The organism is Nocardia sp. NPDC051030 (assembly GCF_040683015.1).
In the GTDB taxonomy this organism is placed as follows: domain Bacteria; phylum Actinomycetota; class Actinomycetes; order Mycobacteriales; family Mycobacteriaceae; genus Nocardia.
The window spans coordinates 57,672-170,496 of record NZ_JBFBCD010000013.1 but is presented as its reverse complement, the minus strand read 5'-3'; the positions used below and the strand labels follow the sequence as shown (position 1 = coordinate 170,496).

Sequence of the window (112,825 nt, the reverse complement as noted above, 5' to 3'; positions counted from 1 at the left end):
CTGGTGCTGTATGCCGGGCCGGAGGCGGTGCTCACTGCCGCCGGGCTGCAGCGGACGCTGCGGTCGCAGGGCGTGCAGGCGGCTTCGGATCGGCTGGTCGTGGCCTTGGAAGCGGGGGATGAGCGGGCGCTGGCGGCGGTGGAGGAGGCGGCCCGGGCGCTGGGTGCGGCGCTGCTGTCGATCACCGCCTTGCTCGATGTCGATGAGATCGTGCTCGGCGGGCTGCTCACGCAGTGGTTCGCCTGGCTTGCGCCCACGATCGAGCAGGTGTTGTCCGGGCGGGGCGCGCTGGCTCCGGCCATGGAACTGGATGTCGTCCCGGCGGCGCTGGGAGCGGATTCCATGCTGCGTGGCGCGGTCGAATTCGCCCGTCACGCGGTGCTTTCCGACCCGTCCGGGGTGCCCCGGCTGCCGGTCCGTCACCATTGAAGAAAAGATGGCTGGAGATTCGCTGATTTTGCCCGTGTCGGTGGTTCGATGGGCTGATGGATCAGCGCCAGGATCTGCGAAGCACTGTCGATGACCTCATGCCGGAGCTGAAAGACCTGCTCGGTCGGCTCGTGGCCATTCCCTCGATCGCCTTTCCGGACTATCCCAAGGAGAACGTGCAGCGGGCGCACGATCTCGTTGCAGAGGAGTTGCGGAAGTCCGGGGTGAGCGATATGCAGGTGTTGAACCTGCCGGATACCTCGCCGGTCGTGTACGGCCGCATCCCGGCACCGCCCGGTGCGCCGACCGTATTGCTGTACGGGCACTACGACGTTCAGCCATCCGGTGATGAAAGCCTCTGGAAGACACCGCCGTTCACGCCCACGGAGAAGGACGGGGCGATCTACGGGCGTGGGGCCGCGGACTGCAAGGCGAATGTGGTGGCCCATATCGGAGCGCTGCGGGCGTTCGGCGGGAAGCCGCCCGTCGGCATCACCATCGTCATCGAAGGTCAGGAGGAGTACGGGTCGGTCTTCGACGACTATCCGGCCGAGAAGCCGGAACTGTTCAAGGCCGACGCCTTGCTCATCTGCGATGCCGGGAACATTCGGGCGGGAACACCCACGCTGGTCACCGCATTGCGGGGTGTCGCAGACGTTTTCGTCGAAGTCCGCACGCTGGCCGCGCCGGTGCATTCGGGTCAGTTCGGCGGTGCGGCACCGGATGCGCTACTGGCCTTGATGGCCGGGCTGGCCACGCTGCACGACGCCGACGGCAATGTCGCGGTGCAGGGATTGCGGCGGGACAAGTGGGCGGGGGCGAATTACACCGATAAGGAATTCGCCGAAATCACCGGTATGGCACCGGGAATGCCGTTGCTCGGCACCGGGCCTATCGGTGAGCGGATCTGGTACGGGCCTGCCATCACGGTGATCGGCCTGGACGCACCGCCGGTGAAAACCGCTGCCTCCGCGGTGATTCCGTATGCGAAGGCGTATCTGAACGTGCGCGTGCATCCGGAGCAGAACCCGGCCGAGGGACAGCGCGCCGTCATCGAGCATTTGTCGAAGGTCAAGCCGTACGGCATCGAACTCACTGTTACGGGTGGCGATGTCGGATCCGGATTCGCCGCGCGTACAACAGGTCCCGCCTATGCCGCCATGCGCGATGCCATGGGCAAGGCCTGGGGTGTCGACGCCGTCGATTCGGCCATGGGTGGCTCCATTCCGCTGACCAATTCGATGGCCGCCGCCAATCCGGACTCCGAGGTGCTCATGCTCGGCGTCGAGGATTCCAACTGCAATATGCACGGCTTCAATGAACGAGTGCTGGTGAGCGAGCTGGGCAATGTGGCGCTCGCCGAGGCCGAATTCTTCCAACTCTTCGCGGACAGGATGCGCAAGTGAGTGAAGCCCAAACCGTAGACGCCACACCGAAGCCCGCTCAGCACAAGAAGAAGCGCCAATTCCCGTCCACCTACACCATTCTCGCGGGCGTGACCTTCGCGGTGTGGCTGGCGGCCTTCGTGATTCCGCCGGGCGTGTACGACATGGATGACAAGGGTCATCCCATCGCGGGGTCCTATCACCGCATCGAGGACGCCAAGAGTTTCGGTGCGCGACTACGTGATCTGTTCCTGGCGCCGGTCAATGGGCTCTACGGCATTCAGGACGGTAAGACCGGGCAGGTCGCGCCGGATATGTCGGGTGACCTCTACGGTGCGGCGGCGGTATTCCTGTTCGTGCTGGCGGTGGGTGCGTTCATCACCGTCGCCTTCGCGACCGGCGCGCTCGACAGTGGAATCGGTTCGCTGGCATACAAATTGCGGAATCGGTCGTTCTTGCTGATCGTCGGGATCATGGTGGTGTTCGCGATCGCGGGCACGGTGGAGGGATTCGCCGAGGAGACCCTGGGGTTCTACGCGCTACTGGTGCCCTTGATGCTGGCATTGGGGTATGACCGCATGACCGCCGTGGGCGCGATCATCGCGGGAGCCGGTGTGGGCGTGATGTGTTCGACGGTCAACCCGTTCGCCACCGGCACCGCGTCCTCGGCCGCCGGGATCGCCATCGGCGACGGCATTGTGCTGCGTCTGGCGATGCTGGTGGTGTTGACGGTGGCCACCGTGGGGTACGTGCTCTGGTATGCGCGCCGGGTCAAGACCGATCCGAGCAAGTCGTGGTCCGGCTGGCAGCCCGGCGATCAGGATGTGCAGGCCGAGGACCACGCGCCCGATCCGATGACGCGGCGGCAGGTCGCGGTGCTCTGGCTGGTCGTGGTCACCTTCGCGTTCATGATCTTCTCGATCATTCCGTGGGGCACGGTCATCAAGGGCCCGGATGCGCAGCCCTTCAAGTGGGAATTGGGTTGGTACTTCCCGGAACTCACCGCACTGTTCCTGATCGGCGCGATCGTGGTCGGCCTGGTCGGCGGGCTGGGTGAGGCCAAGATGGCGGAGGGCATCGGCAAGGGGTTCAGCGATTTCGTGGGCGCGGGGTTCGTGATCGTGCTGGCGCGCGGCGTCACGGTGATCATGAACAACACTCAGATCACCAGCACCGTGCTGCATGCGCTGGAGGGCGTGGTGACCGGCACTTCATCAGCGGTGTTCGCGGTCGCGGTGTTCCTGGTGAACATTCCGCTCGCATTCCTGATCCCGTCCACCTCAGGGCACGCCACCCTCGCCATGCCGATCATGGCTCCGCTGGCGGATTTCGCGAATGTGCCACGCTCGCTGGTGGTTACGGCGTGGCAGTCGGCATCCGGCTGGGCGAATCTGGTCACCCCGACCACGGCGGTCGTCACCGGTGGTATCGCGCTGGCGAAGGTGCGCTACGACCGCTACGTGAAATTCATTGTCCCGCTGATGGGGATACTGTTCGTCTTGACCTGCGGGTTCCTGGCCGTGGCGGCCTGGATCGGCTGAGGCTCAAGACAATTGGACGACGGCGGTGGCGCGGCCGAAGATCCTGCGCCCCTCGTACATCGCGGTGAGCGCTATGGTCGCCGTGCGCTCGGCCGGATCGAGTGATTTGATCCGGCCGCTGAATTCGATATCGCTGGGCCCATCATGCGTCACGTACACCGGGCTGGTCATGCGCACGCTGTACTGGCGCAGCGCGCCGGGATCGCCGAGCCACGAGGTGATGAAGCCCGTGCCGAAGGCCATGGTCAGCATGCCGTGCGCGACGACTCCGCGCTCCAGGCCGAACATCCGGGCCGCGCCGGGATGCCAGTGGATGGGGTTCGGATCGTCGGCCACACCGGCGTAATTGACCAGATCGCCGATGGTGCAGGACACCGTTCGCCCGGGCAGCTCGTCACCGACCGCGACCGAGTCCATGGCCAGTGAGCGCGAAGTGTGGGGGGCCGGGAACGTCGGCTCCCACGACGGAAGCTCGTGCATCGGAAGCTCCGTGCGGGGCAGCCGCCGCACGATGCCCGCCAGCAGTGCGGTCGCGGCGGTGGCTTCCTCGGACGGTCCGGACCGTGCGATCAGGCCGGTCTGCGAGGTGACCACGGCCTCGCCGCGCTGATCGGTGATGATGTTCTCGATCACCAGCAGATCCCCGCCGAACGCCTGCCGGAAGGATCGCAGGGCGAGATTGCAGAAGAGCCGGTCGCCGACCACGATTGGGCGGTGGAAGTCGAGCACCTGATCGGTGTGCACGGTCGCGGTCAGGTCGTAGCCCTCGAGGATGTCGGTGAACGCCTGCCTGGCCATGCCGCTCAGCATGCAACTGAACAGCGGCGGGGCCACCAGGCCCGGATAGCCGAAGTCATTGGCGGCCTTGTCGTCCCAGTGCACCGGGTGGGCGTCCTGGACTGCCCTGGCGTACTCGCGGATCTTCTCCCGTCCGACCTCATAGGAGTCCTCCACGCGGAAGCGGCGTCCGATGGCCGACCGGGCGTGAGTGACGGGATCGAATTCCGTGCTTAGTCGCATATCGGGATTATCGGGTTTCATGGCCCGGACGCATCCAAGGGCGCGCTGTGAATCGCTCCCAGCACAATTCGAGATGTGCGGTCATATCGAGGGCCGGGTCGATCAGCCAGCGCGATTGGAGGCCGTCGGTGAGGGCGATGAAGGCCGTGGCCATGGCGACCGGGTCGACGTGGGCGGGTAGCGAGCCGTTCTCTTGCATGCCGCGCAGTAGGCGGGCGAAGCCCTCGGTGCCGCGTTCGTAGTGCTCGCGCATGTACTCGTGCGCCGGATGGCGCGGGTCGGCGGCCGCGGCCTGCATGTGCGTGAACAGCTCGATCAGGCCGGGCACCTCGGTGTTTCGGCGAATCAATGCGATCAGCGACTCGGGGCTCGGCTCGCCCATGGCCGCCAGATCCAGCTCGTCGCGCCGGCGCAGGACGGCGATGAACAGCTGTTCCTTGGACCCGAAATAGTGCAGCAGGCCGCTCTGGCTGAGTCCGACCGCATCGGCCAGTTCGGCCAGCGAGGTGGCGTGGAAGCCGCGCTCGGCAATGGTGCGCAGCGCGCCGTCGAGGATCTGCTGCCGCCGTTCTATACCTTTGCCATAGGGTCCTCGTTTTGCCACCGTCCGAGTGTAATGGCTGGACAGGGGGCCTTTGCGCTTGAAAACAGAGCGATGTACGGTTTTTGTATGCGACTCCGCGCTCGAAGTCTTGCCCTGGTCGTGCTCGCCGCGACCGCCGCACTCACGCAGGGGGCGGGCACGGCTGCCGCCCGGCCGGAACCGCCCGCGCGGGTCGCGCCGCTCGGGCCCGACTTCCTGTGGGGTGTGGCGGCCTCCGGATTCCAATCCGAAGGGCATGCGCCGGACAGCAACTGGCAGCGCTACGCCGCGGCCGGGAAAACCGATGACCCGTACCGGGATTCGGTCGACTTCTACTCGCGGTATCAGTCGGATATCGACTTGGCGAAGCAGTTGGGTGTGAAGGTCTACCGCATCGGCATCGAATGGGCGCGCGTGCAGCCCACACCCGGGGTGTGGGATGAGAACGGGCTGAAGTTCTACGACTCGGTCATTGCCGCCATCCGCGCGGCGGGCATGCGGCCCATGCTGACCATCGACCATTGGGTGTACCCCGGCTGGGAGGCCGACCGGGGTGGCTGGAACAACCAGGCCATGGTCGAGGACTGGCTGGCCAATGCGCGCACGGTCGTCGACCGCTACGCCGCCGCCGATCCGCTGTGGGTCACGTTCAACGAGCCGCTGTTCTACATCGCCAATGAACTGCGCATGGGCGGCCTGCCACTCACCTCGGCCCCGGCCATGCAGGACCGAATCGCGCAGGCGCACAACAGCATCTACGACTACATCCATCGGGTGCAGCCGGGAGCCATGGTGACCAGCAATGTCGCCTACGTCCCCGCCGGAGATGACCTCGCGAACAAGCCGCTGCTCGACAAGATGAGCGGTCGCCTCGACTACATCGGCATCGACTACTACTACGGCATGTCAGCCGACCAGCCGGGTTCCTTTGTCAGCAAGGATATGTGGAACAACCCCTTGCAGCCCGAGGGTATCTACTATGCGCTGCAACACTATTCGCGCAGCTACCCCGGCGTTCCGCTCTACATCGTCGAAAACGGCATGCCCACACAGAATGGCCTGCCCCGCCCCGACGGCTACGCCCGCGCCGACGACCTCCGCGACACCGTCTACTGGATCCAGCGCGCCAAGGCTGACGGCATGAACGTCATGGGCTACAACTACTGGAGCCTCACCGACAACTACGAATGGGGTTCCTACACACCGCGTTTCGGGCTGTATACGGTGGACGTCCTGACCGATCCGAGCCTGACCCGACGCCCCACCGACGCGGTCCCGGCCTATACCGCCATCACTCGCGAGGGCGGCGTCCCGGCCGACTACCGGCCGACACGCTCACCCAAGGCGTGCTCTCTGGTGGACGCCCTCGCCAGCTGTGCCGACCCGGTGGCGGTCCCGCGCTGAACCGTCAGCGAAGAGCGGGGATTACCTCGCGCTCGAAGAGTTCGACGCCCGAGGTGTCGTACGCGGCCTCCGGGAAGTAGTGGATGGCGTAGGTGAGGCCGAGATCCTTTACCCGGGTGACCTTTTCGATGATCTGCTCGGGGGTTCCCACGGCGGGGGAGGTCCGGAAGAAGTCCTTGACATATTGGATTGCCTTGTCAGGGCCGATGGCCTGGGTCAGGCGGGCCTCGAGGGCGGCGAGGCGTTCTTGGACCTCGGACTCGGTGGCTCCGACCAGGGTGTTGAAGTTGGTGCTGCGGGTGATGGCGTCGAAGTCGGTGCCCACGGCGGCGCAGTGCTCGCGCAGCAGGTCCGACTTGCGGACGAAATCCTCGGGGTCGTTGGAAAAATTGGTGTACTGGGCGTATTTGGCGGCGATGCGGAGGGTGACCTTTTCGCCGCCGCCCGCGATCCAGATCGGAATTCCGCCTTCCTGCAAGGGAAGTGGGCGCACGATCGCGCCATCGACCTGGTAGTGCTTGCCATTCAGCGTGGCCGAGCCGGTGGTCCAGGCCTGGCGGAAGATCTGCACGCCTTCATCGAGCCGGGCGAGGCGCTCACCGGCGCGCGGGAAACCGTAGCCGTAGGCGCGCCATTCGTGCTCATACCAGCCCGCGCCGATACCCATCTCGACACGGCCGCCGGAAATGAGATCGACCGTGGCCGCCACCTTCGCGAGGTAGGCGGGATTGCGGTAACTGATCGCGGTACACATCTGCCCGAGGCGCACGCGCGAGGTGGTGGCGGCGAACGCTGACATGAGCGACCACGCCTCATGGGTGGCTTCCTCGCTCGGCTCCGGCGTGGTGTGGAAGTGGTCGTACACCCAGATCGACTCCCAGGCATCCCCGGCGTCGGCACGCTGGGCGAGATCGCGCATCACTCCCCACTGCGCCGCCGGATCGATGCCGACCAGGTCGAACCGCCAGCCCTGCGGGATGAACATGCCGAAACGCACGAGTGTTCTCCTCTGTCTGTATTCCGGCCACGGCCGATCGGACCGCGACGCCGCCTCCACCCTTCCCGCTCGCCTGTATCCGGGCAACCTTTCAGCGCCGGGCGCGCCGAATACCGGTGACCGGTTCGTCCTGATTTTCATCGGGCTGTAAATTGTCCCAGACACGTTAGTATGGGCAGAGGTTCACGCTGCGGTAAGGACGCCGCGATCTCTGTTTGGAAAGGCGCTCACCGATGAGCTCGATCGAACTCACCACCCCCGACGGCACCATCGACGCGATCCTCGAAACCCCGCGCACCGCTGGCCCCTGGCCGGGCGTCGTCGTATTGCACGACGGCCTGGGAATGAGCGCCGACGTGCAGCGGACCACCCGCAGACTGGCCGACAACGGCTACCTCGCCCTCGCCCCGAACCTGTTCGCCCGCGGCCGAGTCCGCTGCGTCCCGAGCATGATGCGCGAACTAATATCCAACGGCTCAGGCCGCACTGTCCGAGACATCCTCGCCGCCCGCGAGGCCCTCGCCACCGACCCAGACTGCACCGGCCGCATCGCCGTAGTCGGCTTCTGCCTCGGCGGCGGCTTCGCACTCCTGGTCGCCCCCAAGGGTTTCAACGCAGCAGCCCCCTTCTACCCCTCCGGGCGCGGCAATTACGCCGAAATGCTCCGCGGCTCCTGCCCAATCGTCGCCAGCTACGGCCAATTCGACCCAGCCAACCCCGGGCGCGGCCGCAAACTCGAACAGGCCTTGACTGACCACGGCATCCCCCACGACGTAAAGACCTACCCCGGCGTCACCCACTCGTTCGCCAACGAGACTCCCGCTGAACCGGTACTCCGAGTCACCGGCTTCGGCTACAACGAGCACGCCACCGAAGACGCCTGGAAGCGAATCTTCTCCTTCTTCGACACGCATCTGGCTGCCGCGCAACCGAACTGACCTCGGACGGCTCGGCCTTCGGCCATCGCTGTCATTAACCGCACCGGTCAGAAACACGACTCGGGGAGCTCGTGTCCGAAGCGCACGGCAGTACGGATATAGCGTGGTCGCCTCGCCTGCCGTACCCGACTTTGGCTCCCCAGCCCGGAGCCGTCCCCTCTCGTCCCAGCCTGGCTGGAAGGTTGTGGTCCCGTTCCGGGACCAAACCCCAAAGAACAAGACCTGAAAGACCAAAAGACAAAGACGCCCGGACAAGAAGGAACAAAACCTCAAAGAACAAGACACAAGACAACCCCAGCCGTGGAGGCTTCCCCCTGACTCGCTGCGCTTCGCGTCCCGGACCTCGCCGCGCTTCGCGTCCCGGATCTCGCCGCGCTTCGGGTCCCGGATCTCGCCGCGCTACGCGTTCCGGATCTCGCTGCGCTTCGCATCCCTGAGTCGCTGCGCTTCGCATCCCGGACCTTGCTGCGCTTCGCATCCCGGACCTTGCTGCGCTTCGCATCCCGGAGTCGCTGCGCTTCGCGGTCCTAAGTGGCTCGGCTTCGCATCCCGGGCCCCGCTGCGCTTGGACTCCACCGGCTCATTCTCGAAAGGGGGCCCTGCGGGTGCGTCGCGTTGCGGGTGGCGGAAGTCGAGCTGCGGCTGGCGGGAGGTGAGGGAGCTCTGGTGGCGGGATTTCCGGCGTGTCCCCACCACCACAGCTCCCTCACCCCACCGCCCGGCGTGTCGGTCCGCGCCACACGCGTGCCGGGGTCGCGCCACACGCGTGTCGGGCCGCGCCACGCCCGTGTCGGGGTGGCCTGTTCATCGAGTGGGACATGAGCCGTGGTTTTGTCCGGATCGACCAGCCTCGTGTCCCACTGAACGTGTTCCACCCCTGGGATGCGCGATCGGAGGTGCCTTCCCGCTGGCGACACGCTGGGAAGGTCGGCGGGGAAGCCCCTCGAAGGCGTGCCCGGCAAGGGAATCCGGCAAACCGGGCATGAACGCGCACGGGCCGGGGCGTGTGTCGGTGTGTTGGGGCGTGTCGGGGTGGCCCGTTCATCGAGAGGGGACATGAGCCGGGGTTTTGTCCGTTTACCCCAGCCTCATGTCCCTCCTGAACGTGTTCTACCCCTGAGAGGCGCAGCGGCAGAGGGCTTTTGGGGCATCAACGGCTGCTCGTTGGTCCTTGTCTTTTGTCTTGAATCTCTTGTCTTTTCGTGTTTTGTCTTTGGTTGTTGGTCCCGGAACGGGACCACAGCCATCCAGCCAGGCTGGGACGAGAGAGGACGGCTCCGGGCTGGGGAGCCAACGTCGGGTACGTCCGGCGACGCAACCACGCAATATCCGTACTGCCGTGCGCTTCGGGCACGAGCGGCCGAGACGCTGGTTTTGACCGGTGCGGTTAGTGATTGCGATGGCCGAAGGCCGAGCCGTCAGTCTGTGACTGTGATCGCGAGGCTGGGGCGGTTGGGTTCGTCTGGGGCTACGCGTTCCCAGACTGCGTCGAGCATCGGGGCGAGGAGGAGTTCGCCGAATTGGCGGAGTAGGACTGCGACTATTTGGGTGGATTCGCGGCGAGTGGTGGAGGCTAGGCCTGCTTCGCGGAGGGCGGTTACCTCGCTGCGGGTTAGGTCTATCAGGGCTTCCAGTAGATGCATTCGGGTTTCGGAGGGTTCTAGGACTGTGCGGCGGACGTAGTTCACGACGGGTGGGTTGTCGTGGAGCATGCGGCGGACGGCCTCGTCGCGGGCGGCGGCTACCTCGGTTGCTGTGCCGGTTGGGGGGATTGAGGCTACGGCTTGGGCGAAGTAGTCGACTATCAGTTTGTCTACGGCGTCTCGGAGGCCCGCTTTTGTTTTGAAGTGGTGTTGGACCAGGCCGAGGGTTACGCCTGCTTCGGCGGCGACGGCGCGGAGGGAGACTCGGGAGTCGCCGAACTGGGCGAACAGGTCCATGGCCGCGTTGCGGATGCGGGCCTTCGCGGTCAGATCGTCGTTGGTTGCCCTCGGGTTCAGCATTGCTCCTCGACTCTTCGCATTGTCGGGCAGTCTAGCTTCCGTTACCGTTGAACTGTCGGCGATACAGTTGTATTGTTCGACCTCTCGAACAGTGTCTTCGCCGAAAGAAGAGAACAACGATGTCCGAACTGTTCCCCGATTACCGCCCGACGTGGGAAACCGACCAGCACCGTGAGCTGCGCAAGCATGCGGCCGAGTTCTTCCGCAAGGAGCTCGCGCCGAACCGGGAGCGCTGGAGTAAAGAGCACAAGGTCGACCGAGAGTTCTGGAACAAGGCCGGGGCGGCTGGGCTGCTCGGGCTCGATCTGCCGGAGGAATTCGGCGGGGCCGCAGGCGATTACGGCATGCAGTCGATCGTGCAGGAAGAGCTTGTTTACGCGCACGACAATGGGTTCGGGTTCTCCGTGCACTCGCCGATCGTGTCGCACTACATCTACAAGTACGGCAATGAGGAGCAGCGGCAGCGGTGGCTGCCCGGCATCATCAGCGGTGAGCTGGTTCTCGCCATCGCCATGACCGAGCCGGGCACCGGCTCGGATCTGCAATCGGTGCGCACCACCGCGATTCGCGAGGGCGACCACTACGTCGTCAATGGCTCGAAGACGTTCATCTCCAATGGCACCCACTGCGACCTGCTGGTGATCGTCGCCAAGACCGATCCGAGTCAGGGTGCGGCCGGTGTCTCGCTCATCGTGGCGGAGACCGCGAACCTGCCGGGTTTCGAGCGTGGGCGGGTGCTGGAGAAGATGGGTCAGCACGCGCAGGACACCCGCGAACTGTTCTTCTCCGATATGCGGGTTCCGGTCGCCAATCTCCTTGGCGCGCAGGAAGGCTTGGGCTTCTACCAGCTCATGGAGCAGCTGGCGCGGGAGCGGCTGATCATCGCCAGCCTGTGCTCGGCGCTCGCCGAAGCCGCCGTGCTGGAAGCGCTGCGCTACTCGCGTGACCGGGAGGCTTTCGGCCGCCCGATCGGCAAGTTCCAGCACAATGCGTTCACCCTGGCCGAGTGCAAGACCGAGGCTCTCGCCATCAAGACCATGGTCGATTACGCCATCCAGCAGTACATCGACGGCAAGAACGATCCGGCCACCGCGTCCATGGCCAAGCTGTTCGCGGCCGAGACCGCAGACAAGGTGGTGGATCGCTGCCTGCAACTCTTCGGCGGCTACGGCTACATGATGGAATACCCGATCGCGAACATGTACACGGGTTCGCGGGTGAACCGGATCTACGGTGGCACAAGCGAAATCATGAAGGAGATCATCTCCCGGTCGCTGTGATCGGCAGACGTCAGCCGCGGCGGCTGCGGGCGACCACCGCCAGACAGCCCGCCGCGGCGATCGTCATCACCGTGAACATGACCGAATAGGTGACGCCCGTGCCGTCATGCAGCATGGCCATGACGGCCGGGACACCGAAGCCGAGGTAACTGACCGCGTAGAAGACGGCATTCAGCCCCGCGAGATCGCTCGGACCGGCAATGCGTTCGATCTCCAGCAGCCCGGCGACCATGCCGATACCGAAGCCCAGGCCGAGTGCGATGGCGGTGGCGATGGTCAGCCAGAGCGTCAGTGTGGCCGAAGCCGCTGCGGCCAAAGCCATTCCGCAGATGACCAGCGACAATGCGAGCGCCGGGAGTCGAATGCTGCCGGGCCGGTCGATCCGGCGCGCCACCGACTGAATCGCGAAGCCGAAACCCAGCGTGATGACGGTGATCAGCGCCGAGAACGCGATGGGCGCACCCTGCACCTTGGGCATCATGAGCGTCGGCATGATGGCGTAAGCCGTTGCGGAACAGGTGAACAGCCACAGCGCCAGGGGGAGTGCGACCAGCCGGAAGCGCTGGTGACCGGCCGCCGGAACCTTCAGATCGTCGATCAGCCGGGGCGGGTTTGCCTGGGGGACGGTTGTTTCCGGTGCGCGGAAGATCAGCACCGCGGCAACCACGCACAGCGCGACATTGATCAGATAGGGGAGTGTATTCGGCCACGGCCCCCACTGGGCGAGCACGCCCGCCACACCCGCGCCCACACCGAAGCCACCGGTCAGGCTCATGGCGGAGCGCCGTGCGCCGATACCCGAAGCCGATTCGGCCGCATAAGGCGGCTGGGAGAGTTCCTTCAACCAGCTGCTGCCCACCGCCATGGCCAGGCCGAGCGCCACACCCGACAGCACGCGGCCAGCGGAAAGCATTGGCACGGAGGATGATCCGAAGGCCAGCAGCAGTGATCCGGCCGCGGCGATCAGGGGAGCGGGGCGCATGAGCGGTCGCCGCCCATACCGATCCGACAGCGGTCCGCCGATGAGCAGCGCGGGCACAATGCCCAGCACGTACTCGAACAGCAGCAGGTCGACCGTGGTGACCGGCAGCCCATCCCGCTTGTACATCACCAGCAGTGGCGTGAATTCGTTTCCGCCCCAGGCAATCGCGAAGATGGCCGCGGCAACGCCCATCCACGCCTTGGCATTGCGGGTCCGGGTCGCCCGGGTTTCGAGGGACGTCAGCGTCGCCATCACAGTCCTCTCAACTTCACGCCGTGCACGGCCATCAGGTGCTGGGCCAGGGCGGCCGCGAAGCCGTCGACGTCTCCGGCCTCGATCAGATCCGCGAGCCCGGTGTGCTGTTCGATGATTCGATCGGTGTGGGTCACGCCGTGCCGCAGCGCGACGCTGTTCATGCGACGTTGGCGTTCGCGCAGCGAGTCGTAGAACCCGGTCAGCAGGGGGTTGTCGGCGGCCGCGACGTATTCGCGGTGGAAGTCGGCGTCGACAATGGCGAATTCGTCGAGGTCGCCCGCGGCCGCGAGGGCGCGTTGGCGATCCAGTGACTCGTGCAGCCGAGATATCAGCGCCGACCGGTCGGTCTGAACAAGTACGCGCACCGCCCCCGTCTCCACCACATACCGCGCATGCGTCACATGCTCGGATTCATGCGACGGCACCGGCACCACGAGCGCCCCGCGCTTCGGGTACAACCGCATCCACCCCTCGGTCTCCAGTCGTAGGAATGACTCCCGCACCGGAGTCCGCGACATGCCGAGTTCGGCGGCGATCTCGTTCTCGCTGATCAATTCGCCGCCGGGCAAAGCCCCGGTCAGAATGCGTTCCTTCACCTCGCGGTAGGCGCGCTCGGCTGCCGAATACGTCTTGGACACGACTTGCATACTAGGGATATACATCGGATGATTTGCCGCAGTGTGGCCAGCCTCACGGACGCTCGACCGGGCGATTCAACTTTGGGCACCTGCCCGGAGTTGCGTTCTTGGTGACTCCCGAACGATGATTCACGTTGTTGGCACTGTGTCAGTAAGTTGGACGAGGAGGTCCCCCGTGGCGAACGCTGGGTCAGATTTTGAAGCAACCCCGCCGTTGAACGAGATCGTGAACAGCGCATTGGAATTCACCATTCCGATCGCGCACAAGATGGGCGTTCAGGCCACCGAGGTGCGTCCCGGCTACGCCGCCACCACGGTGCCGGTCGAAGGCAATGGCAATCACTTCGGCGTCATGTACGCCGGTGTGCTGTTCACCGTCGCCGAGGTGCTCGGCGGCGCGCTCGCCCTGGCCAGCTTCGACACCGCGAAGTACTACCCCCTGGTCAAGGACCTGCACATCTACTTCCGCAAGCCCGCGGCCACCGATGTGACCGCCGAGGCCACGATGTCGGAAGAGGACATCGCCCGCGTCGCCGAGGAGGCGGACGCCAAGGGCAAGGCCGACTACACCCTGAAGGCGTACGTCAAGGACGCCAATGGCGTGGTCGTCGCCGAGACCGAGGGCCTCTACCAGCTGCGCGCGCACAACAAATAGAGCCGTTCACGAGCCGCGCAGGGGTGCGGCTCGTTCACGGTGTGCGGCGCAACCGCTCCGCCTGGGTCTCGGCCAGTTTGATCAGCTCGGCGGTCACCGCGCCGGGCTGCTCGACCGGGCTGCAATGCCCGCCCGGCAATTCGACCAGGCCCGTGGGATTCGGCAGCCGGTCATGCAGTGCGCGGGAGGGTGCGCGACCCACCAGGCGGTCGCTGCTGCTGTCGATTACGAGGGTCGGCGCGGTGATCCGCGAAGTATCGAATCCGCTCGTCGGCAGCGCGAGCAGCATGCGCATGAACCGGCCGCGACTGCGAGCGGGAGTGGTGAGGATCAGCTCTTGGAGCAGGGCCCGGGCCGCCGGGCTCGCCGCCGGACCCAGCGCCGCGTACCTCAGGACCGGTCCGCGCAGCGGTGCTCGCCGCGGAATCGGCACTCCACCGAAGACACGGAGTAGTCGAGGTAAGACCCGTTCCGCGAATGCGGCCAGCGATCCGGGCGTACGCCTGCCGAATAGGGTGGTTCCGAGGCGATCGGTCAATCCGCCGGGGGTGGTGTTGAACAGTCCGATCGCATCCGCGAATCGCTCGACATCGTCCGGGTAGTTGTCCGCCCACGCCTGAACGGTGATGCCGCCCATGGAATGTCCCGCGATCACGCCCCGATCGCCCGGCCGCAGCGTGGCCCGCAGTACGGCGGCGAGATCGTCGGCGAGGCGTTCGGTGGTCCAGCCGTGCCGGGGTGGCCGCCCACTGAGTCCGTGGCCGCGATGGTCGAAGGCGATGACCCGGTAGTCGGTGGCGAGTGCGGCGATCTGATTGCTCCAGAAGCGGATTCCGCAGCAGTAGCCGTGGCTGAGCACGATCGGATAGCCGGTCTCGGGGCCGAAGACCTCGGTGTGGATGCGGGTTCCGTCGGCGGAGCGCACCTCGAGGACGCGGCCCGGGGGCAGCTCGTCATACGACCGGAATTCGCCGGATTGGCGCAGGCGCGCGTACTGGCGTCGGCTGAGCGTCCGCCAGCCGCTCGGCCCTTGGGCTGCTCGGCGTTGAGCACACATGCGAGTCAGGATAACTCGGAGTTTGCTGTGAATCCGTGACGCTGACGGTGTGAGCCCGTGGCGCTGACGCCACGGGCTCACGGATTCGTCAGGCGATCAGAACAGAGTCGTCAGGCGATCAGAATCCAGCCGGTGCAGCCGGTTCCGGTGCTGCCCGGCCACTCCGAGCCCGACACCGTGAACGGGATGGCCGCGGGGCCGGGGACGCCGAGGTCGACCGTGGTGGTCTGCTTGGCGTAGGTGTCGGGGAGCGCGATTCGATTGCCCTGCATATCGATCTTGGCGTCATCGGTGAAATTGTCGGAGGTATTGATCTCCAACGTGGTGGGCACGCCGGACCTGGCGGTCAGCGTGGTCTTGGCGCACTTGCCCTTGGTGTAGTCCAGGACGATGCGCTGCGGGCCATCGGCCAGCGCGGGCGCGGGGGCGGCGAGCGCCCCGGACAGGCCGAGGGCGGCGACGAGCAGGGTGACGCGGCGGACGAACACAATGTTCACGGGCAGAACCTCTCCATTCGGTCACAACAGTTGGACGACCCCCCGATCGACGACGATCATGCCGTGCCCGGCCGTCCGGCACGCCGAGACGCGCGGGAGAATCCGCCCCGGCTTGACCGTAAATGTGGATTTTGTGGCCTCAGCTGTATTCTCACGTCTTCTCGCAGGTCGTAGCGTTGCTCGAATGACAGAGGACACGCTGCGTTCGGTCAATCCCGCGACGGGTGAACTGCTGGCCGAATGGCCTATCGACGATGAGGCGAGCGTGACCGCCACGGTCGAACGCGCGCGTGTGGTCGCGAGCTTCTGGCGCGAACTCGGCTTCGACGGCCGCAAGCAGGCATTGCTGCGCTGGGCCAGCTACCTGGTGCGCAATACCGATGAGCTGACCGAGCTCATCCACAAGGAGAACGGCAAACCGGCCGAGGACGCCTACCTCGAGCTCATGCTGGTGCTCGAACACATCGACTGGGCGGCCAAGAATGCCAAGAGAGCCCTTGCGCCCAAGCGGGTTTCGCCCGGACCGTTCATGGCCAATCATGAAGCCGTGGTGGAGCATCCGCCGCTCGGCGTGGTCGGCGTGATCGGGCCGTGGAACTATCCGATCTATACGCCCACCGGGTCGGTCGCCTATGCGCTGGCGGCGGGAAACACCGTGGTGTTCAAGCCGAGTGAGTACACCACCTCGATCGGTGTCTGGTACGCGCGCTCCTTCGCCCTGGCCAATCCGCAGCTGCCCGGTGGAATCCTCACCGCGGTAACCGGATTCGGCGCGACCGGTGCGGCCTTGGTGACCTCGGGCGTGGACAAGATCGCCTTCACCGGCTCTACGCCGACCGGTAAGCGCATCATGGCGGCCGCCGCCGAAACACTCACCCCCGTACTGCTGGAGTGCGGCGGCAAGGACGCGGCCATTGTCGCGCACGATGCCGACGTGTCCGCCGCCGCCGATGCGATCGCCTGGGCGGCCATGGCCAATAGCGGCCAGACCTGTGTCGGCACCGAGCGCGTCTACGTGGATGAGACCGTCTACGACCGCTTCCTCGCCGAGCTGAAGTCCAAGCTGGACAACCTGAAGCCCGGCTCCGGCGCGGATGCCTCCTACGGTCCGATGACCATGCCCAAGCAGATCGACCTGGTCCGCGAGCACATTGCCGACGCCCTGGAGCGTGGCGGCCGTGCACTGGTCGGCGGTCTCGAATCGGTCGGCGACCGCTTCATCGGACCGGTCGTGCTCATCGACACCCCCGAGGACAGCCGCGCCGTCACCGAGGAGACCTTCGGTCCCACCCTGACCGTCCGCAAGGTGAAGTCCGTGGACGAGGCCGTGGAACTCACGAACGCCTCCGAATTCGGCTTGGCCTCAACGGTTTTCTCCAAGTCGCACGGTATGGAGATCGGCCGCCGCCTGCGCGTCGGCGCGACCTCCATCAATGCCCCGCTGTCCTTCGGTGCGATCTCGGCGCTCCCGTTCGGCGGCACCGGAGCCTCCGGCATCGGCCGCATTCACGGTGAGGAGGGCCTGCGCGAATTCACCCGCACGCACTCCTTCGCCCGTCAGCGCTTCGCGATCCCGGGCATGGCCCTGCTGTCGTTCGGCCGCAAGGCCTCGACCGTGGCCGTGATCAGGCGCGTCATCGGGCTCAAGCACGGCCGCCATAGCTGAGCCGCCGGGACACCAGCGACTGCAGGACGACCAGCGCGCCGAGCACGAGGACGCTCACGCCCACCACGCGGAATCCGGCGTCCGCACCCGAGATGAACGCGGTGACAATGTCATCGGCGCGCTCGGGTGCGGTCCCGGCGAGTGCTTGGGCAACGGTGTGGGGGTCATGCGCCGCGCGAATGTCGGACGGTAGCGCGGCGGTGAACCGCGCGGTGAGCACCGTGCCGATGACGGCGACGCCGAGCGCGCTGCCGAATTCACGTGTGGTGGATTGCAATCCGGCTCCGACTCCGGCCTGTTCCGGCGGCAGGGAACCGGAGATGGCCGCAGACAGTGTCGGAAGTGCCAGTGTCACACCGATTCCGGTGACCAACAGCCATGCGGCGTAGACGACATACAACGTCTGCGCATCGCTGGTGGACAGTCCGAGCAGCCCGCAGCCGACGAATCCGAAGGCGAGCGCGACGGTGGCGTCGATGCCGATGCGCTGGGACAGACGTCCGACATGACGGGATCCGAAAATCATCGGAACGGTCACCGGAATGATTCCGAGTCCGGTTTGCAGAACACCGAATCCCTTGCCGTACTGAAGGAATGACGCATTGATATAGAACAGCGCGAACATGCCGAAGAAGACGGCCGTCATCCCGAGGCATGCGCTGCGCAGGCCCGGCAGGCGGAACAGGCGGGGGTCCAGCAGCGGGTGTTCGACCTTCAGCTCGACCGCGATCCACACCGCGAACAGGACTGCGGCGCAGGCAAATCCGGAGATCACGACCGCGCTACCCCAGCCCGCCTCCGGGCCCTCGACAATACCGAGCAGCAGCGCCACCGACGCGCCGACCAGCAGCACCGTGCCGAGCGGATCGAGGCTGCGGTCATGACGCGTGGACACCGGTGCGATGCGCGCCACCAGCGCGGCCAGCAGGAGCGAAATCGGCACGGCCGCAATGAACAACCAGCGCCATGACCCGCCCGTCAGGACCGACCCGCCGCCGACATTGCCGAGGACTCCGCCGATGCCGGACATCGACGCCCAGGTGGCGATGGCCGCGCCCTTGCGTTCGGCGGGCACAGCATGCAGCAGGACCGCCAGGGTATTGGGCAGCACGGCGGCCGCGCCGACACCCGTGATCGCCCGACCGGCGAGCAGTAGCGCCACATTCGGCGCGATCGCCGACAGCAGCGCGCCCACCGCGAACAGCGCCAGCCCGGTGAGCAGAACGCCCTTGCGCCCGAAGCGATCTCCGGCGGCCCCGCCGGGAATCACCAGGCAGGCGAAGACGACGACATAGGTGTCGACGATCCAGATGAGCACCGACGCGGACGGGTGTAGTGCGCTCGACGCCAGCATCGGCACGGCGAGATTGATCGCGGCGACCATCCCGACGACCAGCACGACGCAGGCGCACATGACCGCGAGCAGGCCGCGCTGCGAGACGGGAGTGGGATCACGGTTCAGGACATCACGGTTCAGCTGAGTGAATTGCATGGTCACAACGCTATGGACCGCAGTGGTCTGCGCGCGACGCAACTTCGGCAAAAGAGAGTTGTGTACGCTGCAACTATGGCCGATCAGCTCGACCTGAACCTGCTGCGCGTATTCGACGCGCTACTCCAAGAAGGCAGCGTCACAGCCGCATCCGAACGCCTGCACCTGTCCATCCCGGCGACCAGTCGCGCGCTGGGCCGATTGCGGCGCGCCATGAACGACCCGATCCTGGTGCGTGCCGGTCGCGGCATGGCTCCCACCCCGTTCGCCTTGCGCACCGCGCCGCGCGTGCGTTCCCTGCTCGACGAGGCATCGGCCCTGGTCAGCGCGGATCGTGAAATAGCGATCGCGGATCTGCAGCGTACCTTCACGATTCGGATCAATGACGGCGTGGCGGCGACCCTGGCAACGGAGGTGGCCGAGGCGACGGCCGCGGTGGCCCCGGGCGTAATCCTGCGCTTCGTGACCGAAGGTGCGGAAAGCCTCGAGGCCCTGCGCGACGGTTCGGTCGATCTGGATATCGGCGTTCTCGGTCCCTCGTCTCCCGATATCCGTACCGCCCCGCTCTACCGCGAACGCGTGGTCGGCATCGTCCGTGCCGATACTGCGCTGGCCCGCCGCCCGACCCTGGCCCAATTGTGCCGGTACCCGCACGTTTCGGCCTCTCGCCGTGGCCGTGCCCGCGGCCCCCTGGATGATGCCCTCGAGGCCGCGGGCCTGCAACGTCATGTCGCCGCGACGGTCCCGGGCTTCGCTGTGGCCCTCCTGCTCGTCTCGTCCAGCCCCTATATCGGCTTGGTTCCGCAACGCCTCGCCGAGCAATACGCGGAACCCCTCGGCATTCGCTGGTTCCCCATTCCCGCACCATTGCCGGAGGTGGATATCCACCTGCACTGGCATGCCCGCCTCGACGCCGATCCGGCCCAGCGCTGGTTGCGAGACACCATTCGCGCCGGGTTTTAGTCGTTCCGGGTTTCGATCTTCCGGCCGCACCGCGGTTTTCGTGGCTGGAGTCCGCCGCGCGCCGTATGTTCGAAGGGTGATGCTCGGTAAGGGGGAACCGAAGGCTCGGCCGGCGTCGCCGCGGGTGGAGCTGGCGGCGCGCCTGCGGGCTGCGGTCTTCGATGCGCACGAAGAGGCGGTGCGGGCGACGCAGTCCGCTTGCGGCGATGCGCTGATGAGCCGGGATCTGGTCGAGCTCTTGGGGTTACAGCGCCGGATCACCGTCATCGCCGATCAGCTGGACCACGGGCATGACGGTAGCCGCGTGCGGACGTTTGTCAGGCAGACGTCTTTCAAAGATATGGAAGGAACATCGATGAGTGTCACTTTGGCCAAGGGCGGCAATGTCTCACTATCGAAGCAGGCACCGAATTTGACGAAGGTGGCGGTCGGGCTGGGCTGGGATATCCGGTCCACCAGTGGCGCCGACTTCGATCTGGATGCCAGTGCGCTGGCCTGCGGGCCGAATCAGCGAGTGCTGTCCGATCAGCATTTCATCTTCTACAACAATCTGCGCTCACCCGAGGGCACGATCGAGCATATGGGCGACAATCTCGTCGGCGGCGGGCAGGGCGATGACGAGGTGATCAATGTCGATTTGGCCGCCATGCCGCCATCGGTCACCAATATCTTCTTCCCCGTATCGATTTACGAGGCCGAGGTGCGGCGGCAGGCCTTCGGGCAGGTCCGCAACGCGTTCATTCGCGTGGTGGACGCGGTCACCGGTTCGGAGCTGACCCGCTTCGACCTGACCGAGGACGCCTCCAGCGAGACGGCCATGGTCTTCGGCGAGCTCTACCGGTACGGCAATGAGTGGAAGTTCCGCGCCATCGGCCAGGGCTATGCGTCGGGGCTGGCGGGCATCGCCCGGGATTACGGCGTCAATGTCTGAGGCGGAGCCACTGGCGCGATAACCGGTAGCGGGGTCGGTCTTTTGGCGACGCGCGAGTCGCCGGAGGAGCGGCCCTGTATCCGATGCATCATCCACGGCGTCAATGCGGTTGCCGCCCACTGCAATTCACCGGCTACGAAACGGAGCGGATCCAGGCTGGGCAGGTCGGGCGTGAGCGGCCGGGTCCAGGCGTCGTCGCTGCCGGGCAGCCGGAGCGCGTCCGCTACGGCCTCGGCAATGCGCTCATGCCCGAGTGGGCTGGCGTGCAGCCGATCCGGACTCCACAACCGGGGATCGGAAACCACTGGGTGATGGCCGGTTTCGGCGACGATCACCCCGTGCGCGGCGGCGGCCGCCCGAATGCGGTCATTGAGCGCGCTGACCCGGCCGCGAATCGGGCGGGCCAGCGGAATCGTGCGCGCCACATCGGGGAAGGTCAGTGTCGCCACCACCGCGCCGCGGCCCGCGAACGCGGCGAACATGTACGCCACGTCCCCGGCCACCTCGTCCGGATCGAACCGTGGCCGCAGCAGATCGTTCATGCCCGCGACCACGGTCACCAGATCCGGATTCAGTGCGAGGGCCGCCTCCAGCTGCTCGGCGCGGATCTGCCGGGCCTTCTTGCCCCGCACGGCCAGATTGGCATAGCGCAGTTCGGGATTGGCGGCGGCCAGTCGTTCCGCGAGCCGGTCCGCCCAGCCGCGCAGTCCGGTGCTGTCGTCGCCGTCGCCGACGCCTTCGGTCTGACTATCGCCCAGCGCGACGTAGCGCGCGTATCGACACTCGCTCATGTACGGCCCCTTCGACGATTACGACTGGATCATCTCCGGGGAACGTGACCGCAGCGGACCGGTGCACACCGGGTAAATCTTTGCGGCTACTGGCTACTCAGCTGGGCGGCGGCCTCGGCGCGAATCTGTTCGAACCGCTCGCCCATGGCGGCTGCGAGGGCGGTGGCGGCGGACAGTGGGCGCACCATGACCATCAGTTCGTCGATCTTGCCGTCGTCGTCGAGATGCAGGAAATCGCAGCCGGTGAGCTTCTTGCCGTCCACACTCGCCTCGAAGACCAGCGCGTGATCGCGCGCATCGTCCTCGCCGATCTCCCGCACATAGCGGAAGTCCTCGAAGACCTGGATCACCGCGCGCAGAATCGCCGCGGTGATGGCCTTGCCCGGGTACGGCTTGAAGGCCACCGGGCTGGTGAACACGACATTGTCGGCCAGCAGCGCCTCGATGGCGGCGTGGTCGCGGGCTTCTACGGCCGCTCGGAAGGGGTGCACGATGCCCTCCTCTGATACTCAACTAGTTGCATATGGACCCCTGGAACCTATCCGGAACCTCGCCGGGTTGTCCAGGGGTTCACCACATCAGTTGTGCTGCAGGCGGACCAGCATCTTGCCGGTATTCGCACCGGCCATCATGGCCGTGAAGGCGTCCAGGGCCTGATCGATGCCCTCGAAGACGGTCTCCTCGGTGCGCAGCGAGCCATCCGCGATCCAGGCGGCGGCCTTGCCGTACCACTCCGGGATCTGGTGGTAATGATCGCTGACATTCATGCCGCGCATATTGATTCGCTTGCCGATGGCCAGCGGCAGGTGACGCGGGCCGGGCGGGAGCTCGGTGTCGTTGTAGGCGGAGATCGCACCGCACAGGGCGATCCGGCCGCGCAGGTTCATGGTGGTGATGGCCGCGTCGAGGTGATCGCCGCCGACATTGTCGAAGTAGACGTCGATGCCGTCGGGCGCGGCGGCGGCGAGCTCGCCGTACAGATCGCCCTCGCGGTAGTCGATGGCGGCGTCGAAGCCGAATTCATTGAGCAGGCGGGCGGTCTTCTCGGGGCCGCCCGCGGAACCGATCACGCGAGATGCGCCGAGCTTCTTGGCGATCTGGCCCGCCACCGAGCCGACGGCACCGGCCGCGCCGGAGATGAAGACGACATCACCCTCCTTGACCGGGGCAACCTCGGTGAGGCCCGCATAGGCGGTCAGACCCGTGGTGCCGAGCACACCGAGGTACGCCTGCGCGGGAGCCAGTGCGGTATCGACGATCTGGACCGCCTTGGCGTCGGCGAGCGCGTACTCACGCCAGCCCGCGAAATGGGAGACCGTCGTGCCGACCGGAATGCCCTCGGCGGCCGAGGCGACCACGGTGCCGACCGCGCTGCCGGTCATGGCCTCGCCCAGCACGAAAGGCGGGATGTAGGACTCGACGTCGTTCATGCGACCACGCATGTACGGGTCGACCGAGAGCCAGTCATTGCGGACCAGCACCTGGCCCGGGGCGGGATCGGCGAGGGTGACGGTGGCGAACTCGAAATCGCTCGGCTTGGGCTCGCCGAACGGACGGGCGACCAAGCGCCATTCACGGCTGGTGACGGTCATAGTTGTTCTCCTTCTGAGGATTTGGTTGAACCGAGGCCATCGAGGATGGCGTCGGAAGCGCGACGGAGCAGCTCGGGCCTGCCGTTCGACAGCAGCCCGCAGGTGGTGGCGAGCAGAATTCGCGCCGCGTCGGCGGGCTGGTCGACGCGTGCGCCATTGAGCGCGTCGACCAGCAGGCCGTGCAGATCACCGGTGAAGCTGCGGCAGATATCGCCGCACAACCGGGCCTGCTCGTCGAGAAGTTCTGCGGCGTGGGGGGATTCGGCGAATGGCCCGGTCGCCAGTTCGACCTTGGCGGCCAAAATGCCGAACACCCGATCCGCCATTGGTGCGTCGGCGGCCGCGGCCTCGTGTGCGTGCCGCAGCGCCTGCACGTGCATGCGCTCGGCCAGCCGGCGCACGGCATCGTCCTTATTGCGGACGTACTGGTAGACCGCGGACCGCGAAACGCCTGTCTCCGAGGCGATATCGTCCATCGTCGTCCGCTTCGCCCCATAGCGTTGCAGGCAGCGCAGGGTGGCGTCGAGTACGTCCGCGGTGCGGTCTCCGGTCATGGCTCAGAGCGCCTTCAACAGCTCCGCGGCGAGCGGGGCGGAGGAGGCGGGGTTCTGGCCGGTGATCAGATTGCGGTCCACCTCGACGTGCGGGGCCCACGGCTCGCCCTCCTGGAAGTCCGCGCCGAGCGCGACCAGGCGATCCTGCAACAGCCACTTGGCCTTGTCGGCCAAACCCGCCTGTGTCTCTTCGGCATTGGTGAATCCGGTGAGCCGGTAGCCCGCGAAGGGGGAGTTGCCGTCGGCGTCGGCGGTGGCGAGCAGTGCGGCCGGGGCGTGGCACACCACACCGAGGGGCTTTCCCGAGGCCAGCGCGGCATTGAGCAGCTGGCCGGAGTCGGTGCTCACCGCCAGGTCCTCCATCGGCCCGTGCCCGCCCGGGTAGTAGACCGCGTCGTAGTCGGCGAGGTCGACCTCGGTGAGCGTGATGGGCGAACGCAATTCGGTGGCCTTGCGCAGGGTCGCGGCGACCTTCTCCGCGCCCTCCGGCCCCCCATTGACCTCGGGGGCCAGGCTGCCGTGATCGACGGTCGGCGTGACGCCGCCGGGCGTCGCCACCACGATCTCGTGCCCGGCCTCGGTCAGGGCCTCGTACGGCGCGGCGAACTCTTCGGCCCAGAACCCGGTCGGGTGCTGAGTGCCATCGGCCAGCGTCCAGTGGTCGACGCCGGTCATCACGAACAGGATCTTCGCCATGGAGTGCTCCCTCGTATTGGAACGGTCTGCTTCTCGACGTCCTGACACTTTGAATGCAATCTGTCAGTTCGTCTCGGAGACAACGGTAGGCACCCGATCATCGCTTGACCAATAGACTCACCTATATGAGACATAGGCAGTCCGATGGTTCCATGGATTTGGCGCAGCTCCGCACGTTTCTGGCCGTCTATCGGGCCGGATCCATCACCGCGGGCGCTGCCCAGATCGGCCTTTCTCAGCCGACTGTGACCACCCAGCTGCAAGCTTTGGAACGCCATCTCGGCCGCCCGCTCTTCGAACGCCTCCCACGCGGCGTGGCACCTACCCCGGCCGCGCACGACCTGGCCACGCGGGTTTCGACGCCCTTGGACTCGCTCGAATCCGTCATCGGGTCTCCGGTCGGTGACCAAGCTGCCGCACCCGAGCCGCCGGTGCTGCTCGGCGGTCCCGCCGAAATGCTCGCGGCCCTGGCCCTGCCGGGCCTCGCACCACTATTCGGCGAAGGCGTGCGCCTGACCGTCACCACCGGACTCGCGGATGACCTGCTGGCCGATCTTCGGGTAGGCAAACTGGACCTGGTTCTCTCGACAATCCGGCCCCGCGGTCGCGCCGTCCTGGCGGATCCCCTGTCCGATGAGGAATTCATACTCGTCGCATCACCCGAGGTCGCCGCCCGGGCGGATCTGAACCGGTTGCGCGCCAACGATTTCACGGGCATTCCGCTGGTGAGCTACGCCGCCGACCTTCCCATTGTCCGGCGCTACTGGCGGCATGTCTTCGACACTCGCCTGGAAGCCGATCCGGCCCTGGTCATTCCCGACCTTCGGGCCGTGATGTCGGCCGTGGTCGCCGGTGCGGGCATCAGTGTTCTCCCGCGCTACCTGTGCTCCCGCGAACTGGCGGCAGGCAATCTGGTGACTCTCCATGAGCCCGAGGACTCCCCGATCAACACGGTGTATCTGGCCCGCCGAGTGGGCGGCCCGGTCCGCCTACACGTAGATCGCGTCCGCGCCCGTCTCCTGGAGGTAGCCGAAGTCTGGCGCACCTGCGCGTACTGATCTCGAAACGGTGAGGGAGCTGTGGTGGCGGCGAAGCCCGGGATTTCCCGCCACCACAGCTCCTTCGTCTCCGCCTAGCCGATGTTGGCGGAGAGGTCGGGGAGCATGCGGTTGGCCTCGTCCTGCCAGGTGTTCCAGGCGTGGATGCCGTACTCGGGGAAGGAGTAGGTGGCATTGCCGCCGCCGAGGGTGGCCATGCGGGCCTGGAAGGCCCGGGTATTGACCAGGGCCAGGGCTTCCAGGGCCATGCCGTTGACGGTGCCGAAATTGGGGCCGTCATTGGCGGTGGGGCGGCCGCTGGCGGCGGCGATGTAGAGGCGGGTGTTATTGCCGATCAGATTGGGTGCGAAGACGAAGGGGTCCATGCGCAGCCACTGCGGGCCCCACGGCGGGGCCATGGAATCGACGTTGTAGCCGCCCGCGTCGATCATGCCGAGGCGGATGGCTTCACGCATGCCCGGTGCGGAGTTGTTCAGGTAGCCGGAGAAGGATCCGGCGAAGCTGAACTGGTCCGGATGGTAGGCGGCCAGGGTGAGAGCCGCGCTGCCTCCGGTGGACAGGCCGAAGACGCCATTGCGATTCGGGTTGAAGCCCAGGCGATCTCGCAGGGCCCAGCGCAGGTCCTGGTTCAGGAAGGTCTCCCAGGTGTAGCGGTAGCTCTTGCCGGGGCCGCCGGAAAGGATGTCGGTGGCACCGGATCCGGTATTGGCCGAGCCGGTACCCGCTGGGATGCCGAGGAATTCGCTGGGCGCGTTCCAGTCGGCGTAGAAGCTGGACTGGCCGCCGACCGGCATGACGACATTGATGTTCCAGGACGCCAGGGTTTCGGCGACGGTGGTCTCGATCTCCCAGCCGTTCAGGTCCTCGCGGGCACGCATGCCGTCGAGGGCGTAGACGACGCGATTGGTATTGCCGTCGGCGGCGCGCAGGACGCGGGTCTTGATCGGACCCATGGAGGCGGAGTCGACCCAGAAGTCGAAGGCGGCGGGGTTGAAGGCCGCGGAGGCCGTCGCGATGCTGCCGGTGACGGCCGTGACCAGCGAGGCCAAGACGGCCAGGGTCACTCCCAGCACGGTGCGCCGCAGCCAGGCCGCGGTGCGCCGAGGTGCATTCGGGCGCTGGGGAGAATTCGAATTTCCGAAGGGCGATCGCATCGACGCCGATCCTTTCGCTTAGGCGGTGCATGAAAACCGTTGTCGCGCTGGGTCGATGTACCTATCGTCCGATCGGGTGGAAGTGTTGCTGTTGGATAGCTAAAAGGAAATGTGATCACGGCCACTAATCGACAAATGCCGAATAACACCAGGTAGGTTTGCCTGGTCCGGGGTTGGGCCGGGCAGCCGAAAGGCCCGGTCCTGGGGACCGGGCCTTCCGACTTTCTGGGGCAGACTCTCCCGCCTACTTCTTGTCGCCGATCAATCCGAACTCGCTGAGCAGCTCGCCGACCTCGGTGTCGTCCAGCTTCTGGAGCAGCTTGCGGCGCAGGATCTCCGGACCGGGGATGTGCACCGGATCGCCGTCGCGCAGGCGGCTGGTGGCGGCGAGCAGGCTGCGAATGTCGTAGGTCGAGTTGAAGACCTCCGGGACGCCGCGCTCGATATCGAGGAGCTGGTAGGCGGCCTCCATGCCGGTGCGCACCGAGTATTCGGTGGTGAAGATGCAGTCGCGGGAGGTCTCGGCGAACTGGCCGATGAAGGCGAAGTTGACCGAGCCCTTCGGCACCACGTCGGGGCGGTCACCGGCCTTGCGCGGCATGAAGAACGCGGTCACATACGGCATCATGACCGGCACCGTCTTGGCGGCATTCGCGGCCAGTTCCGGAATGTCCTCGACCGGAACACCCATGTGGTACAGCCACTCCTGGGTGATTTCCTCGCCGGTGCATTCCTGCATGGTCTTCTTCACGTAGTCGCCGGGCTTGTCCACGAACAGCGAATACACCCAGACCACGATCTGATCCTTGGACTGCTGCTTGAAGTGCGGCTGGCGGTTGACCGTCCAGCTCAACAGCCAGCTCGAGTCCTTCGCGGTGACGATGCCGCCGGTGACGACCTTGCCGCTGAATGGATCTCGCTTACAGATCTTCTGAATGTATTCGGGGATGCGCTGATCCAGCGTGGTGACGGTGGCCGACTCCCATTTGGTCTCGGGAATGTGCCCGCCGAAGACGTCGGGATTGCCGAAGGCCTTGTCCTTGGCCGCGATTCGCCGCCACAGATCCCAGGCGGGGGCCGGGCCCTCGTTCAGCTTGGCGGGCGTGTGGTGATTGCCCTCATCGGAATTCTCGGTGAGCGAGCCGATGGTCATCAGCAGCAGATCGTTCGGGCCGAGATCGACGCCGCCCGCCACGCCGTCGGAGACCCAGTGAATTCGCGTGGCCTGCTTGCGATCCGCGGTGAGGTCGAAGTCGACATCGGTGACCTCGGTGTCGAACTTGAAGGTCACGCCCTGATCCAGCAGCCACTTGTACAGCGGCAGGACCAGCGATTCGTACTGGTTGTACTTGGTGAACTTCAGCGCCGAGAAGTCCGGCAGCCCGCCGATGTGGTGCACGAAGCGGTGCAGGTACAGCTTCATTTCCAGGGCGCTGTGCCAGTCCTCGAAGGCGAACATGGTGCGCCAATACATCCAGAAGTTGCTCTCGAAGAAGTCCTGGGAGAACACCTCGTTGATGCGCTTGCCCTCCATCTCCTCGCGGGTGGCGAGGAAGATCTTGGTGACATCCTTCTGGGCGCGGTCATTGAGCGTGAAGAGGTTCTTGGTCTGCGCGCTCTGACCCTGATTGACGGTGGCCCGTTCCAGGGAGAAGTTCGGGTCATCCTTATTGAGCCAATAGAATTCGTCGAGCACGCTGCCGTCGACCTCATCCGACGGGATGGACCGGAACAGGTCCCACAGGCATTCGAAGTGGTTCTCCATTTCGCGGCCGCCGCGAATCACGAAGCCCTTCTTGGGCTCCTTGATGCCGTCGAGCGCGCCGCCGGGAAGTTTCAGCTCCTCCAGGATGGTGATCTTGTTCCCGGGCATCTGGCCATCGCGAATCAGGAACGCCGCGCCGGACAGCGAGGACAGGCCCGCGCCGACGAACCATGCCGTCTTGTCGTCGACTCCCGCCGGTTTGCGAGGGCGGGCGAACGCTTCGTAATTGCCGCTGCTGTAGAACATGTGACTCCTATCCATAGAACCGGTTCGGAAGTACCGCTCGGGGAGCCGGATGTCAGGCGCCGTACTTGTAGAAGCCCTCACCCGTCGCGACGCCGAGCTTGCCCTTGTCGATGTAGTTGGACTTCAACCACTTCGCGAGTGCCTGCCCGTTCGGATCCTCGCTATTGGCGAGGATGTTGTAGGGGGTCGTGAGGCCGATGACATCCAGTGCCCGGAACGGGCCATTGGGTGCGCCGGTCCCGATCATCCAGGTCTTGTCCACCGCCTCCGGATCGGCGTATCCGCCTGCGACCAAGGCCATTCCGGAATTGAGCCACGGCACCAGCAGCGAGTTGAGGACGTAACCCGCCTTCTCCTTGTGGATTTCGATCGGCACCATGCCGATGGCGGAGGCGAAGTCGACGACCGCCTGGTACACCTTCGGATCGGTCTCGGGCGTGCCCATGACCTCGGCGGTGTTGTACTTCCACACCAGATTCGCGAAGTGCAGCGCCAGGAATCGATCGGGGCGGCCGGTGAAATCCTTCATGGCGCTGGGCAGCAGGGTGGAGGAGTTGGAGGCGAAGATGGTGCGCTCGGGCGCGAGCTTGGCGAGCTTCTCGTAGGTGTCCTGCTTGAGGCTGAGCACCTCGGGGATCGCCTCGATGATCAGGTCGGCGTCGTGAACCGCCTGTGCCAGATCGGAACTCAGCGCAATGGCGGCGGCGGTCTTCTCGCCCTTGCCGTCCGCGGCTCCGGGCATCTTGTCCGCGCGGTAGGCCGCCGCGAGCCCGTCGAAGCGGCCCTTGGCCGCGGTGAGCGCCTCATCGTTGATGTCGTAGGCGGTGACGTCGAAGCCGCTGTAGGCGGTCTGGAAGGCGATCTGTGAACCCAGCACGCCGGTACCGAGCACGGTCACCTTGCGAATATCGATGGTCATACTTCTCTCCTCTCGAGGGATGTGAAGAATCCGGCAATGATCTGCGCGATCTGAGCCCGCAGGTCGGTGAACGCGTCGTGGCCGGGATGCGCGCCGGTCACCGGCCGGGCCAGGGCGAGGTGCAGCACCGCGAACGCGCTGCGGCCCGCCAGGCGTGAATGTTCTTCCAGCAGTGGCGAATCGAGACCGTGGGAGGCGGCGGAAACGGTCAGCAGCTCGGCGATCCGCGCCTCGAGCCGCGCGACCAGCCACAGCCCCTCGGACCGATATCGGTCGGTCGGCGAGCCGAAGAGCAGTTCGCGCTGATAGGCCACGGTGTTCTCGATATTGCGCCCAGCGGCCGCCAGAATCGGCTCGATCAGTGCCGCGACCGCCTGCACCGGATCGGTCTGGGCCTCCGCCGCCCGATCCCCGCGTTCCAACGCAGCCCGGAAGTCCTCGTTGTAGATCATGAGCAGCAGTTCGCCCTTGGACGCCGCGTACCGAAACAGTGTCCCCGCAGCAATTTCCGCGCGATCGGATACCTGCTGAGTGGTGACGCTCTCGAACCCATGCTCGGCGAACAGCGCCGCAGCAGCGTCGAAGATCCGAGTCTGCTTGTCATGCATATTCTTCTGACGCCGTCCGACCTGCGCTGACTCGGGTGACATGGACATTCGACACCTCCGAACCGAACCGGTTAATGAGTGGACTCAGAAACGAGCGTACTCCCAGTTACCGAGAAGGCAACCCCTGTGTCTACAGATGTCAATGCGGTGGCCCGCAATGCCATGTCCAAGGCGGAGTCGACTTCCTACCTTCAAGCAATGACACACCGCCGACTGACCTCAGGTGCGAAGCGACTGTGCGCTGTGGGCGCGGTCTTCGCGCTATCGCTGGGATCGGCGGTGATGGGAGCCTCGGGCGCGCTCGCCCTCCCGTCCGGATCGAGCTCGGGGTCCTCCGAGGGCGCGAATCCCATATTCCGCGAATCGGTCCAGTACAACGTGGGCGGGCTCGGCCCGGCCGCCGGATCGCAGACCATCGCGTACGCCGACTTCAATGGTGACGGCGCCATGGATGTCGCGGCGACCGGCATTGTCGACGGGGTCGGCATCCTGTTCGGTGATGGCACCGGGCGATTGCAGCGAAATCAGTTCGTGCACACCGAGGTCGGGGCGAACGCCGTCCAGACGGCGGATCTGAACGGTGACGGTGCGCCCGACCTCGTGGTGTCCAACTTCCTCAGCATCGCGGTGCTGCTCAATGACGGGCACGGAAACTTCCACGTCGACCGCGCCTATTCGACCGACTTCAATCCGAATGTCACCTATCGCACCGGCGGCATTCCGTTCGGCGTCGCGCTCGCCGATTTCGACCATGACGGCGCGATCGACCTGGCCTTCAATAGTCTGCTGCCGGTGCCCGGAGGCGTGGGCATCATGCACGGTGACGGGCAGGGGCACTTCGGCGCTCCGCAGTGGCGCGGGGTCGGCATCGGCAAGGCCAGCGTCCTCGCGGGCGACTTCGACAATGACGGCTACGCCGATCTGGCATTCCATGACCTGCTCACCTCCGGCGTCTGGGTCATGCTGAACGACCGGAACGGCGGATTCCAGTCTCCGCGTTGGAATCTCGCGGCGCTGCCCAGTGAGGATCTCAAGCTGGCCGATGCCGACGGTGACGGCAATCTGGATCTGATCACCGCGAATATCGCGGGCTTCAGCGCCAGTATTCATTGGGGTGACGGGCACGGGAATTTCAGTGCGCCACAGCTGATCGGACCCGCGCTGACACCCTGTGCGGTCGCGGTCGCCGACTTCGATGGCGACGGCATCCCGGATCTGATGGCCGGACAGTATGTTCCGTCCACCGCCATGATCTTCAAGGGCAATGGCCACCGTGGTTTCGATTACGTCGAACAGCACACCATCGGCCTCGGCCCGCAAGCCGCCGAGGCGGTCGACCTGAATGGCGACGGCCGCGCCGACCTGGTCACCATGAGCAGTCTCTCCGAGGACGTCGCCGTGCTCATGAACCGTAGTGGCGAAAGAGGCTGATCAGCCGACTCCGTGCAGCGCTTTCGCGGTGGGGGAGTTCTGGGTTGCCGCTGGATCGGGGTAGGTGTGCAGGACCCGATCGGCGGTGCCCGTGGTGGTCACCGTGAACCAGTAGTGCTCGTTCTTGAAGTGGTGAAAGCGGTGGTTTTTCCAGACGGCGCGGTAGAGGCGGCCTTGGGGCTTGTAGTCGGTGTGGATCAGGTAGTGGGTCCACTCGTAGTTCAGGCCCAGCACGCCTAGGACCATCAGGAAGGTCAGGCCCAGGCCGATACGCGGGAAGGTAAGCAGCGCAATGGCTATCAGTGCGGGGAGTAGCCAGAGGAAGGTTTGCCACGGGATGAAGATGAGCGGGACCTCGCGTGGGGCGGCGTGGTGTTCGCGATGCTTGCGGGCCAGCAGGGAGTCGATGCGTAGGGGGCCGATCCGGCGCGGGCGCCAGTGCAGGACCGTCACGTGAATGATCCACTCGGCGAAGGGGAACAGGGCCAGCATGATCAGGGGGACCAGGGCGTCGGTGAGTTGCCAGTCGCCGATGGCCACGCGGGCGGCGACGGCTCCGACGAGGAGGCTGCCGATGATCCAGGGGGTGGGCTGGCGGATGAAGGCCGCGAAGGCATCGGTGAGCGAGAAGTTCTTGCGGACGGTCACGGGGTCGCCTCCTCTAGACGGCGGATGAAGGAATCGAATTCCGTTGTGGCCAAAGACAACAGCGCATCGGCGGCGTTGCGGGCGGTGTCGGGATCGCCGTTCGTGACGGCATCGGCGAGGGCGCGGTAGCGATCGGCCTGCCCGACCTCGGCGGTCATGACCGCGGCCAGCGCGGCCATGGCGGGTTCGTAGACGGCGCGCAGATTGTTGTAGAGCAGCCGGAAGACGATGGAATCGGCGGCGTCGACCAGGAGATCCCAGAACGCCAGTGCCTCGCGCTGTTGTGCGAGCGGATCCTGTTGTGCGGTCAGGGTTTCCACGCTCGCGTGCAGGGCGGCCCCGAGTTGCTTGTCGCCGCGGCGGGCGGCCAGTCCGGCCACCTCGCGGCCCATCGAGGCGCGGGCCTCCAGAATGCTGCGCAACACCGTGTAGTCGAGTTCGCCGCGGCGGAAGATCAAGCGGGGCAACATGTCCAGGCCGCCGAAGCGGCGGAAGTCGCGGACCGTGGTGGAGCCGCCCTGGCGGACCTCGACCAGGCCGGTGTGCGCGAGGCGCTGCAGGGCCTCGCGCACCGTCGGCCGGGATACCCCGAGCGCCTCGGCCAGCTGCCGTTCGGCGGGCAGGGCCGCGCCCGGGGCCAGTTCACCGTCCAGGACATCGTCGATGAGCTGTTCGAATACCTCGTCCGGAACCGTTCGCCGGTCGATCCGCTTCAACGCCATGCCTCAGACCGTAGAACCCAATTGGTCAGAGGTCAAGTGGTCAGACCAGTGCTACTGGCTCCCGAGGGAAATGTTGTAGTGCAGCTCGCTGTCGGTCATCTCATCCACCGTGACCGCGGCCGGAATCATCGCGCCATTGTCATGAACAGTGCAGGTCACCGATGCGCCATAGCGCGGTTGGAGGTCGTGCGGACAGCTCACCTCACTCGCCGTGCGGCCGGTGCGATCGGTGTAGTCGGTGCCGACCTGGGACTCCAGATGCGAGCTGGACACCGCGCCGGTATCGGTGCGGTCGTCGTCCTCGTCCCCGGCGGACACCCGGAAGAAGCTGCTGATCACGCCGAGCACCAGCATGACGATGAGCAGGATCTGCCCACCCCGCGACATCCACAGCGGGCGAGTGGCGGAGAACCGTGCCGGTTCCACCTGCGCCGGATGCATCTCCGGCAGGGCGGGATCGACCACGGGCAGCAGGGTCGGGTCTCCGAAGATGCCGGACAGGTAGGTCGGCGTCAGCAGGTAGACGTACGCGCCGGTGCGCATCTCGGCCCGCAGCACCGCGGCACTGGCCTCGAAGGCCGACTGCGGCATCCGCCCGGTGATCACGGTGATCAGCCAGATGAAGAACGACACGATCGCCCAGCCGCTGCTCAACCAGCCGGTCAGCACCAGGATCGGCAGGGCGAGGATGAGCCGGAACAGCACCGCCACCCGATTGAGCGGGGTCGGCGCGGGGAACAGCATCCGCACCGGGTACTCGGCCTCGGTGCTCAGCGAGAACGGCGGGTAATCATCGACCAGCATCATGCTGTAGCCGTGCACCCGCGCGGCATAGGCGAAGAAGTTGCGCAGGAAGTCGCCGCACCACTGCGGTAGGCGGCCCATCGCCAACGCGCCGAACCAGCCGCAGATCACCACCACGGTGGCGGCGATGCTCAGCAGCCACAGCACAATGAGGTGGGGGATCACCAGCAGCGCTCGCAGCAGTACGGTCCAGCGCCGATGCTGTTGCGGCGGAAATACATCCAAATCCACCGTCGCATTGGTGACGGGAATATCAGGGGGAAATACCATCGCAGTCCACTCGCTTCTCGTCGTTCGGCCGAATTCCGGCAAGGCGAATAACGCTCGGGGTAGACACGAATGTAGCGCCCGAGTGGCCGCTCGGGTGGGAAGCGATCAGCGCGATTTCAGCGGGTCAGAGGGAGTTCGTACATGACGTGGCGGCCCGAGATTTCGAATCCGGCCAGCGGGAGCGCCGCGTGAATGGTTTCGTCCTCGAATTCGAATACGGTCAATTCGATTGCACCCGGATAGTTTTCGCGCAGCCGGGTGACGAGTTCGGCGAGCAGTGCCGCGAGATGAACCGAATCGGTGCCCGAGTAGCTGATCGCTTCGCCGACATTGATATAAGCGCTGCGGTCCATGAGATACGCGCGGACCGCGGCGTGCTCGGTCTGGAGTTCGACCTCCGGCGAATCGGTGTCGGGCTCACGCACTTTCGTCAGCGTCACCGCGGGCAGTCCCTCGGGGCGCTCCCAGCGAGCGGGTTCGACGTGCCAGTTCCGGGCGTACTCGCGGATCGGGTGTGCACGCAATTCCACGGCCGCCTTGCCGTCCGGGGCGGTATCCATCCCGTCGAACAGCAGGGCCCGGTACCCGGCCGCGCCGAGCTGCTCGGCCGCCAGCCGATACATGCCCGCGACCGCCGCGAATTCCTCACTGCTCGTCGGCGAGTCGTCGTAGTAGCCGGACAGGATCCGCCGCACCTCCCGCGGCACATACGCCGCCTGCATGGAGGCGACCCCGCCCTTGCCTTCTTCGTCGTAGATCTCCGTCACGCCCACCAGTGCGTCACCGCGTCGTGCCGCGACCGTGCCGATGACGTGGGCCTGATCGTCGTCCTCGAAGCAGGAGTCGGGAATCATGGCGTCGATGGAGGCGAAGGCCTCTCCCCAGAGGCGTTCCGCCGAGTCCGGGCCGTTGTCCCACTCGAAGGCGAGGTCGGAAGACATTCCTGCACTATAGCTTCCGAAACCCGTTGACCTGCGGATTCAGGCTGGGCACCGAGGCCGTGACGGGATCGGAATATCGGCGGGTGGTCGCCTGTTCAAGTGGTTGACATATCCACCAAAGGGTAAGACCTCGAGTCGAGGAGAACACCGTGCAGTTCGGAATCTTCACCGTCGGCGACGTGACCGTTGACCCGACCACCGGCCGCAAGCCCAGCGAGGCCGAGCGGATTCGGGCCATGATCGCCATCGGCGAGAAGGCCGAAGAGGTCGGCCTGGACGTGTTCGCCACCGGTGAGCACCACAATCCGCCCTTCGTGCCGTCCTCGCCCACCACCCTGCTCGGCTACCTCGCGGCCCGCACCGAGCGCCTGATCCTGTCCACCGCGACGACCCTGATCACCACCAACGATCCGGTCAAGATCGCCGAGGACTTCGCCATGCTGCAACACGTGGCGGGCGGTCGCGTCGATCTGATGATGGGACGCGGCAATACCGGGCCGGTGTATCCATGGTTCGGCAAGGACATTCGCGATGGCGTCGCGCTCGCGGTCGAGAACTACCACCTGCTACGCAAGCTGTGGCGGGAGCCGGTCGTCGACTGGGAGGGCAAGTTCCGTACTCCCTTGCAGGGCTTCACTTCCACGCCCGCGCCGCTGGACGGCACCCCGCCGTTCGTGTGGCACGGCTCCATTCGCACACCTGAAATCGCCGAGCAGGCCGCGTATTACGGTGACGGCTTCTTCCACAACAACATCTTCTGGAACAAGGAGCACACCGAGCAGATGGTGCGCCTGTACCGGCAGCGGTTCGAGCACTACGGACACGGCTCGGCCGATCAAGCCATTGTCGGACTCGGCGGGCAGGTCTTCATGGCCGACACCGAGGCCGAGGCCAAGAAGCGGTTCCGGCCGTACTTCGACAATGCGCCGGTCTACGGGCACGGTCCGTCCATGGAGGACTTCACCGAGCTGACCCCGCTGACCGTCGGCACCCCCGAGCAGGTCATCGAGCGCACGCTGGGCTTCGCCGATTATGTGGGCGACTATCAGCGCCAGCTGTTCCTGATGGACCACGCCGGACTGCCCCTGGACACCGTTCTGGAGCAGATCGAGATCCTGGGCCGCGAAGTGGTTCCGGTGCTGCGCAAGGAATTCGAACTGCGCCGCCCCGAGCACGTCCCCAGCGATCCGCCCACCCACGGCAGTCTGGTTGCCGCGGGGCCCGATTCGCCGCACCACCTGGTCGAGCCCGCCCGTGAGCGCGTGCTCGCCGCACAGCAGGAAGGCGAAAAGGCATGAGCCGCAAGGTCATAGTTCTCTCCGCCGGTCTCTCCCAGCCCTCCTCGACCCGGCTGCTCGCCGATCAGCTCGCCGCCGCCGTCTTCGCGGCGGTCGGTGGGCGCGGTGAGAGCGTCGAGTTCGAGGTGATCGAACTCCGAGAGTTGGCAGCCGACCTCGCCACCACCATGACCACCGGCGGGCTCCCCACGCCCGCCGTGGCGGCGGCGCGTGAAAAGGTCTCGGCCGCAGCGGGAATCATCGCCGTCACCCCGGTCTTCACGGCCAGTTACAGCGGCTTGTTCAAGATGTTCATCGACATCCTGGACCCGGACGCGCTCAATGGCATGCCGGTGCTCGTTGCCGCGACCGCGGGGACCGAACGCCATTCCCTCATGCTGGACCACGCCATGCGCCCGCTCTTCGCCTATCTGCGCGCGGTGGTCATCCCGACCGGAGTGTTCGCTGCCACAGCGGATTTCGGTTCCAAGGGTCTGGCCGAGCGCATTCACCGGGCAGCCGCCGAGTTGGCCGCCCTGGTGGTGGCCGAATCCGTCGGCGTCGAGGGTTTCGCCCAAGACCTGGATCGGCCTCGCCGCCGCGCCTCCGGCAATTCCCTCGGTGTGGTGACCCCGTTCAGCGAGCTGCTGGCGGGCCACTCCGGCTGACGCGGGGAGTTCAGTTCTTGGCTTTGGGGCGGGCGCGCAGATGGGCGCGCTCGCCCTGTTTGCCGAAGAGACTGAGCAATTCGACAGGCTCGGTACCGGCCGCGCTGAACCAGTGCGGGACTCGGGTATCGAATTCGACTGCCTCGCCCGGTTCGAGGATCACATCGTGTTCGCCGAGGACCAGGCGCAGGCGGCCATTGAGGATGTACATCCACTCGTAGCCCTCGTGGGTTTTGGGATCGGGTTCACTGCGACCGCTACTGGCGGGGATGACCAGCTTGTATGCCTGGATGCCGCCCGGGCGGCGGGTCAGGGGAATGCTGGTCATGCCGTTCATGCCGCGGTGGGTGGTGGGGCGCATATTGATGCGTGGGTCGCCGGTGGCCGGGGAATCGACCAGCTCGTCGAGGGAGACTCGGTGGGCCTTGGCCAGGGGGAGCAGGAGTTCGAGGGTCGGGCGGCGTGCGCCGGATTCCAGCCGGGAGAGAGTGCTGACCGATATGCCGGTCTCCGCCGACAGGTCGGCGAGGGTGGTCTCGCGTTGTTTGCGCAGGGCACGGAGGCGGGGGCCGACCGCGTCGAGCGCCTTGTCGAGGTCGTCGTCCATGTTCATAGTTTGCCGTATTGGCAAATGTGTTTGCCAGGACTGCCGGTCGGCCTGCATTGTCGATGGCAAGGAGGTGGTCATGGTGACCGATCAGCTGAAGGACGGCTATGACGTGGTGGTGGTCGGCGGCGGCGCTGCCGGATTGAGCGGGGGCCTGGTGCTCGGGCGGGCGCGGCGATCCGTCGCGGTGATCGATGCCGGTGAACCGCGCAATGCCCCGGCCGACGGGGTGCACGGGCTGTTCGCGCGGGAGGGCGTATCGCCGCTCGAGCTGCTGGAACGCGGCCGGGCCGAGGTGCGGCAGTACGGCGGGCACGTGGTGTCCGGTTCGGTCGAGACCGTGGATCGGGCGGACGACGGGTTCGTGGTCACACTCGGGGACGGCCGGACGGTGCGTGCCCGGCGGCTGCTGGTGACCAGCGGACTGGTCGATGAGCTGCCGGATATTCCGGGGCTGCGGGAGCGGTGGGGGCGCGATCTCGTGCACTGCCCGTACTGCCACGGCTGGGAGGTGCGGGACCGGGCCATCGGCGTGCTGGGCAGCGGACCGATGTCGCTGCATCAGGTTTCGCTGTTCCGGCAGTGGAGTGACGATGTCACGTTCTTCCTCAACGGCCTGCCGCCGCTCACCGAGGAACAGGCCGAGGAATTGGCCGCACGCGGAATCCGCGTGGTGACAGGGGAAGTCGCGGGTGTGGAGGTCACGGATGATCACATCAGCGGAGTCCGGATGAGCGACGGCACCGTGGTCGCGCGTGCGGTGCTGGCGGTGTCTTCGCGGCACGTGGCGCGCACCGGATTCCTTGCCGCGCTGGGACTTACGCCGGTGGAGCATCCGACGGGCATGGGTGAGCACATTCCGGCGGACCCGACCGGGCGCACGAATGTGCCCGGGGTGTGGGTCGCGGGCAATGTCACCGATATCGGCGCACAGGTCGGGGCCGCCGCGGCAGCCGCCGTCATGGCGGCGGCCACCATCAATATGGACCTGATCGGGGAGGAGACGCGACTGGCGGTCGAGGCCTACCGCGAATTGCGTTCGGACTCCGCGGGAGTCAGCTCGCCGTAATGAAGCGCCCCAACTGAGGTACCGCCTCGCCGGGGTGTTTGGCCTGGAATCCGTCGCCGATGGCCTGTAGTTTCCACTCGCCATCGGCGCGGAACACCCGGGCCATGGCCATTGCGGTGAAAGGCATTCCACCCGCCAGCGAGTACCGGGCCAGTTCGGCATTGGTGGTCTCGTCGATCAACCGGCAGTAGGCATTGCTGACCTGTTCGAAGGTGTGCCCCTGATAGGAGGTCACGATGAACAGCAGTGTCGAGACCCGGGCCGGAATCCGGTTCAGGTCCACCAGGATCACCTCGTCGTCGCCCTCGCCCTCACCGGTGAGATTGTCGCCCTGGTGGCGAATGGAGCCATCCTTCGAGGTCAGCTGGCCGTAATAGGAGACATCGACCAGATTCCGGCCGTCGAACAGGGCCACCCAGGCATCCAGGTCGATATTCACGGTGCGACTGCCGAACAGCCCGCCGCGCTTGGCCGGATCCCAGCCCAGACCCATTCGGACCCGGGTGAGTTCGACGCCGCCCTCCTTGCGGAGCGTGACCTTTTGTCCCTTGGACAGATTCACCGGACGGCCCCGGGAGAGGTTTGTGTCGCCGGTCGGTGGCGGGGTCGCGCGGAACGGCTGGGTCGGCGGCGGTGGCGGAATCGGGCGCGTCGGCGGCGAATAGGGTTGCGCCGGTGGGGGATACGCCTGGGTGGGCGGCGGCGGATAGTTGGGCGGGGCCGGGATCGGCTGGGAGGGTGGCGGATACGACGGTGCGGGTGGCGGATTGGACGGCGTGGGCGAATACGCCTGCGTCGGCGGCGGGTTCCGGGGCGGCGGGGCAGTGACCGGGTTCGGCACCGACCGGGGTGCATCGTCCACCGACACACCGTGATCGGTTACCAGTGCGGCGAACCCACCGGCATAACCCTGTCCGATCGCGCGCACCTTCCACGAGTTATTGCGCCTATACAACTCGACCGCGATCACAATGGATTCGGTGCTCAGGCCATCGATCCGATACTCGTACAACGGATTACCGCTCGCGTCGGCGACGACGGCGGTCGGTGGCGCGATCCGCCCGAACGTCGCCCCCGCGTCGTCGAGGGTGATGACCGCGCGAATCTGCGCGATGTCGGCGGGCACCTGCCCCAGCGACACCGCCAGCACGCCGCCACCCGCGCCGGGCCGCAAGTGCACGCCCGGCCCGCTGGGCTGGTTGTAGAACACGAAGTCCGCGTCGGAGCGCACCTTGCCGCTGTCGGTCACCAGCAACGCCGACAGATCCGCACCGGCTCCGACTCGCATGGAGATCACCACCTCGGCGGCGGTCAGCGGCCCGTTCTGTCCCTTAACAAGTGTCGTGGCCAAGGTCTGTCCTTCGTCGTGGAGCCCTCTGCTGCCACTGTAGGAACAATTCCGCGCCCTCGTCGATGCCTATTTCAGGAGTTTGTGCCTGCCGTAGGACTGTTCCTCGTCCACGGCGTCACCGAGCTGCTCCAGAGCGATGGAGAGCATGACCAACCGGGCGTCGGACATGAGCATGTCGATGTCTTCGAGGACACCGGTGACGGCGGTGCTGGCAGCGCGAATCTCATCGGGTGTCGCATCGGCGCGGTCGAATACGGCATGTAGGGGATGTAACTGGAGGCTGACGTCGAACAGATGCCGGACGAGCCGATGGCTGGCATCGGCCAACGCGATCGTGCTGGGGGACAGGTACCGACCGGCGTCGAATGACAGGGTGATCATGTCCTGGTCGTCGGCGAGCTCGTTGGGCAGAGCGGGAGCAGCCACTGTGATCTCCTGAGTGTGCGTGAGAGATCCAGAGCCGCGCTACGGGACCCGGGAAGTTGGTTTCCAAATAGTACGCCTCGGAAGCGCTAGGCTGAGGTGGTGTTCGAATGCCATGCTTTCGACAGCGTCTCCCCGCACCATCACGATCGGCTGGCCGACGATGGATTCAATTGATTTCGAGGGTGTTTCGCGCCCCGACAACTACGACGTCGTGGCCATCGCGTCCTCCGCGGGCGGGATCACCGCACTGAGCCGAGTGCTCGGCAGTCTGCCGGACGACCTTCCGGTGCCGGTCCTGGTCGTGCAGCACCTCGACCCACGCCACCAGACGGTTCTCGCCGAGGTGCTCGCGCGGCGAACGAAACTGCCCGTGCGGCTCGCCAAGGCGGACGAACGCGCCGAACCCGGCATCGTGTACGTCGCGCCACCGAACTATCACTTACTCGTGGGGTCGGGAGGAGTGCTGTCCCTGTCCAGCAGCGAACTCGTGCATTTCGTCCGGCCCTCGGCCGACCTGCTGTTCGAATCCGTCGCCGGGGCGTACGGGCCGCGGGCGATCGCATGCGTACTGACCGGGACGGGCAGTGATGGCGCGATGGGGGTGAGCGCGGTCAAGTCGCGGGGTGGCACCGTGCTCGTGCAGGACCCCGAGGAGGCCGAGTTCCGGGGTATGCCCGATGCGGCGGCCAAGACCGGTTCGGTGGATTTCCTGTTGCCGTTGAACGAGATCGGCGATGTCATCCGGAGTCTGGTCGAAGCGAGTCGGCGGTGATGGACGAGGCGGCAGTGACCGACACGAACGAGGAGGCGGGACCGGAGGCCGCGGAGGAGGTCGTGCAGGCGGATCCCGCACTGGAAGATCTGCTGATCTTCATTCGCGATTCCCGCGGCTTCGACTTCACCGGCTACAAGCGCTCGTCGCTGGCCCGGCGCATCCGTAAGCGCATGCATGAGGTGAAGATCGCCGAATACCTTGACTATCAGGACTATCTCCAGACCAACGCCGAAGAATTCGGCTCCCTGTTCAACACCATCCTCATCAATGTCACCGGCTACTTCCGCGACATCGAGGCCTGGCAGTACCTGCAACGCGAAGTCCTGCCGGAACTTCTCGCGGGCATGGATCCGACCAGCGAGATCAGGATCTGGAGCGCGGGCTGCTCCAGCGGTGAGGAGACCTACTCGCTGGCCATCATGTTCGCCGAGGCGCTCGGCCTCACGGAATGCATCAAGCGGGTCAAGATCTACGGGACCGATGTGGACGAGGAGGCGCTGCGTGAGGCCCGCACCGGTCTCTACACCGCCAAATCGCTCGCGCCGCTGTCGGCCGACCTGCGGAACCGGTACTTCGAGTCCAATGGCGACAGGTTCCTGTTCCGCTCGGATCTGCGGCGGCGGGTGATCTTCGGCCGCCACGACATCACCCGGGATGCGCCGATCTCCCGCCTGGACCTGCTGGTATGCCGGAACGCCCTGATGTACTTCAATGTCGAGGCACAGGCCCTTATCCTGGATCGCTTCCACTTCGCGCTGCGCCCGGACGGTTTCCTTTTCCTCGGCAAGGCCGAGATGCTGCTCTCCGACGGGGAGCGGTTCGAGATCTCCAGCATGCGCCAGCGCATCTTCCGGCGGCGGGCGGGGGAGTCAGTGCCGCCGCAAACGCCGGGCCCTCCGCGGCTCGAGCTCGGCATGGGGACCGAGGTGCAGAGCGCGGTCCGTAAGCGGCAACTCAGCGACCTGGCGCTCGAGGCCGCGCCATTCGCGATGATCGGCGTCGACCCCGACGGCAAGGTCGCCGTGATCAACAATCAGATGCGCGCGCAGTTCGGGCTCAATCACCACGATATCGGGCGGCCCCTGAGCGACCTGGAGATCTCCTACCGCCCTATCGAATTGCGGTCGCTGATCGAGCAGGCCCACGCCGAACGCCGGGTGGTCCGGATCAGTTCGGTGGAACGGCGGCTGGGACCGGAGGAAACCCAGTTCTTCGATGTGCTCATCCAGCCGCTGGCAGTCGGTGACGGGACGAGTGTCGGGATCGCGATCCACTTCATCGACACCACCATGCCCACCAAGCTTGCCACCGAGGTGAAGGTCAAGCGCGAGGAGCTCGAAACCGCCTACGAGGAACTGCAATCCACCAACGAGGAACTCGAAACCACCAACGAGGAATTGCAATCCAGCATCGAGGAGCTCGAGACCACCAACGAGGAACTGCAATCCACCAACGAGGAACTCGAAACCACCAACGAGGAACTCCAGTCGGGTAACGAGGAACTCGAGACGATGAACGAGGAGATCCGTATCCGCAGCGGCGAATTGGAGGAGACGCGGGCGTTTCTCCAGGGTGTGCTGACCAGTGTCGCGGCCGGTGTGGTGGTGCTGGACGGCAACCTGAAGGTGCGCAGCTGGAATCGCGGTGCGGAGGAGCTGTGGGGGCTGCGTGCCGCCGAGGTCAAGAATCAGGTGTTCTTCACACTGGATTTCGGACTGCCCACCGACCAGTTGCACCATCTCACACAGCAGGCTCTCGACTTGAAACAGCGCGGCGGCCCGATCGACATCCCGGCCATCAGCCGCATCGGTCGTCCCATCGTCTGTTCGGTGACGATTTCCCCGCTGGACGGTTCATCGGACGGTGTAGTGCTGCTGATGGAGGAGGGCCAGCCGAATTCAGCTACTACGCAGGGAAATTGACAATTCCGGACTCCCGATGCCGGGACGGCGTAGGATTTTGCCGTGTCACCTGACCGGGACCGCGAGGAGATCGCGCGCTTGTGGCAGGAAATCTCCGCCGAGCGGCGACGTGCGACGCGCGCCGCCGAGCTTGCCGAAGCGTTCGAACGGCAGGCCCAGCGCCCGCCGGAATCGATGCAGCCGTTCCGTCTTCGAATGGCGGCGCTGCACCGCGCGATGGAGGCCCGCCATCTCGCCTGTGCCCGACTGCACCGTCGGCACGTTCTGCGATTGCAGAAGTGGGATCCGGTCGATGTCCGGCATCGGCCGGTGTTCATGGCGACCGTCGCAGAACAATTCGACGTGGACAGCGCCGCGGTCACCCTGTTCGGTCAGAGCCGCGACGAATTGCTGGTGGCGGCGTCGGACGTGACATCGCGCGCGGCTCAGGAGCTCGAGTGCACCGTTTCCGAGGGCCCTGCGCGGACGGCATCGCAGGCCCGCGGCGCGGTCCTGGTATCCGGAGGGGACCTCCTGACCCGTTGGCCGCGATACGGTCCGGCGGTCAGTGATCTCGGCATCCGGTCGATCGTGGCCGTCCCGCTACACTGCGGCGCGAATTACGTTGGAGCTTTGTGCGGCTTCACCACCCGCGGCGAACTTCCCGAGCAGGTCGTGTCAGCCGCCACCAGCGTCGCGGATACCCTTGCGAACTCCCTGCTGCTCGCTGCCGACGGCCTGCATATGCGGCTGGATCTGTTCGAGGATGCCGACTATCTCGCGACGGCGCATCAAGCGTCCGGCATGGTCGCGGTCCGCTGCGACTGCGATATCGACACCGCGCTCGCATTACTCCGGGCGCGCGCGTTCGCAATGTCCGCGCCGATCGGCGAGATCGCCCGCCAAGTGATCGATGGAACCTGCCAAATATGCTGATCTCCAGGGGATTCCGATGACGGACGCGCTCGCTGAGGGCATGTCGGAGCTGGCGACGCTACTGCTGTCGACGGCCGATATCGCCGAGTCGGTGCCGGACATCGCCGATATCGTGTCCCGGATGCTGCCCGGCCGGCCGACGGTAAGCGTGGCGATCACGATTCTCGGTGCGGTGGCCGGCGTCGATCCGGCGCTGGTCGAAGAGATCCGTTCCGTGCATACCGAGCCGCTGGTCACGGTGAATGGCACGATCGGCACGCTGACGGTGTATGCGGATTCTCCCGGCGAACTCGGGGAGCGGACCCGGCGCGCGGCCGCCTTGACCGCAAGTCACCTCGGGGTGCTGCTCGAGGTCGCGATGGAGACGGCCCGCCGCAGCGCGCTCACCGAGCAGCTTCGAGCAACTCTCGAATCACGCTCCGTGATCGACCAAGCCCTGGGAATCATCATGGGCCGGGATCGATGCAGCCGCGAGGACGCCTTCACGCTGCTCCGGACGATCTCTCAGCATCGCAATATCAAGGTCGCTACCCTCGCCGCGGCCATAGTCGAGGAGGTCAGCAGCGGGAGGGTCGGCGCAGTCCATTTCGCCGAACCCGACGCATCGCCGACGCGGTCCCACCGCTCCTGACGGTCAGCGGCGCACCCCAGATGTCCGGTTCCGGAGGCTGAATGGTCATGCGGGGGGACCGGAGCGTTCAGCCCGCGACCGTACCTTGGGGTCATCTGGGATGGAGGCGCTCATGATTCTGGACGCTGGGCTCCGAGCCTTATGGATGGCAAACGTGGCGACGGGGGTCGCGACATTCGCGCGGACTCCCGATTACCTGCGGCCGATGATCACTGGTCGACGCACTGAATCGACTGGGCGCGAACGCAATTCGATGGTGGCGTCGGACCTCGAGGTGGTCACGGTGACGGACCGGTCCGTCACCGTGACCTGGGCGACCGCGGCCCGCGACCGTTCGGGACGGCTGCGACCGGTTGTGGCCGACACCGAGGTGCGGATGGCCGACGCGGAGACCGGTGCGCCGCTGCCGCGCCATACCGACTCCCGGCCGACCGCCTACCACTATGCCGAGATCTCCGGCCTTGAACCCGGGCGCACCTACCGGTTCGAGGCCTATTCGGACGGCGTCCGCGCGGTGCCCGGCCGGACGCTGGTGACCCGGCGCTCCGGATCCCCGGAATCCACCGGAAGGTTCACCACCGCCACGCCGCCGCCCGGCCGCCTGCTGCGCACCATCGCGCTCGCCAATGACGTGCACTTCGGTGAGCAGCGCAGCGGAATCCTCTTGGCCGGGTTGCCGATCGGGCTGCGGCACGAGCCCGAGGATCATCCCGCGTTCATGCTCGGCGCGCTGCTGGACGATCTGCGGCTGCCCGATCGCGCCGCCGATCACCTGATCGTGGCGGGCGATCTCACCGACAATGGCACGGCCGAGGAATCCCGGGCGATCCGGGAGCGCTTCGACTCGTGGGGCGTGCTGGGCCGCGACTATTTCGTCTGCCGGGGCAATCACGACACCACTCCCGCCGATCAGCCCGATCACTGGGGTGAGGTGTTCCATCCGTTCCAGCAGCTGGCCGAATACTTCCTCGGCGGACTGCGCGTCATCGCGCTGGACACCGCTCGGCGGGGACGCTCGGGCGGCACTCTCGAGGCCGCGCAACTCGAGCATCTGCGCGACCTCTTGGTCGCCGATCCCGACCGCCCCACTCTGATCTTCGGCCATCATCCGGTGACTTCCCATGCAGCCGTGAGCAATCCGGCGGGACCGGGCTTCGTCCTGGATCGCACCAGCGCGGCCGCCCTGACTGATATCTACCGCTGCGCGCCGGGTGTCTTCCTGCATCACAGCGGCCACACCCACCGCAATCGTCGCAATCGCCCGGACCCGGGCGTTGCGGTGGAGTTCCTGGAAGTCGGTGCGGCCAAGGAGTATCCGGGCGGATACACCATGCTGCGCATCTACGAGGGCGGCTACACCGCCAACTTCTACAAGACCCGCTCCGAGGCGGCCCGCCGCTGGAGCGCCCGCACCCGCAAGCAATACCTCGGCATGCACCCCGACCACGCTCTCGGTACCTGCGCCGACCGCAACCACGTCGTTCACCGCGACTTCACCGCGCTGAACCCGGCCTAGCCGCTACAGCTCGTTGGCGACCTTGGTGGCCAGCGGGCTGAGCACTTCCACCTCGGATCTGCCTGGCGCAGTGGGGATCTTGAGGCTGATGAAGACCTTGGTGTCGCCCTTGCGCACCGCGATCTGATGCAGATTCAGGTCGTAATACGCCTCATCCCCGATCCCGCCGATCCGATCCCCGGACCCGAACCATGTGGCATTGCCGAAATACAGTGCCACGGCACCGAAGTCACACCCCGGCGACGCATCCGGATTCCGCACGCCCCCAACCCCACCGGCCGCCATGATGTCCCTATCGTCGAGCAGCTTGCACGGATCGAAGCCCGCCTGTTTGACGCCCGGCAAGGTCGTCGACAGGGTGGTCGAATGGGTCACGTCGGCTGACTCCGCACACGCGGCCGTCCCGAGCAGCGTCACCCCCGCGGCTACCGCAATTGCCCACCGCGACGCCTCGACTACACCGGACATCCGGGAATCCCCTCCCGCTCAGCCCGATTCCGCCGATCGGTGCTGAATTAATATCCCCATCCCGCACGAGTCCGTTCCAAATCTGGCGCAAAAACGCCAGCGGGCCAACGCCTGTCGCGCGGCTGTCACGCCCCGATGGCGATCACCGGATGACGGGCCGGATCCAGCCAGCGCATGATCGCGCGGAGGTTCGCGGCCGGGATGGCGACACAGCCCGCGGTGGGGCGGTCATTCGTGTTGTGCAGGAAGAAGGCTGATCCTGCGCCCGGGATTGCGGGGGAGCGGTTGTAGTCGATGACCACGGCTTGGTCGTAAACGAAACCGGCGCGACCAAGGTTCTCGCTCGCGTCCTCATCGAACGGGCAGGTGCCGGAATCGCAGTGGTAGTACGTGTTGTAGAGCGGGGAGGATACGTCGGACACCCACCAGTCCGATGTTCCTATGTGGCGGTAGGGAAGTCGGAGGTCATCGCGGCTCTGGTATCCGAAAGCCTCTGTGAGGGACCAGGTTCCGACGGGTGTGCGGGAATCGATCTCGGAGGCCGGGCCGATGCCGTCGGCTCCCACCCGCGCGGGCGCGGGGCCGAGGGCGGGTCGCCAGCCGCCGGGGACACGATCCCAGGCGAGCACCGTTGCCGTGGTGGCGTCGGGATGGTCGGCGACCACGGTGATGACCTGGTCGGCCGGGCCGTCGTATGAGAGGGGGAGTTGCTGCGGCGCGTGGTCGGTGCCGCAGGCCCCGATCCACACTGCCGTGAGGACCAGTGTCGCGCCTATAGCGCGTCGCCGAAGCCGCCGATCGGGCTGATTCGGTGCCGGTCGGGTATGACGGGGCGTCGGAGTCTTGGCCGGTGAGGTGATGGTTCGGAGAATACGCGAGCGGTCCGCAACAGGTGGGTAACGAATGTGCCATTGACAACTGGCGCATTGATGGGTGATCGTTTGAGGTATGGCGAGAACAGGGTCAATGGCGACCGTTCCTGGACAGTGGTCAGAAGTGATCGTGGAGATCGTTCTGATGCACTGCGCCCGCCCCGAACGGTGTTGGGCAGGCTGGGTTCCCGCGTTCACGTACCTCGGTCGGCGACACCGATCGTGTCGGTGGTCCGTGCCGAGGCGGGCGGGTTCCCTCACGCCCACGGTCACCGGGTCTGGCCTGGACGCTCCGATGCCCCACCCGATCACTCCGGTCGGGTGGGGGCGGTGGCGTCCGACGCCGGATCCGATGCCCTTGGGCGCGTCGTGCGATCGCCACCGCCGCCGCCTCATGGCGAGTGACGGTGCGCGATTCGGTAGAGAGTGGTTTCTGCCAGTGTCGGGCTCCCCATTTGCTGGTGTAGGCGGGATCTACCGCGATGAGCGCGATCCCGTGTTCGGCGGCCATGGACACGAGCCGGGCACGCAGGCGAGCGGTCGGCATCCCGTTGATCAACTGCCGGAATCGTTTCCGGCGGCCGTGTTTCTCCCGCGTCCTGGCATCGGTGAAATCGAGGTTCTCCACGGCGATTACCCGGCATCGGGTGTCGTTGGCCCAGTGCAGCAGCCGGGTCAGCGCGTGCCGGATCTGCGCGTCGCGGTGTGTCGCGGTGCCGTCCTGCCGGAACTCGAAGCGGCGTGGCGCGCCGACCGGGTTGCCGTGAGGGTCCAGGCGCCAGGCGGCGAGGTGGTCGGCGTTGAAGTCCACCCCGATGACCTCACCATCTTGCAGCGCCGCCAAGGGCATGACGGGCAATTCTCTACGCTGCCATGCCGCGTCGACATACCAGCGCCCCCGCTCGACGTCGAAGTGAATCCGGTAGGCCACCGCCGCAGCGGCTTCGACCCGGTCGCGCCATTCCTCGCCCCGGAACCCGAAACTCACCCGGGTGGTCAGGACGTAGCGCCCGTGCGCGGCATTGGCCAAGTGTGCCAGCGGGACAGGAAGCTTGAGCGAGACTTCGCCGTCGGGACTCACCCGGATCGTCTCGTTGCCCCAGCGTTTCCCGGACTCACCGTCCGCGGCCAGGAACCACCGCCGCGCCTGCCACCGCTCCCGCCACTGAGCCTCGCCAAGACCAGCCGCCTCGAGATGGTGGCGGGTGTTCAGCAGTCGTTTGCCGCCCCGCACCACCGACACCAGCCCGGCGTCACGCGCCGCGTGGACATGCTGGGCGCGGGCCCGGAGTGTGTGCAGGCGACGGGATTTGGCGTGCCATTCGGACCGCGACCGGTATCCGCCCGGAGCGTGTCTACTCCCGGAGCTACCGATCGGCTGCGCGAGCCGGTGTTCGATCGTGGCGATCGTCGATTCGAGCGATCGCAGGTACGCGGCTTGGGCGCGGCGCGCCAACGCCCACTGATCATGGGAGCCCTTCGTGATCGACCCGGCCCACCGCGCCGACGATTCACAGGTCACCGCGCGTTTGCGGTCGGCCCACGCCGTACTGCTGTGATCGAGACCGTCACGACACCGCCGCGCCAGATCCGTTCCGGCGAGGGATCCCAGGTGCGCGCCCACCGCGCGCAGGACCCGCTCGTCGGTGTCGGTCATCCCTTTCAACCGGGTGCGGATCGTGACCCCGCTCGGGCCGGGCACGGGGAACGGGGGCGCAATCGTGCGCAGCGCAACCATGCTCACCGGCCACCCATCGACCGGGTTGGTCCCGTCTCGCGCCGGTGCGTTGGTCATGCTCCCACCGTAGGCCGGGTGATCGAAAGTTTGTTCGAGGTTCCTGGGATCGGTCCGGAATCGCCGGATTCGCGACGGTTAACGGTGTGGCGCAATGACGTTCATCCGCCACCCGCACTCTCCGTTACACCGGCACCGCCCGTCAATACAACCGCACAGTCTGCGGCGTCACACGCCGCCCTCGCTCACTCCGCAGGTCCACCCCTCGACGTACCTGAAGGACACTTGTGAACACTTCACCACAAACAGTTCCTACCCCTGTATTGGCGACGCCACCTGAGAACGCCTCGCTGCAAACGCGGCTCGCGGCTCACGCGTCGGTGATCGGGTTGCGACGGTTGAACGGGGTGCTACCGCGGAATCGGGTCGGCATCGGGGCGGGACGCGGGCTGATCGCCGGGGTCATGGCGGCGTTCGGGCCACCGCTCCCGGGAACTCGGGTGGCGCGGGTCCGGACCGGTGATGTGCGCGGCGAATGGGTGCGCGCGGCCGGGGTCGAATTCGGGGACAAGGCCATCTACTACATCCACGGCAGCGGGTACGTGGTGTGCTCGGCTCGCACGCATCGCGGGTTGGCCTCGCGACTCTCGAAACTGTCGGGGCTGCCGGTCTTCCTGATCGACTACCGGCTCGCACCCGAGCATCGATTCCCGGCGGCGGCCGACGATGTCGAGGCGGGGTATCGGTGGTTGCTCGGGAATGGTTATCGGGCAGCGGATCTGGTGATCGGCGGGGATTCGGCGGGCGGGCATCTGGCGCTGGATCTGCTCTTGCAGAACTTGCGGAATGAGACGCCGCAACCCGCAGGGGTGTTCATGTACTCGCCGCTGATGGATCTCACGCTGACCCTGGCCGAGGGGCGGGATCGGGTGCTCGCCGATCCGATGGCACCTGCCCGGACTGGTCGCCGCTTGCTCGAGCTCTATACCGAAGGGCAGCGGGCGGATTCACCGCGACTGCGGCTGTCCGTGCCGCGGGGAGCCGAGCTGCCGCCGCTGCTGGTGCAGGCCAGTGCAGGGGAGATGCTCGCCGATGACGCCCGGTACGTGCACGACATGGTCACCGCCGCCGGTGGGCGCAGTGAGCTCGAGCTCTGGCCGGGGCGCATTCACGTATTCCAGGCGCTGCCGCTGCTGGTTCCCGAAGCGGTGCAGGCGCTGCGGCGGACCCGGGAGTTCATTGCCGCCGCGCTGGCGGCGGACGCATCGAGTCGGACGAAGGTGAGTTGACCATGGGAATTCTGGACAGTGTGCTGCCGGTGTTCGGCGACCGCCGCTCGCACGATGCCAAGGCCGTGGTGACGGGGGCGGGCAGCGGCATCGGCCGGGCCTTCGCGCTCGAAATCGCGGCGCGCGGTGGGGAAGTGCTGTGTGCCGACATTGATAAGGATCGGGCCGACGAGACGGTTCGACTGATCGAGCGTACGTACGGGCAGCCCGCACACTCGGTGTTCTGCGATGTTTCCCAGCGCGAGGACGTGGAGACCCTGGCCCGGCATGCCGAGGTCGTCTTCCAAGGGCCGCCGACGCTGGTGATCAATAACGCCGGTGTCGGCATCGGCGGAAAGCCGGTGGGCAGCATCGGATTCGATGACTGGCAGTGGGCGCTGGGGATCAACCTGTGGGGCGTCGTGCACGGCTGTGAGATCTTCGCGCCGAAGCTGCGGGCGGCCGGGCGGGGCGGGATCATCAATGTCGCGTCGGCGGCCGGGTTCGCGGCTGCTCCCGGGATGGCCGTCTACAACGTGTCCAAGTCCGGTGTCATGTCGTTGTCGGAGACTCTCGCCGCCGAACTTTCGGGTAGCGGAGTCGCGGTGACTGTGCTGTGCCCCACCTTCGTCAAGACGAATGTGGTGCAGGACGGCCGGATCGGCTCGGGCGCTTCACGATTGGCGGATGAGCTCATGCGCCGGACCGGGTTCTCGCCGGAGCGGGTCGCGCGCACGACCCTCGATTCCCACGATCACGGTCGGTTGTATGTGCTGCCGCAGCTGGACGCGCATGCGGTCTGGCTGCTCAAGCGGCACTTTCCGGCCCTCTACACCCATGCTCTCGGCGTCTTGAATCGCGTCCTGCCGCAGGACGATTCGACGCCCGGGGCGCACTTCGAGAAGACAGGAGTTTGACATGCCTTTCGACTTCGACAATATGTTGGGCAAGATCAAGTCCAAGCAGTGGGCCCTGGCCGATATCGACTGGGACGCACCCGGTGTCGAGACCATCGACCCCGCCCTGCACGCCAAGCTGAAGCCGTTCATGGCCGATCTCATGTGGATCGAGAATGTCGGCGCGCGCGGATTCGCCGCCATGGCGCAGAAGGCCCCGACCGAGACGCTCAAGCAGATCTATCGCTACTTCCACGCGGAGGAACAGCGGCACGCCAATGCCGAACTCGCGCTCATGCGCCGGTGGGGCATGCTCGACGGCGATGAGATCCCGGAGCCGAATATCAATGTGAAGCTGGTGATCGACTTCCTGGACAAGCACGCCGACGATATGTCGCTGTCCTTCCTGGGCACCGTCATCCCCATGCTCGAGGTGGCCCTCGACGGCGCGCTGATCAAGTTCATCACCGACGAGATCACCGACCCGGTCGCGCAGGAGGTCTTCAAGAAGATCAATGCCGACGAATCCCGGCACCTGGCAACCGATTACGCGGTCATGGAACTGCTCGGGCACGCCACCGTGCGCAAGTTGGCCATCGATCTGGTGGGCGGCTGGGCCAAGCCGTCGTTCATTGTCGGCGTGCTCAGCTATGTGCCGCTGTTGAACAAGATGCGCGACAATATTGTGGAGATGGGCGTCGATGAGGAGAAGCTGTACGCCGCCATGCGCCGCTTCCGGTCGGTGGGTGAGCGCGCCCCGATCGCCAATCGCGTGCCCATGTACCGGATCGTGAAGATGCACGGCAACTGGGTGATCAACCGAGACCATCCGTATCACCTGTTCGCGGATGCCATGGTCAAGTTGACCGCGCGGATTCCGGAACGCTTCCTCGGTGCGCAGCCCACCTGGTCCAAGGAACTCACCTACGAGCCGGTCGCATGAGCGCCCTCGGCAAGCCGCTGGATGTGGCGATCATCGGTGCGGGATTCGCGGGAATCGGCGCGGCGATCCGGCTGCGGCAGAAGGGGATTACCGACTTCGCCGTCTTCGAGCGGGGTAGTCGGGTCGGCGGCACGTGGCGGGATAATACGTATCCCGGTGCGGCATGCGATATTCCGTCTCGGCTGTACTCGTTCGCGTTCGCGCCCAATCCGGAGTGGTCGCACACCTACTCCGGTAGCGCGGAGATCCTCTCCTATATCGAGGCGATGGTCGATGAGTTCGGAGTCCGTCCGAGCATTCGATTCGACCACACCGTGACCGGCCTCGAGTTCGATGAGGTGAGCGGGCTGTGGGATATCGCCTTCGAGGGTAAGCCGAAGGTGAAGGCGCGCAGCGTGATTGTCGCGTCCGGGCCGCTGTCGAATGCCAGCTTTCCTCGCATACCCGGGATAGAGGACTACGAGGGGCACAAGATACACAGTGCCCGTTGGGATCACGAATACGACTTCACCGGCAAGAAGGTGGCCGTGGTCGGCACGGGAGCCAGTGCCGTGCAGATCATTCCGGAGCTGGTCGAGCGGGCGGCGTCGGTCAAGGTGTTCCAGCGCACGCCGGGATGGGTGCTGCCGCGCGCCAACCGGCGTACGAGCGGGCTGACCAAGCAGCTCTACCGGCAGGCTCCCGTGACGCAGAAGCTGGCGCGCGAAGCCTGGTTCTGGGGTCATGAGTCGGTGGCGCTGGGTGTGGTGTGGAAATCGCCGCTGACTCGCGTGGTCGAGTCGGTCGCGATGCTGCACTTGCGGAGTCAGGTGAGTGACCCGTGGCTGCGGCGTCAGTTGACGCCCGATTTCCGGGCCGGGTGCAAGCGGCTGCTGATCAGCAATGACTACTATCCGGCGCTGCAACGGGAGAACTGCAAGCTGGTCACCTGGCCCATCGCGCGGATGTCGGAGAAGGGCATTCGCACCGCGGAGGGCATCGAGCATCAATTCGACTGTGTGGTGTTCGCGACCGGTTTCGACGTGTCCAAGGCCGGTTCGCCCATCCCGATCACCGGCCGCGACGGTCGCGTGCTCGGTGATGAATGGAGCAGGGGCGCTTACGCTTTCAAGAGCGTGACCGTCGCGGGGTACCCGAACCTGTTTCTCACCTTCGGCCCGAACTCCGGGCCCGGCCACAATTCGGCGCTGGTCTATATGGAGGCGCAGATCGAGTACCTCACCGATGCCATCGGCATTCTGCTGTCGCGGGATCTACGCATGCTCGAGGTGCGGCAGGAACGCCAGGACCGCCACAATGCCCGCTTGCAGCAGCGGCTGACCGCCACCACCTGGAATTCCGGGTGCAGCAGCTGGTACCTCACCGAGGACGGCTTCAACGCCACCATGTATCCGGGATTCGGCACGCAATACGTCCGCCAGCTGGCGCGGGTGAACCTCGACGACTACGTCCAGGTGCCCCGCGACAATGCTCGCGCGGCGGGTGCCGACACCGGAATGGCCGTCTCGCTCGGCTAATGTCGACGCGAGGCGCAACGGCGACAAGGGAGGGCGAGACCAGGATGGCGGACTACCGCATCGACGATCTCGCCCACGCCGCCGGCACCACCACCCGCAATGTGCGGGCCTATCAGGAACGCGGCCTGCTGCCGACGCCCACGCGTCGCAGCGGGCGCGCGCTCATCTACGACGACGCCCACCTGGCCCGCCTCAAGCTCATCGACGCACTCCTGCAGCGCGGCTTCACCATCGCGCACATCGCCGACTTCATCACCAGCTGGGAGACCGGCAAGGACCTCACCGAAGTGCTCGGCCTACAACAGGCCGTCACCGCCACCTGGGGCAAAACCGAAGAGCCCCTGGAAGTTCCGCGCGAACTCCTCGACACCTTCCTGGGTGGCGTGGACGGCGACCCGGTCACCGGCGGCGAACTCGACCGCCTGGCCAAGCTCGGCCTCGCCCGCCTGCACGAGGACACCGTCGAGATCACCCAGCCCGAACTCCTCGAAACCTTCGCCTCCCTACACGGCTACGGCTACGGCCTGGACGGCCTCATAGACGTCTACGCCGGAGTAGTCGAGCGAGTCGAAGACATCGCCCGCCTCATGATCACCCTGGCCCGGGATCAGATCGTTGCCGAGCACGGCCCCGGCTGGCTGCCCGACACGGACGCCGAGACCGCTGCCACCACCAAGATGTTCAACCACCTCCGCGAACTAGGCGTCACAGCAGTCGAAAACTCCCTCCACCAGGCCCTGGATCGCGTCCTCGAGAGCGAGCTCAACGCCTACCTGGAGACCGCCGCCGAGAAGCGCGCGGGAAAAAAGCCGCAGGCCTGAGCCTCGCCATTCCGACGTGGTTCCGGCAGGACTCCACCCGTCCACACGGCGCTCGGCGGATGCCCGCCTCATGGTCCGCCGACTGCCATACACGCACTTCGGCATCGTCTCTGCGACCGGCTGGGCGGATGTCGCCGCACTGCTCGACGCTGACCCCGCGCGGTCCACCTGACAGTGGCATCCCCAGAGCCGCAGGGTTTCTCGACAGTTGCAGGCCTTACAACCCCTGCAGCTGTCGAGAACCCATGCAGCTTCTGTACTTCCGCACGACACAGAAAGCGCGGCTCACCCCACGCCGGTGGCCATCCGCCGAGGGAGCTGTGGTGGCGGGTTTCGGGGCCGATTCCGATCCTGAGTGCTCCTTGATCTTGAAGTGGTCCATGGCGGCGGGCGATGTTGGCGGGCTGGTGCTGGTCGGCCAGAGTTGGCGGGCGATGTTGGCGAGCTGGTGTCGAGTGGCCGGTGTTGGCGGGCTGTGTCGCCCGGTTGGTTGATGGCTGGTCCGGATGGCGGGCTATATCGACCGGCCGGTTATGGCGGGCCGGTGACCATCTGCTGAGGGAGCTGTGGTGGCGGGTTTTGGGGCCGATTTCGACCCTGAGTGCTCCTTGATCTTGAAGTGGCCCGTGGCGGCGGGCGATATTGGCGGGCCGGTGTCGAGAAGCCGGTGTTGGCGGGTCAGCGCGACCACATCGGGCCGGGCACGAAGGTGGTGGACCTGGGTGGGAAGGCGCTGCTGCCCGGGTTGACCGGCTGGTGATGGCGGGCTGGTGGTGGTCGGCTGATGCTGGCGGCCGGGTCGGCGAGCGGTGCTGCGGTGGGGCGCTTAGGCTGTGCCGCGAGTAGGCGACCTGGAGGTAGATGATGGCGGAGTTGGCCGCCGCATTGCGGGCCGCGCGGGTTGGGGCGGGCGTCAGTTTGGCTCGGCTGGCAGAGCTGACCAGTTATTCCAAGCCGTATCTCGGGCAGTTGGAGACGGGGGTGCGTGGGGTTCGTCCCGAGCATGTGGACGCTTATGAGCGGGCACTGGGGGTACGGATCGCCGACGCTGTCGAGGATGCGCTGACCGAGCTGCGGCCGATGTTGCAACCGGCGGCCGAATCCCTCCGGGGCCGAATGGAGTTCACGGATCGGGAGATCGAGGCGGCGCGACGGCTGGCCGAGTGGGCGCGGGCGCGGCAGTGGAATGATGCGACGCCAGCGCTCGGGCCGGTGGAGGACTGGTTGCGCCTGAATATGACTCGGCTCGACCGTGGTACCCGGGCGCGCGAGGCCTTGCGGGCGGGCGCTGAGCTCGCGCATCTCGCGGGCACCATGCATTGGGATGTGGAGGATCATGGCCGGGCGCGGCAGCGGTTTACTCTTGCCGCGAAGTTCGCGCATGCGGCGGGGGATGACGAGCTGATCGCGGGTGCGCTCGGTGGGCTGGCGTATCTGTATCTGGATATCGGTCAGCCCGGGGATGCGCTCGAAGTGGTGCAGTTCGCGCAGTATTTGGTGCGCCGGTCGGCGGATCCGCGCTTGCAGTCGGCGCTGATCGGTTGGGAAGGCTTGGCGTACAGCATGATCGGCGATGGAAGGGCCTTCGAGCGGTGTGTCATGCTGGCCTCCGAATACGCCGCCGATGACGATCATGCCCCGCCGAGCACCCCGGCGCAGCGCTGCCTCGAGACGGCGCAGCTCGCCGGAGTGGTCGGGCCGCGCCGTACCTGGCCGAGCCCGCATGAGCAGTACCGGCACGTCGGTGCGGCCTTCCGGAATTTGATCGCGACCCGGCCCCGGTACTCGGGGCACCTGCACGACAATCTGGCGAGCATTCTCGACCGCGCGGGCGACAGCGTCGCGGATCGCGAGTTGTTCGACCTGATCAACTGCTCGCGGGTGTACCTCGCTATGGGCGAACCCGCCCGGGCGGCCGAGTGTGTCGCACGGGTTTTGCCCATGGCCGACTCCTGGACCGCCGGGCGGGCGGCCGCGCGACTGCGCGACATCCACCACGAGTCGGCGGAATTCGCGGCGCTATCCGAGATCCGCGATGCCCGTGCGGCCATCGCGGAGTCGGTGCGCTGAACACCTCCGACACCCCTCAGTGGTGCAGTGCGCCGATCATCTGATCGGCAATATTCTGCTCGCCCCGCGCATTCGGATGCAGTGGCGCGATGGCGGCGGAGCTCGATGGGATGAGGCCATTGACCCACTGCTGATCCGGTGCGGCGCACATGTCGTGTCCGACAGTGGATGTCGCGGTATCTACGAAGACATCACCGCGCCGGGTGACGACGGTGCGGAGCATCTCATTGAGCCGGTTGAGAATCGACTGGAGATAGTCGGCGTCGCTGGACCACGCCGGTTGTTCCCAGCAGGCACCCGGACGTGACACCGTGGGGTAGCCCGCGATGACGACCGTGGCTTGCGGTGCGTGGGAGTGGATTTCGTTCAGGGCGCGATCATAGGTGGATTCGAGGGCCGCGATGCGTTCGACGAACACGTCGTGGCCGCCCGCAGTGAATTCGCTCGCGCAGGAGACACCCAGCGGTTCCGGCAGCACGTTGACGCAGCGCATCGCGGTCGACGTCAGGTCGATGTCATTGCCGCCCATGGTCATGGTGACCAGCGTCGTATCGGGAGTGAGGGCCTCGAGCTGTGGCCGGTTGGCACCGCTGATGATGCCAGCCTGCGCTGTGGTGAGTTTGTCGAGAGTCGCGCCGCTGCACGAGACGTCGGTGAAGGTCGCCACCTGAAGCCGGTCGGCGAGCAGTGCCGGATAGTTGACCGCGGAGCGCCCGCAGACGGCCGCATCCGAGAAGGGGAATACACCCGCTCCGGCGGAGAAGGAATCGCCGAGTGCGACATAGTGGGGACCGTCCGGCGCGGCGTGCGTGATCGGCGCGGCAGCCAGTACGGTCCCCGAAGCCAGGGTCACGGCGCAGGCAGTACGGGTCAAGATGTGCGAAAGCATGATTCGGGACCGTAGGCAGTCCCGAGCGCATGCGCGGTACTCCGGCCCGGGTTGCAGACGCCTTGCAGACGCTCGTGACTCGGGTGGCAGGCGCTCGTGACTCGGGTGGCAGGCGCTCGTGACTCGGGTGGCAGGCACCGTGAATCGGGTTGCGGACGCCTGCGGCCCAGGTCAGGCGGCGGGGGCCAGCACCTCGTCGCGGGAGATCAGGTCGGCGTAGTAGCCGTTGCGGTCCAGGAGCTCGCGGTGGGTGCCGCGTTCGGCTACGCGGCCGCGATCGAGGACGACGATCTGGTCGGCGTCGCGGATGGTGGAGAGGCGGTGGGCGATGGTGATGGTGGTGCGGCCGATCGACAGGGCGTCGATGGCGGCTTGGACCTCGCGTTCGGTGCGTGTGTCCAAGGCGCTGGTGGCCTCGTCCAGCACCATTATCGGCGGATTGCGCAGGATGGCGCGGGCCACGGCCAGGCGTTGCTTCTCACCGCCGGAGAACCGGTAGCCGCGTTCGCCGACCAGGGTGTCGTAACCCTTGGGCAGGCTCATGATGTGGTCGTGGATCTGTGCCGCGCGTGCCGCCGCATGCAATTCCGCCAGGGACGCATCGGGTTTGGCGAAGCGCAGGTTCTCGGCCACCGAGGCGTGGAACAGGTAGGTCTCCTGCGAGACCACACCGACATGGGTCGACAGATCTGCGAAGGATAGATCCCGCACATCCACGCCATCGATGGTGATCCGGCCGGTCGTCGCGTCGTAGAGGCGCGCCACCAGATAGCCGAGAGTGGTTTTGCCCGAACCGGTTTCGCCGACTATGGCCAGGCTGGTTCCGGCGGGCACCGTGATGTCGATATCGCTCAGCACATTCCGGTCATCGCTGTCGTAGGTGAATCCGAGCTGCTCGATCCGCACCTGTCCCGAGGCCAAATCGGGCAGTGGCACAGGGTTATCCGGCTCCTCGATATCCGGGCGCAGATCCAGGTATTCGAAGATCCGGTCGAACAGGGCCATCGAGCTCTGCACATCCACACCGGTGGACAGCAGCATGACGGCGGGCCGGAGCAATCCGGCTTGCAGGGTCGTGAACGCCACCAGGGTGCCGATCGACACCATGGGATGCCCGGAGGCCACGGTGAGTCCGGCCGCCCAATAGATGACGGCGGGCATGGCCGCCATGACGATCCCGATGGTGGACTGCCGCCAGCGGCCCGCCATGCTCGACCGGATCTCCAGGTCGACCAGTCCGCGCGATTCGCGGGTGAAGTCGTCCACCAGCTCCGGCGAACGACCCATGGTGCGGCCCAACAGGATTCCGCTCACCGACAGCGATTCCTCGACGATCGCCGACATGCTCGCGAGCTGCTTCTGCCGCTGCCCGGTGATCCGGCGGCGCTCATTGCCGACCCGGCGGCTGATCCAGACGAACAGCGGCAACATGACCAGAGAGACCAGCGTCAGCCGCCAATCCAGCACGACCATGGCGATCATGGCCGCGATGACCGAGGTGAAGTTGGAGACCAGTGAGGTGGCGGTGGTGGTGACGGTGGATTGCATGCCGCCGATGTCATTGGCGATGCGCGATTGCACCTCGCCGGTGCGGGTGGCGGTGAAGAACGCGAGCGGCATGCTCTGCAGTCGCGCGTAGACCGCCGAGCGCAGATCGTGCATGACCTCTTGGCCGACGGCCGTGGAGAGATAGGTCTGTAGGACGCCGAACACGCTGGTGAGCACGGTCACGGCGATCATTCCGGCGGCGAGGGCGGTCAGGAGTCCGGTGCGGCCCTGGGGGAGGGCGGTGTCGAGAATGCCGCGCAGCAGGAAGGGGGAAGCCAGCGCGACGACCGAGGAGAGGCCGACGAGTGCGGCGACCACGGCGAGCTTCGAACGATAGGGGTGAAAGAGCCCGGCGATGCGGCGAAGCCGGGATTTGGTTGGCGCTGTGTCGTTGACGAGCGCTGCGTCTTTGGTGAGTTTGATTGGCGAAGCCATAGGCGGCCTCCTTTCGAGGAACTGAGGCGTGTAACTGAGCCTAGCTCATAATTATTCCACGCAACAATGAGCTAGGCTCGCAGTCATGTCGACCGTCCCGGAGAACGATCTCCCCGACCTGTTCCTGCGCGCCACCAAGCGGATCCGCCGCATCCAGGCCACCCGCCTGGCCCCGCTCGGCCTCACTCCCGCCCAGGCCAGAGCCATGCGAGTGCTCGGCCGCGCCCCCGAACCACTGCGCATGTCGGCCCTCGCCGAGCATCTCGGCATCGTCCCGCGCTCGGCCACGACCCTGGTCGACGCGCTCGCCACCGCGGGCTTGGTCACCCGCGAGACCGACCCGACCAGCCGCCGCTCCACCCTGGTGACCCCCACCCCGGCCGGTCGCGGCGTGCTCGATCGCATGTCGGATGCCCGCCGCGAAGCCGCCGCGGAAGTCTTCGCCGCCCTCACCCCCGACCAGCGCGACACCCTGCGCGGTCTACTCCAGGCACTCGACACCGCCGAATCGCCCGCCCGCTAGCCGCTGGAATCAACCGGCCGCCCGCGCGTTGGCATGAAACATGACCTCCGCACTACGGGCGACCCGCTTCTCCATCCTGGACCGTTCCCGCGTCCGCCAGGGCCAGGGGCATCCGGAGGCCTTGCGGGACACCGTCGAATTCGCGCGACTGGCCGAGCAGTGGGGCTACCACCGCTTCTGGGTCTCGGAGCATCACAGCGTGCCCGGCGTGGCAGGTTCCGCCCCCACGGTGCTGGCGGCCGCAGTCGCCGCGGCCACCGAGCGGATTCGCGTCGGCACCGGCGGCGTCATGCTGCCCAACCACCAGCCGCTCGTGGTCGCCGAACAGTTCGGCGTCCTCGAATCCCTCTACCCCGGCCGGATCGATATGGGCCTGGGCCGCTCGGTCGGTTTCACCGATGGCGTACGCCGAGCCCTCGGCCACACCAAGGACGACGCGGAAGACTTCGACGCCCAATTGACCGCTCTCCTGGAGTATTTCGCGAACGGCCGCCAAGGCGTACATGCCTGGCCCGCCGAGGGCCTGCGAGTCCCCGCCTTCCTCCTCGCCACCGGTTCGGGCGCGCAACGCGCGGCCCGCTTCGGATTGCCGCTGGTCATCTCACCTTTCGGCGGCGAAGATGCCATGGTGGAGGCAATCAACCAGTACCGCACCACCTTCCGCCCCGGCACCAGTGAATCTTCGCCCTATGTAATTGTTTCCACCTCGGTAGTCATAGCCGACTCCGAAGAACAGTCCCGCCGACTCCTGATGCCGGAAGCCTGGTCGGCCGCCTACTCCCGCACCAAAGGCGAATTCCCGGAACTGATCCCACCCGAACAGATCGACCGCATCCCGATGACCGAACGCCAGCGCAGCATTTTCGAAGAATCCATGCGCGGCCACATTCACGGCACCGAAGACACGGTCCTCCCCGAACTAGAAAAACTCATCACCCGCACCAAGGCCGACGAAATCCTCGTCCACACCAGCACTTACGACCGGGCGGCGCGCCTGGAATCGCACCGCCGCCTGGCCGCAGCGGTCATCGAGCGAATTGCAGTGCCAGGGTAATGGCGGCGGAACCAGGTACAGCAGCGGAAACACCGTGGTCTTGTAACTCCGAGCAATCACCGTGGTAGCGGCCGCACCCGCGCAGTAGAGACCTCGGACGGCTCGGCCTTCGGCCATCGCTTTCATTAACCGCACCGGTCAAAAACACCGACTCGGGACGCTCGTGCCCGAAGCGCACGGCAGGACCGATATTGCGTGGTGGCGTCGCCTGCCGTACCCGGCGTTGGCTCCCCTGTTGAGAGCCGTCTTCTCTTGTCCCGGCCTGGCTGGATGGCTGTGGTCCCGTTCCGGGACCAAGAACCAAAAGATAAGAGATGAAAAGACAAGGGCGCCTGGACAAGAAGAGAGAAGACAAGAACAAACCCCAACGAGCAGCCCCGAAATGCCCGGGATAGCCCCACAGTCAGCCCGACCCGCCCGGAGCGGGCGGTAGAACACGTTCAGGGGGGACATTAGGCTGGGGTAAACGGACAAAACCCCGGCTCATGTCCCCCCTCGATGAACGGGTCGGGCCGACACGCTGTGACACGCCGATACCCGACCCTTGGGCCCTCGGTTGGGGTGTCTCGAGTCTTTTCATCTCTTTCTCGTCCAGGCGCCCTTGTCTTTTGCTCTTTATCTGTTGGTTTTTGGTTGTTGGTCCCGGAACGGGACCACAACCTTCCAGCCAGGCCGGGACGAGAGGTAACGGCACCTGATGGGGGAGCTCAAGCCGGGTACGGCAGGCGACGCCACCACGCGATATCGGTCCTGCCGTGCGCTTTGGGCACGAGCGTCCCGAGTCGTGTTTTTGACCGGTGCGGTTAATGAATGCGATGGCCGAAGGCCGAGCCGGACAAGGGGATCCAACCCCACCCCAACACATCAATCACGCGGCAGATGCGCTTTCGCCTCGTCATAGCTCTGGTCGGAAACCGGCTCGCTGGGACCGTAGATCAGGTGCAGCACACCGGTTTCGAAGGGCTGGGCGGAGATGAGGCGGAGGGGGATGGGCTCGCCCTCGGCGAAGAGGCGGAGGCCGTTGGAGTTGAGTGCGATCGGGTGTACGAACAGGTGGAGTTCGTCGAGGAGCCCGGCTGCGAGGAGTTGGCGGACGATCGAGGGGGATCCGCTCATGCCGATGTCTGATGTGCTTTCCGCCTTCAGGGCGGTGACGCCCTCGATCAGATCGCCCTGCAGCTGTTCGGAATTGCGCCAGGTGAAGGTGAGTTCGTCGTGGGAGACGACGATCTTGCGGGCATCGCCGAGGGCCTTGGCCATGCCCGCGTCCTCCTCACCTGCGTCCTCGCGAGCAGGCCACGCGCCCGCGAAGCCTTCATAGGTGTTGCGGCCGAAGAGGACGGTGTCGGCGGCTCCGAGCTGCTCGCCGACGGCCGCGCCCATCTCGTCATTGAAGTAGGGGAAATGCCAGTCCTGGGGGTCCTGGATGATGCCGTCGAGGGAAATGAACAGGCCTGCGGTGATTTTGGACATGGGGTATCTACTCCTGATTGTTGGGGTTGCGCCCTTGTGGCGTGCTCGGAGATAAGGACGGTGGCCGGGTTCGAGATTCATCGCGGCATCCGAAAAACACATTATGACCCGCGCCACAGGTGTTCTGCGCGCGATCAGTGATGCGACATCGCACCGGGTCCCATGCCGGACATGGGCATCTGCGCTGGCGCGGGCTGTTGGCCGGGGGCGAGGACCAGGAACTGGCCCATCATGCCGCGATCCTCGTGCAGGAGTAGGTGGCAGTGGAACATGTAGGGGTAGCTGGGGTCGGAGTGGTCGGTGAAGCGCATGGCGAGGGTGAAGGTAGGGCCGGGCGGGGTGAAGACGGTGTCCTTCCAACCGGCCAGCTCGGGCGGTGGGGGAGTTCCGTCGATGGCGATGATCTGGAATTGGACGTCGTGAATGTGGAAGTTGTGTGGCCAGTTGTCGACATTGCGGACCGTCCACACCTCGGTGGTGTCCACCTGGACGGTGAAGTCGATGCGGTTCATGTCCATGCGGGCGCGGTTGATCATGAACCACTGGAGTTCGAAGGAGTGGTCGACCGGGGTGCCGGGGGTGGCCAGCCGTGTGATCGGTATCAGTGAACTCGGCAGGGCGGCAGCGGATTTCATACCTTCCGCCGGACGGATTTCGAGAATGTCGAAGGCATCGTCGAAGCCGAAGGTGGTGGCCTCGGCGGCGGGGAGGGTGCCGCGGTTCTCGATCGGGAAGGAGTGCAACGTCGTTGGGGCGTTGCTGTCGAATCGGACCACGATCTCGACGCGCTCGCCGGGGCTGACCTGGATTCGGTTGCGGGTGATTGGTGCGGCGAGTAGGCCGCCGTCGGTGGCGATGAGCTGGAACTCGCGACCGTCGGTGAAACCGAGGTTGTAGACGCGGCCGGAGGAGCCGTTCAGGATCCGCAATCGCAGGCGAGAGGTGCGGACGTTCAAGTGCGCGTGGGCGATTCCATTCGTGACGATGGTGTCGCCGAGCAGCCCGGCGTTCGTCGGATCGGATTCGTCCAGTGCGCCGTCCGGAGTGAATCGGCGATCCTGGATTACCAGTGGAATGTCATCCACCCCATAGTCGTTCGGCAGATCCAAGCCATCGGCCGCATCGTCGTCGAGCAGGAAGAAGCCGGAAAGCCCACGGTAGACATGCTTCTCGGTGGAGCCGTGCGGATGCGGGTGATACCAGAGGGTGGCGGCCTGCTGATTGATCGTCCAGGTCGGTGACCAGGTGCCGCCGGGCTCGATCGGCTGATACGGCCCGCCATCCATGCGCGGGGGGACGTGCATGCCGTGCCAATGCAGCGTGGTCATCTCGGGGAGCGTGTTGTTCACGGTGACGGCGACCGATTCACCCCGCCGGGCGCGCAGGGTCGGGCCGAGAACCGTGCCGTTGTATCCCCAGGTGGGTGTCCGCTTGCCGGGCAGCATCTCGGTCTCGCCCGCCCCGGCCCGCAGCGTGAATCGGCGCACACCGTCCTGCACGGTCGCGGCGGCCAGGGGCGGAATCGGCAGCGGCCGAGAGCCGGTCGGCGCGGGTGCGCTCGAGCCGCTCGAGCAGCCGACGGCGGCGATCGGGGCGAGGGCCAAGGCGGTGAGAAGACTGCGCCGGGACAACTGCGGGGTTCGGAAGTGCTCGGACACGGGCATGCGATCGAGTCTTCGCGAGCGGGCGCTGCCCGGATTCCTCCCGGCGGGCCGGAATCGCGCGGTACGAATCCTCCCTGCGACCCTTGTCAGCCCTGCCATCAGCTGATATGTAACCGACCTCGGTGTGCGACCGGGCCGCGCCCGTCCCATACCGTGGACCCGTGACCGACATCGTCATCCGGCGTGACCTGCGGCTGCTCCTGCGCTGCACCCCGCTGGTCCTGGTTCCGCTGCTGCTGCTCGCCAGCACTTTCCCGGGCCAGTACCGGGTGTCGGCGGGTTACTGGCTGTTCGCCATGGCCGCGGCGGCGCTGTTCGTGGTGGCCGATCGGTGGCCGCTGCCGGTGTCTCTCGCCATGTCCACACTCGCGATTCCGATGTTCCTGACCAGTGCGTGGGGGTTGTCCGGGCTGGTGCCGTATCTCGGGGCGGTGGCGCTGGTCGAAGCGGTCATGCGGTCCGGGCGGGCCGCTTCCACGCTCGCCGCGCTCGGCTGGGCGGTGGCGGTGCTGATCGACCTGTGGTTCGCGCCGACCCCGTTCTGGCGGGTGGCGACCGCCGTCGAAGCCGTGGCCGCGGTCGGGTTACCGGTGCTGCTCGGTCTCTACCTGCGGGCGCACGCCCAACTGGCCGAACGGTTCCGGTTGGAAGCCGCCGACGCCGAAATCCGCAGGGCCGAAGCCGAATCGCATACGCGTGCGGCCGAACGCAGCGCCATGGCCCGGGAGCTGCACGACCTGGTCGCGCATCACATGGCCTCGATCGTGCTGCGCATCGAGGTGGCGCGGCATGTGCTCGACGACCCGGACCCGAGAGTGCGAGCGGTACTCGATGATGTGCACGACACCGCCGCCGACGCACTCTCCGACATCCGGCGACTGCTGGTCGTGCTGCGTGATCCGGCGCTGGGCGACGTCGCGCTGGTCGAAGCCGACGCGGTGCGGGTCGAAGTGGATGCGGCGGTCACGCGGACCCGGGCCGCCGGATTCACCGTCGACGCGGAGGTCACTGCGGATCCGACCGGACTGGATGCGATCGGGCGACTGACCCTGCTGCGGGTGGTGCAGGAATCGCTCACCAATGTGATGAAGCATGCCGACCGCGCCGACCAGGTCAGGGTGGCCGTGACGGATGCGACCGAGGGCATTGCCGTGCGAATCGTCAGCGGCGGCAACGCGATTGCGGGACCGCCCGGGCACGGCATCATCGGCATGCGCGAACGGGTGGACATTGTGGGCGGCACCTTGGATGTGCGGCCGGTAGGGAGTGATTGGGTGGTCGAGGCGCTATTACCCACGGCGCGTACGCAACAGGCACGCCGCCGAATCGAATCGGAGCTCGCATGATCGAGGTGCTCATCGTGGACGACCAACGCCTGGTACGCACCGGCCTGCGCATGCTGCTCGAATCAACCGAAGATCTGGCCGTCGTCGGGGAAGCGGGTGATGGCGTGGAAGCCGTACGCCGCTGCGCCGAACTGAACCCGGACCTGATCCTGATGGACCTGCGCATGCCCGGACTGGACGGCGTAGCCGCAACCCGGCAGATCATCGAATCCGGCTCCACCGCAAAGATTTTGGTCCTGACCACCTTCGACGATGACGCCCACCTGTATCCCGCCCTGGCAGCCGGTGCAGCCGGATTCCTGGTCAAGGACACCGCCGCACCCGACCTCCTCCTGGCCATCCGGCGCACGGTGGAGGGCGACATGCTCTTCTCTCCCTCCTTGGTGCGCAGGCTGGTAGACCGTGCGCTGCAAGCGGATTCGAAGCCCGCCGCGCCCGTCATCGACCTGACACCGCGGGAGCACGAGGTGCTGGCCCTGGTCGGCGAGGGCCTGAGCAATCAGGAAATCGCCAACCAGCTGTACCTCGGCGTCACCACCATCAAAACGCACGTGGCGAATCTGATGGACAAGACCGGCTGCGACAACCGGGTGCGGCTGGCCGTGTTCGCCCATCGCATCGGCGGTTAGGCTCCCGCTCGGACGGCTCGGCCTTCGGCCATCGCTTTCATTTACCGCACCGGTCAGAAACACGACTCGGGACGCTCGTGCCCGAAGCGCACGGCAGGACCGATATTGCGTGGTCGCGTCGCCTGCCGTACCCGGCGTTGGCTCCCCCGTTGCGAGCCGTCTTCTCTCGTCCCGGCCTGGCTGGATGGCTGTGGTCCCGTTCCGGGACCAACAACCAAAAGACGAGAGATGAAAAGACAAGGGCGCCTGGACAAGAAGAGAGAAGACAAGAACAAAGACCAACGAGCAGCCCGGAAGGCCCTAAGTGGCTCTGCCGCTGCACGTCTCGGGGGTAGAACACGTTCAGGAGGGACATTAGGCTGGTGTAAACGGACAAAACCCCGGCTCATGTCCCCTCTCGATGAACAGGCCAGCCGACACACCGCGACACGCTCATACCGGCCCCGGCCCCGCCCCCGGTCCCGGCGACGGCCCTCGGCCCCGGGCTCGCCCCGGCTTGAGGTGTCTCGAGTCTTGTTCTCGAGTCTTTTCTTCTCTGCTCGTCCAGGCGCTCTTGTCTTTGTTCTTTCGTCTCTTGTCTTTTCGTGTTTTGTTTTTTGTTGTTGGTCCCGGAACGGGACCACAACCTTCCAGCCAGGCTGGGACGAGAGGTGACGGCTCCTGGCTGGGGAGCCAACGTCGGGTACGTCCGGCGACGCAACCACGCTATATCCGTACTGCCGTGCGCTTCGGGCACGAGCGTCCCGAGTCGTGGTTCTGACCGGTGCGGTTAATGAAAGCGATGGCCGAAGGCCGAGCCGTCACATGGCAGTAGCCATCACCGCTTCCAGTAGTGCGTCGGCATATGCGTCGTCCAGCCCGCCTACTCCGAGCGACCAGCGGTATTGGATCGGGCCGACGAGTAGGTCGAGGGTGAGTTCGAGGTCGAGGTCTGGGCGCAATTGCCCGGCTTGGATGCCCGCTTCGAGACGTCGGGTGATGGCGGTGCGTTGAGGGCGGAGTAGGCGTTCGCGGTAGAGCTCGCCCAGGTCTGAATCCTGTTGGATCTCTACGTACATGGCACGGAGGAAGCCTTCGACGCCTGGTTCGGTGAGGGCGGCGATGGAACCGCGGAGCAGTAGGCGTAGGTCCGCGCGGATGTCGCCGGTGTCGGGGAGGCCGGGGCCGTCGGGGCCTGAGTCCTGTTCCAGCATGGCGTCGAAGACCACTGCGCCCTTGGATGGCCACCAGCGGTAGATGGTTTGTTTGCCGACGCCGGCGCGGGCGGCGATGGCCTCGATGCTGAGCTTGGCGTAGGGGAGTTCGTGGATGAGTTCGGTGGTTGCGGTGAGGATTGCCGAGCGGGCGCGCTCGCTGCGGCGGACTGCGTTCGGGGGGCCGGGCATGGGCGAACGGTACCACTCGACTAGACGCAACGTCTCGTCTTGACACGGCTGGACCGGGGTGGCAGTCTCTTCCGAGACGAGACGGTGCGTCTCGATGGACTGAGGAGAACAACCATGACCCGCACGTGGTTCATTACCGGAGCGAACCGGGGACTGGGGCGCGCCTTTACTCTCGCCGCCCTCGGGCGTGGCGATCGTGTGGTGGCGACCGTCCGGGACGTGACCTCGATGGCCGACCTGGACCAGGATCGGTTGACCGTGCTGCCCCTGGACGTCCGTGATCGCGAGCAGGCCATCGCCACTGTGAACGCGGCGTTCGAGGCGGTCGGTTCGATCGACGTGATCGTGAACAATGCCGGATACGGCCTGGTCGGCGCGGTCGAGGAGCTGACCGAGCAGCAGATTCGGGATCAGATCGACACCAATTTCTATGGCGCGCTGTGGGTTACGCAGGCCGCGCTGCCGCACCTCCGGAAGCAGGAGTCGGGGCATATCGTGCAGATCTCCACGGTCGGGGCGGTCGGGTCGCTGCCGCTGTTCAGCATGTACAACGCGAGCAAGTGGGCGCTGGAGGGTTTCAGTGCGTCGCTCGCTGATGAGCTGCGGCCCTTCGGGATCAAGGTCACGCTGGCGCAGATGGGTGGTTTCGATACCGATTGGGCGGGGTCGAGCATGAAATTCGCGTCGGGGTCGCCCGCGTACAGCGATACGCGCACGGCAATCCTGGGCATGTCCGAGTACCCGGACCCGCTCAACCCGCCGCCGGTGACCGAGGCCGACTCCGAATGGGCCACGCCCAGCCCCGAAGTCGGCGCCGCGGAACTCCTCGACCTGGTGGATATGCCGAATCCGCCGCTGCGCAAGGTGATCGGCCCGGGTGCTCGCGATATGGTCCGCATGGCGCTGGATCAGCGACGGTTGGACTACCTCACCGATCCCGAATTCGTGTGGCCCGCCTAGCGCGGATTTCCTCCCGTCGGATCTGTTGCGGCGGTCGCTGCGCGCGGTAGTCTCCGGTCGGCGCGAGGGGAGGCCGGAATGTCCGGAAGAGCCAGTCGGCTGCACTGCGCGATGGCGGTGGCCGCGATGGGTGTGCTCACCGCGTGCGGGGATGGCTCCGGCGGACTGCCGGATGCGGGGCTCATGATGCGGGACGCCTCGATCGCCAGTAAGCATCTGGGTGCCGCTCATATCGAATTGCTTTCCGAGGGAACGGTTCCCGGATTCCCGCTGGCGCGACTGGAGGTCGATGCCACCGCCCGCGATGGCGGATCCGGCAGTGGCACGGCGGTCACGGCGCAGGGGCAGACGATCCGATTCGTGCAGGCCGATGGCGCGTTGTTCACGGTGGGGCCAGATGGTGCCCGGCATCCGCTCTCGGCCGGATCGGGTGTGCCCAATCCGTCGGGAATGCTCGGCGACGGCGGACTGTCCCGCCTGCTCGGTGAACTGCAGGATCCGAAAACCGTTGCCCGGCAGAATGTCGACGGTATCGACGTCTTCCGGATCGAGGCCGTGGTGCCCGCCGAAACGGTGACCGCACTGCTGCCCGCTGCCCACACCGACGCCACGCTGACCAGCTACATCCGGGTGCGCGGCGTGCATGTGCCGGTGCGCACCGTGCTGGCCTTTCCCGGCGGCGGCACCCTCGACGTGCGCATTGCCAGAGTGACCGCGCCCTCCGATGGCGTTACCGGACAGGGGAATCCGAAGTGACCACATTCGAGCATGCGATCGATGTAGTCGATCTGACTGTGCAACGCGGTAAGCAGACTGTCCTGAATGGCGTGAGTTTTCGGGTGGCTCCGGGCTCGGTCACCGGTCTGCTCGGGCCGAGTGGCTCCGGGAAAACGACGCTACTGCGCGCCATCGTGGGCGTGCAGAAGATCAAGTCCGGGCAGGCGAAGGTGCTCGGCCTGCCCGCCGGAACGGCCAAGTTGCGCAAGCAGGTTGGGTATGTGACCCAGCAGCCTTCGGTGTACGGCGATCTGACCGTCCGACAGAACGTGCGCTACTTCGCGCTCATTCAGGGGGCGGCCACCGCCGCCGCCGACGAAGCGATCCGGGACGTCGGGCTGGCAGAGCTGTCCGGGCGTGCGGTGGATGCGCTGTCCGGCGGGCAGCGCGCGCGAGTGTCCCTGGCCTGTGCGCTGGTCGGCAATCCCGACGTGCTGATCCTCGACGAGCCGACCGTCGGCCTGGATCCGGTTCTGCGCCGGGACCTTTGGCAGCACTTCCACGATCTCGCCGACCGGGGCATCACCCTGCTCATCTCCAGTCATGTGATGGATGAAGCGGATCGCTGCGAACGCCTGCTGCTCCTGCGCGAAGGCAAGCTGCTGGCCGATGAGACGCCCGGCGAACTGCGCGCGGCCACCGGTGCCGCCGATCTGGAAGAGGCATTCCTGCGCTTGATCCTCGAGCAACAGGAGACCCCGGAACGAAAGGTGTCCGCGTAATGTCGATTCGGCTCCTGCTCGGCACGGCGCTGCGGGTGCTCACCCAGGTGCGCCACGATCGCCGCACCATCGCGCTCATTCTGACCATGCCCACGCTGCTGCTCACCTTGCTGCGCTTCGTATTCGACGATCGGCTCGATATCTTCGACCAGATCGGGCTCATGCTGCTCGGTGTCTTCCCGTTCACCTCGATGTTCCTGGTGACCAGCGTGGCCATGCTGCGCGAACGGGTGAGCGGCACGCTGGAACGGCTGCTCTCCACGCCGCTGCACAAGCTGGACCTGCTGTTCGGGTATGCGCTCGCCTTCGCCATCCTGGCCACCGCGCAGGCATCGGTGGCCACCGCGGTCGCGTACGGCCTGCTGGGATTGCGCAGTCAGGGCGCGATCGGGACGGTGCTGCTCATTGCCATCTGCTCGGCCATACTCGGTTCCTGCACAGGGCTTTTCACCAGCGCTTTCGCTCGCACCGAGTTTCAGGCGCTGCAATTCGCGCCGCTGGTGGTCTTTCCGCAGATATTGCTGTGCGGGCTGATCTGGCCGCGCGAGCAGATGGCGCCGTTCCTGCGGCTGGTCGGCAATGTGCTGCCGCTGCGCTATGCCGTGGGTGCGTTGAGCGAGGTCAGTACGTTCCCCGAGCCCACCACCCTGATGTGGCGGGACCTGCTCATCGTGATCGCCTTCGCGGTCGTCACCCTGGTCGGCGGTGCGGCCACGCTGCGTCGCCGCACGGGATGAGTTGTGCGACATAGGTTCGCGCGCTCGCCGATCGGCCTATCGTGAATTGGGTTCGGCAGGAACCAGGCGCGGGAAGGCGGTAGCCCGGATGACACAGCAGATCAGTGAAAACACCGGCCTCGGAAAGGAACTGGCGGAGGCCGGACCGGAGAACTCGGCGACTCTGCTCGGGCGCATGGCCGAGCGGCTCGGCTGGAATGCGTCGGTGCAGAAGGCGTTCGGTGAACCGATCGTCTCGGCGGGCGTGACGGTGATCCCGGTGGCGCGGGTCGGGTACGCATTCGGCGGCGGTACCGGGAGCGAGTTGAGTACCGAGAAGACCGTCGGCGGGGGTGGCGGTGGCGGCGGCCTGGAGGTGCGGCCGGTCGGGTTCATCGAGATTCGCGACGGGAAGTCCACCTATCGCCCGATCCGGAATCCGTGGGTCGATGCCGCGATTCCACTGGTGGCGCTGATGGCCGGAACGCTTGCACCGCGGGCGTTTCGCCGCTGGATGCAGGTGCGCCGCAGTCGAATTGACTGAGCGTCGGGGAAACACCCCTGGTGAGCAGGTTGATTCAGATTTCCGAGACTTCTAGTACCGCTAACTATTGTTAGCGTGCGTGTTAGCTGCTTGAATGAGTCGATGTCTATCAACGGCGATAGCTCCTCGACCGGCCAGGCATTCCTGGTCGGTCGTGGTTTGAGCACCTGACCCGCCGCGAAGCTCAGCCAGATATTGCTGTCTGTTTGCTACCGTGACGCGTGCCCAAAGTGCGTAGCGCGGTAGCGGTATTCGCGGTGGTGACCGTGGCGGCGGCCCTGGCCGGAGGCTGCGGCAAGAATCGGAGTGACGCGACCTCCTCGCCCTCCGGTCTCACTCCGGCCCCGGCCCTCGATTGGCGGGCCTGCGCACTTCCGGGTCAGCCGACCCGGGAATGCGCGACGGTCACCGTGCCGTGGCGTGCGGACCAGCCGACCGGCCCGACCGTGGGAATCGCGGTGACCCGGCTCCCGGCATCCGACAAGGACAAGCGCATCGGCGTCCTGCTGTGGAACCCCGGCGGTCCCGGCATGGGCGGCCGGTATGTCCCGGCGGCGCTACTGCCCGGGGAATTGAGCGAACGCTTCGATCTGATCGGCTTCGACACCCGTGGCATTTTCGACAGCGGCGCGCTGCCCGAATGCGGGGAGACGACCGGCGCGCTCGAGCAGCTGGCGGGATCGACTTCCCTGGACGCCCTCGGTGATCGGCCGCAGCTCGAACAGGACGCCGCCGCCTACGCCGATACCTGCGTGCGGACGCTCGGCGGTGCGGATGTCGCCGGACATTTGGGCAGCCGCGACACCGCTCGCGATATGGAAGCCATTCGGATCGCGCTCGGCGAGGACAAACTCAATCTGCTCATGGCCTCCTACGGGACCGTGTACGCCCAGGCCTACCTCGCCGCCTATCCGCAGCATGTCCGCGCGGCGGTGCTCGACAGCGCGGTGGATCCGAGCCGCAGCGGGATTCGCGCGGTGACCGACGCGTCCGGCACGCTGGAGGAGAAGTCGTACACCAGTCGCGAGCAGGTCGAGGCGGCGCGCGAGCAATTGCGAAGCCGCCTTTCGGGTTTCACGCCGTGGTGCAGCAGGCATGCCCAGAGCTGCCCGGTGCATGCCGACCCGGCGGCCGCCGCCGATGTGGCCGCTGGGGTCGACGGTGTGGCACCGGATGTCGACGAGGCGCGCATCTCGACCGTGCAGTCCGCGGCGCAGGCCGTGGCACTGGTTCCCGACCGGTGGCCGGATCTGGCGAAGGCCCTCGCCGCCGCACCCACGGATGACCTTGCCGCGCTGCGTAATCTGGCCGCCGAGGGGTTCCCGAGCGATATCGGAAACCCCTTCCCGCCGACCCATGATCTGGGCTACAGCCTCGGTGTCACCTGTGCCGATTACGCCTGGGGCGCGACGCCCGCCGCAGTCCTCGACGACTTCGTCCAGGAGGCGCCCACCGCCGCTCACGCCGCCGCGTCCTACCTGCCGTGTGGCAGTTGGCCGCGTCCGGAGCCCGCGCTCGGTGCGCTCGGCGGGGATGGCGTGCGGCCGCTGATTCTCAACTCGGCGAACGATCCTCGCACCGATCTCGAGGGCGCTCGCGCGGTCGGTGATCGCTTCCACAGCACCGTGATCAGCTATCCCGGTCGCACTCACATTGCCGTCATCTCCGGTGTCGAATGCGCCCAGGATGCCGCGACCGCCTACCTCCTGTCCGGGTCGCTGGAGAACATCCCGGGCTGCTGAGGTCATTCGGGCTCTCCTGCTCAGAGCAGCCAGGGGTTCGTGCTGCAGGCCAGGGTGGGGTGCGCCACCGGGTCGAAGGCATTGAGCGCGAGGGAGACCGCCCGGGGCGAGAAGAGCATGGAGTTGTGGTCTGAGGTGTCGGCGGCGCAGCCGTCCTGGAGTAGGACATTGTGCACGGTGGCGTCGGGACCTGCGGTCAGGAAGGTGCGGGTGAAAGGCGTTGACACCTCGTCGTATTGGTCCCCGACAATGGTGTATTCGACGCCGGGCATGGTGTCGCCACCGTCATTCAGAGCGGTGAGAACCGGTGAGCCGATGAGTTGCTGGATTCCGGCGTGACCGATGAGATCCTCGGTCGGCGCGGCCAGGTTCAATCCCATCGCGGTCTGGAAGAAGGGCAATAATTTGCCCAGATCGGCGAGTGTGGTGCCGTGATTGGTGGCACCGTATGTGACCAATTTATTGACCTTGTTCTGGCCCGGGTTCGCGGCATCCGCGCCGCCATTGAATTTCAGATATTGGCGTGCCACCACCCCGCCCTGCGAGTGGCCGATCATATTCACCTGCGAGGCCCCGGTGGTGGCCAGCACGCGGTCGACGAAGACGGCCACCTGTGCGGCGGAATCCTCGATATAGCCGGTCGCGCCGATGGTCGGCTGCACCAGGCCCGCGCCCGGCACGTTCGCGCGGCCGTAGTTGAAGGTGAAGACGCAGTACCCGGCCTTGGCGATCTCCGGGGACATGTAGGAGTAGGCGCTGAAGGCGCTGGCCCAGGTCCCGTGCACCAGCACCACTGGATTCGGGTGCGCGGCATCGGGCTTGCAGCCCCAGTCGTTCGCGCCCTGCGGCGCGACATCCGGATTCGCCAATCCGTAGGCGACCGCGGCCGCCTCATCGGTGAATTCGGGGCCGTATCCGACGGTGTCGGAGGAGTGCGAATCCGATCCCTGGCCCGGATCGGCCGCCGCCATCGCGGTATCGAGGCCGAGCCCGACGAGCGAGGTGGCAATGATTACCGCGACCCAGCGCGGCGAACGGAGAATGCGAACCATTGCGGAGCTTCTTTCTGGAGCGGATTTGCGTGACTGTCATTGCTCAACCGGAATCTGAGTGGACTCACTATTTGCCGGTTGCAGCAAATCTAGGCTGCATTCGCTAGAAAGTTGCCGTGACGATCATCATGAAAAGGTTTACCGCGCATGCCGCTTCACCGCATTCCGCAGGGTCGGGCGGCAGAAGCGTAACCGGCGGAAACGGCGATACTTACGCGACAATTACAGGTAGTTAACCTGCCGTTCGGATGGTTCGGCAGTGTCGAACAGGGTGCGTTGTGCCCTCGGGCTATCCGAGCAGGCCACCCAGCACGCCACCGCTCTGACCGGCCTCCTGGCCGCCGCCGGTGCCGCCGATCATGCCGCCCGGCGGGAGCTCGGAGGGCTGCACGATGACGAAGCCGCGACCGGAGAAGGACAGCGTCAGGCCCTCGCCGGTGCTGCGGCCGATCAACCGGCTGAAGCCGAAGGAGTCATTGCGCTTGATGCCGGTCTGCAGGCTCGACGACCAGGCCACCGCCGCCTGCGGGTCGGCGTAGGTCGGCTGATCCACATTCAGGACCACCGGGGAGCCGTGCGTGGTGATGGCAATGCGGCCGCGACCGGTGAATACGCAGTTGAAGAATCCGGCATTGCTGGCGTAACCGGCTGCGCCACTGACCCTTTGGATCTTGTAGGACAGCGAGGTGTCGAAGGCCAGTACATTCGCGCCATTGATGGTGAGGCCGTCGGAGCCGTCCAGATCGACGGTGTGCACATCGGCGGCGGCATTGGCGAGGAACAGATCTCCGCGACCGGACACCTGCATGAGCGGTACGCCCTCACCGGTGAGCCGCTGCTGGATGGCGCGGCCGATGCCGCCCGAGCCGAGCGCCTTGAAGTGCAGATCGCCCTGGTAGGCGACCATGGATCCGGCGCGCGCCATGGTCTCGCCACTGACGGCGACCCGGATCATCTTGCCGCCCTGCTTCTGAATGCCGATGCCGGTGACCTCGGCGTGGCTCGGGTTGAACAGCTCGCTCTGCATCGGCGGCACTCCTTGCTGGGACGGGGGCGGCGGTACCGGAGCCGCGGGGGAATATGCCTGTGCCGGTGCGTATCCGGGCTGGGGTGGGTAGGACGGTTGCGGCGGAGGCTGATTCGGCGGCGCGTACGCGGGCGGCGGGGGTTGGTAGGACGGCTGCGCGGCAGCCGGATTCGGTGGCGCATATGCGGGCTGCGCCGGGGGTGCGCTCTGCGGTGGTGCGTACGAGGGCTGCGCCGGGGGTGCGCTTTTCGGCGGTGCGTAGGACGACTGAGCCGGGGGAGTACTCGGCGGTGCCGCGCTCGGTGGCGCCTCGGGCTCGTCGTCGATATTCACGCCGAAGGCGGCCGCGATGCCCGCCAGGCCATTGTCGTAGCCCTGGCCGACCGCGCGCACCTTCCAAGCCCCGCCGCGGCGGTAGATCTCGACGCAGACCACGGCGGTTTCGGTGCTGAGCCCGGTCATCTGGAAAGTCAGTGCGCCCGAATCGGATCCGATGGTGGCGGTCAGCGAGTTGGCGGCGGCGAAGGTGGCCGGGCCGCTGCCATCCAGGCTGGCGGTAATGGCGACCTTGTCCACATCCGCGGGGAGCGCGGAGGTGTGCACGTCCACCATGTCGCCCGCGCCGCGGCCGTGCCGGTAGACCACGCCCGGGCCGACCGGCTGGTTGAAGAATACGAAATCACCGTCGGACCGCACCCGCCCGTCCGCGCCGAGCAGCAGCGCGGACACATCCACAGCGGCGGAACAGGTTACGGTGACCGTCATCCGGTCGGCGGGCGCGGGCCGATTCTCGCCGCGGGCGAGCGCGGTCACCACGCACCGCCCCGGTCGGCGGCGAACTCTCGCAGTGGCAGGCGATTCACGGTTTCCAGTCTGTCGTGACTGTGGGCCGTGCGCCACCGTGCCCCGCGCGTCGCCGCCGTGGCTAATCGAACCGCATCGTTCCTGGTCAGTTGATCAGCGGGTCGCGGGGCAGGCCCAGAATGCGCTCGCCGATCTGATTGCGCTTGATCTCCGAGGTACCGCCCGCAATCGAGAGTCCGCGGTGCAGGAGCAGCATCGCATTGCTCATGCTTGCGAAGCCGTCCATGAAGAGCATGTCGCCGCCCAGCAATTCGGTGGCTAAAGCCGCGGATTCGTGGCCGAGCTCGGAGACGATGAGTTTGGTGACGGCTCCCTCGGGGCCCGGTCCCGCGCCGGAGACCGCGCGTCCGGCCGCCCGCAGATTGAGCAGATCCACGCAATGCTGCTCGGCGAGATAGTGGCCGATCCGCGGCGCGCCCTCGGTGAGTCGCTCGGGATGGGCGTCGAAGAGCGGGAGCAGCACCGCGCCCGGCATGGAGAACAGATTCCGGTCGCCGCTGCCGATGCTCACGCTCTCATTGCCGAGCGTGGCGCGCGCGACGGTCCAGCCGCCGTCGATCGGGCCCACCACATCGTCGTCGGGCACGAACACATCGGTGAAGAAGACCTCATTGAACTCCGAAATCCCCGAGGTCATGCGCAGCGGCCGCACCTCGACCCCCGCGGCGTGCATATCGATGGCCATCATCGTGATGCCTTGGTGCTTGGGCACATTCGGATCGGTCCGCACGGTGGCGAACCCCATCCCGGCCAGGTGGGCCTGGGAGGTCCACACCTTCTGGCCATTGACCAGCCAGCCGCCGTCGACGCGAGTGCCGCGCGTCTTGATGCCCGCCGCATCCGAGCCCGCCTCGGGTTCGCTGAACAGCTGACACCACACCACCTGCTGATCCAGTGCGGGCCGCACCCAGCGCTCCAGCTGCTCCGGGTTTCCGTACTGAATGATCGTGAGGATGTTCCAGGCGGTGATGCCGTAACCGGGCCGCTTCACCCCGGCGGTGGCGAATTCCTGCTCTATCACCAGCTGTTCGAGGGCGCTCGCATCGCGACCGAAAGGCTTGGGCCAGTGCGGCATCACGTATCCGGTCTCGATCAGCCGCGTGCGCTGCTCGTCGGCGGCCAGGTCCTTGATGCCGTCCGCGAAATCGCGCGCCTCGGCCCGGAATTCCTCTGCCTCGGGCGGCAATTCGATGGCCTTGGCCCGCACCACTCCCGCGCGGGTCAGCTCCACCAGATCCGCCGCGGCCCGCTTCGGCGCGAGCAGCTGCTCCAGCACCGCGGACCTGCGCATGAACAGATGCGCATCGTGCTCCCAGGTCATGGCGATGCCGCCGTGCACCTGCGTCATGTGATTGGCGCAGAAGTCGGCCGCCGGACCGGCCAGGGTCGCCGCCACCGCCGCCGCGTACGAGAGCTGATCGCCGCCGGTTCGCACCGCGCGCGCCGCATCCCACACCGCGGAGGCCGACTTCTCCACCGCCACGGCCATATTCGCGCAGTGATGCTTCACCGCCTGGAACATGGCGATGGGCCGACCGAATTGGATTCGCGCCTTGGCGTATTCGGCCGCCATGCGGGTTGCCTCCGTAGCGACGCCGACCGCCTCGGCCGCCAGCAGGACTCGCTCGACATCGACCAAAGTCCGTGCGGCACCGGGTATGACGATTGCCGCCGCGTGGTCGAGGGTGATCCGGGCGACCCGCCGCGTCGGATCGAGGTTTTCCGGCGTCTGCACCGTCACCCCGTCGCCGACCCGGACGATCGCCACATCGTCCCCGGCCGCGAGCACCAGCACCCGCGCGAGGCCGCCGCCGAGCACGGCCACCGATCCGGAGGCCGACTCGCCGTCGAGTGTCACGCCCGGCGCGGTGCACACGGCTCCGGCCACCGAGCCGTCGGCGAGGCCGGGCAGTAGCTCCGCCCGCGTAACCTCCTCCGCCGCAATCGAAAGGAACGTGCTGGTGGCGACCGTCGGCACGAAGGCCCCCGGTGCGATCGCGCCCCCGAGCCCCTCGATGACGATCACCAGTTCTTCGACGCCGTATCCGGACCCGCCGTACTCCTCCGGAAGATGCAGCCCGAGCCATCCCAGCCCGCGCATCTCGCCCCAGAACTCGGGCGTGCGTTCCGTGCCGTTCTCGAGCAGGACGCGTCCCATTTCCCGCACTTGTCGCGTCCGCGTGAACTTGGAAACCGTCTCGGCGAGAGCGATATGTTCCTCGGAAATGGCGATTGACATGAGAACTCCTAGTCGACACCGCCAGTATCCGTGCCCACGCAATGGCATGGGCGTGGACGAGGAAAAGTTCGCCAAGTCAACAGAATTCGGGTCAACTTCTAGAGACCGGGGGAGATGGCCGGATAGCTGCGGGGCCGGGCCAGCCGGGTCGGCTGCGGGCGGCCGCGCAGGGTGACCGATTCGCCTAGCTGCCACTGTGTTCGCTCGCGTGGGTCGGCGGCTTCGATGGTGGGTGCCGAGGCCAGGAGCCGGTCGTCGTCTTGTTTGGCCAGTTCGCACAGCCGGGCAGCCTCATTGACGGCATCACCGATCACAGTGAATTCGTAGCGGCGGTGCGCACCGACATTTCCGGCCACCACGCGTCCGGCGGCCACGCCGATTCCGGCATCGAATTCGATTGCGGCACCGGAGAGCCGACGCCGGATGCGGCGGGCCGCGGCGAGGGCTGCCCCGGCGGCATCGGGCAGGGGTGCGGGCGTGCCGAAGACCGCCAGCGCGGCATCGCCTTCGAACTTATTGAGCAGACCGCCGGACCGTTCGACCTCATCCACGACAATGCCGAAGAACTCGTTCAGGATGGCGACGATCTCGGCGGCGGGCCGGGTCGCGGTCATGGTGGTCGATCCGATGATGTCGATGAACAGCGCGGCCGCATCGCATTCGGTGCCGCCGAGTTCCGGATTCTGTGCCAGCGCGGCCGCGGCCACCTCGTCGCCGACGTGGCGGCCGAACAGGTCCCGGACGCGTTCGCGTTCGCGCAGGCCCTGCACCATCTTGTTGAATCCGCTTTGCAGTTCGCCCATTTCGGTGCCGTCGTACACGGTGACCGCCACATCCAGGTCGCCGTCCTCGACCCGGCGCAGCGCATTGCGCACGCTGCGAATCGGCGCGAGCGACGCGGTCAGCGTCTGCACCATCAGGAGCAGGCCGAACAGCAGCGTCGCGCCGCCCAGCGAGAGCACACAGACCGCCAGGCGATCGGTGCTGACATCCACTCCGGACAGCGTGAACACGGCCAGGGTCATGAGCAGCGCGATCGGTGTGCCGGAGCCGAGAATCCACACCACCACCGCGCGGCCGAACATGCCCATGCCGCGCCGCCGCCGAGAACCCGCCGCTTCCAGTACTCGCGCCGTCACCACTCGCAGCGCGAATTCGCTGGCCAGGTAGCTGTACGCGCAGACGACGATCGCGCTGAAGCCGAGACCCAGCACGATCTTCGGGACATAAGCGGGATCGACCATGGCGTAGAGCATGGTGAGCACCAGCAGCGTGCCGAGCCACAGCACCGCCTGCATGAGCATCAACCGGCGCGGTACGGCCGAGGCGGTGATCTGCTCGGCCTCGGTCGGCACCTGGTCGTGATCGGTCGCCCAGCGCAGCGTCCGCAATCCGTAGGCGGTACCGAGGCCGAATCCCAGCAGTACGGCCACTCCCGTGACCACCGGGACGGCGACGAAATTCAGCAGGTTCAGGCGGTGGGTGAGCAAGGAGGGCCCCGGCAACACGAACACCACGAGCGCACAGGCCACTGCAATGCCGATCAGATTCGCCAGCAGCAAGGGAATGGTCAGCAGCAACTGCACCCGCAGCCGCCGCATGCCTGCGCCCTCGTCGGCGGGGCCCAGCAACCGCGAGCCCCAGGGAGCCGGTCCCAGCGCGGCAGGCGTCACCTCGGTGTCGACCATAGGTGCAGCGTAGGGCAATGCGATCTTGCTATCGGCGAGGGTAGGGACCGATATGGTCGATCAGGTCGGGGAGCATGCGGTTCACGTGCTCGTCCCAGTACGGCCAGCTGTGGATGCCGATCGGCCAGAGGTCGTAGGCGACATTGCCGTACCCCAGCGTCCCCAGCCGCACCTGATACGACAGGTTATTGAGGTGGGACAGGACCTCGAGGGTGATGCCCAGGGACAGATCACCCGCGGCACTCATATCGGACGAGCCGGAGGACTCGTCGGAAGGCGCGGGAATCCCGGTTCCGCCGCCGATATAGATGCGGGTGTTGGCCGCGATGAGCGCGGGGGCGGAGATGAAGGGATCGTGTAGCCGCCATTGGGTATTCCACGGCGCGCCCCACATGCAGTCGACGTTGTAGATGCTGCCGCGCTCCGCGAGGGCAATCCGAATGGCTTCCGGCATGCCCGGTGCCGAGATGTTCGGATAACTGGACAGTGCGCCGACGAAGCTGAACTGGTTCGGATGATGCGCGGCGAGATTCAGCGCTCCGACGCCACCCATGGAGACGCCGAAGATGCCGTTGCGGACGGAGGAGAAGCCGTACTTCTCGGTGAGAGCGGCGGGTAGATCGCGGGTCAGGAAGGTCTCCCACACCAGGCGGGTCCGCCCATTGGCACTGGAGCTGCCGAAATCGGTGCGTCCGTTCGGACTTGCCGGTCCGTCGACGCTTCCGGTCGATCCCAGGCAATCGAAGCTATTGAGGCTGTTGGGGGCGAGCCAGTCGCTGTAGAAGGTGGCCCGGCCGCCGATCGGCATCACCACATTCACATTGGCCGCGGTGAGCCGTTCGGCGACGTCGGTGTTCCGTTCCCAGGAGGAGTAGTCGGCCGGTGCGTCCATGCCCTCGAGGGCGTAGGCGACCCGGTCGGTGCTGCCGTCCGCCGCGCGGAAGACCCTGGAGGTGATGGGGCCCATCTCGGATTCGACGACGAAGTCCACGCCCTCCGATGGCGTGCCCTCAGCGACCGACGGTGTCAGCATCGTCAGGAGAACGGCTGCTATTCCGACGGTTCCGCGAAGGCAGTAAGAGAAACGCCTGGTATTCACCGGTTATGAACATATGGCACGGCACCGATCGCGCCCGGCCGACTCGCCGGATGCGGGCTAGTGTCCGGTGCGATACCGCGTCACGAACCGCCGCAGAATCTCCTGCGGCACCGTGACCGTCTCCTGGTACCCGAGCGCAGTCAATTCCGCCGCCCGGTCGGACTCGAAATATCCGGCGTCCCGGTAGATTTCGATCCGCAATGCCAGACCGTCGCTGTCCAGTTCGGGATGGAACTGGGTGGCGTAGACATTGCTCCCCACCCGAATCATCTGTACCGGACAGCCGTTCGATCCGGCCAGCAGGACCGCGTTCGGCGGCACCTCCTGGCACGACTCCTTATGCCCGACGAAGGCCCGGAATTCGTGCGGCAGGCCGTCGAGCAGCGTGTCCGCCTCGGCCTCGGGCGTCAGGACCATGGTCTGCGCTCCGGCGGTCTCCCCGTATCGGGCGTCGCTGACCTTCCCGCCGATCACCTCGGCGAGAATGCCCAAGCCGTAGCAAGCGCCCAGGTAGGGGAAATCGCGGGCGGCGATCTCGCCGACCAGCTTTCGCAGCCCCGGCTCGAATCGTTGCTGGTAGTCGTACTTCCGGTCCTCGGGACTGCTGACATTGCTGGGCCCGCCCCCGACGATCACCCCCGAGTAGTCCTCGAGCTCCAGGTCGGGCATCCCCTGATCCATGCGGACCCGCCGCAACTCGCCGTCGGCCAGCCCTCCGGCCCGCAGGACCGCCCGATATTCGTCATCCGATGCCGCATCTTCGGGACGCAGCTGTAACAGCAGGAAAGGCTTGAACATGGGTGCTCATCCGCTCCTCGGGGCGATCATTGCCATCCGGAGGATAGCTCCGTAGCGTCGAATCGTGAGCGAGAGGCTCGAGAACGCGTTCTTCGCGGACCCGCACGTGTACTACCGGCGGTGGCGGCAGCAAGGCCCGGTGCATCGGGTGGATTTCGGTGACGGGCTCGATCGATGGATCATCCTCGACTATGACGCGGGGCGGGCGGCGCTCGCGGATCCCCGGCTGGGCAAGGACATCGAGCGATTGGGCGAGGTGCTGGCCCGCAAGCGCGGCGGGACGTGGGTGAACTCGCGGCCCTCGGATTCCTTGCGGCACATGCTCAATGCCGATCCGCCCGCGCATACGCGATTGCGGAAGGCGGTGGCGAAGGCATTCAACGCGCGGCGCGTGGCGGCGCTGCAACCCGTCATCGAGCGGACCGCGTTCGAACTGCTGGACGGCATGGCGGAATACGATCAGGTCGATCTGCTGGACGCCTTCGCGGCACAGCTGCCGGTGACCGTGATCTGTCATCTGCTCGATGTGCGGATCGCTGATCACGAGACCTTCCGCGAATGGACCAAAGCCCTTGTGGGGACGCTGGATCCGCAAGCCGAGCGGGCGGCGGCGCATGACGAGATGGTGGAGTTCCTGCGGAAGATGTTGCAGGACAAGCGGGCTGATCCCGGTGACGATCTGCTGTCCGAGCTCGTCACCGATACCGATGCGCTGCTGAGCGAATCCGAACTGGTGGGCATGGCCCTCTTGCTGCTGGTCGCGGGGCATGAGACGACCGTCAATCTGATCGGCAACGGGACGCTCGCGCTGCTGCGGGATCGGGCCTGGTGGGATCGGCTGCGGGCCGAGCCCGCGCTGGTTCCGGCGGCGGTGGAGGAGTTCCTCCGCTTCGACGGGCCGGTGGACCTCTCGACGCCTCGATTCACCGCCGAGCCGATCACGGTCGGCGACACCGTGATTCCGGCGGGCGAGGTGGTGTACATCGCGCTGGCCGGGGCCAATCGTGATCCCGGGCACTTCGCCGCCCCGGATCGCCTCGACCCGGCCGCCGAGCGCACCGCCCACCTGGGGTTCGGTCACGGACCGCATTTCTGTGTCGGCGCACCCCTGGCCCGCCTGGAGGCCCGGGTCGCGTTCACCGCGCTGCCGCAACGCTTCCCGGAGCTGCGGCTGGCCGTGGACGAGTCGGAGTTGCGGTGGTATCCCAATCCGGTGATCCGGGCTCTGACCGGCCTTCCGGTGCGACTCGCGGGATAGGCTGAGCTGCAGCGGAATCCGGTATATCGGGGGTGAGCGGCGGTACACTCCGACAATGCCCCGGTCGACGCAGGGAATAACAATTTTGCGCCGACTGGCCGCGGCGGCCACCTCGGTACTAGCCCTTGCGGCCACGATTCTGTGCGCGGGCGCGGTGGCCGTGGCCGATACGGGGGAGACCGTGATCGCCGCCGATTACACCAATGCCGCCGGTACTCGGCACTATTTCGTGTACGCACCACCGGGTGACACCGCCGGGCTGCCGCTCGTGGTGTGGCTGCACGGCTGCGGCGGCTCGATCAGCGATGACGACAATCCGCCGGATGACGTGATCACCACCGACTTTCTCGCCCAATTCGCCCGGGATCGCGGATTCGTGGTGGTGTATCCGATCCAGCCGTGGACGTCGAATCTGCTGGGGTGCTGGAATTGGTTCGATGCGGCCAATCAGCATCGTGATGCGGGGGAGCCGTCCATCATCGCGGGCATTACCGAAACCGTTCGCGCCCAATTCCATTCGGATCCGAGCCGCGTCTACCTGATCGGCCATTCCTCCGGTGGGCTCATGGCGACCATCCTGGGGGCGGCGTATCCGGACCGCTATGCCGCGATCAGCACCTGGTGCAGCGCCGCCTATCAGTCGAGCACCGATGTCACCGGTGCGGAGGCCTTCCGTGAAATGGGGCCCAGGGCCCGCCCGATCCCCACGTTCCTGGTCGAGGACGGCACCGACGTGCTCAGCACCGAGCCGATCGGCCGCCTCGCCGTCAACCAGTGGCTCGGCACCAATGCGCTCGCTCTCGGCCGCACCGGCCCGCTGCCCCCGCCCACCTCGGTGGAACGGTTCGACGCGGACCCGTCGATCGGCTTCCGCGCGGGCGGCATCCTGGAGAGCCACGATATGGGTCCGATCCAGGTGCAATTGCTGACCGTCGACGACGGCGGCCACAATCTGCGCGGCAGTGTGATCGGCGTGGGCCGCCAGGCCCTCGATTTCCTCTTCCGGTACCGGCTTCCGTAAGGGTCAGATCAGGCCCGCCGCCAGGGTGTCCCAGAACGCGGTCTCGTAGGCGTGCAGGAGCCGTGGGGCGCGGGCGATGTCCTCGGGCGAGTCGCCCGCGGCGAGACCGGCCGCGACCACGGCTTCGGCCTGCTCGGCGAATCCGGGCGGTGATTCGGCGAAATATCGGAAGAAGGCGACGGCCGTCTCACCGAATCCGTACTGGTCGCGCAGCGCCGAAGCGGTTCGGCCGCAATAGGATCCCCATTCCTCCAGATTGGCCAGCATGGCCAGCGCCACCTCGGCCGCCGTTCCGAACAGGGCGCGCTGGGCGACATAGGCCGGATACGCCTGGGCCAGCGGCCGGGGCTCGTAGACGTGAAGGTCCTTCTCGCTCATGCCGAGTGCGGCGGCGAAGTCGTGCAGCAGCCGGAAGGCCTCCGCCTCGCCCTCGGCGAGGGTGAGGAAGAACGGCCCGGCCGGGCGTTCGGGATATCGCGAGGCCAGCAGCGCGAAGCTGCGCCGATCGCTGTCCACGATCCGGTATTCCTCACCGGCTAGCCAGGACAGGCGGTCGCGCGGCACCTGGCCGCGTTCGAGGGCATCGAGGAACTGATTGGGCAGTGCGGCAGCCGAGATCTCTCCCTGAGCGCGGGCGACCAACTCGGCAGCGGTGTGGTCAGCCATGTCTCCAGGGCAGCACCGAACGCCACAGGAGTCAACAGCCTCCGGTATGTCCCGCAGGGCTCGCGATCATTTCAGCGAGACCCGAGCCCCCGCGGCCTCGAGCTTGATCCGCACGGTATCGGCGGCAATCTGGTCCACCTGCTCCAGTACGCGCGCCGGAGCCGCCTCGACCAAATCCTTCGCCTCCTTGAGTCCCAACCCGGGCACGACTTCCCGGATCGCCTTGATGACTTGAATCTTCTTGTCCCCGAACGACTCCAGAATCACATCGAATTCACTCTGCTCCTCGACCGCTTCCACGGTGTTCCCCGGAGCATCCGTGGCGACCGGAGCCATCATGGGCGTCCCGCTCACCCCGAACTGCTCCTCGAACGCCTTCAGAAATTCTGAAAGCTCCAGCAGCGTCATCCCTTTGAATACATCGAGCAATTCATCGACACTCATTTTGGCCATAATCATTCCCCTGCAAGCGACCGGAATACCTCCAGGCTACGCGGGGTGCCGCCCGACCTGCGCGGATTCGAGCAGATGGCGGTGCGGCGGCCCGCCGACCGCGGCTTACCCGGGTGGTTCCGGCGATGATGCCCTGATCCTCGTGCGTCGGAATGCAGGGCATCACCGGGGTAATCGTCAGCCAGTCGCACACTCACTTTTTGACGGCGGCAACTGTACTCGGTACCGCCGCAGGGGGTTCGGGAGGTGGGGCGTCTGGGGCGGATTTGCTTCTCGTTCGAATATTTTCTGTGAGAATAGTTTCGCCTGAAACATCTTCGAACAGTGGGATTATTCATGACCGAACAGCAGACCTTCGAGCTCGGCGACTTCACCACACAGCATGGGGCCACCCTGCGCGGCGCGTTCCTGGCGTACACCACGTACGGGGAGCTCAACGCGGACAAGAGCAATGCCATCGTCTATCCGACCTGGTATTCCGGGCGGCACTGGGACAATGAGTGGTTGATCGGGCCCGGGATGGCGCTGGATCCGGAGCGGTACTTCATCATCGTGCCGAACATGCTCGGGAATGGGCTGTCAAGTTCGCCGAGTAACACTCCGCCGCCGTATGACCGGGCGCGGTTTCCGAACATCACCGTGTACGACCAGGTCAAGGCCCAACATCGACTGGTGACGGAGAAATTCGGGATCGAGAGGCTGGCGCTGGTGACCGGGTGGTCGATGGGGGCGGGGCAGACCTATCAATGGGCGGTCAGTCATCCGGAGATGGTGGAGCGCATTGCCCCGTTCTGTGGGTCGCCCCGAACGAGCCTGCACAACAAGGTATTTCTGGAGGGCGTGAAGGCCGCGCTCACGGCCGACTCCGTCTTCGCGGGCGGCTGGTACGGCGAGGTCTGGCCGACCACCGGATTGCGCGCGCTCGCGCGGGTTTACGCGGGCTGGGGCTTCTCGCAGGCCTTCTACTGGGACAAGGAATACGAGAAGCTCGGCTACACCTCCCTCGAGGACTTCCTGATCGGCTTCTGGGAGGGCTTCTTCCTCGACGGCCGCGACCCCAACAATCTGCTGACCATGCTGTGGACCTGGCAGAACGGCGATGTCGGCCTGACACCCGGCTTCGACGGCAATACCGAAGCCGCCCTGGCCTCCATCACCGCGAAGGCGCTCGTCATGCCCGGTGAGAAGGACCTCTACTTCCCGCCGGAGGATGAGGCCTGGGCCGTCAGCCATATGCCCAATGCCGAACTCCTGGTGATTCCCGGTATCTGGGGCCACTTCGCCGGTCACGGCAGTAATCCCGAGGACACCGCCTTCATCGACACCGCGCTGCACCAACTTCTGGCGAAACCGGGCGGTCTCGCCTAGCGTCGACCGAAAGGACGATCATGGGTGCGGAGGAGACGCTGTGCGGAATTCGGATGACTTCTTCCCACTCGACCTGCCGCACCCGCACTCGTCCTTCTCCGAATACCTGCGCCGCTCCGCACCGGAGTTGCTGCCCTGGAACGATTTCGGCATGCGGCACCGCGTCGACGGCAAGAAGCTCGCGCCCCACGGCACCACGATCGTCGCGGTGAGCTATCGCGGTGGCGTGCTGCTGGCGGGCGACCGCCGGGGCACCATGGGCAACCTGCTGGCCCTGCGCGACATGGAGAAGGTGTTCATCACCGACACCTATTCGGCGGCCGGTTTCGCGGGCACCGTCGGCCTGGCAATCGAGATGATCCGCCTGTTCGCGGTCGAGCTCGAGCATTACGAGAAGATCGAGGGTATCGCGCTGACCTTCGCGGGCAAGGCGAACAAGCTCTCGAAGATGGTGCGCGACAACCTTCCGGCCGCCATGCAGGACATGGCCGTGGTGCCCCTGCTCGTCGGCTACGACCTCGACGCCACCGACCCGGAGCGAGTCGGCCGCATCATCTCCGTCGATGTCGTGGGCGGCCGCACCGAGGAGCGGTTCGGCTATGCCGCAGTCGGTTCCGGTTCGCTCTTCGCGAAATCGGCGCTGAAGAAGACCTACTCCCGTGGCATCGACGAGGACCGGGCAATCCGAGTGGCGGTCGAATCGCTCTTCGACGCCTCAGAGGACGACACCGCCACCGGCGGCCCGGATCTGGTGCGCGGCATCTACCCCACCGTCATCGTGGTCGATGCCGAGGGTGCCCGGCAGATTCCAGAGGAGCGCCTGGTGGACATCACCCGCGAGCTCGTCGCCGAACGATCCGCCGAAAACGACTGATTCCGTGACGGATTCGGGTTGGTCTCTCGCTAGGTGGCGATCGGCCCGAGCCCCCCGAAGAATCCGACAATCCGGCGAATGTGCCCGGTTTCGGAAAGCTCGGCGAAGTCCAGCCCATCAGGCAGCGCCGACCCATCCGCCATCACCATGCGCCAGGCAAACCGAGCCACCCCATGATGAGCGTCCACCGCACTGCTACGAACGATCGTCGCCCCGGGCCGCCCGCCGACAACGGAATCAATATGCGCGAGTAGCGCATCCATCCCCACCACATGCACCGTGGGATCGGTATACGTCGCCCCCTCCGCCCACACCTCCCCGAGCAGCTTCCGCCGCCGCTGCGGATCCGGATCGCTCCACGCCGCACAGTAGATATCAATGACCTGATCGAGACTCCGATCGAAAACCACCATCCCGCCATCCTTCCAGGATCAGCGGGGGGAGCGGCCCAGACCTTCGAAGAGGTTCCAGGAGGTGCTGCCCTTGGTGTGGAGGTAGTAGGCGTAGTTGGCGGTGGACATGGCCAGGGCAGCGAAGACGAAGCCGGCCAGCCGGGCGAAGACATCGGGGAGGTTCATCGCGATGCCGAGGATGCTGACCACGACGATCGCGCCGAGCAGGGTCAGACCCTTGCGCCACATGCCTTTGACGAAGAAGTAGATGGGGCCGAAGAGGAAGGCCAGGAAGTTCGAGTTGAGCATGATTTTCTGGGTGAACGGGAGGGCCTTATAGGCGTCTCGGGCGGCGGGGGAGGAGCCGGGGAGGCCGTAGGCGTCGTAGAAGGCGAAGCGTTGCTGCCAGCGGGCGGAGAGGGTGGACGATTCATGCGGATTAGACATGGCACGGGACGATAGCGGCATTTCGGGTGTGGATCGCGGAGGTTATTCGTGAGCTGTCGACGTGGCGACACCCGGTCGCCTTGGCTTGACGACCGGGTGCCTCGGGGAAGAGATCAGTGGTTGTTGTTGTAGCTGTTGGAGTTCGAGGAACCCGAGCTGGAGCCGGATCCGCCCAGGAGGCGGCTCAAGGCGCTGAGTGCGTCGGCCGAGCCGGAGAGGACTCCGCCTGCATTATCGGCCACATCGGCCGAGCCGGTGGTGATGCCCGCGGAGGCCGGGGCGGCGACGGTGAGCAGCGGGGCCGCGGTGATGAGGGCGAGGGCCGCGCAGCGGGCGAGGAAACGATTCTGTGGTTTCATGGAGGAGTCTTTCTCGGTCGTATTCGATTCTCGGGGAAGGCAACCGGAGGCCGGCCCGTACCGCGTGGAGGTGGACTGGGCTGGCATCCGGGTCAGTTCTGGTCGGCGGGGACGGCCAGGGGCTCCCATTCCTCGGCGATGGATCCGGTGCCATCCGAGCCGAAGGAGCCGGAGTTCGGCGGGGTCGGGCCATTGCCGTTATTGATGACCGACTTGCCGTCGAAGTCGGGGGAGGCCTTCACGCCCAACAACGCGACGACGGTCGGGGTGACATCGACCAGCGAGTTGGTGGAGTTGGTGACTCCGGCCTTGAAGGACGGGCCGCGGGCGATGAGGAAATTGGCTGTCTCCTCGGCGGATTGACCGCCGTGACCGCCGGAGGGCTTATGCCCGTGGTCGGCGGTGACCAGGATGTTCCACTTCTCGTTCGGGTTGGCCTTGGCGCGGGCATCGACGGCGGCCACGATCTTGCCGACTTCGGCGTCGACGCGCTTCACCGCATCGAGGTATTCGGTGGACGCGCTGCCGTGTCCGTGCCCGGCCTCGTCGACCTGATCGAGGTGGGTGAACAGGAAGTCGGGACCGTCATTGGTCACCGCGGCCGCACTGGAATCGGCTGTGACGGCATCGATTTTGGCTTCGGTCGGGTCGTCGGGCTGATTCGCGGTCGCGATATTGACATCGGCATGCGGATTATTCGATCCCGCCATGATTCCGATGGTGCCCCAGGTGGCGATCGATTCGGTCTTCAGTTGGGGATTGGCCTTTTCCAACTGGGTGAATGCGGTCGGGTATTTATTGAATGGCGCGGTGGTGACATTGTTGTCGTAGATGCCGTGCTTGCTGTCCCACACGCCGGTCAGCACGGTCGCCCAGGATGGGCCGGAGATGGTGGTGTGCGGCGCGATCGAGGTTTGCCCGAGCGTGCCCTCCGAGGCGAGTTTCAGCAGGTTCGGTGCCTTGGCTTCCTGAACCTTCTTGTACATCGTCCCGTCCAGCCCGATCACGACCACCTTGTTGACGGTGGTGTCGGCGAAGGCGGGAGCGGCTGCGGTGAGGCCAGCGGCCAGGGGAAGCGCGGCGGCGACGACCATGACCAGGGGATTCAAGGTACTTCTATTCGGTAGTTTCATGGTCTAGACCGTGTCAGGGGTCACCGTTCGGCGTCTAGATCTTGAAGCCGGTATTCATCCACGGTTCATCGGCTGATCGAGTTCCAGTGCAGTGCAAGAGGGTTGCTGCACGTTCGCCAATTGAGTGAGTAGTCGACTCATGCGAGATGTCGCACATGAACGATCCTGCATCGTCGCGGCAACGCTGGGCGGATGCTCGTAATCGCCGCGCCCGCAATCGAGGTGAACGAATGACGCCGAGGTGCGCGGGTCATGTCCCCGGATGCTGCCACCCCGTGTTAACCCGGCGCTCGCTTGTAATAGGTTGTGGTGCACAATTCTTGATGCCGCCCGTATCCACGGTGATTCGACCCTTCGGCTCTTCGAATTCGCGTCAATGACAATTCGCGCCGAGGGTTCGGCATGTTTTGTCATCCCCCGGGGCGTAGCCTACGATCTACGTACGTAGAACGTAAATGGACGTGCGCCTGCGTATTCTGAGATTATGGCGACCGTGCCCGGGCCGCCCGCCCGGACGGCCGTTCACGTCGATCGGAAGGGGCCGTCGATGCATTTCGAGATGACCACTGAGATAGCAGCTTCGGCCGAGGCGGTATGGCAGGTTCTCACCGATGTCGAATCGTGGCCGCAGTGGACTGCCTCGATGACTCGGGTCGAGCGGTTGGACTCGGGCCCACTCGCCATCGGAAGCCGAGCCCGTATTCACCAGCCTCGCCTGCTACCAGTCGTGTGGACGGTCACCGCGCTGGACCCGGCAACAGGTTTCACCTGGGCAGCCAATGGGCCCGGCCTCACCACCACCGCGAGCCACGATCTCACCCGCCGCGACGAACATACAACCGTGCGCTTGGCAATCGACCAAACCGGCCTCGCGGCACCCATTCTGGGTGGCCTCATGGCGGGCCTGACCCGCCGTTACCTCGTCATGGAATCGCAGGGCCTCAAATCACGCGCCGAGCAGGGCGACGGCGAAAACTGAGCGCGCCCAACGGATTAGCACCGCGCCGGCGGGACCACCGCTCGCCGTCGGCGCGAGGAGGTCAACGGCTCACAGGTAGCCGATAACCCGACCCGCCCCTCACTCCCGCCCGTTAAGTGGCTGATCTTAACCAGAGCCCGAACCGTTCGCATGCCATCGCACACCTGCTCGATCTGAGCGGGAAATGCCTAGCGCAAGGTCTGGCATCGAAATGCCAGACCTTGCGCCGGATTCGGGTCAGGAAGCGCGTTGACCGGCGAGCAGGCTCTGGTCCGGTTCGCTCATCAAGAGCATCAGGGCGTCGCGGGCCCGGGCGACTCGGGAACGGATGGTGCCGATCGGGCAGCCGATGGCGTCGGCGGCCTCGCCGTAGGAGAGGCCGAATACGCGGGTGAGGACGAATGCCTCTCGGCGATCCTCGGGCAGGCTGCGCAGGAGGTCGGCGATGGCCAGCTCTTCCGGGAAGTCGGAGCAGTCGCGTTCGTGGTGTTCGTCGATGGCGGACTGCCATTCCATATGCGCCTTCTTCGGGCGTGCGGAGGCGCTGCGAATCCGGTCCACCACCACGCGCCGCGCGATGGATAGCAACCAGGTTCGCGCCGAGGATCTCCCGGCGAAGGACGGCACGCTGCGCAGCGCGCGCAGGAATGTCTCCTGGGTCAGATCGTCGGCGGACTGCACATCGGTGAGATGCGCCACGAACCGCCAGACATCGTGCTGGGTCTCGCGAATGAATCGTTCGAGAGCCACTCGATCGCCACGGCCGGCCGCCAGCGCGAGCTCGGTCAGCTCCTCTTCGGGTGAAAGCCGATGTCGAGGGGACAGCGGCAAGGGGATGGGTTGCATTGCCAAGCCTTCGGTTCGACGACGCCACGGCAGCGCGGCGTCGGAAAGGATCGGCCGTCGCGAGGGTGCGACGTACCGCGAGAACGGAGGGTCGGCCAATCACCGGCGCGGTAGGAGTTCGGAGCCGGGTGCGCACGCTGAAGCGGCCCGGTGTGCGGGGCCGGAAAACCGTGCCCCCGCCGAGGCGAAGCGTGTCGATATGTGCGGCAACCGGAGTGGAATCCGGCGGCGGTGAATGTCAGACCGTGGATGCGCTCGCGGGCGGACCCCGCCTGGCAAGCACATGCCGGAGCAAGGTCTCGGCAGGCTGCAGAATTCGATGCTCGATGACGAACTCGCCGGTCACTCCGGCGGAGGTGCTCGGGTGCAGATAGACCAGCAGCAGCGGCACGAACACGCGCGCATACAACGCGCGCAGCAGCGAGAACAGCGCCAGCTCGCCGAACCACAACCACAGCCCGCAGATCAATGCCGCCAGGCAGTGCGCCCCGGCCATCGACGGCGAGTTCAGGGCGTCGTCGGTCTTGGGCATGCCATGTCCGCCATGCCCGCTCGCCATGGGTGCGAGCCCGAACCACAGATGCAGCACCAATTGCAGCCCCGCGAGCCCGCCGACCAGCGCGAACACACCCCACTGCCGATCCGCGAGCGCCCAAGTCACGGCGGCGGTTCCGGCGAAGGCCAGCAGCAATGCGGAGAACGAGAGCTCATGACCCGACACCCGGGCGTGCCCGGCGGCAGCCAGCGCGACCGCGACCATGGCGAAGATCGCCGCGCGGACAGCGCGAGTCACGGGTGTCACGAATTCAGCGGTCATGGGTGTGCCCATCGTAAGTCCGAATTCCACGGGAACCGAACCGCCCGCCCATCCGACTACCGGAGAGAACGGACTCGCACGGGTCCGTGGCCATCGGCTCGCGGAGGATTTCGCATGTTCACTCGCACCTGGCCGAGAGTCGCGCTGACCGCGCTGCTGCTCGCCGGATCCGGGCTGCTCGCCGCCTGCGGATCGGGTGATTCCGAACAGAGCGCCGGGCATCAGCCCGCGTCCGGGCACTCGGGCTATCCGCTCACCATCGACAATTGCGGTTTCCAGCAAAAGTTCGACAAGCCGCCCTCGCGGGTGCTGCTCATGCAGGGCGCGTCCGTCGGCGAGGTGGAAACCTTCCTACTGCTCGGCCTGGGCGACAAGATCGTCGCCAATACCCAGTACTACGGCGTCTCCGATATCCCGGGCATGCCGCAGCAGGTCGACGCGCTCCCCAAGGGCGGGCTCACTCTCAATAAGGCCGCCGACGTCCCCGCCGAACAAGCCCTGGCGCTGCAACCCGATCTGATGGTCTCCACCTGGTCCGGCGGCTTCGACCCGAAGTTCGGCTTCGCGAGCCGACCCATGCTGGAGGAGGCCGGAATTCGCACCCTGGTGAATCCGGTGAACTGCGCCTACGGCAAACCGAAGGATGTGACGCCGCCCGAACGCGACGACTATGCGGGCGCGTCGACGAAGTCCTCGCTGGAGTTCATCACCCTGATCGGCCGCATTTTCGGCGTGCAGGACAAGGCCGAGAAGCTCGTGAACCAACTGCAAGGCCGCATCGACGCCGTACAGCGGCGAGTCGCCGCGCAGCCCAAGCAGAAGATGCTCATCGCCTTCCCCGATATGGCCATGATGAACAGCAACAAACTGCCCGCCGTGTTCTCCGGCGGCATCTACGACTCGGTGGTCCGGGCCGCGGGCGGTGAGCCCAGCTTCCCCGACGGCGGCAAGGACGTGACCGCCAATCTCAGCGCCGAACAGCTCGCCGCCGCCCAAGTCGATGTCCTGGTGGTCGGTGCCTACCGGCCCGGCGAGGACCTCGATGCCGAGGCGGCCAAGTTGTTCGCCGCCTACCCGCAGTGGAACGCGTCCAAAACCAAGTCGTATGTGAAGGTCTCCGATGGCATTTACCTCGGCCCGGCGAATGCCGACGCGATCGAGAAGATCGCCAAGGTCGCCCATCCCACCGCATTCTGAGCGCGGGTGGGCACGGTCCGGGCGCTTGACCCCGGCGGTGCTCCTGCCGCTCGGGGTCACCGCGCTGGTGCTGGCCTGCCTGGCCGGGATCACGGTCGGCTCGGTGCATGTTCCGGTGGGCGCTGTGTGGGAGACGCTGCGCTATCACGTGCTGCGGATCGGTGAGCCGCCGAGCGCGCTGCACGGAATGATCGTGTGGCAGTTGCGGATTCCGCGTGTGGCCGCCGCGATCGTGGTGGGTGCGGCGTTGTCGATGGCGGGCGCGGTGTTGCAGGGCATGGTGCGCAATCCCTTGGCGGATCCGTTCGTCATCGGTGTGTCCTCGGGTGCGGGGCTGGCGGCGGTGGTCGTCATGTCCTCGGCGTCGGCGCTGTGGATGCGCAATCTCGGTGTGCCGCTTGCCGCTTTCGCCGGAGCCATGGTGACGCTGCTGCTGGTGTTGTTGTTCGCGCACCGGCGCGGGCAGTTCACGGGGGCGCGGATCGTGCTCGCGGGTGTGGCGATCGGTCAGGTCGCCGCGGCGGCGACCAGCCTGATCCAGCTGCACTCCGAGCCCGCCGAAATCCGCGGCATTCTGTTCTGGATGATGGGCAGCGTCGCGGGCGCGGAGCTCGACGCGCTGCGATGGCCCGCCCTCGCCGCCGTGGCCTGCATGGCGTGGCTGCTGGTGCGGGCGCGCGGGCTGAACGCGCTTGCCATGGGTGATGACGACGCGGTGGCGCTGGGCGTGGATGTGAATCGACTTCGCTTGCAGCTCATCGTGATCGTGGCCGTGCTGACCGGATTGTCGGTGAGCATCGCGGGCGGTGTGGGCTTCGTCGGGCTGATCATTCCGCATATCGCCCGGTTCGCCACGGGGGCCGACTATCGGCGGCTGCTGCCGGTGGCCGCGGTGCTCGGCGCGACCTTCCTGGTGCTGATCGATCTGGCCGCACGCGCCATCGATGCGCCGAACGAATATCCACTGACCATTTTCACCGCCGCGCTGGGTGGGCCGTTCTTCCTGTGGCTGCTCAAGCGGAGCCGGTCGGGGGGAACCGTATGACCCTGCCGGACAAGGGAATCGGCTCGGCGGTCGAGGTGACCGGGCTGCGCGTCGATATCGACGGCACGACCATCGTGGACGCGGTATCCATGACCGCGGCACCCGGATCCCTCACCGCCATTGTCGGCCCGAACGGATCCGGGAAATCGACCCTGCTGCGCGCGGTGTATCGCGCCGGACGCCCGGCCGCGGGCACGGTGCTGATCGGCGGGCGCGATGTGTGGCGGACGCCGGTGCGGACCGTGGCGCGCGAACGCGCCGTGGTGACCCAACATCAAGGCGAAGCAGCCGATTTCACCGTCGGCGAGATCGTCGCCATGGGCCGCTCACCGCATAAACGATTCCTGGAAACGGACTCCCGCGCGGATCGGAAGATCGTCTTCGAGGCCATGGACCGGGTCGGTGTCACCGAATTCGCGGATCGGCCGTTCGCGGGCCTGTCTGGTGGAGAACGCCAGCGGGTGCTGCTGGCGCGGGCACTGGCGCAACAGGCCTCGGTGATCCTGCTCGACGAGCCGACCAATCATCTCGATATCCATGCCCAGCTCGCACTGCTGCGCCTGCTGCGTGAACTCGACGCCACCATCGTGCTGGCCATCCACGACATCGGGCAGGCGCTGGCGTATGCCGATCACGTCGTGGTGCTGCGGGACGGCGGGGTGGTCGCGGCAGGGGAGCCGAGCGCGGTCATCACCCCCGAACTGCTGCGCGAGGTCTTTCAGGTGTCGGCCCGAATCATCGAGAACCCGATCACCGGCCAACCGCACATCATCGTCGGCCTCCCCGACGAAATCCCTTCGGACACCGCGAATATCGCCGCGCTGACTCGAGAAAGCTGAGGAACACATTGGATATCGTCACGCGATCCGACGGCCGCCGCGGGGTGGAGGTGCACGGCTTCGACCCGGTCGCCGCCACCGTCGATGACCTGGCCCGGCTGCGACAGCACCTCTACCACGACAAGATCGTGGTACTGCGCGCGCAGACACTGGCACCCGAGCAGTTCATCGCGCTCGGCCGCGAATTCGGCACTCCGGCAGCCTATTACGAGCCCATGTACCACCACCCCGAGCATGAACTGATCTTCGTATCCTCGAACCGGCAGTCCGAGATCGGGCAGGTCGGGGTGCCGAAGACCGGTGCGTTCTGGCATTCGGACTACCAGTTCATGCCGGATCCCTTCGCGGTCACGCTGTTCTACCCGCAGCGACTGCCCAGCGAGAGCCGCGGCACCTACTTCATCGATATGGCGGTCGCCTATGAGCGGCTGAGCCCGCGCCTGCGCGACGCCATCGAGGGCACCTACTGCCGTCACAGTGCGCGCCGCTACGTGAAGATTCGCCCCAGCGATGTGTACCGGCCACTGGAAGATGTGATCGCCGAGGTCGAACGGAAGACGCCCGCACAGCGTCAGCCGACAGTGCTCACGCATCCGGTCACCGGAGAGCGCATCCTCTACGTCGCCGAAGCCTTCACCTATGAGATCGAGGACGCGTCCGGCAATCCGCTTCCGAAATCGCTTATCGACGAACTGCTTTCGGAGTCCGGGCAGCTGGACCCGACCTTCGAACATCCGAACATCTTCTTGCAGGGCTACGAGCCCGGCGACCTGGTGATGTGGGACAACCGCACGCTGATCCACCGCGCACTGCACAATCCGACCGGCGAACCGGCCGAATCCTTCCGCGTGACCGTCCACGACGAGCATCCGCTCAGCGCCGAGGTCTACGCGTGAACCGCGCACCCGCACCGGTGGCCACGCGCGAGGATGCCGAACTGCTCGCCCGTGCCATGGCCCCCTACGCGCCGAAAGGCACGGTGTACCTGCGGGAGGCGTCCGTGACTGTGCGTGAGGGCCAGGTCGTGGGAACCGGTCGATTCGCCATTACCGAATCCTGCTATATCGAGGAGACCGGCCACTTCAATGCGGTCGAGTTCAATATCTCCTACAACCAGCTCTTCTACTACACGCTCGCGGTCGCGGTGCGAGACAAGCTGATTCCCGAACTCGCGCACTGGTCGATGGATGACTATTGGCGGCGGCAACTGCCCGCCGTGGTCATCACCGACCTGCGCAGCCACTACCGCCGACCGATCGACGCCCGCGACTATCGCGCCGAACTCACCATCTGCGAGGTCGAATTCCGGCACCGGTCGCGACCGCTCATTGCCTTGAGCACGCAGGTGGAGTTCACGGACAGCGGATCGGGCAGCGCCATGGGCGGGGTCGAGATCGCACTGCTCGATCCGCCGCAGGTGAGTCCGGTGCGGGTCAGTCCAGTGCAGGTGGCGGGCCGGTGACCGCGAATCTTGTTGCGGCACTGGATTGCCATGCTGCCGAGCGGGGCGATCGACCGGCTCTTATCTGCGGCACGGAGACCATTGCCTATCGCGAATTGGCCGCAAATTCCGCGGCCGTCGCACGGGCATTGGCGGCGAGTGGGATCGGACCCGGCGATCGCGTCGTTCATGTGGCCGAGAGTAGCTCGGCGGTATACGAAATGCTTTACGGCTGTGCGCGTCTCGGAGCGATTTTGGTGCCGGTCAATCCCCGGCTCGCCGATGCGGAGATCGGCTACATCGTCGCGCACTGCCGGGCGGGCCTGGTCGTCGCGGAGGATCCCGATCGCATCGATATCACCGGCCCGGTACTCGCATCGAGGCATTTCGCTGAGTGGCGCGAGGGTGCGGAGGGTACCGAAATCCCGTCATTCCCAGCGGATTCCGATACCCGTGTCGTGCAGATGTACACCAGTGGAACCACCGGTCGACCCAAGGGCGTGGTGCTCGCACACCGAACCTTCTTCGCGGTGCGTGGCCTGCTCGATGCCGCGGGACTGGACTGGATCGACTGGCGTCCTGGCGATATCAGCCTGATCGCCTTGCCCGCCTTTCATATCGGCGGCATGTGGTGGGCAGCTCAGGGCCTCAATAGCGGTGTGCCGAATGTGCTGCTGCCGCGCTTCACTGCCGCCGCCGCGATCACCGCGGTACGGGAGCACGGCGTCACCGTCAGCTGCTTCGTCCCCGCCATGATTCAGTTGATGCTCGCCGAACCCGGTTTCGGCGCAGTGGATTTCGCCACCCTGCGCAAGATTGCGTATGGCGGATCACCGATCGGCCCCGAATTGCTCGGCCGTGCCATGACCACCATGGACTGTGAATTCGCACAGATCTACGGCCTGACCGAGACCGGCAATACCGCGATCTGTCTGCCACCAGACCAGCACACCCCCGGTCAGGTGCGCTGGAATGCGGCAGGCCGCCCCTACCCGGGCGTGGATCTCAGCATCCGCCGACCGGACAACAGTCAGGCCGAGACCGGTGAATCCGGCGAGGTCTACCTGCGCAGTCCCGCCCAAATGCTCGAATACCACGACGATCCCGACGCGACCGCCGCCACCCTCGTGGACGGCTGGATCCGCACCGGAGATGCCGGATACCTCGACGCGGACGGCTACCTGGTGATCCGCGACCGAGTCAAGGATCTGATCATCGTGGCGGGGGAGAACGTCTACCCGGCCGAGGTCGAGAAGGCCATCAATGCCCATCCGGCAGTACTGGATTCGGCCGTGATCGGCGCACCCGACGACCGGTGGGGCGAGGCCGTGCACGCCTTCATCGTCGCCGAACCGGGTGCGGAACCGCCCCTCCGCGACCTGGTGCGCTTCCTCAATGAGCGGCTCGCCCGCTACAAGGTGCCCTTGAAATACGAGTTCGTGACCACGATTCCCCGCAATCCGAGCGGCAAGATCCTCAAACGCGCACTGCGCGACCGCTTCTGGGCAGGTCGCGACCGCCAGGTCAATTGATCGCCCCGCCCGCAACGAAAGGATGCCCCGATGGGCCTCACCCGTGAGCAGGTGATCGCCGATATCGCCGACCTGCTCTACGCCGACCCCGCCGAACTGACCGAGAACGCCGACCTCGCCGCCCTCGGCCTGGATTCGCTGTGCCTGGCCACCTTGGTCGACCGCTGGCGGGTGGCCGGTGCCGTGGTCCAGTTCGAGGATCTGGCGGAGCAGCCCACCCTCGGCGCATGGCTGACGTACCTGCTGTGACCCCACCGGCGACCCTCGAACTCATCGCGGCCCAGCGCGGCATCCTCGACGCGCAACGACTATGGCCGGACAGCCCCGCCTTCGTCCTCGCCGAATGCCTGGAACTGCGCGGCGACAACCTCGACGCCGATCGGTGGACGGCAGCCATTCGGCACATGATCGCCGACACCGAGGCTCAGCGAATCATCGTGTCCGGCACCGGCGATGACGCCCAGCAGCGCATCGCTGACCCGGAGGAAGTGTCGGTCACGATGGTGGACTTGTCCGGCGAGCCGGATCCGCACGCCGAGGCCCACCGCCTGATGGGCGCGGATTGTGGCAGCGCCGTGGACCCCGGCGCGGGCGTCACCACCCGTCACCTCGTACTGCGTTTATCCGCCGACAGGCTGTTCTGGTATCACCGCGCCCACCACATCGCGCTGGACGGTTACGGGTTCGCACTGTGCGCCCGCCGGACGGCCGCACACTACCTCCGGCTCGCGCCCGATTCGGCAGCTGATGCTTCCGAGCCCCGAAACGCGGTCCACACCAGGGCAATTCGGTCGCTGGCCGATGTCGTCGCCGAGGACATTCAATACCGAGCCTCCGAACAGCACCAGGCCGACGGCGACTACTGGCGTGCGCTGCTGGCCGGGCACACCGCCCCGACCCTGACCGATCGCCCCCGCCTCCCCGCCGCCGACCGCCTCCGCGCCCGCCGCACTCTCACATCCTGGAAACCACAAACCCCGGTGAGATTCGGTGCAGCCGAACTGATCCTGGCCGCAGTGGCCGTTTACCTCTCCCGCAGCACCGGCGAGTCGGAGGTGGTCCTGGGCGTACCCATGATGAACCGCATGGGCTCATCCGCCGCGACGGTCCCCGCCATGGTGCTCAACGCCATTGCCCTACCGGTCCGGGTGGCACCCGCCGACACCATCACCGAGATCGCCGAACGCATCCGCGCGGGACTACGGTCCGCCCGCCCCCACTCCCGCTACCGACACGAGGAACTCCGCCGCGATCTGGGCCGAATCGGCGGCACCCGAAGGCTTCTCGGCCCGATCGTCAACATAATGCCCTTCGACTACGACCTGGCCCTCCCCGGAATCGAAGTCCGCGCCGACAATCTCGCCGCAGGCCCCGTCGAAGACCTCGCCGCCCAAATCTATCTCCGCTCCGGCACAGCCGAACTATGCCTGGACGCCAACCCCGCCTCCTACACCCCTACCGAACTCCACCACCACGCCGACGCCATCACCACCCTCATAGCCCGAGCAGCGGCAGCCCCGGAGACCACGGTCGCCGACATCGCCACCCGCATAGACCCCATCCAATCCCCTAATCCATCTCCGGCCGCAAATCCGCTCCAGCGCATACGATCCCAGGCCGCATCCGATCCGCACGCCTCCGCGCTACTGGACGCCGACACGGCCCGCCACCTGACCCGCGCAGAACTCCTCACCGCAGCCACCGGCCACGCCTCCCGCCTACAAGCAGTCGGAGTCCGCCCCGGCGACCTGGTAGCCCTACTCCCCAGCACCCGTTTCGAGGACCTGATCATGATCCTCGGCATCCACCTGGCCGGAGCCGCCCACGCCGCCCTGGACCCCACCCGCACCCCCACCGACCTTCAATCCACAATCACCGCCCTAGCTCCTGCCCTACTGGTCCACGACACCACCGCAACGACTTTCGCCCACGAGATCACAACCGGCACCCCAGTCCACACCTACCGCGCCCCCCGCCCCGCCATACCCGCCTGTGCGTTCAGTCCCGCCGACGACGAGCAATGCCCGGACTTCGTGTGCGCCAGTACACCTCGGCCAGGGCGTGTCGCCACCTCCGTCCATGCCGAAGGCGAACCACACCCGGTCGTGGTGTGCGCTCAACCGCCGGTGTCGCCCACTGCGGAGGCTGTTGCCGGGCGGGTGGCGTATGTCGTGTTCACGTCCGGGTCGACCGGGCAGCCCAAAGGGGTTGTGGTGGGGCGAGAAGCGTTTGCGGCGTTTGTGGATGACGCGGTGGGGCGGTATGGCTGGCGGCAGGGGGATCGGGTGGTGCAGTTCGGGCCGTTGCATGCCGATACCAGCATTGAGGAGTTGTTTGTCGCGTTGGCCTCGGGCGCGTGTGTGATTGCCAGCGGGGCTGAGGATCGGCGGTCGGTGGCGGGGCTGGTCGAGGCGGCGTGCCGGACTTCGGCGACGGTGCTGGATCTGCCCACAGCGGTGTGGCATGAGCTCGTGATTGCTGTCGAGGGTGGGGCTGTCGGGCTGCCGGAATCGTTGCGGCAGGTGGTGATCGGAGGTGAGCAAGCTTCGGCGGAGATGGTGTCGCGGTGGCAGCGGCGGAGTTCGGTTTCGCTGATCAACAGTTATGGGCCGAGTGAGGCGGCGGTGGTCTGTGCGGCCGGTCCGGTGGATGCGAATCATGGGGCCGGGGAATCGGTCTCGCTGGGCGGGCTGTTTCCCCGAGTGGGGGCGGCGCTTCGGGTCGATGAGCTCGACCCGGCATGCCTTCCGGATGCGGCGGGGGCGCGGGTGGGGGAGTTGTATCTGTACGGCCCGACTCTGGCCGAGGGGTACCTTCCGGATCGCGGAGACGGCACCGGATTCGGCTCTATTCAATTGGGCGACAGTGTTGTTCGCGCCTTCCGCACCGGCGATCGAGTCCGGGTACACGCCGATGGAACCCTGGATTGGCTCGGGCGGATCGACGATCTGGTGAAGATCGGCGGACAGCGTGTGCACCTGGAGGCCATCGAGAACGCGCTGCGCGGTATCGCGGGCATTGCCGACGCGGTCGTCTTCCGCTCGGGACCGCTGGCACTCGCGGCCGTGGTGGCCACCGAAATGTCGGCTACTCCGGCGTGGTTGGACTCCGTGCGCGAGGGACTGGCGCGCACATTGCCCTCCGATTGGATCCCCGCACGGATCACTGCGGTCGGCACGTTGCCGCGTAATCGGAACCTGAAGCTGGATCGCGCAGCCATCGCGGCGGCCGCCCACGAGACTGCTACCCGGCTATCCAATACGGCTGCACCGGTATTCGACCCGCAGGTCGATCGGGTGCTCGCGGTTTTCCGCGTAGTGCTGGGCGATCCCGCCCTCGCGCCCGATGCCGACTTCTTCGCCAGCGGCGGAACGAGTATGCAGACGATCGCCGTCGCGAACCGGCTCACACTGGCCCTGGGCACACCCGTCTCCGTCGAGGACGTCCTGACCCATCCCACCGCAGCCGAGCTGGTCGCCCACCACACAGAGCGGTTCGCGGCAGCGGACGCTCCCGACCGTCAGGTACGTCGGATACCCACGGGCGCACCAGATGTCGCGACGGAGGTCGCGGCACTACTGACCGATGTTCCCCGGTCCACCCCGTCGGCGTCCCACGGCGAGCGCTCGCGCATCCTGCTCACCGGGGCGACCGGCTTTCTCGGCGCGTACTTGCTCGAGGCGCTGCTGCGCGACACCGAGAGTGAGATCCTCGCGCTGGTCCGCGCGGACTCCGATGCGGCCGCCGCCCTCCGGCTGCGACAAGCATGCGCCCACACCGATGCCGAGCAGTCGGTCGCGCACGCACTGGATACAGGTCGGCTCACCGCGATCCGAGGCGACTGTGCCGCAAGAGAACTCGGCCTGCCGAGGCAGCTGACCGGCATCGGCCACATCGTGCACAGCGCCGCCGTGATCAATCCGCTCCGAACCTATGCCGGTCTGCGGGCCGCGAATGCCGCTTCCACCGCCGAACTCCTGCGCCTCGCGGAGGCGAACGGGGCCGGTCTCACCTTGATATCCACCGTCACGGCCTCGGGCCGAGACGGTGCACTCGGCGACCCCGGCCAGATTCCCACCGGCTATGCGCAAAGCAAATGCATTGCCGAACACCTGGTTACAGCGGCCGCACGGGAGTCCCGCCTCCCAGCCACCATCGCCCGGCTCGGCCGCGTGCTGCCCGCCGCCGGAGACCGCCGGACCGCGCATCGCAACTTCCTCGTCACGGTGGCCGATGCCGCACGGGCAGTCGGAACCATCCCCGATGTGACACTCCAGGAGCCAATGGTGCGCGCCGATACCGCCGCCGCGACAATCATCGCCACACTGGACGACCGGCAACCCGGCCCCCGCATCCTCGACCTGGTCGGCATGCGCCCGCTCCCGGTGCGCGACGTCCTCGCCGCCGGACTCGCCCTACCCGCGATCCTGCTCCCGACCTGGCGGGAACGCGTCTCCGCCGCAGCGGATCTCGACCCGGCCCTGAAACAGCTCGTCACCGTCTGGTGCGAGATCCAGCTCGCCGGATTCGACCGGGACTGGCATTCCGCACATGCGATTCCGATGCCCGAACTGTCACCCGAGGACGTCGCCCAACTACTCGGAATCGCCGGGCACCCCCGATGACCACCCACCCCACGCTGGACGAACGGAACATCATGACCGCCGATGTCGCTGCTCCCCCTGCCGCTGACAGCACCCGGATCGCACTCGCCGTGACTGGAATGAGCTGCGCTGCCCGCGTAACCCGCATGGAGCGCAGGCGATGACCACCCACCCCAAGCTGGACGAACGGACCGCCATGACTACCGATGTCGCTGCTCCTATCGCCGCCGACACCACCCGGATCGCACTCGCGGTGACCGGAATGAGTTGCGCCGCTTGCGCTACCCGGGTGGAGCGCAGGCTCAACAAGATGGGAGAGGTGACCGCATCGGTGAACTTCGCCACCGGGGTGGCGACCGTCGATGCCGGGCCGGGCGTGACTCCCGAACAACTGTGCGGCGAGATCACCGATGCCGGGTACGGAGCCGCGCCCATCACACCGGGTGGCGAGCAGATCGCCTTCGAAGGGCCGGAGCAGGCCGAGATGACGGACCTGCGCCGACGTCTGACCGTGGCGCTGGTGGCGTTCTTTCCCCTGGCCGACCTGTCGGTCATGTTCGCCACCATCCCTGCTGCGCGAATCCCGGGCTGGCAGTTGATCCTTACCGCCCTGGCACTGCCTGTGGTGTTCTGGTCGGCGGCTCCCATGCATCGCCGCGCACTGTCCAATGCCCGGCACGGGACGGCGAGCATGGACACTCTGGTCTCGGTGGGTGTGCTCAGCGCGACATTGTGGTCGCTGCACACCATGTACATGCGGCCCGCCCGCACCACCCCGCCCGATGGGGTGTGGGATGCGATCTGGTCCAGTGACGCCATCTATCTGGAAGTGGCTGCGGGCGTCACCTGTTTCGTGCTGGCGGGCCGCTATTTCGAGGCTCGCGCCAAACGCAGCGCGGGCAGTGCGTTGCGGGCACTGGCGGCGCTGGCCGCTCGCGAGGTCACCGTCCTCACCCGTGATGATCGCGAAATGCGTATCCCGGTAGGCGAACTCGTGACCGGGCAGCGCTTCGTGGTGCGTCCGGGGGAGACCATTGCCGCCGACGGTGCGGTGCTGGCGGGTGCGTCCAGTGTGGACACCAGCACCATGACCGGTGAATCCCTGCCGGTCGAGGCGACGCCGGGCAGCACGGTCATGGGCGGCACGACGGCTTTGACCGGACGGCTGATCGTGCGGGCCGACGCGGTCGGCGCGGAGACCAAATTGTCGGGCATGATCCGCCTGGTCGAGCAGGCGCAAGAGGGTAAGGCGCGCATGCAACGCGTCGCCGATCGCGTGTCGGCGGTGTTCGTACCGTTCGTATTCCTCATCGCCGCAGGCACTTTCGCGGCCTGGTGGATGATGGACGGCGACGTGGACCGGGCGGGTGCGGCGGCACTGGCGGTGTTGGTCATTGCCTGCCCGTGCGCGCTCGGCCTGGCCATTCCGACGGCGCTGCTGGTGGCATCGGGTCGCGGGGCGCAGCTCGGCATCTTCATCAAGGGGCATCAAGCCCTCGAAGCCACCCGCGATACCGACATAGTCGTGCTGGACAAGACCGGCACCCTGACCACGGGCTCGATGAGCGTGGTGTCGGTGACCATCGCGGATTCGTTCGACGAGAAGCAGGTACTGCGGTCGGCGGGCGCGGTCGAAGCCGCCTCCGAACACGCGGTCGCCGCAGCCATCACCACCTACGCCCGCCAGGCGAACGAAGAGCTGCCGGAGGCCGAATCCTTCGAAGCGCTACCGGGGTTGGGTGCGCGCGGCACCGTCGAGGGCCGCCGGGTGCTCGTAGGCCGCCTGCGGCTACTGCAAGAGCAGGGCGTGCCGGTACCCGAGGCGATGGCGCAGGAAGTGGACGCGCAGCAGCGCCAGGGCCGCACGGTCGTGCTCGTCGCCCTCGATGAGGAGGTCGCCGCGGTGCTCGCCGTGGCCGACGCGGTCAAGGACAGCGCGGCGGCGGCCATCGACCGGCTGCATGGGCTCGGCCTGCGCACCCTCCTGCTCACCGGCGACAACATCGAGGTAGCCCGCTCGGTCGCCGCCCAGGTCGGCATCACCGATTTCGCAGCCGACCTGCTCCCGCAGGACAAGGTCGCCCGCATCACGGCTCTCCAAGCCGAGGGCCACCGCGTGGTCATGGTCGGCGATGGCATCAATGACGCCGCCGCCCTGGCCACCGCCGATCTGGGCATGGCCATCGGCGCGGGCACCGATGTCGCCATTGCCGCGGCCGACATCATCCTGGTCCGCGACGATCTCGGCGCGGTCGCCGACGGCATCGAACTCGCCCACGCCACCCTGCGCACCATCAAGGGCAATCTCGTCTGGGCCTTCGGCTACAACGTGATCGCCATTCCGGTGGCCGCGTTGGGCTGGCTGAATCCGCTCATCGCCGGTGCGGCCATGGCCTTCTCCTCGTTCTTCGTGGTCTCCAACAGCCTGCGCTTGCGCCGGGTCCGCTTGCGGGACTGAGGGATTCGGCGACAGGTCGCGGCGGGATTCAGCGCCGGGTCGCGGCCAGCTGCCGCAGCATCTCGTTGTAGGCGTCGAGGTCGGAATCCCCATAGACCTCTTCCTTGCGATCATTGCGCACCGCGACCCGGCGTTCCTGCCCGATCCACTGCGTCAGCAGCGCGCCGACCACCAGCAGCACCGGCACCTCACCCGACACCCAGGCAATTCCGCCGCCCATATGCTGATCGTCCAGCAGATTCACCGTCCACGGCAGCATGAGCTGCGAATAGAACCGATCGCCGATCACCGAAGCGCCCGACATCACCGCGACACCGAAGAAGGCGTGAAAAGGCATGACGGCGAACAGAACTCCGAGACGGCCGAGATGCGGGAGCCGACGCGGACCGGGGTCGATGCCGATGACGCCCCAGTAGTACAGGTATCCGACGATCAGGAAGTGCACATTCATCAGCGTGTGCCCCCAATGGAACCGGATCAGGTTCTCGAACAGCGACGTGAAGTACAGCCCGTACAGCGACAGCACGAACACCGTCAGCGCCGTCGCCGGATGTGCCACGACGGCAGCGGGTTTGGAGTGCAGCAGCCTCAGCGTCCATTCTCGGATCCCGTGCATCCCGTCCCGCTTGGCAGCCGGTACCGCGCGCAGCAGCAATGTCATCGGCGCGCCCAAGACCAGCAGCACCGGGATGCCCATGTTCAGCACCATGTGCGTGATCATGTGCATGCTGAACATCGCATACCCGTACGCACCGATCCCCGACGAAGTCGAAATCAACAGCACCACACAGCCGCTCACCCACGAGAGCGTGCGCAGCCGCGACCAGTCATCCCCCCGTCGATGCAGTCGCCGCACCCCCGCCGCATACAGTGCGATCCCCACCAGCGCTGCCGTGCCCAGCACAAAATCGAAGCGCCAGAACGTGAGCAGCCGCAGCACGGTGAGCGGCCCCGGCAGATCGAACCCCAGATACACCTCTTGCGCGGTGAACTTCTGATCGATGAAGGCCGGAGCGGGCTGCACCGCCATCGCGGTCAAAGCGGTCAATGCCACCGCCGATAATGCCGCACCGCAACGCAATAGCGTCCCCGCCTGCTCCACCCGTCCGGTGCGCACGGCAATCTCGCACCGCCACAACAACACCGCGAGCCCCACCCCGATGGCCACCACGAGTCCGGCGAGCCGACCGTATCCGGTGCTCGCCACCGCGGAGATCGGCAGCAGCACCGATGCCACCACCATCCCGGACAATCCCGCCACCACCAGGCACAGCGCACCGAGCCGCACCCCCCGCTGAACAGCCACCGCATTCCATCGAGAGTCCTTGCGCCGCACCTGCGCCGCGATACCGCCCAACAGCCCGACCAACGCCGAAACCGCAGGTTGAAAGAGAATCATCGCCCCGGTCGCATAGTCATGCCCCGGCCCCTCACCCGCATTACCGACCATCGCGGGCGGCAACACCCCGATGGCGGCGACCACGGCCAGCAGCACCGCCCCCACCCAAGTCAATGTGAGCCGCGACCCGACCGCCAGCATCCCGGCCAGCAGCGCCACCACAATCCACGCCTTCGGCTTCTCATCGGCCTCGATCAGCGCCGCCAACGCCCCCGTCCGCACGACCCGCGACAGCGGAAGCCCCGACAGATCGGCCGCACTCACCGGAATCAACGCAATCGCAGCCAACATCCACAGCACCGAGGCCCGCTGCACCACCCGAAGCCCCGCATACCCGTCGACTTCAACTCGCCCATCGCGGTTCGCGGCGGTACAGCACACGGTGTAGACGAGCGCCCCGAGCGCGACCCCGCCCGCCACCGCCGCAATCACCCGCAGCAGGACGTACCCCAGCGCGGCGCCAAGCCCCGGATACCCGACCCCGGCCTCCCGATACGGCGCTTCCCCGGCCGCGACCAGCGAAACGAGCACCAGCCCGCCCGCCACCATCACCGCGATCGGATAGCACCACCGCACCGCGCCCGAGCGAATCCCGTCCATACCAACGCCACCGTTCCCGAACCGTCCGCTGCCCCGAATTGACCGCCCCGATGAATTAGTCGGATCCAGGACCGATTCGGTTCCCGAAGTCGACCAGGAGAAGACTGCAACCCGTGACGAATGACGAGGTTCACCTGATCGTCGTGGACGCGGCGAACGTAGTGGGTTCCAGACCCAACGGCTGGTGGCGCGACCGCCCAGGCGCAGCCCGCCGCCTCCTCACCCAACTCTCCGCAGCGAATCCGATTCCAGAACACCCCACAGAGGTGCTCGTCGTCCTCGAAGGCGCAGCAAAGGCCGCGATCACCGATCCCGGAGCATCGGAGTTCGAACCACTCCACGTGGTGATGGCCCCCGGCTCAGGTGACGACGAGATCGTCCGCGTAGTCGCCGAAGCCCGAGCAGCCCAAAGCAACCGCCCGATCACCGTAGTAACCGCCGACCGCGGACTCCGCGACCGAGTCGAACCCCTCGGAGCCACCACGGTGGGCCCGCGCTGGCTCCTCGACCGGATAACGCAGTAGCCGACGGCCGTCCGATCAGGGTGCAGGGGTTCTCACAATGCGCTGACCGGAACCGCAAGCATCTTCGGCCCGGCGGTTACTCGGGAACCGAGATTGCGTCGCCATCCAGGGATCCAGGATCTGCCGATTTGCGAGCTTCAGGCTGACGATATGCGGTACCAAGGCTGACGCCATGCGGAGCTTCTTCTATCGAATCAGTTCTGTGGGCCGCGGGTGATGGTCTCGCAGCCGGAGACCTGCGCGCCCGCGCCCGGTCCGGCGTCATTGCGGGCTGCCTCTTCGGCCTCGTCCGAGGTGGTTCCGCGTCCCCAGCCCCAGTGTCCGCGCGAGGTCACGGCCGCCGCGCCGCAGCGGAGGTTGTCGTCGCGGCCGCCGTCCCACACGGTCTTCCACTCGCAGTCGGTGTATCCGCACTTGGATTCCGCGGCCTGCTTGGCCTCGTCCTGGCTGCCGTAGCCGGTGACGATCGCGTAGTTGCGCCAGTTATTGCCGATGGCGATCGCGCCCCAGCTCGGCGAGTAGGCATTGGCGGGAGCGGCCATCACGGTGGACAGGCCGACCATGAGTCCTGCTGCGGCAAGCAGTTTCGACGAGCGTGAGAGTTTGGCAAAGAGCATTCCGGCCCCCCGGTTGGTGTGGCACACCGCAACTCGCGGTCTCGAACGGTGAGGAGTATAACCCACCGACCGGTCGGACCTACCAGGTCTTTTGCGCCACCGGCGAGACTAGTCGCTCTCGGAGTTGCGCAGCGTCCCAAGGTATTCGCGCTCGGCGGCGGTCAGCGGCCGGGGCATGCCATCCTGTATCGCCACCAGCGTGGAAATGGCCGAGAGATACAGCTGCGCGTCATCGCGCACCTCATGGACAAGAGTGAACGAGGTATTGCCTATGCGATCCACCACCGAGGTCACGCTCACCGGTTCCGTGCGGAACACCAGCGGCATGCGGAAGGTGAGCCGCTGGCTCGCGACGACGACTCGCCAAGGCTCAGCACCGGATTCGTGCCGGTCGAGCAGATCGGCCCGGGCCTCGTCCAAATACTGAGCGAACACCACATTATTGAGGTGCTCCAAGGCGTCCATATCGGTGCGGCGCAATTGGATGTCGTAGGTGTGCATCAGTCGTTCAGTTCCTTCAGCAGTTCACGATCGGCGTCCGCGAGCCTGCGGGAGCGCTGGGTTTCCGGATCGAAGGCGACCATCGTGCAGGTCGCGGTCGAATACAGCACATCCCCATCCCGTATCTCGTGCTGCAGCGTGAACGACGACCCGCCGACCTTGGTCACCCACGTCTCCACCCGCACCGGCTGCGTCCGATACCGCAATGGCGTCAGGTAATCGATATCCATCTGCGCCACCACACTCGACCCCCCGAACTCCCGCGACCAGAACAGATCGATCCGCGATTCCTCCAGGTACCGCAGGTGAGCCGCATTGTGCACATGCCCGTCCGCATCCATGTCGGACCAGCGCAACGGGCACAGGTAGAGGTGTCGAGCCATCCGGCATTCATATCAGGAGCCGAACACCCCGGGCGGAGGGGCCGTGGTCCACAGCGCGCGGTCCGGCGGGAATCATGGAGTGATGGGAAATCCACCGGAAAGACCGGGCAGCGAGAGTCCAGTGCGGGGGCCGGTTGCCGGGGTGCGTGAGGTGGGGTTGGGGCTCGCCGAGGTGCAGGCCGACCCGGACCGGCCGGGTGGCTGGCTGCTGACGGTCAACGGCATCACCCAGTCGTACATCGACCTGGACGATCCGACCCATCTCGAACTGGATTACCTCCGGTACCTGGCCTATGTCATCGATGCGCTGGAACCCTTCGACGCGCCGCTGGATGTGGTGCACGTCGGTGGTGGGGCCGGGGCCTTGGCGCGCTATCTGGCCGTCGTCCGCCCGGGTTCACGGCACCTGGTTCTCGAAATCGACGCGGCCTTGGTGAAATTCGTCGACGAGCGCCTTGGGCTGCGCGCGGTGCCCGGCCTCGAGGTGCGAGTCGGCGACGGCCTGACCGAGATCGCCACGCTGCCTTCGGCTTCCGCCGACGTGGTGGTGGCGGACGCCTTCGAAGGACTGCGAATGGCAGCAGGCATTCTCGGCGCAGGCTTCACCTCCCAAGCGGCCCGAGTTTTGCGCCCCAGCGGTGTCTACCTGCTGAACCTCATCGGCACCACACACCAATTGGATGCGGTTCATGCGATGTTCCCCCACACGGCACTCCTGGACGGCGACGTATTCGCGGGCTACGTCGGCAACCAGGTCCTGGCCGCCAGCCGCGTCCCGCTTCCCCTCGATGCGCTGTACCGGAAGGTGGAGCAAGCATGGCCTCCGACACGCATGGAGGCCGGAACCACCGAGTGAGGGCACTGGTCTTCGATTGGACGCTGGAATCTCTGGTCATTCGGCGGACTTGTCCGCCGAATCCACCTCCGGCAGGGGCACGGTGCTGACGTCTGTGTGTGGGAAGTCCTTGCCCTTGAACAGCAATGGTTCGGCACTGACCTTGGACAATGCGTAGGAGAAACAGTCGCCGTAGTTCAGGGCGGCGGGATGTCGCCTCTTCCCGTAGTTCCGGTACGCGAGCCGGGCCATGTGCGCATGTTCCGGGTGTACCGCGATCAGGTCTACCGCGGCCCGATGCTGCCCGCCTCCGGTTCGTCCGTCAGCATGGCAATGACTGCGGAGGTGACGATCACCGTCAGACCGGCAGTCCTTGCTCGTCGTAGCTGATGATTTCGTCGGCGCTGCGATTGTCGATCACGGGCAGTGTGGCGCATCTGTGTCGAATGGCTGCCAGCGCCCTCGCCAACCGATTTGCTTCTGGGGGCTTGATACTGAGGGCCATGTCTAGATTCTGAATGAATAGGACCAATCTAGACAGCTCTTTCGGGATCGCTCGGAGTCATCGGTCCAGTACTGCTCGGGCAGGTCGCCTGGCGGTTCCTTGGTGTGCCGTGTGCCTAAAAGGTTCGTGCACTTCGCAAGATCGGCGTGAATCCGGCTCTGTGTGGGCCTTGCACTTGCTAAAACGATCGGTGTAGTAGTTACTCCCGTTCTTCGTGGGGAGCACGTCGATGAGGATCTCGCCTTTCGTAATTCTCAGTGCCGCCGTGCTCGGTGGTGCCTTTCTGGTGTCGAGTCATGCTGTGGCAGAACCGGATTCGATTGCACAGAGCGGTGTATTCGTGGTGACCACCACCGCGGACGGCGCGGCCGTCGACCCGTTCGACGGCCGCTGCCGGGACCGCACCGGGGAATGTACGTTGCGGGCGGCTGTGCAGGCGGCGAACGTGCGGCCGGGGAGCACCATTGTGCTGCCGCCGGGCCATTACACCCTGACTGTTCCGCCGAACATTCTGAACACCATGGGTCCGCTCATCGACCCGACGACCGGGGATCTGGACATCACTTCCGACACCGTGATCACCGGTGCCGGTCAGGACGAAACCGTTATCGACGGCAATCACCTTGATCGGGTCATGCTCACTACCGCGCACGTGTCGATCTCGAACCTGACGGTTACCGGCGGCAATGCGGCCCAGCACGAGATCCCCTTCTATGACACCGGAGGTGGCGGGATCGCCAACTCCGGCAAGCTGAAGCTCGACCACGTCACCGTCACCGGCAATGCCGCCGACTACGGGGGTGGGATTTTCAATATTCCCGTCGCGGATCTCGTCATGACCGACAGCATTGTCACCGGGAACGCCTCCGGGGAGGCGGGTGGAGTCCGCTGCGACAACACCTGCACCTTTACCCGGACGCTCATTGCCGACAATCGTGTGACCAACCCGCAAAGGTGGTACCGGCCAGGGGGATTCGCTGGTCGCGGCGGCGGTCTCGACATTCGCGGCATTGGTCAGGTCGTGCTGATCGATTCGACGGTCATCCGCAACTCCGCCAGCGACGGCGGCGGCGGAATCAATATTGCCCCCGCCTATCTCGACACGCTCCCGTATCAGCTCACCGACGTCTTCAATCCGTCGATGGGCACGCTGATCCTGCGCGGTTCCACCATTGCGGCCAATAGCTCCGGACTCGGAGAACAGAACTGCAAGAAGGTCTTCGCGCAGATCATTTCCACCGGAGGCAATCTCAGCAATGACGCTAGCTGCGATCTGACCGCCGTCGGCGACGAGATTCGCGCCGACGCCGGGCTCTGAACATACCGTGAAAGGTCAACTCCCATGGGCTCGTTCAATGTTGGCGACTGGATGACCAACACCGGAGAAGTCTTCGCCTGGCTTGTATCGATCATCGTCTCCGCGGCGTCGAGCGGTTCCGCTCGCCCTTGACGAGGAATTCGTGGATATCGTTGTTCAGCTGCTCGGCGTGGGTGATGTAGAGGCCGTGTCCGGCGGTCGGGTATTCCTGGAAGTCGGCGTGAGGCAGCAGTTTCGCGACTCGACGGCTGGTGCGGTCGATCGCGGCGGACTGGTCGACACCACCGTGCACGATGAGGGTGGGCAGGGTCAGGCCGCGTAGGTCGGGGCGGAAATCGGTGGCGAAGGTGGCCTGCCACACCGCGGTGAGGGCAAAGGGGGCTGCCGACAGGCATTGGCGGACCTCATCGTCGACCATCGCCGGGGACACGGCATTGAACTGGGTGGCGAAATAGGCCTGGGCGCGGCGGGCGAACCAGTTCGGCCGGTCGCGTCGCAGCTCGGCGACGGTGGCATCGCATAGGGCGGCGGGCACACCCTCGGGATTGTCTTCTGTCAGTTCGAGATACGGCAGTGTG

General features: G+C 66.3%; 108 protein-coding genes and 1 pseudogene (2 of these 109 only partly in view). 55 read left to right on the top strand and 54 right to left on the bottom strand.

Going from position 1 to position 112,825, the window contains the following annotated elements; all coding sequences use genetic code 11:
- The 3 genes in view from AB0N05_RS36335 to AB0N05_RS36325 are tightly spaced (at most 56 nt apart) and all read left to right on the top strand, a layout consistent with a single transcriptional unit that may run on beyond the window.
- On the top strand, positions 1 to 429 hold the 3' portion of the coding sequence (locus AB0N05_RS36335; RefSeq protein ID WP_364702910.1) for an ROK family transcriptional regulator. The gene continues 828 nt to the left of window position 1, outside the view; 429 of the gene's 1,257 nt are visible here — the last part of the coding sequence; its start codon lies off the left edge, out of view; it ends in the stop codon at positions 427 to 429.
- A 56-nt stretch (positions 430 to 485) separates the two neighbouring features.
- Positions 486 to 1,835, top strand: a complete 1,350-nt coding sequence (locus tag AB0N05_RS36330; protein ID WP_364702908.1) for a M20/M25/M40 family metallo-hydrolase — start codon at positions 486 to 488, stop codon at positions 1,833 to 1,835.
- Complete coding sequence (locus AB0N05_RS36325; protein ID WP_364702905.1) at positions 1,832 to 3,355, top strand: YfcC family protein; 1,524 nt, start codon at positions 1,832 to 1,834, stop codon at positions 3,353 to 3,355. The genes AB0N05_RS36330 and AB0N05_RS36325 overlap by 4 nt, the downstream gene beginning before the upstream one ends.
- A 3-nt stretch (positions 3,356 to 3,358) precedes the next feature.
- Here the strand turns inward: AB0N05_RS36325 and AB0N05_RS36320 are convergent, their stop codons facing one another.
- Positions 3,359 to 4,375: a fused (3R)-hydroxyacyl-ACP dehydratase subunits HadA/HadB gene (locus AB0N05_RS36320; protein ID WP_364702903.1), complete on the bottom strand. Its 1,017-nt coding sequence runs from the start codon at positions 4,373 to 4,375 to the stop codon at positions 3,359 to 3,361.
- A gap of 7 nt (positions 4,376 to 4,382) precedes the next feature.
- Positions 4,383 to 4,979: a helix-turn-helix domain-containing protein gene (locus tag AB0N05_RS36315; protein WP_364702900.1), complete on the bottom strand. Its 597-nt coding sequence runs from the start codon at positions 4,977 to 4,979 to the stop codon at positions 4,383 to 4,385.
- A gap of 66 nt (positions 4,980 to 5,045) precedes the next feature.
- Here AB0N05_RS36315 and AB0N05_RS36310 point away from each other — a divergent pair, with 66 nt between their 5' ends.
- The gene (locus AB0N05_RS36310) at positions 5,046 to 6,362 is read left to right on the top strand and encodes a family 1 glycosylhydrolase (RefSeq protein WP_364702897.1); all 1,317 of its coding nucleotides are present in this window, start codon (positions 5,046 to 5,048) and stop codon (positions 6,360 to 6,362) included.
- Positions 6,363 to 6,366: 4 nt separating this feature from the next.
- On the opposite strand, the gene AB0N05_RS36305 is transcribed toward AB0N05_RS36310, so the two are convergent.
- Positions 6,367 to 7,359 (bottom strand): LLM class F420-dependent oxidoreductase, encoded by a 993-nt coding sequence (locus AB0N05_RS36305; protein ID WP_364702894.1) that lies wholly within the window; start codon positions 7,357 to 7,359, stop codon positions 6,367 to 6,369.
- A 233-nt stretch (positions 7,360 to 7,592) separates the two neighbouring features.
- Here AB0N05_RS36305 and AB0N05_RS36300 point away from each other — a divergent pair, with 233 nt between their 5' ends.
- On the top strand, positions 7,593 to 8,297 hold the full coding sequence (locus AB0N05_RS36300; protein WP_364702891.1) for a dienelactone hydrolase family protein: 705 nt from the start codon (positions 7,593 to 7,595) through the stop codon (positions 8,295 to 8,297).
- 1,418 nt (positions 8,298 to 9,715) lie between these two features.
- Here the strand turns inward: AB0N05_RS36300 and AB0N05_RS36295 are convergent.
- Positions 9,716 to 10,300, bottom strand: a complete 585-nt coding sequence (locus AB0N05_RS36295) for a helix-turn-helix domain-containing protein (protein WP_364702888.1) — start codon at positions 10,298 to 10,300, stop codon at positions 9,716 to 9,718.
- 119 nt (positions 10,301 to 10,419) lie between these two features.
- On the opposite strand from AB0N05_RS36295, the gene AB0N05_RS36290 reads away from it, so the two are divergent.
- Entirely contained in the window at positions 10,420 to 11,580 is a 1,161-nt protein-coding gene (locus AB0N05_RS36290) for an acyl-CoA dehydrogenase family protein (RefSeq protein WP_364702886.1), read from the top strand.
- A 10-nt stretch (positions 11,581 to 11,590) separates the two neighbouring features.
- Here AB0N05_RS36290 and AB0N05_RS36285 read toward each other — a convergent pair whose 3' ends face one another.
- Together AB0N05_RS36285 and AB0N05_RS36280 are read right to left on the bottom strand one after the other, a co-directional pair.
- Positions 11,591 to 12,754: an MFS transporter gene (locus AB0N05_RS36285; protein ID WP_364703237.1), complete on the bottom strand. Its 1,164-nt coding sequence runs from the start codon at positions 12,752 to 12,754 to the stop codon at positions 11,591 to 11,593.
- Between the two features lie 59 nt (positions 12,755 to 12,813).
- Positions 12,814 to 13,464 carry a GntR family transcriptional regulator gene (locus AB0N05_RS36280; RefSeq protein WP_364702883.1) on the bottom strand — a complete coding sequence of 217 codons (651 nt, stop codon included), beginning with the start codon at positions 13,462 to 13,464 and terminating at the stop codon, positions 12,814 to 12,816.
- A 205-nt stretch (positions 13,465 to 13,669) separates the two neighbouring features.
- Between AB0N05_RS36280 and AB0N05_RS36275 the strand changes: the two genes are divergently transcribed.
- Positions 13,670 to 14,110 (top strand): YiiD C-terminal domain-containing protein, encoded by a 441-nt coding sequence (locus AB0N05_RS36275; protein ID WP_364702880.1) that lies wholly within the window; start codon positions 13,670 to 13,672, stop codon positions 14,108 to 14,110.
- Between the two features lie 34 nt (positions 14,111 to 14,144).
- Here the strand turns inward: AB0N05_RS36275 and AB0N05_RS36270 are convergent, their stop codons facing one another.
- Both AB0N05_RS36270 and AB0N05_RS36265 read right to left on the bottom strand, forming a co-directional pair.
- Positions 14,145 to 15,167 carry an alpha/beta hydrolase gene (locus AB0N05_RS36270; RefSeq protein ID WP_364702877.1) on the bottom strand — a complete coding sequence of 341 codons (1,023 nt, stop codon included), beginning with the start codon at positions 15,165 to 15,167 and terminating at the stop codon, positions 14,145 to 14,147.
- A gap of 110 nt (positions 15,168 to 15,277) precedes the next feature.
- Complete coding sequence (locus AB0N05_RS36265; RefSeq protein WP_364702875.1) at positions 15,278 to 15,664, bottom strand: hypothetical protein; 387 nt, start codon at positions 15,662 to 15,664, stop codon at positions 15,278 to 15,280.
- A gap of 184 nt (positions 15,665 to 15,848) precedes the next feature.
- Between AB0N05_RS36265 and AB0N05_RS36260 the strand changes: the two genes are divergently transcribed.
- A complete protein-coding gene (locus AB0N05_RS36260) occupies positions 15,849 to 17,330 on the top strand; it encodes an aldehyde dehydrogenase family protein (RefSeq protein WP_364702872.1) in 1,482 nt (493 codons plus the stop codon).
- On the opposite strand, the gene AB0N05_RS36255 is transcribed toward AB0N05_RS36260, so the two are convergent.
- Positions 17,308 to 18,822: an MFS transporter gene (locus AB0N05_RS36255; protein ID WP_364702870.1), complete on the bottom strand. Its 1,515-nt coding sequence runs from the start codon at positions 18,820 to 18,822 to the stop codon at positions 17,308 to 17,310. The two genes, AB0N05_RS36260 and AB0N05_RS36255, sit on opposite strands and share 23 nt — an antisense overlap.
- A 75-nt stretch (positions 18,823 to 18,897) precedes the next feature.
- Here AB0N05_RS36255 and AB0N05_RS36250 point away from each other — a divergent pair, with 75 nt between their 5' ends.
- Positions 18,898 to 19,785 carry a LysR family transcriptional regulator gene (locus tag AB0N05_RS36250; protein ID WP_364702867.1) on the top strand — a complete coding sequence of 296 codons (888 nt, stop codon included), beginning with the start codon at positions 18,898 to 18,900 and terminating at the stop codon, positions 19,783 to 19,785.
- 355 nt (positions 19,786 to 20,140) lie between these two features.
- On the top strand, positions 20,141 to 20,716 hold the full coding sequence (locus tag AB0N05_RS36245) for a TerD family protein (RefSeq protein ID WP_364703234.1): 576 nt from the start codon (positions 20,141 to 20,143) through the stop codon (positions 20,714 to 20,716).
- Here AB0N05_RS36245 and AB0N05_RS36240 read toward each other — a convergent pair.
- The 5 genes from AB0N05_RS36240 to AB0N05_RS36220 form a co-directional block, all read right to left on the bottom strand.
- Positions 20,698 to 21,507, bottom strand: a complete 810-nt coding sequence (locus AB0N05_RS36240; protein WP_364702864.1) for an SGNH/GDSL hydrolase family protein — start codon at positions 21,505 to 21,507, stop codon at positions 20,698 to 20,700. The two genes, AB0N05_RS36245 and AB0N05_RS36240, sit on opposite strands and share 19 nt — an antisense overlap.
- 86 nt (positions 21,508 to 21,593) lie before the next feature.
- Positions 21,594 to 21,998, bottom strand: a complete 405-nt coding sequence (locus tag AB0N05_RS36235; RefSeq protein WP_364702861.1) for a nuclear transport factor 2 family protein — start codon at positions 21,996 to 21,998, stop codon at positions 21,594 to 21,596.
- 87 nt (positions 21,999 to 22,085) lie between these two features.
- Positions 22,086 to 23,099 carry an NADP-dependent oxidoreductase gene (locus AB0N05_RS36230; protein ID WP_364702858.1) on the bottom strand — a complete coding sequence of 338 codons (1,014 nt, stop codon included), beginning with the start codon at positions 23,097 to 23,099 and terminating at the stop codon, positions 22,086 to 22,088.
- Positions 23,096 to 23,653: a helix-turn-helix domain-containing protein gene (locus tag AB0N05_RS36225; RefSeq protein WP_364702855.1), complete on the bottom strand. Its 558-nt coding sequence runs from the start codon at positions 23,651 to 23,653 to the stop codon at positions 23,096 to 23,098. The genes AB0N05_RS36230 and AB0N05_RS36225 overlap by 4 nt, the downstream gene beginning before the upstream one ends.
- A 3-nt stretch (positions 23,654 to 23,656) precedes the next feature.
- Positions 23,657 to 24,349: a type 1 glutamine amidotransferase domain-containing protein gene (locus AB0N05_RS36220; RefSeq protein WP_364702853.1), complete on the bottom strand. Its 693-nt coding sequence runs from the start codon at positions 24,347 to 24,349 to the stop codon at positions 23,657 to 23,659.
- A 125-nt stretch (positions 24,350 to 24,474) separates the two neighbouring features.
- On the opposite strand from AB0N05_RS36220, the gene AB0N05_RS36215 reads away from it, so the two are divergent.
- Positions 24,475 to 25,407: a LysR family transcriptional regulator gene (locus AB0N05_RS36215; protein ID WP_364702851.1), complete on the top strand. Its 933-nt coding sequence runs from the start codon at positions 24,475 to 24,477 to the stop codon at positions 25,405 to 25,407.
- A 74-nt stretch (positions 25,408 to 25,481) separates the two neighbouring features.
- Here the strand turns inward: AB0N05_RS36215 and AB0N05_RS36210 are convergent, their stop codons facing one another.
- The 4 genes from AB0N05_RS36210 to AB0N05_RS36195 form a co-directional block, all read right to left on the bottom strand.
- Complete coding sequence (locus AB0N05_RS36210; RefSeq protein ID WP_364702848.1) at positions 25,482 to 26,561, bottom strand: alpha/beta hydrolase family protein; 1,080 nt, start codon at positions 26,559 to 26,561, stop codon at positions 25,482 to 25,484.
- A 244-nt stretch (positions 26,562 to 26,805) separates the two neighbouring features.
- Complete coding sequence (locus AB0N05_RS36205) at positions 26,806 to 28,572, bottom strand: oleate hydratase (RefSeq protein ID WP_364702845.1); 1,767 nt, start codon at positions 28,570 to 28,572, stop codon at positions 26,806 to 26,808.
- A 52-nt stretch (positions 28,573 to 28,624) separates the two neighbouring features.
- On the bottom strand, positions 28,625 to 29,491 hold the full coding sequence (locus tag AB0N05_RS36200) for a 3-hydroxyacyl-CoA dehydrogenase (RefSeq protein WP_364702843.1): 867 nt from the start codon (positions 29,489 to 29,491) through the stop codon (positions 28,625 to 28,627).
- Positions 29,488 to 30,141, bottom strand: coding sequence for a helix-turn-helix domain-containing protein (locus tag AB0N05_RS36195; RefSeq protein ID WP_364702841.1), 654 nt, complete (start codon positions 30,139 to 30,141; stop codon positions 29,488 to 29,490). Before AB0N05_RS36195 ends, AB0N05_RS36200 begins: the two co-directional genes overlap by 4 nt.
- Positions 30,142 to 30,225: 84 nt before the next feature.
- On the opposite strand from AB0N05_RS36195, the gene AB0N05_RS36190 reads away from it, so the two are divergent.
- The gene (locus AB0N05_RS36190) at positions 30,226 to 31,530 is read left to right on the top strand and encodes a VCBS repeat-containing protein (protein WP_364702838.1); all 1,305 of its coding nucleotides are present in this window, start codon (positions 30,226 to 30,228) and stop codon (positions 31,528 to 31,530) included.
- Here AB0N05_RS36190 and AB0N05_RS36185 read toward each other — a convergent pair whose 3' ends face one another.
- The 4 genes from AB0N05_RS36185 to AB0N05_RS36170 all read right to left on the bottom strand — a co-directional run bounded on the left by AB0N05_RS36185 (position 31,531) and on the right by AB0N05_RS36170 (position 34,915).
- Positions 31,531 to 32,178 carry a sterol desaturase family protein gene (locus AB0N05_RS36185; protein WP_364702835.1) on the bottom strand — a complete coding sequence of 216 codons (648 nt, stop codon included), beginning with the start codon at positions 32,176 to 32,178 and terminating at the stop codon, positions 31,531 to 31,533.
- Positions 32,175 to 32,900 carry a GntR family transcriptional regulator gene (locus tag AB0N05_RS36180; RefSeq protein WP_364702832.1) on the bottom strand — a complete coding sequence of 242 codons (726 nt, stop codon included), beginning with the start codon at positions 32,898 to 32,900 and terminating at the stop codon, positions 32,175 to 32,177. Before AB0N05_RS36180 ends, AB0N05_RS36185 begins: the two co-directional genes overlap by 4 nt.
- Positions 32,901 to 32,951: 51 nt before the next feature.
- On the bottom strand, positions 32,952 to 33,974 hold the full coding sequence (locus AB0N05_RS36175; protein ID WP_364702830.1) for a DUF4389 domain-containing protein: 1,023 nt from the start codon (positions 33,972 to 33,974) through the stop codon (positions 32,952 to 32,954).
- Positions 33,975 to 34,090: 116 nt separating this feature from the next.
- Positions 34,091 to 34,915, bottom strand: a complete 825-nt coding sequence (locus AB0N05_RS36170) for a hypothetical protein (RefSeq protein WP_364702827.1) — start codon at positions 34,913 to 34,915, stop codon at positions 34,091 to 34,093.
- A 149-nt stretch (positions 34,916 to 35,064) separates the two neighbouring features.
- On the opposite strand from AB0N05_RS36170, the gene AB0N05_RS36165 reads away from it, so the two are divergent.
- On the top strand, positions 35,065 to 36,213 hold the full coding sequence (locus tag AB0N05_RS36165) for an LLM class flavin-dependent oxidoreductase (protein WP_364702824.1): 1,149 nt from the start codon (positions 35,065 to 35,067) through the stop codon (positions 36,211 to 36,213).
- Positions 36,210 to 36,860: a CE1759 family FMN reductase gene (locus tag AB0N05_RS36160; protein WP_364702821.1), complete on the top strand. Its 651-nt coding sequence runs from the start codon at positions 36,210 to 36,212 to the stop codon at positions 36,858 to 36,860. The genes AB0N05_RS36165 and AB0N05_RS36160 overlap by 4 nt, the downstream gene beginning before the upstream one ends.
- Before the next feature lie 10 nt (positions 36,861 to 36,870).
- Here the strand turns inward: AB0N05_RS36160 and AB0N05_RS36155 are convergent, their stop codons facing one another.
- The gene (locus tag AB0N05_RS36155) at positions 36,871 to 37,473 is read right to left on the bottom strand and encodes an XRE family transcriptional regulator (protein WP_364702819.1); all 603 of its coding nucleotides are present in this window, start codon (positions 37,471 to 37,473) and stop codon (positions 36,871 to 36,873) included.
- 73 nt (positions 37,474 to 37,546) lie between these two features.
- On the opposite strand from AB0N05_RS36155, the gene AB0N05_RS36150 reads away from it, so the two are divergent.
- Positions 37,547 to 38,536: an NAD(P)/FAD-dependent oxidoreductase gene (locus tag AB0N05_RS36150; protein ID WP_364702816.1), complete on the top strand. Its 990-nt coding sequence runs from the start codon at positions 37,547 to 37,549 to the stop codon at positions 38,534 to 38,536.
- On the opposite strand, the gene AB0N05_RS36145 is transcribed toward AB0N05_RS36150, so the two are convergent.
- Together AB0N05_RS36145 and AB0N05_RS36140 are read right to left on the bottom strand one after the other, a co-directional pair.
- Positions 38,523 to 39,887: a TerD family protein gene (locus tag AB0N05_RS36145; RefSeq protein WP_364702813.1), complete on the bottom strand. Its 1,365-nt coding sequence runs from the start codon at positions 39,885 to 39,887 to the stop codon at positions 38,523 to 38,525. The genes AB0N05_RS36150 and AB0N05_RS36145 overlap by 14 nt on opposite strands.
- A gap of 66 nt (positions 39,888 to 39,953) precedes the next feature.
- Complete coding sequence (locus AB0N05_RS36140; RefSeq protein WP_364702810.1) at positions 39,954 to 40,313, bottom strand: hypothetical protein; 360 nt, start codon at positions 40,311 to 40,313, stop codon at positions 39,954 to 39,956.
- Positions 40,314 to 40,473: 160 nt separating this feature from the next.
- Between AB0N05_RS36140 and AB0N05_RS36135 the strand changes: the two genes are divergently transcribed.
- The 5 genes from AB0N05_RS36135 to AB0N05_RS36115 all read left to right on the top strand — a co-directional run bounded on the left by AB0N05_RS36135 (position 40,474) and on the right by AB0N05_RS36115 (position 46,072).
- Entirely contained in the window at positions 40,474 to 41,085 is a 612-nt protein-coding gene (locus AB0N05_RS36135; RefSeq protein ID WP_364702807.1) for a chemotaxis protein CheB, read from the top strand.
- A 14-nt stretch (positions 41,086 to 41,099) separates the two neighbouring features.
- The gene (locus tag AB0N05_RS36130; RefSeq protein ID WP_364702804.1) at positions 41,100 to 43,010 is read left to right on the top strand and encodes a CheR family methyltransferase; all 1,911 of its coding nucleotides are present in this window, start codon (positions 41,100 to 41,102) and stop codon (positions 43,008 to 43,010) included.
- A gap of 42 nt (positions 43,011 to 43,052) precedes the next feature.
- A complete protein-coding gene (locus AB0N05_RS36125) occupies positions 43,053 to 43,925 on the top strand; it encodes a GAF domain-containing protein (RefSeq protein WP_364702801.1) in 873 nt (290 codons plus the stop codon).
- A 16-nt stretch (positions 43,926 to 43,941) separates the two neighbouring features.
- The gene (locus AB0N05_RS36120) at positions 43,942 to 44,556 is read left to right on the top strand and encodes an ANTAR domain-containing protein (RefSeq protein WP_364702798.1); all 615 of its coding nucleotides are present in this window, start codon (positions 43,942 to 43,944) and stop codon (positions 44,554 to 44,556) included.
- A gap of 283 nt (positions 44,557 to 44,839) precedes the next feature.
- Entirely contained in the window at positions 44,840 to 46,072 is a 1,233-nt protein-coding gene (locus AB0N05_RS36115; protein WP_364702795.1) for a metallophosphoesterase, read from the top strand.
- 3 nt (positions 46,073 to 46,075) lie between these two features.
- Here the strand turns inward: AB0N05_RS36115 and AB0N05_RS36110 are convergent, their stop codons facing one another.
- The 3 genes from AB0N05_RS36110 to AB0N05_RS36100 all read right to left on the bottom strand — a co-directional run bounded on the left by AB0N05_RS36110 (position 46,076) and on the right by AB0N05_RS36100 (position 49,207).
- Complete coding sequence (locus tag AB0N05_RS36110) at positions 46,076 to 46,540, bottom strand: hypothetical protein (RefSeq protein ID WP_364702792.1); 465 nt, start codon at positions 46,538 to 46,540, stop codon at positions 46,076 to 46,078.
- Between the two features lie 125 nt (positions 46,541 to 46,665).
- Positions 46,666 to 47,289 carry a L,D-transpeptidase family protein gene (locus AB0N05_RS36105; protein ID WP_364702789.1) on the bottom strand — a complete coding sequence of 208 codons (624 nt, stop codon included), beginning with the start codon at positions 47,287 to 47,289 and terminating at the stop codon, positions 46,666 to 46,668.
- A gap of 241 nt (positions 47,290 to 47,530) precedes the next feature.
- Positions 47,531 to 49,207, bottom strand: a complete 1,677-nt coding sequence (locus AB0N05_RS36100; RefSeq protein WP_364702787.1) for a hypothetical protein — start codon at positions 49,205 to 49,207, stop codon at positions 47,531 to 47,533.
- A gap of 263 nt (positions 49,208 to 49,470) precedes the next feature.
- Here AB0N05_RS36100 and AB0N05_RS36095 point away from each other — a divergent pair, with 263 nt between their 5' ends.
- The 8 genes from AB0N05_RS36095 to AB0N05_RS36060 all read left to right on the top strand — a co-directional run bounded on the left by AB0N05_RS36095 (position 49,471) and on the right by AB0N05_RS36060 (position 56,662).
- Positions 49,471 to 50,436: an alpha/beta hydrolase gene (locus tag AB0N05_RS36095; protein ID WP_364702785.1), complete on the top strand. Its 966-nt coding sequence runs from the start codon at positions 49,471 to 49,473 to the stop codon at positions 50,434 to 50,436.
- Positions 50,437 to 50,438: 2 nt separating this feature from the next.
- Positions 50,439 to 51,332: an SDR family NAD(P)-dependent oxidoreductase gene (locus AB0N05_RS36090; RefSeq protein ID WP_364702782.1), complete on the top strand. Its 894-nt coding sequence runs from the start codon at positions 50,439 to 50,441 to the stop codon at positions 51,330 to 51,332.
- A gap of 1 nt (position 51,333) precedes the next feature.
- Positions 51,334 to 52,254, top strand: a complete 921-nt coding sequence (locus AB0N05_RS36085; RefSeq protein ID WP_364702779.1) for a ferritin-like domain-containing protein — start codon at positions 51,334 to 51,336, stop codon at positions 52,252 to 52,254.
- Positions 52,251 to 53,771: an NAD(P)/FAD-dependent oxidoreductase gene (locus AB0N05_RS36080; protein WP_364702776.1), complete on the top strand. Its 1,521-nt coding sequence runs from the start codon at positions 52,251 to 52,253 to the stop codon at positions 53,769 to 53,771. The genes AB0N05_RS36085 and AB0N05_RS36080 overlap by 4 nt, the downstream gene beginning before the upstream one ends.
- A gap of 44 nt (positions 53,772 to 53,815) precedes the next feature.
- On the top strand, positions 53,816 to 54,592 hold the full coding sequence (locus AB0N05_RS36075; protein WP_364702774.1) for a MerR family transcriptional regulator: 777 nt from the start codon (positions 53,816 to 53,818) through the stop codon (positions 54,590 to 54,592).
- A 16-nt stretch (positions 54,593 to 54,608) separates the two neighbouring features.
- Positions 54,609 to 54,764 (top strand): hypothetical protein, encoded by a 156-nt coding sequence (locus tag AB0N05_RS36070; RefSeq protein ID WP_364702771.1) that lies wholly within the window; start codon positions 54,609 to 54,611, stop codon positions 54,762 to 54,764.
- Between the two features lie 429 nt (positions 54,765 to 55,193).
- A complete protein-coding gene (locus AB0N05_RS36065) occupies positions 55,194 to 55,352 on the top strand; it encodes a hypothetical protein (protein WP_364702768.1) in 159 nt (52 codons plus the stop codon).
- Positions 55,353 to 55,453: 101 nt separating this feature from the next.
- Positions 55,454 to 56,662 (top strand): helix-turn-helix transcriptional regulator, encoded by a 1,209-nt coding sequence (locus AB0N05_RS36060; RefSeq protein WP_364702765.1) that lies wholly within the window; start codon positions 55,454 to 55,456, stop codon positions 56,660 to 56,662.
- 16 nt (positions 56,663 to 56,678) lie between these two features.
- On the opposite strand, the gene AB0N05_RS36055 is transcribed toward AB0N05_RS36060, so the two are convergent.
- Positions 56,679 to 57,551 carry an SGNH/GDSL hydrolase family protein gene (locus AB0N05_RS36055; protein ID WP_364702762.1) on the bottom strand — a complete coding sequence of 291 codons (873 nt, stop codon included), beginning with the start codon at positions 57,549 to 57,551 and terminating at the stop codon, positions 56,679 to 56,681.
- A 171-nt stretch (positions 57,552 to 57,722) separates the two neighbouring features.
- Entirely contained in the window at positions 57,723 to 59,534 is a 1,812-nt protein-coding gene (locus AB0N05_RS36050) for an ABC transporter ATP-binding protein (RefSeq protein WP_364702759.1), read from the bottom strand.
- A gap of 85 nt (positions 59,535 to 59,619) precedes the next feature.
- Between AB0N05_RS36050 and AB0N05_RS36045 the strand changes: the two genes are divergently transcribed.
- Both AB0N05_RS36045 and AB0N05_RS36040 read left to right on the top strand, forming a co-directional pair.
- A complete protein-coding gene (locus tag AB0N05_RS36045) occupies positions 59,620 to 60,057 on the top strand; it encodes a MarR family transcriptional regulator (protein ID WP_364702757.1) in 438 nt (145 codons plus the stop codon).
- A gap of 40 nt (positions 60,058 to 60,097) precedes the next feature.
- The gene (locus AB0N05_RS36040; protein ID WP_364702754.1) at positions 60,098 to 61,111 is read left to right on the top strand and encodes an LLM class flavin-dependent oxidoreductase; all 1,014 of its coding nucleotides are present in this window, start codon (positions 60,098 to 60,100) and stop codon (positions 61,109 to 61,111) included.
- 864 nt (positions 61,112 to 61,975) lie between these two features.
- On the opposite strand, the gene AB0N05_RS36035 is transcribed toward AB0N05_RS36040, so the two are convergent.
- Positions 61,976 to 62,584 carry a dihydrofolate reductase family protein gene (locus AB0N05_RS36035; protein ID WP_364702751.1) on the bottom strand — a complete coding sequence of 203 codons (609 nt, stop codon included), beginning with the start codon at positions 62,582 to 62,584 and terminating at the stop codon, positions 61,976 to 61,978.
- A gap of 134 nt (positions 62,585 to 62,718) precedes the next feature.
- Positions 62,719 to 64,248, bottom strand: a complete 1,530-nt coding sequence (locus AB0N05_RS36030) for a multicopper oxidase domain-containing protein (protein WP_364702749.1) — start codon at positions 64,246 to 64,248, stop codon at positions 62,719 to 62,721.
- 161 nt (positions 64,249 to 64,409) lie between these two features.
- On the opposite strand from AB0N05_RS36030, the gene AB0N05_RS36025 reads away from it, so the two are divergent.
- Entirely contained in the window at positions 64,410 to 65,594 is a 1,185-nt protein-coding gene (locus tag AB0N05_RS36025) for a histidine kinase (protein WP_364702746.1), read from the top strand.
- Positions 65,591 to 66,223, top strand: a complete 633-nt coding sequence (locus tag AB0N05_RS36020; RefSeq protein WP_364702743.1) for a response regulator transcription factor — start codon at positions 65,591 to 65,593, stop codon at positions 66,221 to 66,223. The genes AB0N05_RS36025 and AB0N05_RS36020 overlap by 4 nt, the downstream gene beginning before the upstream one ends.
- An 800-nt stretch (positions 66,224 to 67,023) precedes the next feature.
- Here AB0N05_RS36020 and AB0N05_RS36015 read toward each other — a convergent pair.
- A complete protein-coding gene (locus tag AB0N05_RS36015) occupies positions 67,024 to 67,608 on the bottom strand; it encodes a TetR/AcrR family transcriptional regulator (protein ID WP_364702740.1) in 585 nt (194 codons plus the stop codon).
- A 114-nt stretch (positions 67,609 to 67,722) separates the two neighbouring features.
- On the opposite strand from AB0N05_RS36015, the gene AB0N05_RS36010 reads away from it, so the two are divergent.
- The 6 genes from AB0N05_RS36010 (at position 67,723) to AB0N05_RS35985 (ending at position 73,069) form a co-directional block, all read left to right on the top strand.
- Complete coding sequence (locus AB0N05_RS36010) at positions 67,723 to 68,568, top strand: SDR family NAD(P)-dependent oxidoreductase (RefSeq protein ID WP_364702737.1); 846 nt, start codon at positions 67,723 to 67,725, stop codon at positions 68,566 to 68,568.
- A gap of 78 nt (positions 68,569 to 68,646) precedes the next feature.
- Positions 68,647 to 69,324: an LppX_LprAFG lipoprotein gene (locus AB0N05_RS36005; RefSeq protein ID WP_364702734.1), complete on the top strand. Its 678-nt coding sequence runs from the start codon at positions 68,647 to 68,649 to the stop codon at positions 69,322 to 69,324.
- Positions 69,321 to 70,067 (top strand): ABC transporter ATP-binding protein, encoded by a 747-nt coding sequence (locus AB0N05_RS36000; RefSeq protein ID WP_364702731.1) that lies wholly within the window; start codon positions 69,321 to 69,323, stop codon positions 70,065 to 70,067. The genes AB0N05_RS36005 and AB0N05_RS36000 overlap by 4 nt, the downstream gene beginning before the upstream one ends.
- On the top strand, positions 70,067 to 70,804 hold the full coding sequence (locus AB0N05_RS35995; RefSeq protein WP_364702728.1) for an ABC transporter permease: 738 nt from the start codon (positions 70,067 to 70,069) through the stop codon (positions 70,802 to 70,804). Before AB0N05_RS36000 ends, AB0N05_RS35995 begins: the two co-directional genes overlap by 1 nt.
- Positions 70,805 to 70,892: 88 nt before the next feature.
- The gene (locus tag AB0N05_RS35990) at positions 70,893 to 71,327 is read left to right on the top strand and encodes a spore germination protein GerW family protein (protein WP_364702726.1); all 435 of its coding nucleotides are present in this window, start codon (positions 70,893 to 70,895) and stop codon (positions 71,325 to 71,327) included.
- 221 nt (positions 71,328 to 71,548) lie between these two features.
- Positions 71,549 to 73,069: an alpha/beta fold hydrolase gene (locus AB0N05_RS35985; RefSeq protein ID WP_364702723.1), complete on the top strand. Its 1,521-nt coding sequence runs from the start codon at positions 71,549 to 71,551 to the stop codon at positions 73,067 to 73,069.
- A 20-nt stretch (positions 73,070 to 73,089) separates the two neighbouring features.
- Here the strand turns inward: AB0N05_RS35985 and AB0N05_RS35980 are convergent, their stop codons facing one another.
- The 6 genes from AB0N05_RS35980 to AB0N05_RS35955 all read right to left on the bottom strand — a co-directional run bounded on the left by AB0N05_RS35980 (position 73,090) and on the right by AB0N05_RS35955 (position 81,836).
- A complete protein-coding gene (locus tag AB0N05_RS35980) occupies positions 73,090 to 74,121 on the bottom strand; it encodes an alpha/beta fold hydrolase (protein WP_364702720.1) in 1,032 nt (343 codons plus the stop codon).
- Positions 74,122 to 74,410: 289 nt separating this feature from the next.
- Complete coding sequence (locus AB0N05_RS35975; RefSeq protein ID WP_364703231.1) at positions 74,411 to 75,913, bottom strand: AIM24 family protein; 1,503 nt, start codon at positions 75,911 to 75,913, stop codon at positions 74,411 to 74,413.
- 184 nt (positions 75,914 to 76,097) lie between these two features.
- Entirely contained in the window at positions 76,098 to 78,251 is a 2,154-nt protein-coding gene (locus AB0N05_RS35970; protein ID WP_364702718.1) for an acyl-CoA dehydrogenase, read from the bottom strand.
- A 98-nt stretch (positions 78,252 to 78,349) separates the two neighbouring features.
- Positions 78,350 to 79,939: an adenylate/guanylate cyclase domain-containing protein gene (locus AB0N05_RS35965; protein ID WP_364702716.1), complete on the bottom strand. Its 1,590-nt coding sequence runs from the start codon at positions 79,937 to 79,939 to the stop codon at positions 78,350 to 78,352.
- A gap of 28 nt (positions 79,940 to 79,967) precedes the next feature.
- Positions 79,968 to 80,972: an alpha/beta hydrolase family protein gene (locus AB0N05_RS35960; RefSeq protein WP_364702714.1), complete on the bottom strand. Its 1,005-nt coding sequence runs from the start codon at positions 80,970 to 80,972 to the stop codon at positions 79,968 to 79,970.
- Between the two features lie 123 nt (positions 80,973 to 81,095).
- Complete coding sequence (locus AB0N05_RS35955) at positions 81,096 to 81,836, bottom strand: glutamine amidotransferase (protein ID WP_364702712.1); 741 nt, start codon at positions 81,834 to 81,836, stop codon at positions 81,096 to 81,098.
- Between the two features lie 64 nt (positions 81,837 to 81,900).
- Between AB0N05_RS35955 and AB0N05_RS35950 the strand changes: the two genes are divergently transcribed.
- Together AB0N05_RS35950 and AB0N05_RS35945 are read left to right on the top strand one after the other, a co-directional pair.
- Positions 81,901 to 83,094, top strand: a complete 1,194-nt coding sequence (locus AB0N05_RS35950; RefSeq protein ID WP_364702709.1) for a cytochrome P450 — start codon at positions 81,901 to 81,903, stop codon at positions 83,092 to 83,094.
- A gap of 55 nt (positions 83,095 to 83,149) precedes the next feature.
- Complete coding sequence (locus AB0N05_RS35945; RefSeq protein ID WP_364702706.1) at positions 83,150 to 84,115, top strand: PHB depolymerase family esterase; 966 nt, start codon at positions 83,150 to 83,152, stop codon at positions 84,113 to 84,115.
- Between the two features lie 3 nt (positions 84,116 to 84,118).
- Here AB0N05_RS35945 and AB0N05_RS35940 read toward each other — a convergent pair whose 3' ends face one another.
- Positions 84,119 to 84,781, bottom strand: coding sequence for a hypothetical protein (locus AB0N05_RS35940; RefSeq protein WP_364702703.1), 663 nt, complete (start codon positions 84,779 to 84,781; stop codon positions 84,119 to 84,121).
- A gap of 66 nt (positions 84,782 to 84,847) precedes the next feature.
- The gene (gene rplL / locus AB0N05_RS35935; protein WP_364703229.1) at positions 84,848 to 85,234 is read right to left on the bottom strand and encodes a 50S ribosomal protein L7/L12; all 387 of its coding nucleotides are present in this window, start codon (positions 85,232 to 85,234) and stop codon (positions 84,848 to 84,850) included.
- A gap of 336 nt (positions 85,235 to 85,570) precedes the next feature.
- On the opposite strand from rplL, the gene AB0N05_RS35930 reads away from it, so the two are divergent.
- Positions 85,571 to 86,602 (top strand): alpha/beta fold hydrolase, encoded by a 1,032-nt coding sequence (locus AB0N05_RS35930; protein ID WP_364702701.1) that lies wholly within the window; start codon positions 85,571 to 85,573, stop codon positions 86,600 to 86,602.
- Between the two features lie 40 nt (positions 86,603 to 86,642).
- On the top strand, positions 86,643 to 87,476 hold the full coding sequence (gene prcB / locus AB0N05_RS35925; protein WP_364702698.1) for a proteasome subunit beta: 834 nt from the start codon (positions 86,643 to 86,645) through the stop codon (positions 87,474 to 87,476).
- A 29-nt stretch (positions 87,477 to 87,505) separates the two neighbouring features.
- Here the strand turns inward: prcB and AB0N05_RS35920 are convergent, their stop codons facing one another.
- The 4 genes from AB0N05_RS35920 to AB0N05_RS35905 form a co-directional block, all read right to left on the bottom strand.
- Positions 87,506 to 87,889, bottom strand: a complete 384-nt coding sequence (locus AB0N05_RS35920) for a hypothetical protein (protein WP_364702695.1) — start codon at positions 87,887 to 87,889, stop codon at positions 87,506 to 87,508.
- 18 nt (positions 87,890 to 87,907) lie between these two features.
- Positions 87,908 to 88,315: a DUF2628 domain-containing protein gene (locus tag AB0N05_RS35915; protein WP_364702692.1), complete on the bottom strand. Its 408-nt coding sequence runs from the start codon at positions 88,313 to 88,315 to the stop codon at positions 87,908 to 87,910.
- 113 nt (positions 88,316 to 88,428) lie between these two features.
- Positions 88,429 to 88,674, bottom strand: a complete 246-nt coding sequence (locus AB0N05_RS35910; protein WP_364702690.1) for a hypothetical protein — start codon at positions 88,672 to 88,674, stop codon at positions 88,429 to 88,431.
- Between the two features lie 92 nt (positions 88,675 to 88,766).
- Entirely contained in the window at positions 88,767 to 89,807 is a 1,041-nt protein-coding gene (locus AB0N05_RS35905; protein ID WP_364702687.1) for an alkaline phosphatase family protein, read from the bottom strand.
- Between the two features lie 559 nt (positions 89,808 to 90,366).
- Here AB0N05_RS35905 and AB0N05_RS35900 point away from each other — a divergent pair.
- Complete coding sequence (locus AB0N05_RS35900) at positions 90,367 to 90,786, top strand: SRPBCC family protein (RefSeq protein WP_364702684.1); 420 nt, start codon at positions 90,367 to 90,369, stop codon at positions 90,784 to 90,786.
- 237 nt (positions 90,787 to 91,023) lie between these two features.
- On the opposite strand, the gene AB0N05_RS35895 is transcribed toward AB0N05_RS35900, so the two are convergent.
- Both AB0N05_RS35895 and AB0N05_RS35890 read right to left on the bottom strand, forming a co-directional pair.
- Positions 91,024 to 91,632, bottom strand: a complete 609-nt coding sequence (locus AB0N05_RS35895; RefSeq protein WP_364702681.1) for a sigma-70 family RNA polymerase sigma factor — start codon at positions 91,630 to 91,632, stop codon at positions 91,024 to 91,026.
- A 238-nt stretch (positions 91,633 to 91,870) separates the two neighbouring features.
- Positions 91,871 to 92,449: a hypothetical protein gene (locus AB0N05_RS35890; RefSeq protein WP_364702679.1), complete on the bottom strand. Its 579-nt coding sequence runs from the start codon at positions 92,447 to 92,449 to the stop codon at positions 91,871 to 91,873.
- 114 nt (positions 92,450 to 92,563) lie between these two features.
- Between AB0N05_RS35890 and AB0N05_RS35885 the strand changes: the two genes are divergently transcribed.
- From AB0N05_RS35885 to AB0N05_RS35845, 9 genes are all read left to right on the top strand, one after another.
- Positions 92,564 to 93,646, top strand: coding sequence for an ABC transporter substrate-binding protein (locus AB0N05_RS35885; protein ID WP_364702676.1), 1,083 nt, complete (start codon positions 92,564 to 92,566; stop codon positions 93,644 to 93,646).
- A gap of 25 nt (positions 93,647 to 93,671) precedes the next feature.
- Positions 93,672 to 94,691 carry an iron ABC transporter permease gene (locus tag AB0N05_RS35880; protein ID WP_364702673.1) on the top strand — a complete coding sequence of 340 codons (1,020 nt, stop codon included), beginning with the start codon at positions 93,672 to 93,674 and terminating at the stop codon, positions 94,689 to 94,691.
- Positions 94,688 to 95,530: an ABC transporter ATP-binding protein gene (locus AB0N05_RS35875; RefSeq protein WP_364702670.1), complete on the top strand. Its 843-nt coding sequence runs from the start codon at positions 94,688 to 94,690 to the stop codon at positions 95,528 to 95,530. Before AB0N05_RS35880 ends, AB0N05_RS35875 begins: the two co-directional genes overlap by 4 nt.
- Before the next feature lie 8 nt (positions 95,531 to 95,538).
- A complete protein-coding gene (locus AB0N05_RS35870; RefSeq protein WP_364702668.1) occupies positions 95,539 to 96,426 on the top strand; it encodes a TauD/TfdA family dioxygenase in 888 nt (295 codons plus the stop codon).
- Positions 96,423 to 96,992 (top strand): FcoT family thioesterase, encoded by a 570-nt coding sequence (locus tag AB0N05_RS35865; protein WP_364702665.1) that lies wholly within the window; start codon positions 96,423 to 96,425, stop codon positions 96,990 to 96,992. Before AB0N05_RS35870 ends, AB0N05_RS35865 begins: the two co-directional genes overlap by 4 nt.
- Positions 96,989 to 98,503, top strand: coding sequence for an AMP-binding protein (locus AB0N05_RS35860; protein ID WP_364702662.1), 1,515 nt, complete (start codon positions 96,989 to 96,991; stop codon positions 98,501 to 98,503). The genes AB0N05_RS35865 and AB0N05_RS35860 overlap by 4 nt, the downstream gene beginning before the upstream one ends.
- 30 nt (positions 98,504 to 98,533) lie before the next feature.
- Positions 98,534 to 98,752, top strand: coding sequence for a phosphopantetheine-binding protein (locus AB0N05_RS35855; RefSeq protein WP_364702659.1), 219 nt, complete (start codon positions 98,534 to 98,536; stop codon positions 98,750 to 98,752).
- On the top strand, positions 98,731 to 103,128 hold the full coding sequence (locus tag AB0N05_RS35850) for an AMP-binding protein (RefSeq protein WP_364702657.1): 4,398 nt from the start codon (positions 98,731 to 98,733) through the stop codon (positions 103,126 to 103,128). Before AB0N05_RS35855 ends, AB0N05_RS35850 begins: the two co-directional genes overlap by 22 nt.
- 139 nt (positions 103,129 to 103,267) lie before the next feature.
- Complete coding sequence (locus tag AB0N05_RS35845) at positions 103,268 to 105,565, top strand: heavy metal translocating P-type ATPase (RefSeq protein ID WP_364702654.1); 2,298 nt, start codon at positions 103,268 to 103,270, stop codon at positions 105,563 to 105,565.
- Between the two features lie 28 nt (positions 105,566 to 105,593).
- On the opposite strand, the gene AB0N05_RS35840 is transcribed toward AB0N05_RS35845, so the two are convergent.
- On the bottom strand, positions 105,594 to 107,564 hold the full coding sequence (locus tag AB0N05_RS35840) for a cytochrome c oxidase assembly protein (RefSeq protein WP_364702652.1): 1,971 nt from the start codon (positions 107,562 to 107,564) through the stop codon (positions 105,594 to 105,596).
- A 113-nt stretch (positions 107,565 to 107,677) separates the two neighbouring features.
- Between AB0N05_RS35840 and AB0N05_RS35835 the strand changes: the two genes are divergently transcribed.
- Positions 107,678 to 108,088, top strand: a complete 411-nt coding sequence (locus AB0N05_RS35835; RefSeq protein WP_364702649.1) for a hypothetical protein — start codon at positions 107,678 to 107,680, stop codon at positions 108,086 to 108,088.
- A gap of 194 nt (positions 108,089 to 108,282) precedes the next feature.
- On the opposite strand, the gene AB0N05_RS35830 is transcribed toward AB0N05_RS35835, so the two are convergent.
- From AB0N05_RS35830 to AB0N05_RS35820, 3 genes are all read right to left on the bottom strand, one after another.
- Positions 108,283 to 108,705, bottom strand: coding sequence for a DUF4189 domain-containing protein (locus AB0N05_RS35830; protein WP_364702648.1), 423 nt, complete (start codon positions 108,703 to 108,705; stop codon positions 108,283 to 108,285).
- 108 nt (positions 108,706 to 108,813) lie between these two features.
- On the bottom strand, positions 108,814 to 109,206 hold the full coding sequence (locus AB0N05_RS35825) for an acyl-CoA thioesterase (RefSeq protein ID WP_364702646.1): 393 nt from the start codon (positions 109,204 to 109,206) through the stop codon (positions 108,814 to 108,816).
- Positions 109,206 to 109,589, bottom strand: coding sequence for a thioesterase family protein (locus AB0N05_RS35820; RefSeq protein WP_364702645.1), 384 nt, complete (start codon positions 109,587 to 109,589; stop codon positions 109,206 to 109,208). Before AB0N05_RS35820 ends, AB0N05_RS35825 begins: the two co-directional genes overlap by 1 nt.
- A 121-nt stretch (positions 109,590 to 109,710) precedes the next feature.
- Here AB0N05_RS35820 and AB0N05_RS35815 point away from each other — a divergent pair, with 121 nt between their 5' ends.
- Positions 109,711 to 110,445 (top strand): fused MFS/spermidine synthase, encoded by a 735-nt coding sequence (locus tag AB0N05_RS35815; RefSeq protein ID WP_364702643.1) that lies wholly within the window; start codon positions 109,711 to 109,713, stop codon positions 110,443 to 110,445.
- Positions 110,446 to 110,481: 36 nt separating this feature from the next.
- Here AB0N05_RS35815 and AB0N05_RS35810 read toward each other — a convergent pair.
- Together AB0N05_RS35810 and AB0N05_RS35805 are read right to left on the bottom strand one after the other, a co-directional pair.
- Positions 110,482 to 110,724: pseudogene (locus AB0N05_RS35810) on the bottom strand (type II toxin-antitoxin system VapC family toxin); the annotation flags it as partial.
- A gap of 58 nt (positions 110,725 to 110,782) precedes the next feature.
- Positions 110,783 to 110,929, bottom strand: coding sequence for a hypothetical protein (locus AB0N05_RS35805; protein ID WP_364702641.1), 147 nt, complete (start codon positions 110,927 to 110,929; stop codon positions 110,783 to 110,785).
- A 343-nt stretch (positions 110,930 to 111,272) separates the two neighbouring features.
- Between AB0N05_RS35805 and AB0N05_RS35800 the strand changes: the two genes are divergently transcribed.
- Positions 111,273 to 112,247, top strand: coding sequence for a hypothetical protein (locus AB0N05_RS35800; RefSeq protein WP_364702639.1), 975 nt, complete (start codon positions 111,273 to 111,275; stop codon positions 112,245 to 112,247).
- Positions 112,248 to 112,338: 91 nt separating this feature from the next.
- Here the strand turns inward: AB0N05_RS35800 and AB0N05_RS35795 are convergent, their stop codons facing one another.
- Positions 112,339 to 112,825, bottom strand: the 3' portion of a protein-coding gene (locus AB0N05_RS35795; RefSeq protein ID WP_364702636.1) for an alpha/beta hydrolase. It continues 362 nt past the right edge of the window; the window shows 487 of its 849 coding nt (coding positions 363-849); its start codon lies off the right edge, out of view; its stop codon occupies positions 112,339 to 112,341.

What these genes read in the sequence shown, in the direction of transcription:
- AB0N05_RS36075 (WP_364702774.1), top strand. Translation starts at nt 53,816, where the DNA reads ATGGCGGACTACCGCATCGACGATCTCGCCCACGCCGCCGGCACCACC.
- AB0N05_RS36050 (WP_364702759.1), bottom strand. Translation starts at nt 59,534, where the DNA reads ATGGCTTCGCCAATCAAACTCACCAAAGACGCAGCGCTCGTCAACGAC.
- AB0N05_RS36055 (WP_364702762.1), bottom strand. Translation starts at nt 57,551, where the DNA reads ATGCTTTCGCACATCTTGACCCGTACTGCCTGCGCCGTGACCCTGGCT.
- AB0N05_RS35885 (WP_364702676.1), top strand. Translation starts at nt 92,564, where the DNA reads ATGTTCACTCGCACCTGGCCGAGAGTCGCGCTGACCGCGCTGCTGCTC.
- AB0N05_RS36005 (WP_364702734.1), top strand. Translation starts at nt 68,647, where the DNA reads ATGTCCGGAAGAGCCAGTCGGCTGCACTGCGCGATGGCGGTGGCCGCG.
- AB0N05_RS35895 (WP_364702681.1), bottom strand. Translation starts at nt 91,632, where the DNA reads ATGCAACCCATCCCCTTGCCGCTGTCCCCTCGACATCGGCTTTCACCC.
- AB0N05_RS36080 (WP_364702776.1), top strand. Translation starts at nt 52,251, where the DNA reads ATGAGCGCCCTCGGCAAGCCGCTGGATGTGGCGATCATCGGTGCGGGA.
- AB0N05_RS36085 (WP_364702779.1), top strand. Translation starts at nt 51,334, where the DNA reads ATGCCTTTCGACTTCGACAATATGTTGGGCAAGATCAAGTCCAAGCAG.
- AB0N05_RS35855 (WP_364702659.1), top strand. Translation starts at nt 98,534, where the DNA reads ATGGGCCTCACCCGTGAGCAGGTGATCGCCGATATCGCCGACCTGCTC.
- AB0N05_RS35915 (WP_364702692.1), bottom strand. Translation starts at nt 88,315, where the DNA reads ATGTCTAATCCGCATGAATCGTCCACCCTCTCCGCCCGCTGGCAGCAA.
- AB0N05_RS36155 (WP_364702819.1), bottom strand. Translation starts at nt 37,473, where the DNA reads ATGAACATGGACGACGACCTCGACAAGGCGCTCGACGCGGTCGGCCCC.
- rplL (WP_364703229.1), bottom strand. Translation starts at nt 85,234, where the DNA reads ATGGCCAAAATGAGTGTCGATGAATTGCTCGATGTATTCAAAGGGATG.
- AB0N05_RS36020 (WP_364702743.1), top strand. Translation starts at nt 65,591, where the DNA reads ATGATCGAGGTGCTCATCGTGGACGACCAACGCCTGGTACGCACCGGC.
- AB0N05_RS35920 (WP_364702695.1), bottom strand. Translation starts at nt 87,889, where the DNA reads ATGGTGGTTTTCGATCGGAGTCTCGATCAGGTCATTGATATCTACTGT.
- AB0N05_RS35830 (WP_364702648.1), bottom strand. Translation starts at nt 108,705, where the DNA reads ATGCTCTTTGCCAAACTCTCACGCTCGTCGAAACTGCTTGCCGCAGCA.
- AB0N05_RS35850 (WP_364702657.1), top strand. Translation starts at nt 98,731, where the DNA reads ATGGCTGACGTACCTGCTGTGACCCCACCGGCGACCCTCGAACTCATC.
- AB0N05_RS36200 (WP_364702843.1), bottom strand. Translation starts at nt 29,491, where the DNA reads ATGACCATCGATATTCGCAAGGTGACCGTGCTCGGTACCGGCGTGCTG.
- AB0N05_RS35825 (WP_364702646.1), bottom strand. Translation starts at nt 109,206, where the DNA reads ATGCACACCTACGACATCCAATTGCGCCGCACCGATATGGACGCCTTG.
- AB0N05_RS35955 (WP_364702712.1), bottom strand. Translation starts at nt 81,836, where the DNA reads ATGTTCAAGCCTTTCCTGCTGTTACAGCTGCGTCCCGAAGATGCGGCA.
- AB0N05_RS36170 (WP_364702827.1), bottom strand. Translation starts at nt 34,915, where the DNA reads ATGTCTTCCGACCTCGCCTTCGAGTGGGACAACGGCCCGGACTCGGCG.
- AB0N05_RS36160 (WP_364702821.1), top strand. Translation starts at nt 36,210, where the DNA reads ATGAGCCGCAAGGTCATAGTTCTCTCCGCCGGTCTCTCCCAGCCCTCC.
- AB0N05_RS36320 (WP_364702903.1), bottom strand. Translation starts at nt 4,375, where the DNA reads ATGCGACTAAGCACGGAATTCGATCCCGTCACTCACGCCCGGTCGGCC.
- AB0N05_RS36035 (WP_364702751.1), bottom strand. Translation starts at nt 62,584, where the DNA reads ATGTCCAAAATCACCGCAGGCCTGTTCATTTCCCTCGACGGCATCATC.
- AB0N05_RS36045 (WP_364702757.1), top strand. Translation starts at nt 59,620, where the DNA reads ATGTCGACCGTCCCGGAGAACGATCTCCCCGACCTGTTCCTGCGCGCC.
- AB0N05_RS36245 (WP_364703234.1), top strand. Translation starts at nt 20,141, where the DNA reads ATGAGTGTCACTTTGGCCAAGGGCGGCAATGTCTCACTATCGAAGCAG.
- AB0N05_RS36300 (WP_364702891.1), top strand. Translation starts at nt 7,593, where the DNA reads ATGAGCTCGATCGAACTCACCACCCCCGACGGCACCATCGACGCGATC.
- AB0N05_RS36175 (WP_364702830.1), bottom strand. Translation starts at nt 33,974, where the DNA reads ATGGTATTTCCCCCTGATATTCCCGTCACCAATGCGACGGTGGATTTG.
- AB0N05_RS36260 (WP_364702872.1), top strand. Translation starts at nt 15,849, where the DNA reads ATGACAGAGGACACGCTGCGTTCGGTCAATCCCGCGACGGGTGAACTG.
- AB0N05_RS36015 (WP_364702740.1), bottom strand. Translation starts at nt 67,608, where the DNA reads ATGCCCGGCCCCCCGAACGCAGTCCGCCGCAGCGAGCGCGCCCGCTCG.
- AB0N05_RS36180 (WP_364702832.1), bottom strand. Translation starts at nt 32,900, where the DNA reads ATGGCGTTGAAGCGGATCGACCGGCGAACGGTTCCGGACGAGGTATTC.
- AB0N05_RS36090 (WP_364702782.1), top strand. Translation starts at nt 50,439, where the DNA reads ATGGGAATTCTGGACAGTGTGCTGCCGGTGTTCGGCGACCGCCGCTCG.
- AB0N05_RS35965 (WP_364702716.1), bottom strand. Translation starts at nt 79,939, where the DNA reads ATGGTCGACACCGAGGTGACGCCTGCCGCGCTGGGACCGGCTCCCTGG.
- AB0N05_RS36280 (WP_364702883.1), bottom strand. Translation starts at nt 13,464, where the DNA reads ATGCAAGTCGTGTCCAAGACGTATTCGGCAGCCGAGCGCGCCTACCGC.
- AB0N05_RS36060 (WP_364702765.1), top strand. Translation starts at nt 55,454, where the DNA reads ATGATGGCGGAGTTGGCCGCCGCATTGCGGGCCGCGCGGGTTGGGGCG.
- AB0N05_RS35945 (WP_364702706.1), top strand. Translation starts at nt 83,150, where the DNA reads ATGCCCCGGTCGACGCAGGGAATAACAATTTTGCGCCGACTGGCCGCG.
- AB0N05_RS36230 (WP_364702858.1), bottom strand. Translation starts at nt 23,099, where the DNA reads ATGACCGTCACCAGCCGTGAATGGCGCTTGGTCGCCCGTCCGTTCGGC.
- AB0N05_RS36195 (WP_364702841.1), bottom strand. Translation starts at nt 30,141, where the DNA reads ATGTCACCCGAGTCAGCGCAGGTCGGACGGCGTCAGAAGAATATGCAT.
- AB0N05_RS35805 (WP_364702641.1), bottom strand. Translation starts at nt 110,929, where the DNA reads ATGGCCCTCAGTATCAAGCCCCCAGAAGCAAATCGGTTGGCGAGGGCG.
- AB0N05_RS36270 (WP_364702877.1), bottom strand. Translation starts at nt 15,167, where the DNA reads ATGTGTGCTCAACGCCGAGCAGCCCAAGGGCCGAGCGGCTGGCGGACG.
- AB0N05_RS36250 (WP_364702867.1), top strand. Translation starts at nt 18,898, where the DNA reads ATGGCCGATCAGCTCGACCTGAACCTGCTGCGCGTATTCGACGCGCTA.
- AB0N05_RS35970 (WP_364702718.1), bottom strand. Translation starts at nt 78,251, where the DNA reads ATGTCAATCGCCATTTCCGAGGAACATATCGCTCTCGCCGAGACGGTT.
- AB0N05_RS35960 (WP_364702714.1), bottom strand. Translation starts at nt 80,972, where the DNA reads ATGCTGACACCGTCGGTCGCTGAGGGCACGCCATCGGAGGGCGTGGAC.
- AB0N05_RS36030 (WP_364702749.1), bottom strand. Translation starts at nt 64,248, where the DNA reads ATGCCCGTGTCCGAGCACTTCCGAACCCCGCAGTTGTCCCGGCGCAGT.
- AB0N05_RS36285 (WP_364703237.1), bottom strand. Translation starts at nt 12,754, where the DNA reads ATGGGCGTTGCCGCGGCCATCTTCGCGATTGCCTGGGGCGGAAACGAA.
- AB0N05_RS35910 (WP_364702690.1), bottom strand. Translation starts at nt 88,674, where the DNA reads ATGAAACCACAGAATCGTTTCCTCGCCCGCTGCGCGGCCCTCGCCCTC.
- AB0N05_RS36290 (WP_364702886.1), top strand. Translation starts at nt 10,420, where the DNA reads ATGTCCGAACTGTTCCCCGATTACCGCCCGACGTGGGAAACCGACCAG.
- AB0N05_RS35905 (WP_364702687.1), bottom strand. Translation starts at nt 89,807, where the DNA reads ATGAAACTACCGAATAGAAGTACCTTGAATCCCCTGGTCATGGTCGTC.
- AB0N05_RS36255 (WP_364702870.1), bottom strand. Translation starts at nt 18,822, where the DNA reads ATGCAATTCACTCAGCTGAACCGTGATGTCCTGAACCGTGATCCCACT.
- AB0N05_RS36120 (WP_364702798.1), top strand. Translation starts at nt 43,942, where the DNA reads ATGACGGACGCGCTCGCTGAGGGCATGTCGGAGCTGGCGACGCTACTG.
- AB0N05_RS36295 (WP_364702888.1), bottom strand. Translation starts at nt 10,300, where the DNA reads ATGCTGAACCCGAGGGCAACCAACGACGATCTGACCGCGAAGGCCCGC.
- AB0N05_RS35930 (WP_364702701.1), top strand. Translation starts at nt 85,571, where the DNA reads ATGACCGAACAGCAGACCTTCGAGCTCGGCGACTTCACCACACAGCAT.
- AB0N05_RS35990 (WP_364702726.1), top strand. Translation starts at nt 70,893, where the DNA reads ATGACACAGCAGATCAGTGAAAACACCGGCCTCGGAAAGGAACTGGCG.
- AB0N05_RS36110 (WP_364702792.1), bottom strand. Translation starts at nt 46,540, where the DNA reads ATGTCCGGTGTAGTCGAGGCGTCGCGGTGGGCAATTGCGGTAGCCGCG.
- AB0N05_RS35975 (WP_364703231.1), bottom strand. Translation starts at nt 75,913, where the DNA reads ATGACGGTCACCGTAACCTGTTCCGCCGCTGTGGATGTGTCCGCGCTG.
- AB0N05_RS36040 (WP_364702754.1), top strand. Translation starts at nt 60,098, where the DNA reads ATGACCTCCGCACTACGGGCGACCCGCTTCTCCATCCTGGACCGTTCC.
- AB0N05_RS36225 (WP_364702855.1), bottom strand. Translation starts at nt 23,653, where the DNA reads ATGACCGGAGACCGCACCGCGGACGTACTCGACGCCACCCTGCGCTGC.
- AB0N05_RS36205 (WP_364702845.1), bottom strand. Translation starts at nt 28,572, where the DNA reads ATGTTCTACAGCAGCGGCAATTACGAAGCGTTCGCCCGCCCTCGCAAA.
- AB0N05_RS36240 (WP_364702864.1), bottom strand. Translation starts at nt 21,507, where the DNA reads ATGAGCGAGTGTCGATACGCGCGCTACGTCGCGCTGGGCGATAGTCAG.
- AB0N05_RS35845 (WP_364702654.1), top strand. Translation starts at nt 103,268, where the DNA reads ATGACCACCCACCCCAAGCTGGACGAACGGACCGCCATGACTACCGAT.
- AB0N05_RS36310 (WP_364702897.1), top strand. Translation starts at nt 5,046, where the DNA reads ATGCGACTCCGCGCTCGAAGTCTTGCCCTGGTCGTGCTCGCCGCGACC.
- AB0N05_RS35940 (WP_364702703.1), bottom strand. Translation starts at nt 84,781, where the DNA reads ATGGCTGACCACACCGCTGCCGAGTTGGTCGCCCGCGCTCAGGGAGAG.
- AB0N05_RS35995 (WP_364702728.1), top strand. Translation starts at nt 70,067, where the DNA reads ATGTCGATTCGGCTCCTGCTCGGCACGGCGCTGCGGGTGCTCACCCAG.
- AB0N05_RS35840 (WP_364702652.1), bottom strand. Translation starts at nt 107,564, where the DNA reads ATGGACGGGATTCGCTCGGGCGCGGTGCGGTGGTGCTATCCGATCGCG.
- AB0N05_RS36135 (WP_364702807.1), top strand. Translation starts at nt 40,474, where the DNA reads ATGGATTCAATTGATTTCGAGGGTGTTTCGCGCCCCGACAACTACGAC.
- AB0N05_RS36100 (WP_364702787.1), bottom strand. Translation starts at nt 49,207, where the DNA reads ATGACCAACGCACCGGCGCGAGACGGGACCAACCCGGTCGATGGGTGG.
- AB0N05_RS36220 (WP_364702853.1), bottom strand. Translation starts at nt 24,349, where the DNA reads ATGGCGAAGATCCTGTTCGTGATGACCGGCGTCGACCACTGGACGCTG.
- AB0N05_RS36010 (WP_364702737.1), top strand. Translation starts at nt 67,723, where the DNA reads ATGACCCGCACGTGGTTCATTACCGGAGCGAACCGGGGACTGGGGCGC.
- AB0N05_RS36215 (WP_364702851.1), top strand. Translation starts at nt 24,475, where the DNA reads ATGAGACATAGGCAGTCCGATGGTTCCATGGATTTGGCGCAGCTCCGC.
- AB0N05_RS35980 (WP_364702720.1), bottom strand. Translation starts at nt 74,121, where the DNA reads ATGGTTCGCATTCTCCGTTCGCCGCGCTGGGTCGCGGTAATCATTGCC.
- AB0N05_RS36150 (WP_364702816.1), top strand. Translation starts at nt 37,547, where the DNA reads ATGGTGACCGATCAGCTGAAGGACGGCTATGACGTGGTGGTGGTCGGC.
- AB0N05_RS35820 (WP_364702645.1), bottom strand. Translation starts at nt 109,589, where the DNA reads ATGGCTCGACACCTCTACCTGTGCCCGTTGCGCTGGTCCGACATGGAT.
- AB0N05_RS36210 (WP_364702848.1), bottom strand. Translation starts at nt 26,561, where the DNA reads ATGCGATCGCCCTTCGGAAATTCGAATTCTCCCCAGCGCCCGAATGCA.
- AB0N05_RS35900 (WP_364702684.1), top strand. Translation starts at nt 90,367, where the DNA reads ATGACCACTGAGATAGCAGCTTCGGCCGAGGCGGTATGGCAGGTTCTC.
- AB0N05_RS35890 (WP_364702679.1), bottom strand. Translation starts at nt 92,449, where the DNA reads ATGACCGCTGAATTCGTGACACCCGTGACTCGCGCTGTCCGCGCGGCG.
- AB0N05_RS36330 (WP_364702908.1), top strand. Translation starts at nt 486, where the DNA reads ATGGATCAGCGCCAGGATCTGCGAAGCACTGTCGATGACCTCATGCCG.
- AB0N05_RS35875 (WP_364702670.1), top strand. Translation starts at nt 94,688, where the DNA reads ATGACCCTGCCGGACAAGGGAATCGGCTCGGCGGTCGAGGTGACCGGG.